The following is a 115,343-nucleotide window of genomic DNA, read 5'->3' as shown; positions in this document are numbered from 1 at the left end:
TTTGCCGCCCGGGTAACAGCCTCCGTAGATTTTGCCTTCGTCATCCGCTGCAAGCCGCCAGGTGTAGAATTCACCGGGAATCATCTCGCCCAGATTCTCTATCCCTTGCTCATGCGTGAATCTGTATAAAATACCGCTGCCCCCGATGTAGACCCCGCTTGCCGCCGCAACAACACCCCAGCAGTGGTCTGAGCCTTCCAGCGCGAACTGCTGCACCGGTTCACTGCCAGCAGGATCAAGCACGAACAGCATACAGGGACTGCCGGAAGATATGGCATAAATCCGGTCCTTCCCCCGCCATTTGCCATAAGCCGATGCCCATACGGCAAGTCCGCTCAGCGGTCCGCCAATCCGCAGCGCCTTCATCCGCCTTGCCCTTCCTTAACTTTGGCTTCAGCATGTTCTGCATCCTGAATACCAGTTATGGGATAGGCGAGAACCGCTCCCAGCAGCTCTGCCGGAGATTCAGCATACTGCCGGAAGGCATCTGCTGAGCGTTCCAGCGGGAACACGCTGCTGATCAGCGGTTTCACCCGGATATCGCCCTCTGAGATCAGCCGGATATATTCCGCCATGTTACGCCCTTCGGTCCAGCGGACGTAGCCATAAGGATAGTCAATTCCCTGTTTCTCATAGACAGGATCATAACGTCCCGGACCACCTGCCCTGGAGATCAGCACCTGCGCTTCCTTCCCGAACATCAGCTCGCGCGAGAAGTCCGGCTTCACATCTCCGACCAGCAGCACCTTCCCTTGATTCCTCACCCATTCCAGGCCCTGATCGACAAGTCCGCCTGATTTGCCCCCGGCACAGATAATTACAGCATCGGCCCCCATTCCTGCTGTCAGATTATCAAGATGCCGGCTGACCCGCTGCGGATTCACCGCAATATGGCGGATGCCGAGACTCTCGGCAGTCCGGCAGCGCCCGGCAAGCAGATCATAGACAATCACCCGGCAGCCGGCGGCCCGCGCTATCTGTGCAATCAATTGGCCGAGAATGCCTGCCCCAATCAGCACCAGCGTTTCACCGAACTGCAGATCCGCCTGCCTAACGGCATGGACCGCGATGGCTCCCAGGCCCACCGTTGACGCCTCCTCCGGGCTGACATGCTCCGGCACCGGCACCATCAGATGCTGCGGCATCAGCAGCCATTCCGCATGTTTGGCGTAAGGTGCCCCATAGCAGGCCACCCGCTGGCCTTCCGGCCAATGCTCCATTCCTTTTCCCCGCGACCGGATCACGCCAGCCGCACTATAGCCGAGAACAACTGGTTTCGGGCGATGAATGCCATTCATCATGATTTCTGTTCCGGGGCTGATGGCTGAATATTCAGTCTCGACGAGCACGAAGCCGTCTTCAAGCACCGGAGCGGGAATATCGGCCACGCTAATTTGGCCATTTTGGGAAACTACCGCCTTCATATTACCTCTCTCCTCCCGGCTGCTCCGCATTTATTACAATGCGAATGTTTTTTCTCTGTTTTTGCTTCTGTCTTTGCTCTCTTTCTCTGCACTCTGAGTTCACTCTCTGGATCTGCTCTCCGTCTGCTTACTCTTTTAGCGCACCGATCATAACGCCTTTGACAAAATACTTTTGCAAAAACGGATAGATCAACAGAATAGGCACCGTTGCGATGATGATGGTCGCGAACTTGATGGATTCGCTGATGCGGAACACCTCATCCTGCGTAACTCCGGCCAGCATATTCTGCGCGGAGGATTGAATCAGAATTTCCCTCAGAATCAGCTGCAGCGGGAATAAATTGCGGTCCTGCAAATAAATCATCGCCGGGAACCAGCTGTTCCAGTGCCCTACCGCATAGAACAGGGTCATAACCGCCAGTACAGGCATGGATAACGGCAGCACAATCCGCAGCAGAATACGGAAGTCATGGGCACCGTCGATTTTGGCGGATTCAATAAGGCTGTCGGGTATGGACTGGAAGAAGGTCCGCATCACGATCAGATTAAAAGCACTCACTGCGCCCGGCAGGAGCAGCGCCCACCTGGTATCGTACAGCCCAAGCTCACGCACATTGAGGTAAGCCGGAATCAGACCGCCGCTGAAGAACATCGTGAACACGATAAAAGCCATTATCAGGCTGCGGCCTTCCAGATTTTTTCTGGACAGCGGATAGGCGCCAAGCGTAGTCAGAACCAGGTTAATAAAAGTGCCTGCGATTACATAAATGAACGTATTCCCGTATGCCGTCCAGATCCGCTGATCCTCAAAAACCAGCTTATAAGCATCCGCATTGAAGCCTTTCGGCCAGAAGCTTACCTCGCCTGCGGCGATGGCATGGACATCACTGAACGAGGACACCAGCACATACCACATCGGATACAGGAACAGGAAGGAACAAAAGATCAGGAACAGCACATTACAGCTGTCGAAGATCATTTCGGGAATGCTGCGTTTGATTACCACTGTTTTCCCTCCCCCCTCACCATAAACTATTTTCGGTCGTCTTCCGGCTGATCCGGTTTGCCAGCACCAGCAGTGTAAAATTGATGACGGAGTTGAACAGGCCTACCGCTGCCGAGAAGCTGTAATCGGCTTCCATGACACCCCGTCTGTAAACAAAGGTGGAGATGACGTCCGCCGTGACGTAAGTCCCCGGATTATACAGCAATATAATTTTGTCCCAGCCCACATTCAGCAGGGTCCCGACATTCAAAATCAAAAGGATTAGCACCGTGGGCAGTATTCCCGGCAGTGTAATATGTGTCAGCTGTTTCCAGCGCCCTGCTCCATCGACCACCGCAGCCTCATAAAGGCTCGGGTTAATGCCGGATAATGCGGCCAGATAAATAATGGAGTTCCATCCCAGGCTCTGCCACATGCCTGAACCTACATAAATTGTGCGGAACCATTCCGGAAGAATCAGAAACTGAATCGGCTCCGAGATGATTCCTATGCCGAGCAGCAGGCTGTTGATAATACCTCCCGGCTTGGTGAAATCAATAATCATCCCGCAGATGACAATCAGCGAAATAAAATGCGGCAGATACGAAACCGTCTGCAGGAAGGATTTCAGCTTTTTGAGCCGCAGTTCATTAAGCAGCAGCGCGAAAGCCAGTGAAGCCGGAAAAATAAACAGCAGCGAATAAAAGCTCATAAGAAAAGTGTTCTTCAGCAACCGGAAGAAATAATAGCTCTCGAAAAACTTCTCGAAGTTTTTGAAGCCCACCCAGGGGCTGCCGGCAACACCTGAGAAAGGATTGAAATCTTTGAAGGCGATAATCGCACCGTACATCGGTTTGTATTCAAAAATGAGAAAATAGAGCACAGTGGGCAGCAGCATTAGATAAAGGTAACGGTTGGACATCATTCGCTTCAGCGAGACGGAACTCCGTTTCGCCTGAAGTTTCCTGCTTTGGGTTTTGGCTGCATTCAAGGGTACTGCCATAGGGGTCTCCTTTCCCGGACACAGGCGATGGTACTAGCTGTCCTGCCCAGGCGGCTGCCGGAATTTCTGCATACCGCCTGGACAGGACAACCCTGCTCCACTTATTTTCCTTTGAACCGCTCAAATGCAGCCTGGTATTGCTTCAGCACCTCGCCAATACCCATTTGCTCCAGCTGCTTCATTACCTTGTCATAATCATCGAAGCTCTGTCGTCCCATAATCCGGGCATTAATTGTTTCCGCCACATAGGTCTGAATGTCGGCCATGAGAGGAACCACAATTTCATTTTCTTCAGCCGTGAATTGAACCGGCGGCAGCTTCGCGTCAAAATCAATATAATCCTTGTAAATCTCCAGCGGATTTTCCGTTTGTCCGTTCGCTTCACGGATCTGCTCCGCATAACGGGTATCGGCAACTGTAGCCCAGCTTCCGCCGCCGATGGTATGGTTCAGCAGCTCCTGGGTATTGGTCAGCCCATTCGTTGGATGCGTAACCTCTTTCTTATAGACAGGCTCTCCGTTCACCAGATCATAGGACTTGCCTTCCACGCCGAAATTGTTCAGCAGAATTCCTTCTTCGGAATACTGGTAGTCCAGCCATTTCATCACCTCTTCGGGATGCGCGGTCTTCGAGGATACAGCAAGCCCATGAGCCGCAGCCTGCCAGCGGAAGGAGACATGGCGCTGATCACCGTTTGGTCCCTTTGGAGGAATCGCCGCCGCAATTTTGAAGGTGTCATGTTTGCCTTCCATCAGCGTTGTGAAGTTCCCCATGTCAGGAGCCCGACCAGCCGAACCAGGCACCAGCCACATCCGTGGTCACCTTCTCCGTCAGCGTCTGGAACGTCGTATCGACCAGATAGTTCGGGTCCAGCAGCTGTTCTTTGTACAGCCGGTTCAGATAGGCAACAACATCTTTGAACCGTGGATCGTAAGGTCCGTATTTCACTTTACCGTTATCCACGAAGAAGCCATATTCGACGCCAAAAGCCGGCGCGAACAGCATCATAATATTCTCCAGATTGACGGTGACGAGCGGAATTTCATCTTTTTTTCCGTTGCCGTTGGGGTCCTGCTCCCTAAAGGCTTTGAGCATGTTATACCAGTCTTCTGTAGTTTTCGGCATCGGGAGACCCAGCTTCTCCACCCAGTCACTGCGGACCTGCGGGAACATCTGAGTCAAATCCTGGGAATCGAGTACGAGGTTTGGGAGATAGTAGATATGCCCTTCGGGCGAGGTGATTTGCCCCCGGATATCCGGGTGGTCGTCGAGGATTTTTTTAAAATTGGGCGCATACTGGTCAATCAGATCTTCCAATGGAAGGAGCGCCCCCTGAGCACCGTATTTGCCGGAGTCCGTGCCCCACAGATCATTGTAGATGATATCCGGGAGTTTGCCGGAGGACATCAGCAGGCTGAATGCTTCTGCACTGGCTTCAGTACTGTGCTGAAAGTTGATATGAATGTTGGTGTTCTTTTCCATCTGCTGAAAGGATAATTTCTCATTAAAATTGGTTCCCCGGAAGTTGCCTCCGCTTGGAGACCATAGGGAAAATTCCATCTTGTCCGCGACAATCGGGACTTGCAGGCCGCCTACTGAGTGACTTCCTTCTACAGGAGGAGCAGATGTGGAACTCTGAGTTCCCGGTGAGCCGGATGGTTCGGCAGTACTGCCGGCATTATTGCTTGTTCCGCCACAGGCTGACACCAGTGTAACCAGCAGCGTCATTACTGGCAATAACATCGCTAGCTTCCTTTTAGCAGCATTCATAATTCAACCCCCTATTAATAAGTAAAAGTAAGATAGTTCCTATGATATATTTACTAACACACTATAAGGGAATCAACAGTACATCAAAGAGTTTCAGAAAAATAACCTATCCACGCATTCAGTCTTGAATTTCTCCACCAGCCTTTCACTTTTTCCGTATTTGTGCCAGATTTCTCATTCCTGACTTCTTTTTGATTCACAGGTCAGATATTCAGAACCGAAATTTCATTTCTCTGATATATATCTGATGTATTTATTATATTTTCGTCATCTCTTGAAGTCAATTAAAATTTGAATATTCTTTTGTTTTTATGTAATTATACATCACATTATCCTTTCACCAATGTAATCTCACTACGAAAATATTGTGAAAAATCTAACATGGTTTGACATGTTGCTATGTGCAGAGCTATTTTTCCGATCCCCGCAGTCCCAAAAAACCGCAAAAAAAACGCGCAACAACGGCCACATTCTGCCTTCGTTACGCTTGATCTCAACCCATCACGGGATGCACTTATATGAGCGCCTTCGTTGCTCCACCGGCTTTCCCTTTATTTTCTTCGGCGATAAGCCGGCCCATTTCCTCGTACAGTGTCGTTTCATCAATCATTCTCGACCAATAAGCATTCAGCAGCTTGCGGAAGCTTTGCAATACGGCAATGGGAAGACCCAAATCTCTGAGGTATGAAAATGTTGGAAACAACTCTCTATACATCAGATATCTTGACGGACGGTTCAAATGATCATCCACGGCCATTTCAGCAATCCGTTTGCGGGCCGGAATACTGACCGAACGCTCCCGGATCATCCGCTGCGCCTCAGGCGAAGCCAGAAAGCTGACAAATTGACGTGCAGCCTCCTTCTGCCGCGAATTCTCCACAACGGCCGCACCGATCGTAACAAGCAGCGTTTTTTGCGGGTCCTTTGCTTTGAGCGTAGGCAGCGGGGCCAAGTCATAATCCAGGGATAGGTCCTTGAAATCATTTAAGTTGTAATAAGTCGTCAATATCATCGACACCTGCTCCTGGACAAACAGCGACACCGTCTCATCATCATGGTTGCCAGCCAGATATTTAGGGAATATCTGATGATTATTCACCAGCCTGCTGTATACATTAAGACTGTTGGCCGTCTCAGGGCTCAGCGTTTGATGATGCTCACCATCCTCCATCGTCCGGATTCCGCTCTGCAGGAGAAAGACGGAATAACGGTTCTCAGATGCAGGCACAAAATACACGGCGTGACGCCCGCGTTTCTCCGACAGCTTCCGGGCCGCCTCAATCAGATCATCCCAGGTCCAGTAACTGTCCGGCTCAGGCAGATCCGCCTCGCGGAAATGGGTTTTGTTGTAGCAGAGCACCACCGGGGAGAAGGAAATCGGATAGGCAAACAGCGCCCCGTTGTGCAAAAAAGCCTCACTTGCGATCGGATACAGTCCCGGGTCAGGCTCCAGCGTCTCCAGAAGCCCGGCTGAACCGTTCTCGGCCAGCTCCTGAAACTGGGTGCTGTTCAGCGACAATACATCCAGCATCCCGTTGTTGATCAGCTCCATGGCAGAGTTCACATGGTCGAAATTATTCAGCGCGAGCGGCAGCACATGAATCCCGGGATGCAGCCGGTGGAATTCTGCAATGAGATCATCCAGCTTGAAGTCCTTCGTCAGGGATGAGCTGCAGCCAAAATGAATGCGGATCCTTTCCTTGACCGATTCCATCACCATGCTGCCCACACGGTCTATTTTCACAATCAGACCTTCTTGTACAAGGACATCCAGCCCTCTGCGGACGGATTTGTTGCTTAGCTCAAACTGCTTGGCCAACGTGCTCTCGGCAGGCAGATACGCTCCAGGCTGCAAAATTCCGCTCAGGATATCAGTCCGAAGCTTGCTTACCATATATTCCAATCGTTCCCGGAAAGACTGCCGGCCTGATTTATTATTCATGCATTATTCTCCCTATATCACTCAAATTTACATCATGACCCTTCTATTTTGCTTCAACTTTGAAAGGTTGTCAAACGCATATCTGCCAAAATGCAGCAAAAAAAGCCTGATTGCTCAGGCCTTAATTTTTTTGTGAATGACCGGATCTTTGCATTAGCCAGTTATACCGGCTCTATATGTACCAATACATTAGACACCTGGTGCCGGTCCTTCAGCTGATCTTTAATCTCTTCCGTGATGTCATGGCTCTGGACCACATTTAGGTTGGAGTCTACACATACAGTAGTATCCACCAGCACATTATTCCCGTGGATCCGGGCTTTGATATCTTTAATGGATTCTACCCCTTGAATCTCGGCAACCGTCTGTTTCATCAGCTCAAGTTCATTGGCGTCGAAGCCGTCAGTAAGATCATGTGTGGCTTTGCGGAAGATCTCCCATGCCGTCTTGCAGATCATTAACCCGACAATGATTCCGGTCAGTGGATCGAGCCAGGGCAGACCAAATTGCGCACCGATAATCCCGGTAAAAGCTCCAATACTAACGAGCGCATCTGACCGGTTATCTTGGGCAACCGCCAGCATAGCATTGCTGTTCAGCTTGCGGGCCAGCCGGACGTTGTACATGTAAACCGCGAACATAACTACCGCGCAGCCGGCTGCCGTCCATGCAGCAATGAGATCCGGGGTTTCGAGTGCGGGCTGAATGAATTTGTTCACACCCTGGTACAGAACTTGAAGTCCTACAGCCATCATAATGAAAGAGGCAACCAGCGCAGCCACGGTTTCCGCTCTAAAATGCCCGTAGCTGTGATTGGAGTCCGGCGGTCTTCTGGAAATCTTGAGTCCGGCCAGAATTGCCAGGGAGGCAATAATATCCGTGCTGTTGTTAAGGCCGTCGGCCAGCAGTGCCTGAGAGCCTGAAGCTGTACCTATCAATAGTTTGACCGCAGACAGCATTATGTAGGCAAACAGACTCAGCCACGCGCCTTTTTCACTTTGTTTGATGTCACTGTAGTTTTCCAAGCCAAAGAACCTCCAAAGAATAGTATCGTTCTATACTACACTCTGAATAGCGGGTGGGTCTAGAGAAACAGTGTTGCCGGGCCGCGCAAGTGTTCCCCCTGCTAAATAGAGTTGGCAGCCCGGAATTGTTTTGCCGCCTGCAACATAGTTTGCCCCTGTTCAACTTTAGCTTCGGCGGTGCCGGACGAGAGGTTTGTTAAATCCTCTTGGCAGACAAAACCCCTCCTGACCTGAGCTTCCGGTCCGGAGGGGCGTAAGTTAAATAAACGGGATGTTTCTTATTCAGCCGGAGCGGTGAAAGTGCGTCCTGCAAATTCAGCATCCAGCATGTAGAAAGCATTGCTGTCGGTTTCAATCCGCTTCAGCTTGGCGATAATATTGCTGAACAACGCCTCTTCCTCCACCTGCTCATCAATGAACCATTTCAAGAAATAGATTGTCGCATGTTCACGTTCATCGAGCGCCAGGTCAGCCAAATGATAGAATCTTGTCGTGTTCTGCTGTTCGTGCGCGAACGCATGTTCAAAGGCGTCCAGCATCGATGAATACTCGTTTTTAGGCTCAGGAAGTGCAGCCAGGGTTGCGCGGAAATCGCGGTCATTCAGAAATTTGTAGATTTTCATTGCGTGGAAGCGTTCTTCTTCCGCCTGGATCAGGAAAAAATTAGCGAAACCGTCGAGACTTTCACCGGAGCAATACGCGGCCATTGCCAGGTATACGTGAGCCGAATAAAACTCAAAGTTCATCTGTTCATTCAGAGCATTCACTAATTCATCTTTCATTAGACAGTCTCCTCATCCTTCAAATTTTAATTATTATGTAGATATCCTTTCTTATCTTATCACCGCAACTGGCAGTCAGCAAGTACAACGGCAGTACTCTTAATAATGGTATTGTACGGTTAAAGATTGGACATGATACAACAAATCTTGGTACCTGAACATGATATTATAAATAAAAAAGGAAGGATGATGAAGCTCCTATGTCAGGGTTAAAACCGCTAAAAAAAATGAAAAGCCTGTATTATAGTATACACATTCTAACGGCCCTTATCCTGCTCTTGCTGCTTGCAACGGGATGTAACAGCAATACTGCCACACCATCCAGGACCGCCGCTCCCGCCCCTTCCCCGGCAACAGGGGCTGCGCCGGAGCAGCCGGTAGGTCCCTCCTCTTCCCCGGAGGCTTCCCGGCCGCCGGCCGCTGAGTCAGGTCCGGTCTCCACCCAGGAGGTTGACGCGCTGACCAGAAAAATTGCCGGAATGACCCTGGAAGAAAAAATCGGGCAAATGCTGCTTGTCGGGATTGACGGCACCACACTGGAGGCAGAAGCAAAAAGGATGATCACGGACGACAAAGTCGGCGGAATTATCCTTTATGCGGACAACATCAAGGATCTGAAAGGTATGGTCAATCTCATTAATGCGCTGAAAAAGAGCAACACAACAAATCCCGCTCCGCTATTCATGAGTGTCGACCAGGAAGGCGGCAAGGTGAGCCGGATGCCTAAGGAATATGCCTCCATCCCCTCAAACAGCAAAGTGGGCAATAGCAATGATTCAGTCGCAGCCGGGACGATGGGCAAGCTGCTGGCCCGGGAAGTGCGGGCAGGCGGGTTCAATATGAATTTTGCGCCTGTCCTCGACATCAACAGCAATCCGGACAACCCTGTCATCGGCGACCGTTCATTCGGCAGCTCTGCCAGCATAGTGAGCAAGCTGGGGATTGCTGAATTGAAGGGCATAGAGAGCGAAGGCGTTGTGCCGGTGGTCAAGCATTTCCCCGGACACGGGGATACTTCGGTCGACTCTCACCTGGAGCTCCCGGTGGTGAACAAGAGCGCTTCCCAGCTCGCCAAGCTGGAATGGCTCCCTTTCCAGGCCGCCTTCAAGGAGAAAGCAGACGCGGTCATGGTGGCGCATATTTTGTTTCCCCAAATTGATCCCGACTACCCGGCATCGTTATCCCGGATTATTATCGGTGATCAGCTTCGCGGTGATATGGGATACCAGGGTGTGGTGATCACGGACGACCTGACCATGGGAGCCATTATGAAGCATTTTGATCTTGGCAGCGCAGCAATAGAGACCGTTAATGCAGGCTGCGACATCCTGCTCATCGCTCATGGATATGAGAATGAGCAGCTGGCCCGGAAGGCATTGCTGCAAAGCGTTCGCGGCGGTACGCTCGACGAGTCAAGGATCAATGAAAGTGTCTACCGTATTTTGGCTCTGAAGCAGAAATACAGGTTGACTGACAAGCCGGTTCCCGTCCCTGATCTTGCTGAACTTAACAATGAAATCAAACTATGGCGCAGTAAACTATCTAAATAACAAGAAAAGAAGTAATCCGTCCACTAATGCGGATAAATTACTTCTTCTCGATATGCATCGGCTGTATGGCTTGTGTCTCCCCGAAATAACGGGTTCTACTGAAGCACTACGGTGTCGCCGGGTTTTAGTCCGGACAGAATCTCTACCTTGTCCGTCGTTTCCAATCCGGTTTTAACTTGTACCTTTTCTGTTTGCCCATTGCCTTTGTCCAGCATGACGTAAGAGAGATCCCCTTCATGAATGATAGCAATGTTGGATACCGCAGTAACGTTATCTTTGCGCAAGGTTTCAATCTCGCCAGTCAAGCTGAGGCCGCCAATTAAAAGCTCATTCGGCTCAAGCGAAATGACCACTTCAAACTGTGGCGCTTGGGTGGTTGTTGTATCCTTGGCCGATACAGTCGTGGCAAATTTGGATACCTTTTTTACTACTCCGGTCAGCTTCACATCCTTGGAAGCTGTCATTTTGACCTTTACCTTCATTCCCGGCTTGATGTTGAAGACATCCTGTTCACCCACCAGAGCGATAAACTGCAATTTGCTGAGGTCCACGATTTTGCCGAGGTACTGGTTGTCGGTTACCATACGTGGAATTTCACTGGCATTGTCGAACAGGAAAATTCCTGAAGAAGGGGCACGATAGCTCGCTGACTGAATCTTCTTTTTCTTGTCCGCAATTTCCCGTGCTTGAATCTCCGCATTTACCTGGTTTAAGTCATCGCCGATTCTTGAAGTCTCTTGGGTGGCCAGCGCTTTTAACCGTTCGGCTTCAGTAGCACCGACAGCCGCAGACTCCTCAGTCTGTTGGCTGACGAAGGCATTCAGCTCGGCTTCCAATTTAGCTTTGCGTATCGTTGCTTCCTGGGTGGCAATTTCATTCTTGAGTGTTTCAGTGTCCAGCGTATACATCACTGCGCCTTTTTTCACTTGTCCGCCGTTTTCTACTTTCCATTCCGTTACTTTGGAAGCAAATGGAGCATAGACCAGGGTTTCATGCTCATACTTTGATGTGCCTTTAATCTGGATAGATTTTGTCATCGATTCTTTGGTTACCGGGAAAGAGATGACCTGCGCCGGCTCTACTGGCTGAAGCTGCTCTTTGGGTTTACTCATTTTGTCATAGATAAAATAACCGGCGACCGCCAGTATCGCCACTATGATAATCCACTTTATAATCCTCTTCATTCCTGTGACTTCCTTTCAGCTTATAAATGGCTAATCCCGTTTGATCGCAGTGAGCGCATTGGTTCTTGCTGCACTGATTGCCGGATATATCCCTGATAACACCCCGGTTAATACTGCAAAAACAATACCAACGGGAATGGAGTTCAGCGGAATTGAAACGACAAGACTCTCGCCAGTACCCATTGTCATTTGTCCAGAGCTGCTGACGAGCTTGTTAATGCCCTCCACAATCAGATATGAAAAACCAATCCCGAGCAATCCTCCCATAAAGCCCAGCAAAGCAGCCTCCATGATGAACATAGTACGGATTTGCCTCATGTTGGAGCCCAGCACCTTCATAATCCCGATCTGCCGCCGCCGCTGGTGCGTAGACATCGTCATAGCTACGATGATGGAGATGGAAGCAATAATCAGGATAAATCCGCCCACTCCTAAGGCTACCATTTTGAACATGGCAAATTGGGACTTGAGCTGTTCCAGTTGATATAGGTTGTTGCTCGTGTTCAGGGTCAGCTTCTTAATCAGTGTCTCTACTTGAGGTAAATTATCCTGGTTATCTACCCGGATAAGCGCTTGATTGTAGGTTTGACCCATTTCGGGTTTATCCGGCTTTATGTTGAATTCATCCTTAAGCCTGTCATAAGTTTCTTGGGATACATAGATCTTCTTATCATACATAGCTTGATCAGCGCTCATCCCATCCGCTTTTTTCAATATGCCGGCCACTTGAAGCTGGGAGCTGAGGTAGCTTTTCACACCACCGGTTGAAGTTTCGTAGTCACTATGTCTGAATTGAACCTGCTGTCTGTACAAATTAGAAGGCATTCTGGACAGTTCATCATATTGCCGCATTACTTCAGGGTCATAGGAATTGCTGCTCAAACTCTCCATCAGCTTCTTTTGGGTTTCTATATCCATAAGCCCAATCGTGGCGCCGTAGTTAAGCACTACGCTGCCAATTTGTTTGCTGGGCATACCTTGCTGAAAAGAAAAATCATATTTGGTCAGCAGGCTGAGGTCAGTCACCACTAAGTTGAAGTTGGATATTTTGTTGTCAGTGGTTAAAAGTTCAAAGTATCCGGCATCTTGAAATGGAGCGGCAGCCGTGACATGCTTGAGTCCCCTGATAATCTCAAGCTTCTGTTCAGTCAGCTTTCCGACATTCGAATTGGCCCCTGTTTTGGTCGCGGTGGGGCCGCCGCCTTGCGATACCCCTTCATTCGGCATCACGGTAATTTCATCCATTTTAAACTGGGCCGTGACTTCACGGCTGACGTAGCTCTGTACAGAGTCGCCAAGACTCAAGGCAACGACAATAGCCGAACAGCCGATAGAGAGCCCCAGCATACACAGACCCGTTACAACCTTTCTCCGTTTAATCTGGCCCCATGCCAAACGGGTCACATCAAGAATTCTCACTGTCAGGGACCCCCTCTGCAGGTTCTGATTCAGCGGTACCGCGTTTTTCTGTAATCATGTGGCCGTCCCGCAGCGTAAAGATACGCTGCATATGCTCCGCCACCTCAGGCTCATGCGTGACCACAATGAACGTGGTTTTCATTTTTTTGTTCAAATCAATCAATATGCTAATAATCTCTTCTTCTGTTGTGGTATCCAGATTACCGGTAGGTTCATCCGCAAAAATAATTGACGGCTCCGTAATCAGCGAACGGGCAATACTGACCCGCTGCTGCTGGCCCCCGGACAGCTGAGAGGGAAACATCTCCGATTTGTCCGGGATCCCCACCGCCTCCAGCAGGGCAAGCGATTTTTTCTTGCGGACCGACGGTGAGACGGATTGAAAGACAAGCGGCAGCTCCACGTTTTCGCGTACCGTCAGGCTGGTGATCAGCTCATAAGCCTGAAAGATGAACCCGATATTTTTGCGCCGGAATACCGCCAGCTTGTTCTCACCCATCTTGACAATATCCTGGTCGGCAATATAAATATGACCTTCTGTCGGCTTCATCAGGCCCGCCATCAAATTCAGCATTGTGGATTTGCCGGAGCCCGAGCTGCCCAGCAGGGCGACCATATCGCCCTGATTCACCTCAAAGCTGATGTTATGAAGCACCGGCGTCACTTCACTGCCGCTTTTAAACGTATGTGATATATTCTCCACTCGCAACATAAGCTGCTCCTTTTTGTACTTTGATATCATTGCTTATCCGTTAATCGCTGGTTGTCGCTCTTTCAATCTTCAAGGTATACGCCTGGTTGGCCAGTTCGATCCGCTCACCCTGGAATTCATCATACAGTCTGATGGAGTATGTTCCGCCAGCCAGCTTTTTGTAGGTCTCGCTGCTGAAGGACATGGAATACCTGTTGTTGTCCCCTTCTATCAGATCCGTTCCGAGCGTGAGGCTCTTCTCTTGCGACTGTCCGTAAGGATCGGTCATTTTGAGCACAAGCTTGTGGTCGAAAGAACCGACATCATAGCTGATATCACGCAGCAGGCTGTAATTCATGGTGATATTGATGGTATCGCTGCCGCGCGCATTGCGGCCTTCTGAATTAAGAACGGATAAGGTATAAGGATACAGCGTAACCTTGGACAAATTGTTAACCGGCGTGATGTACTGCGGACTAAGTTCCAGTGCAGAGACATTGATGAAGCCTGTGGATTCCTGTCCAGCCTCTGTAAACTTGTTCCCGTTGATGCCAGGTCCCAAATAGAGTGTAACATCCGAGGCATCCACTGATTTCGGGAGCTTCGCCCAGAACGTAACCAGCTGCTTGCCGCCAGGTGTCGCCGCCATATCCGGCTGTACTGGAGTGGTCTCATACAGCTGTCCGTCTGCGGTTTTAAAGTAGGCCTGAAGGCGGGCCATTTTGCTTTGTCTTTTCTCTTCACTGCTCAAGAACATTTCAGTATAAACAATATTTGAGTTAATCCCTTGGTAGATGACTGTTTTGTTCTCCTGCACTTTGGCATTTTTCCCTTTTCCGACAATGGTATAGCTGCCGCCTCTGTCAACCTTGTATACGGCATCTGTTACACTGCTCGTGTTCAACGACAGGAATGGCACATTTTCTTCTTTCACTACAGAGTACAGATTGACCCGTGTTGATTTGAAATCCGTAGTATAAGGAATTTTGCTGAATACATATACCTCTGCACTTTTCCCTGGAGCAATGGAAGAAGCTTCCTTCTCCATGAACAGGTCCGTAGATGCTGACAAGTCGTTGTTGTCCAATTTTAGAGCGCCCTTAAGATCAGGCAAGGTAAGGTTCACCGATTGTGTATTGGTGATATTCAGCTTGGCGATTAGAATGTCATCATTTTTCCATGGAAAACGCTGGAGAGACATCAGGCTATAGTCGAAAGTGCCATATTGATTGGTGATCCGGTAATTCATAGCTTTTTGCGTGTCCGCACGGAGTGTGTAAGGAACGGCGAAATAAGCGACAGGAATAGACAGCTTAGCCGTAGCACTTGGAGAGACGGTTGTGCCTGGAGAGTTGGAACCTCCGGTTCCTCCAGCCCCACCAGCCCCGGATCCCTCAGGTGTTGATCCCGAAGTCCCTGGTGTTCCTTGTGCTGGCGTACTAGGCGTATTGCCGCTGCTGTTCCCGCTGACCGATTCAATCATTTGCAGCTTCAGTGTGTTCTGTTCGACCTCAAGCGGAATCTGAGCGGTCAGTTGGACCACTTTTTCCTCCATGGGTTTCAAGCTCGCTCCGCTCACACCATTGGAGCTGATCGGGAAGGTTGTGCCTTTAGCTGTTCTAACCGAAAGGTCATAGGTAGGCAGAACAACTGCTTGTTTGCCGGCATTTTTAAGCCGGAACTGGAAAGTCCATATCCCTGCGGCATCTTCCCCATAGACATTTGCGCCAGTCAACTGCAATTCGATGGTATTGCTGTTGATGCCGATCTTTTTGATGGCGCCTTTGCCAACATTCAGGTCAGGGGTCACCGCCGCAGGAAGCTTGTACGAAAATTTAGGGAGTTCAAACTTAAGCGTCTCATCCCTCTGGACATATTGCACCTTCATGTTGTCGGTCTTCAGATACGGCGGAATCTCAGTCACGTAATAGATGGTTTTTTTCTCTTGCGGCTGAATTTTATATCCGGCCAGCGAATTGTCGAGTGCCAGCTCGAATGCAGTTCCGCTTGCAGACATTAGGTATGCTGTATAGCCAGGGTCCGTGAGAACCTTGTTCCCTTCATTGCTGAAGTTGATGCCAACCTTAGCGAATACCTTGCCGCCATACTTGTAGATCTGCAGGGATTCGGAAGCTGCAGAGACAGGAATGTTATTCATGGTGACGTTCTGTCTTTGGCCACTCACTGCACTCGAAGAATAATTAGCCGGAAGGCTGATGGCCCCTGCGTGTCTCAGGTAACCTTTGCTTTTGGGGTCCCATACATACATTGATACTTTGAGGCCTTTGAGTGAATTGATTTTGCCTATGTTGACGTAGTAGGTCACCCTTTCGGTTTGTTTGGAAACTACCTTGTTCTTAGCTGCGTCGGCGGTCACCGGGTTGCCCGGAATGACGGAGCCTCCTGAAGTAACCACTCGCGAAAAATAATGGCTCAGGCTTGCATTGCTGCGGCCTGAGTTGGAATAGTTCAGTGTGTAGGTCAGAATATTCCCGCCAGACTGAGACCAGAGACTAACATCCTCCAGCGTAGCTTTGACACCCGCCTCCAGCGGAATGGACCCCAGATTCTTGGGCGCGGTGCTGGCGGCAGATGCTGCAGATACCTTTGCTCCGGCGTTGTTTGCTGCTGCCGGAGCGGCAGAGGCGGGATAAACAGACATTTGGCCAATAATAAAAGTACTTAACAACAATGCGATATATGTAGTTCTATGCTTTCTCATTCATTTCCCCCCATGAAGTTTTACTAGGATCATTATAGTGGTTGAAGATGAGGTAATTGTATCCAATTTGTAACCATTGGTTGCAATTTGTAACCTTCTGACGAAAGTTCCCATAATCTGTTATTTCACAATTGTTCCGAAGACACGCCGATATTGGTTGGGGGCATCCCCTCAAACTCCCTGAATACTTTAATGAAATAGCTGGATTGGGAAAAACCGGCCTGGCGTGCAATTTCCGCAACGGAGAACCCGGTGGATACAAGCAGCAGCTTGGCTCTGGCCAGACGGCAATCCGTCAAAAAGCGGTTGGGCGTTTTCCCCATAACCAGCCGGAACAGACGCAGAAAATGATAACTGCTGTAACCCGACAGCCGGGCCATACTCTCCAGAGTCCAGGCCCCGGCGCACTCCCTGTGGATAACATTCGCCGCGTTGCGGATGGAATGCCTGATCTCCAGAGAGACAGCACCGTTCTGCGGCTCGGAATTTTGCAGTAATGTGATCAGGATTTCATACAGAAGCGCCGACAGGCGCGGTTCATAGCGGGTCTCATAGGATACGCCTAGCCGGTACATTTCTTCGAATAAGCTTTCCAGACCGGCTTCCGGATCAAAGGTGAAAAAGTAGCCGCGCGACTGGTCGACCTCTTCCAGCAAAGGCAGCGGCAGACCGGTCCCAAAGTGTACCCACCGTACATCCCAGGGCTGGCTCAGACCGGAACCGTACTGCTGATAAGCTCCTCTCGGGAAAAGAAACCCTTTGCCTCTCCCCATCGGGATCCGTTCCCCTTCATGAAACACATAACCTTCCCCGGCAAAAATCAAATGTAAATTATAGCTGTTCAGCAGTCCCTCCGATCTTCTCTCCGCATGCTGCGGGAAGTTGCTGTAGTGACCCAGAAATTCCGGATAACATACATATTTGGTGTAGGCCGGTGTTGGCAGATAACATTGCTTATTCATTAGACGAACAACTCCCCCCTGTGCTATGCAACAATCTAGCAATATCGTTATATTAAAGCAATATTTTGTTATATAATATTTATTTCACTTGATAATACAATATATATGTCATCAGAATAAAGCATATTTTTAATAATATCTGTGATCCCTTGGAGGTTATGATGAGCAAACCTGTTGCAAATGAACAACGATTTGAGCTTGGCGTATGTTACTATCCTGAACACTGGCCGGAGGAGCTGTGGGCCGACGATTACCGGCGGATGGTTGAAACCGGATTCACAATTGTCCGTCTGGCCGAATTTGCCTGGTCCATCTTCGAACCTGAGGAAGGTGTCTTCCAGTTCGAATTGTTCGACAAGGCTATCGATCTGGCCCACAGCTATGGATTGAAGGTAATTCTGGGCACACCTACTGCCACGCCTCCCGCCTGGCTTACCGAACGTTATCCGGAAGTTCTGAATGTTACGAATGAGGGAGTTACCCTTCAGCATGGTATGCGCCGCCACTATAATTACAGCAGCCCCAAGTACCGGGAGCTCTGTGCCGCTATCACCAGACAGCTTGCGCTGCATTACGGCAATCACCCCGGTGTGGCGGGCTGGCAAATTGACAATGAGTTGAACTGCGAAATCAATGTGTTCTACTCGGAGAGTGATCACCTTGCCTTCCGGGAGTGGGTACAGGCTAAATACAAAACGCTGGACCAGTTGAATGACGCTTGGGGGACCGTCTTCTGGAACCAGACCTATACCAGCTGGTCACAGGTCTTTCTGCCGCGTCCCACCCCTACACCCAAACAGCCTAACCCTCACCAGGCGCTGGATGAGAAACGGTTTATTTCGGACAATACGATTTCTTTTGCCAAAATCCAGGCGGATATCATCCGTGAGCTGGCCCCCTCCCAATGGGTAACCACCAATGGCTTGTTCGGTCATCTGGACAGCCATGAGCTGAATGAGAAGCTCCTTGATTTCTTCAGCTATGACTCCTATCCGCAGTTCGCAAGCATTCATACGGACCCGGAAGAAGCGGAGCCGCTGATGGACCGGAGCTGGAGTCTCTCGCTGTCCGCGGTCCGCTCCATCAGCCCGAACTTCTGCATTATGGAACAGCAATCCGGCCCCGGGGGCTGGGTCAACCGTATGAATATGCCTTCACCCAAACCGGGCCAAATGCGGCTCTGGACCTACCAGTCCATTGCTCATGGAGCGGACAAACTGCTCTACTTCCGCTGGCGCACGGCAACGATGGGCCATGAGATTTACTGGCATGGCCTGAATGATTATCACAACCAGCCGAACCGCAGAGTAAGGGAAGCTGTACAGATTGGACGGGAGCTGGCTGAAGCAGGCAAGCATATTGCAGGCACCCGCAATCAGGCAGGCGTTGCCATTCTGCGTGATTATGACAATGAATGGGACGGTGAATACGATGTCTGGCATGGACCGTTCATGTGGCAGAGCAACAAGGAATGGTTCAAGGCGCTGCAAAAGCGGCATATCCCGAATGATGTCCTCTACCTCCGCAGCAAGACCACGCTCGAAGACCTCATTCCATATCAGGTGCTGATCTACCCGCATCCGGCGATAATGAGCGATGAGACTGCCAGGCTGCTTGATCAATATGTGCAGCAGGGCGGAACACTTATTTTTGGTTGCCGGACCGGATACAAGGATACGCGCGGACAATGCTATATGCGGCCTTTTCCCGGTGCAGCCAGGGATCTGTGCGGAATCACCGTTGAGGAATTCACCATGGTCCAAGGCACCCGTCTGCCGACCTCTATCCGCTGGGGAAATGACACTGAGGCACTTACCGGGGCAGATGCTTTTAACGATATTCTTCATGTGGAAGAGGACACTGTAGAGGTCATGGGCACCTACGCGTCTGATTATTATGCCGGCAAACCTGCGGTTACCCGAAACCGACGGGGTAAGGGTGAAGTTTGGTACTACGGAGCCGTTTTTAATGCAGAAGCAGCCCATAAAATCTTAGACAGCCTGAACCTTAGCTCCCCTGCCGCCGAGTGGCTGGAGCTGCCCCCGGAAGTGGAACTGCAAATCCGCAGCAATGATAAGTCCGGCTATGCCTTCCTGTTGAACTACAGCGAAGAAGCCGTAACGATCACGCTCAAAGATCATAAAACCGATCTCCTGACCGGTGAACCCCTCTCCGGCTCCTGTAAGCTGGAAGGCTTTGGGGTTCGGGTGCTCTATTAAAGCTTCATGAAACCGGCTGAATACGGATTAAAAGCGGATTATTGGCAGAGAAGATTTGTTTCCTCCATATAAGCATATAATATAGAACTATACTGACTCTTCCTGACGGCAGTGATCTGCAAATGGAGGGGTCTTTTCAAATCTACCCTGGCAGGTGAATAACAACACGGGGCTTACGGCCGCAGGAATTCCCCACAACTCCAAAATCAACGGGGTGCACGCTGAAGACGGATCGTTGTACTATAGGCAGGCTTAGCGTCCTTTGACTTGCAAAGCGCTCATAATGGTATACCACATGCACAACGCTCGCCCAGAAGTCAGTTAGGACATGCATTGGGGGCCTTATGACTATGGTGTGGGTCCTTCTGCGGACACGATGCGCTCCCTTCACGATCTATCCGCAGCCGTTGCGGACCGGAAAGCCGTTATTGAAAGAAAATTCGTCCATTCCACAGGACATCGGACTGAGATGCCTTTATTTTTTCCTTTCCCCTTTATTCCAGGCTCCATCGAAGGATATAACGGCTCCTGAGTCCGTATCCGCTGAAAAAACAAAATTTTGGGCAAAATAAGGTCTCCTCGGTCCGCATCAGTCCGCGGATGGAGGGGCCCAATCCTCATGCATCGCTTATATCCTCGTAGGCTTCCAAGATATCCACACTTTTTTTCATTGTATAATTTCCTATACAATCAAAAAAGAGACAGCTCCATGGAACCGTCTCTTAAGAATATTTATATGTAATAATTATTTTACTTCTTCACTAAACTGTTCAGATAAGCATCTGCTTCTTCATAGGTTGGATAATGAACGGCAAACTTCCCGAACAGTCTCTTCATCTGCATCTTCCAAACGGGGGTATCGGCAACATAAACCCATCCTCCTACTCCATGGGCAACAGCTATATCTCCTGTAGGTGCAAGCATGGCAGCAACCTCAGGAGTAAGAATAGTCTTAGACTCAGTGACATCGGTAACTCCTGTGAATCCAGGCTTCAGCTTCTTCATAGCTTGTTCAAAATCTGATATGTATGCAGGAACATCAGCTTCTGTTAGGCCAAAAGCTTTCACAACCACTTGATTTTTTTCAACATTTACATCCATTGTGTAAGGCATAATCATTCCCCCAGTTTAAATTCTACCAATTGATTCTTAATGAAGAAAACAAAATGGTAAGTATATTAAATTATCGGTTTTGTGAATTCATTATTTTAGGTAATAAGGGAATTAATGACGTGAATATTACGTGTTTTAACATGAAATTTGTTTATAGCTTCCACATTTTCCGGACAAAACTCCCCATACTCCCAATTGCCTCCTGTGCTTCGGGGAGCATATCGGACATCATCTGGAACACGCTCCACATGTTCTCCCAGATCTCCAGCGTGACCTCCCCTCCTTCAGCACGAATACGCTCCGCCAGCCTTTCGGCATCACTTAACAGCACTTCCTGATCCCCGGCCTGGATCAACAGCGGCGGCAGCCCATGCAGGCAGAGCTTAAGCGGAGAGAGCAGCGCAGGAGGCTCACCGGCATAGCCGCCGAGGTAATCCCGCAGGATTCTCCGGTTCCCCTCCCGGCTCCCTGTGGGGTCCAGTTCAGCCTTGCTGTCATAGGACTCGCCGTCGAGGTGAACGAGATCGCCATGCGGAGAGAGCAGGAACGCTGCAGCCGGGAGCCTTCCCCTGATTCCCGCAGTGTGATCATCGTCATGAGCGCAAGCGTGGCACCTACAGAATCCCCGCCAAGGATAATGTTCTCCGGCTGCAGGCCCGTCTCCAGAAGCCGGCAATAGGCGGAATAACAATCATCATTGGCGGCGGGATACACATGTTCAGGAGCAAGACGATACTCTACTGTCAGTACCGGCGCACCGCTTGCGGCAGAAATTCTCGCAGCCAGGTCACGGTAAACTTCACAGCTTCCGGAGATAAACCCTCCCCCGTGAAAATAGAGGATAACCTTCCTTCTGTCCTCCGGATTATGATCCTTACAGGCATTTACCCATTCCCCTTGAAGCCCGTTCATATCTGCCTTTTCGGCAGATATATCCGGAAGCTGCTGCAGCCGTTTGGCGGACTCCGCCAGCTCCAGCCGAATTTGCATTGCTGTTTTTCCGGCAGTCTGGCTATTTTGCTTCAAATGATTTTTGATGGCGTTAAGCATTTCTATTGAACTTGGCATCATATACTTCCTCCCCGCATTGGCTTGATACCTGCATTCTAAACCCTGTATCCAGGTACAGAGTCAAGCAGCAATGTGAAGGCGCAAGTTGCAAGAACGTCGGATTCCAAAATACGGTCGCTAATCTTCCAGCTTGAGGATTTGCAGGGTCTCCTGCACACCCGGATGCCGTTCGGCAGATTCGAGGTTTCTTTTCAGATCAACAAGCAGCAGCCTGGTTTTCTCCCGTTTGGCAATTTCAAGGTCAACGGCGGTCATCTTCCGCTCTATAGCCATAATGAAATCAGGTATACTTAATTTTCCATCCTCCGACTTCTTCAGCGCTTTTGTGATTTCACGCAGCGTGAAACCGCAGTTCTTGGCGTTCTGTATAAAAATAATCCGTGCAAGTGTCTCTTCCGTATACACCCGGTAGCCCGAGGCAGTCCGCTGCGGCTGGGGAAGCAGACCATGCTTCTCGTAATACCTCAAGGTTTCAATATTCACTTTCGCTTCCTTTGCCAGTTCTCCGCGTAAATAGGTAACCACGTTGAGCCTCCCTCCTGCTAATGACCTGAAACGATTATAATTTCAGTTTTTCTTTCAGCCGCAGTACCTCTGATTCCGGAAGCTCAGCAGCCCCGTATCTGGCCTGATTGTAGAATTGGAGAAGCTCAGCGGACGCTGCGGCAGCCGCTTCATTCTTTCGCTGGCGCTTTCTCCCTGCATTCCATTCCGCAATATCTGCCATGGTTTCTTGCGGTGTAAGATAATTCCTCTGCAAATATCCTTCAGCACGTTTGGCCTGCAGCCAATGGCGGTACAGCCAGCGGGTCCGCTCGCGACCCCCGTTCATTCCTTCCCAGCGGTCCCGTCTGGAAGCGGACGCCAGCCGGTTCCGCCAATAATCTCTGACGCCCTGTACCGTCTTCTCCCAGGTGAAGATGCTTTTCTCTTCGTCCCGGTAAGCGGTATTGTTCGGAATTGACTCTTTTCGCAGCAAGGACAGCAGGGAATCGATGAACTTCCGCCACAATCCTCCCGTATTGCGGTACAGCCAGCGGAGACCGTAATACAGCACTACCGCCAGCACTGCCGCTCCGAAGGCATAAAAAGCATAATCAAGGAGCACCGACAGCAAGCCCCGCTTTTGCGTTTCGGCCGGCGGCATTTCGGGCATGACCGGAGGCAGAGCTACTTGCAGCGGCTCGCTCTCGCCGGAGCCGGAGAATAGACGGCCTAACCAGCCGAAGAATGCCTGCGCGGCATGCCAGATGAGTGTTCCCAACGCTTTGCCTGCTCCCGCTGCAAGCACTGCGGCAACCGTGATGAACAACAGCACAAACAGCCGGTTATGCCTCCGCAGTCCTGCCGGCAGCGGAGTGCCAGCCCCCGAGAAGGAACTATAACGCAAATGGCTGGTGTTGGTATCCAGCAAGGCCAGGACCAGGCATAAGCTGCCGCTCCAGGTTAAACCTGCAACACTCGGCTTCAGCAGCGGAACCCTGGCAAAAGCAATAGTTGCGGCAAAATATAATGCGATCCCGGCAACATAGAGTCTGAGCCTGCGATCCCGGCCGGCAGCCGTCGTCCCCAGATAAGCGCATATGGCAGCACCTGCATAGAGGGGAATTTCCTTCAATGCATATGCACCTGCCAGAGCTCCCGCCAGCGCACCCAATATAAGCGCCGCCAGCAGCTGCTTCCATTTCCGGTTGCATTTTTCCCGGAGGAGTACGCCTGTCATGGAAACAAGCGGCAAGGTATACATCCAGGGAAGCACAGCTTCCTCCGGCTGCAGATACTTCTGCAGTACGATCCACACCGGAAGGAACAGCAGCCATTCCACGATACAGGACAGCCAGAGCTTTAGTGTCGTTATCCACTGAGCTGATCCCAATGTCTTCATGCGCTGCCCCTCCCTTCACCAGGAATATCCAGCCATTCGACACCATTCCCCGCCAGCCTGAGCTGTTCAGCCGCCTGCTGAAGTCCGGCACCCCGGTGACAGGAAATAATCAGATAATCTGTATCCGTGCTTCCTCTCTCGGCTTCAAGCTCCAGCAGCCTGCTCATGGGCAGTACTCTTTCCAGGCTCAGCCTCGCCAGCAGACTGAGGATGTCCTCCATCCGGCCCATCGGCTCTGCATTGACGGGATCATGTTCACCATCCCCGTCCAGTCTTCCATTGCTGAGGAACCCTGTCTCAATCCCATGTCCTACAGCATAGTCAGCTATTGTAGCTGCGTATCGAATACCCTGCTCAATCCGCTCTATATCCGTTACCGTCCTCCACATGGAATCACTGATTTCCATGTTCAGGCAGATCATAAGCCTGGAATCGGCAGTGAAATCCTTGCGGTGAACCTGCATTTGTCCGGTGCGGGCCGTGGCTTTCCAATTGATGGACCCCAGGGAATCTCCCGGACTGTATTCGCGTGTACCCGCCGTTAAGAACGGGTCGTGTACGATCCAGCGTTTGACGGGAAGCTCTCCCAGCCAGCTGTGAATCGGAAGCGGCAGTTCATACATATCCACCATGGCCGGATATACCATCAGCTCCAGTTGCAGGGGAAAGGTGTGGGTATTGCGGCTAAGGCCAAACAAATCTCCTGTAGTCATGGTTGCCGTATCCAGACGGAACAGGCCGCGTCTTTCACAGCGGACGCGGTGGGTCCGCTTAATATGGCGGTATGGTCGGAGGTAGAACAGGCTCACATGATTTTGGTAGATTTCCCCGCTGCTGATGCCGAGATTCTCCTGGCTTCCAAATTCGAGCCCTCTCGCGATGCCGGACTCCAGACGAAGCCAAGGCAAGGGCAGCAGTTTGCCATTGCTGATCTCTTCTACCATTTCCACAGTTTCCCCCTCAAACGCTGCCTGTGCAGAGAAATAACGGATATAATTCACTTTCTTCAGTGCATTCCGCTGATAGATTGCAGAAATGAACACCAGCAGCAGCAATGTGCTGATGATGAACCAGGGCAGTGTCATCTTCTATTCCACCCTTCCACCTCTTGCAGCTGCCGGCGCCGCTTCCGCCGGAACCTCCACTTCACGCAGCACCTGTTGCACAAGCTCTGCAGCCTGCCCTTCCCGTGAACCCGGTCCACGCTGCAGAAGCAGACGGTGGGCGAGCACCGGCACCGCCACCGCCTTGATATCATCGGGCAGCACATAATCTCTCTGCCGGATGAGCGCGTAACCCCGGGCGGCACGAAGCAGCGCGAACCCGGCGCGGGGGCTTGCCCCCAGTTTGACGGATGGCGCCTGGCGCGTCGCTTCAACAATTGCGATGATGTATCCAAGCAGATCATCGCTGACCGTTACCGCTGCAGCAAGCTGCTGAAGCTCCTGAATATCTCTCCCGGAAGCCACAGCTGACGTTTCCAAGAGGGGATTGTTCTCACGGAATCTCTGAAGGATATGAACCCCCTCTTCAAAAGTCGGATACCCCGTAGTGATCCTCATCAGGAACCGGTCCAGCTGCGCTTCAGGCAGCGGAAAGGTCCCCTGGCTGTCCACCGGATTCTGCGTCGCAATGACCAGAAAAGGCGCATCCAGCTCATGCGTTACACCGTCGATGGTAATCTGCCGTTCTTCCATGCATTCCAGCAGGCTGGACTGGGTGCGTGGAGTCGCACGGTTGATCTCATCGGCCAGCAGAATGCTGGAGAACACCGGGCCGGGGCGGAATTGGAATTCGCCTGTTTTCTGATTATAGAAATTGATTCCGCTAAGATCCGAAGGAAGCAGATCGGGCGTAAACTGTATCCGCTTGAAGGAGCAGTCCAGCGAGCGTGCCAGTGTTTTGGCGAGCATGGTTTTGCCTGTGCCGGGCACATCTTCCAGCAGGACATGTCCATTGGCCAGCAGGGCGGTCAACAGCAGATCTACTCCTTCCGCTTTACCTACAATAACTTTAGCAAGATTCTCTCTTATTGCCTGTATGAGTGCCGCAGCTTCCTGAACCATCATGAAGAATAACACCATCCGTTCCATATATAGGTATGTACTAAAGCTTAATCATACCAGAAAGCGCCTCCAATATATAATAGATAAGTCGCAGCGGTCATTTGACAGTCCTGCCAAGCTTGGAGCGGATGAATGCGGCAATGAAGTAATAGACGGGGATGCATTCTATGAACAACCAGGAGTACATAATCAGGTATGAGGTGAAATCCCTGAGATAATTTGCAATATTCAGTGTATACAGGTAAGCGATGGTTATGGAGCAGAGCGTCAGGATAGGAATTACTGCTTTGGTCTTCTTCCGGTTGGTGAGGTACAGGGTGCATTTGCAGGCGATATAGATTAGAACAGAACCGTGAATGAACATGGAGGCAGACCAGATGCCTATCAGAATAGGGTCCAGATTGCCAAGAAATGCGCAGCACAAAGGAACCGGGTGTTGTACACCCGATTCCCCGACACAGCTTCTACATATCCGACGGGTTTTATTGAATGGCAGCGCCAATATTAGTGCCGCTTGGAGTACCTGAACCTATCAAGTCGCTGCCGGCGGCCAGCCTCAGGAAATTGCCCAGACTGAAGGAACCGTCAGCATTCCGCACAACTGAAGGAGTCAGGCTTACGAAATCGGCGCTGCTGGCTGCGAGACCCTTGCCGTTCACACTGGCATTGCTTTTCCACCAGACATTCGTGCTGGAAACATCCGTTCCGCTTGTTTTGTCACTGGATGTACCCGCAAAGCTCAGATTGTTTGTGAATACATGTGTACCTGAATCAAAAGCAAAGTTGCTCTGCCCGTTGCTCCACGAGGTGTTGTTGGTCATCTGTATGGAACCCGGATTGCTGTTGTAGGTGAAGCCATGCTTTTTATTCTGGAAGGCAACACTGTTGGTGACAATGTGGTTCACGGCAATTTTGTCCCCGCCCAGCTTGAAGCCGTTGCCGTCGCTGTTGGTGGTGGTGTTGCCATCCGAGGTTTGGCCGTTTTTGTATGCCACACTGTTCTTGATCGTTACCGTACCTATTGGACCTGTCTCTGATTTGGTATACAAATCCCACCCGTCATCTGTATTCCAGGCCGATATACATTTGTCGAACACATTGCCGGGGCCGATGGTCAGCTTGGCGGCAAAACCGTCCGCATCCTCCCCGTTGTCCGGGTCGAAATTGTCATGTGAATAAACGCCGATGATCTGGTTGTAACTTGGCCAGTCGCTCATGCTGGAAGCTGAAGAAGCATAACGGCTGATTTGCAGGCCGGAATCCCGGTTATGATGTGTCTCCACATTTTCAATAATGTTGTAGTTACCGCCGATGAAGATCCCGTTGTCTCCGGCTCCTTTGACCTCCAGGCCTTTGATATACCAATAATGCCCGAAGATTTGCAGTCCGCGCTCGGTGGATGCGAAGCTTTCACCAGAGAAATCAAGCACTGGCTTCTCACTTCCATAGGCAACAAGGTTTTTGCGGGAACTGGAAGTTCCGCTGTTGTCCCGGTCTATAGTTACCGGGGAGGACAGGGAGTACGTTCCCCCCGCAGATAGATCGTCCCCCCTGCAGCAATCCTGGTCAGTGCCGACCCCAGGGTAGTTGGGCTTCCAACGGTTCCTGCATTTCCGGCTGCACCGTTAGGCGCTGCATACAGCACACCGGAAACCGGGCTCGCTGTAGGTGTTGCTGCAGGTGTGGCCGTGGGTGCAGCCGTAGCCGTCGGCGCAGGAGTTGCTGTAGCGGTTGGCGCTGCAGTTGGGCTGGTTGTTGGTGCTATGGTTGCTGTAGCGGTTGGGCCAGAAGTTGGAGTAACACTGGTACCGCTTACAATAACATTATCGAATTTGGCGGATGTTTTGTATGCAATCAATCCAATCCCGCCAGAAGCAAAATTGTTATCGTGTGCATTTAACTGCAGCTCATTATTTACGTACATGTTAATTGAATCCCCGCTTAGCTCAAGCTTAACGGTGTAAACAGTTCCAGCGGTGATGGCATAACCGGTTTTAGTTGCGAGCGTAGTGCTTTCTCCACCGGCTTTTTTACGGATCTCCAGTGTGCCCCCGTTCGAGTTGGATATGGAAGCCGCATAGTAGTTGTTCCCGTCGGTATAACGTCCGCACACATATGTACGGTTGTTCCCGTTGAAATTATCGACCTTTACATCCGCCTGAACACTATAATCGCTCCAGGAGCTGCTGCCTGCCGAAGTTCGTCCTTCGGAGCTGCCGGATTGATAATATACATAAGAGCTGCTATCCTGTACTACAGACCATGTGCCTGTCGTGCTGGTCCAATTGCCGGGGCTGCCGGACTCAAAATCATCACTGAAGAGGCTTGCCGCCTGTACTGACGGTATCCCCCATTGCAGGCCGCCAAAAGCGAGTACAGCAGACAGGGCAATCGATGCGGTGACTGCAAATCCCTTTTTTATTTTCACGTTAACATTTACCTCCAAAGTGTTTTATAGTTTTCGGAACCAGTTGAGCTGTTGCATGCTCGCAGTTTGCTTGCTGTTCTCACCCACTGCATTTATCGCGTTCATCGCATTCCCCTTCCTCTTTGATATGCAGTTCACTGTAAAAATCATTTTTTTGCAGTGGCCTGCCTAATCTTCACTATAAGTAAATATTTGTATTTGTACAGATGTTTTTTCGGAATAATATTACAGTACTGTGAATGAATTGTATTTACACAAGAAAAGGCCCGCAAACCAACCGTTTGGGGCCTCATTACTCTATATCCTAAGATACATCACTCTCAGTTTTGGACAAAAGGCTTCAGCTGCTTAAGCAGGTCTTGCAGTTGTTCCGAGCACTGGCCGTACATTTTCTTCGCCTGTTCATTGTTGGTAGAAAGGCTGAACAGCTCCAGGTCCGCTTCACATTTCTTCAGCAGCGCGTACAGTTGGGGTTTTTCCTGCGTTTGAGGGACCTCAACACTGTCAGTGTACAAGTCCACCGTGAGCTCGCCATAGGAATCCACTTGGCCCAGGTACACATTTTCGGGGGACAGATTCAGCTTTTCCAGTTCCCCCATCAGCCAGCCGCGTGTCAGTCCCAATGCATCCAAGGGTTCATCCATGATCTCGCCATCCATAATAACCGCTTGCGTTTCCTGCTCCGGTGCCACCTTAACCCCCAGATGCTTGGGTGTCAGAGGCTGATTCTCACGGGTCAGCAGAACATTAATCGCCCCGTCTGTTTCCATAATGGCGAATTCCACATCGGCCACCTTAAATACATCCTTTTTACGCAGCTCCCCCAATAACTCGTCGGTCGTCAACCGTTCTTTTTTCAAATTATCTTCAAGGATTTTACCATCCTTGATCAACACGGTTGATTTGAAATCAATGAAGTCTCTGGCCTTTTTGCTTTTCATTTGCAGAAACTCGATACCTAGCGAGAAAGCAACCCAGACAATCAGTGCGATGACCCCCAGATGCCACGTTTTGTCCGTGTCCAAAGAGATGTACGCTGCAAGACTGCCCACAGTAATCCCTGTAATGTATTCAAAGAACGAGAGCTGTGAGACCTGTCTTTTACCGAGCAGCTTCGTCAAAAAGAAAAGCACCACCACCGCAAAAACGGTGCGCCAAATCACTTCAAGCCATTCCGGCATTTTTGTAACCTCCCGATTATCCTGTATTCATGTCTGTCGACCTTCATTATTTGCCAGAAGGTGCGGAAATAACCATGAAATTTTTTACTGGTTAAGTCGTGAGGTATACAATTTCTTGTCTCGACAGATACTATATCGCGTTAACGAACCATCATTATAAGGAGGTGTAAGAAATGACCGTAGCTTCACAAGTGAAAACCTGTGTCTCATCTTTGAAGAGCGCTCAAGCCAGCCTTGAGCAATTTGCATTGGAAACGCAGAATCAGGAAGCCAAAACCCTGTTCACCAATGCGGCCCAGCAAACTCAGCAAATTGTAACTCAAGTGGAAAGCCGGGTGACTGAGCTGGAGAAAGAGGAACCTCAATATAAAGGGTTTTAAATCCATTTGAAAAGTTCAGAAAAAAACAGGCTGTCTCTCTGGCACTTCTGCTGAGGGACAGCCTCTTAATGATCCTGCACTTTATCGGCTTCAGGAACCTTAAATTAATTCTTTTGTTTCAGCCACTTCGACAATTTGCCTGTTTCGATGCCCGCCAGCAGCACAATCCCAATTCCATGGGTATCATTCGTCAATGCGTTCAGCTCAACCTTATAATATTCAGGTGTGAAGGAATACCCGGAACCCCGGCATACCCCGTGTACATTTCCGAACCGGTCAATGCCATATTTCGTCAGGGCTTCCCAGCCCCTGTTCACCGCCTTTACCGCTTTGGACTTCATATCCTCCCTAATCCAGCCATGGCGGACTCCTCTGGATAAACCGTAAACAAACATACTGGTGCAGGAGGTTTCCTCGTAGGAATCCGGATGAGTCAACACCTGATGCCACAGCCCGCTGGTTCCCTGCAAAGCCATATACCCTTCGGCAAGCTCATTGTAGAATGTCAGCAGTTCCTCCCGCTCCACGTGCGTTTCCGGCATAACCTCCAGCAACTCCGACAGGGAGAAGAACACCCAGCCGTTGCCCCGGCCCCATGGGACATTGGTAGGCTTGTTGTGCTTAAAGTCGTAGACATGGGACATGATCTTGAATTCAGGAATAAACAGATACTTCTTAAACCGGTTAAATTGTCTTGCTGCGTCATCCAGATATTTGGCTTCCCCCGTCAGCCGGTAATAGCGGATTAAGAACGGGGTGCTCATATACAGGTCGTCAGCCCATAGCGTATTTTCCTGGAAGCTGTTTAGGCAGATGCGGAAGAAGGCTCCATCTTCAAGCCGTTCCTGCTTATATTCCATATGATTCGCGATCTGTTCAACCAGATAAGGAGTATGAGGATCCTGCGAATCACTGTATGCTTCGAGCACAGCGGAACCGAATGAACCGCAGTCATCCAGCATATCCATTTCCACCAGCTGATTGTTTACCGAGGGATAGCCGTACTGCTCCGCATCCCATTTCGCATATTTATAGATCCGGGTGCATTCTGAAATATGGTTCACCGCATAATCGAGGATTCCCTGCTTCTGCAAGAACCTGCCGGTTTGCAGCAGCCCGTAAAGCGTAACTCCCAGGGGATAATTCCACTTGGCAAACAGAGCATTGTCTAAGTAAGGTCTTACCCATGTATCCGGCCGGTCCACCCGCCAGAAGTATTGGCTATCCCCCTGTTCAAACAAACGGTACAGGGAACAAATGCTATCGGCCGGTTCCTTCAGCTGTTTGTCAAAAGGCCCCAGATACAGCCATGGTTCGCAGCTCCCCTTTACACCTCTCGGAATTGATAACGCGACGTTTTCCCCATCGATGATGAAGTCAAAGCCGTACTCCCATCCATTTTCCGAGGAACACAGCTCCACCAGCACCTCATGCTTCCCCGGCTCCAGCTTGAATTCCGCCATATCCGATGGCTTCAGCGCCCCTGAAAACACCTCACTGCCATCAAGCCACACCCTCAGCTTCCCTGTGGAACTCCCCTTCAGGCTGCACATCTTTGAGCCAGTGCTGGAATGGCTAAGCTCCGACCAGAGGTAGGCCACCTTGTGGGGCATATTGCCGAAAATCCGCGTGCACGGATTCAACTTCATTTGTTCTATATCCCAGGAAAGCCCGGGGTGCCAGACCATGCCGGATTGCTCTTCCAGGCCAGTATATTCCGGAATATGCTCTTCGCTGAAACCGTCCGCGTCCATTGCGTCAGAATAGATCCAGCCGGCCTGTCCCTTTCTTTCCTGGAAGGGGGACATAAACTCCATGGGATTCCATTTGGTGTGCAGCGTGCCAAAAATCCCGCCAAAACCTGATCCTGTCTTCACAAACTTAATGCATACAGAATTCCAGCCCTTTTGCAGCTTGGCACGAATGCCTTTATTTACCTTAGGATTTGCTTCTTCATGAATATCGGCTTTATACAGAAATTCCCGGTTCAAATAGACAGCAGTTGGACCATAGCAGCTCAGTCCAAAGTCCGTCCACCCGTCATGGTTGCTCCAGAGCAGACCAAAGACATAAGCATACTGGCCCAGTCTGGCTTCTGGCAGCTTCTCCTCTAAATTCATGTCATATCTTCCATTATTCTTCTTAAGAAAACCTTTCCGCGAAAAACTCCTGAACTCAAAAGGAAGCGCAGGGTTCCTTCCAATGTAGGCATTGGCAACGGTTTCAAGAATCTCATCTGTACGGTCATACAACTTCGAATAAATACTTTCCTGTTCATCAAAATAGGGCTTCATCATCGCAACTCCTTTATGAAGTATTCTACGATTTATGTTAGCATATGTTGAATGTTTAAGGCATGCATGATATGATTCGGTTTGTAATATATACCGATTATTTTGGTGGTGACGGCTTGAAGACTACCGATATTTTAAACTCCATGGTTCCGCATTTTCACCTGGCGATCAAACGGTACTCTACCCCTTCCTGGAGAATTCCTCATGCTGTTTTTCATCATCATAATCTGATGCTGATATTTGATGGTGAAGCCAATCTCCTTTGTAATGATGCTGAGTTTACAGCCGTAAGCGGAGATCTTGTTTATTTTAAACCCGGCGACATGAGAAGGGGCGATACGAATCCAAACTGTCTTGTGAAATGCTATACCGTTGATTTTCAATATGCCTGCCCTGTTATGGAGAACGGCAGTTGGGTTAATCTTGAGGTTGCGCTTCCTTTTCCGGCACACACCCATATTCAGGACCGGTATCTATTCCGCCGTTTGACCGAATTATTTGAAGAGTTCATGCGGCATTGGTCATCGGGGCACGAGAACCGGACGTTCAGATGCCGCGCCGACTTCATGGAAATCCTTCTTCTTATTTCTAAATACATGGAACATAACACCATAAATTACAGCGCCATTCATAAAGTGGAGAAAGTAATCAACTATATTGCAGCAAACTATACCCGAAAGTTAACTCTAAATGAGCTGGCCGACAGTATACAGATCAGCCGCTCCCATCTGGGGCATATTTTCAAGGAAACAACCGGAGAAACTCCCTTTGAGTTTATTATCAAATACCGGATCGCCCGTGCAAAAGAATTTCTGGAAAACGGCTGCTCCGTAACCGATACTGCAAGATTAGTTGGTTTTGGCGACATGTTTTATTTCAGCAGGTACTTTAAGAAAATAGAGGGAATCTCCCCGAATAAATATATTGGATTGTAGTGGAGTCACCGGCAAGTTTAACCTTTGAGCGCTCCAACCATTACTCCCATAACAAAATACTTCTGCAAGAATGGATACGCCGCCAGGATAGGGAGTGTAGCAACAATATCCTCTTTTCCCTATGAGCCAAGCTGTTCAAAGAACAATCAATAAGGTAAGACTGGAGAAAGCGAAAGCGCAAAAAACGCTTTGAGCAGAAGACATTCACTCCTGCCCAAAGCGCCGCTCTACTCTATCGGTTGCTTTTCCGCCTACCCGGCGGCTCCAGCCTATCTACCCAAAATACCCACTTCACCGCTGGTCATAAAACCGGCAAGCTCTACCTTCCTTCCCGTCCGGGCACTCTCCAACGCTCCAAAAACCATAGCCATGCTGTAACGGTTGTCCCGGCAATCGGTTTCTGCGGGGCGGCGTTCAGCCAGAGCCTGGAACATTTCCTCCAGACACCCGTGATGGAAGGTTTCTTTCAGGTCTGCCGCTTCACCTTCAACACGGTCGTGGTCACGGATGAATGTGCCGTTAGGGTTACGATCCGTTACCTTTTCAGCATACGGCATCCCTTCGCCATCCCATATCGCTGTCCCCTTGTCGCCCTGAATCCGCCAGGAGGCTTCCCATGGGGTTGGAGCCCCTTCTGCACACCATGAGCCTTGGTAGCAGAAGACGGAGCCGTCCGACATTTCAAAAATGCAGACTGCCGAGGCATTCCCCGCATACCAGGACCCGGGAGGATTGAACTCCTGGCAATATACCGTAACTGGGTCCGCGCCGCTGATGAACCGGGCCTGATCAAAGGTATGGATGGCCATATCGAGCAGCAGCGGGCTTTCCATCACATCACGGAAGCCGCCAAAATGCGGCGCCAGAAAAAAGCTCGCCCCGATGTAGCCGATTCTTCCAATCTCTCCGGCTTCAATCAGGCGGCGCAAAGAGCGGATACGGGGGTCATACCGCCTGTTCTGCATAACCGCATGGCTCTTTCCGGTGCGTTCCGCTAAAGCAACTATTGCATTACATTGCTCCATGGTCTCCGCCAGCGGCTTCTCGCTGAACACATCGCATTGATGTGTAAGTGCTGTGCTGGCAACCCTATAATGGCTGGCCGGTATGGTCACATCAAAGACAAGATTCGCTCCTGTCTGTTCGATCGCCTCTCCAATATCGGTAAAGACCGGACAGGTTAAGCCATGCTTGCCGGCCATGGCCGCTGCCGCCTCCAGCCGGATATCCACCAGCGCGACAATACAGACATCCGTCCGCCTCACAGCATAGCTGATCCACTCGTTAGCCATGCCTCCGCAGCCGGCGACGGCTACACGATATTGTGCTGTCATCGGAGGTTCACCTCTTTCTTCTATTAGATTGGATTAGGGATAAAGCTGCCTCCCCGGCAATGCTTCAAATAATTCAGCGCATGGACTTGACCGGTCATTTCCAATTCATCCCGGTAAACGGGATCATGCCAGCCTTCAATGTCGATGGTGCCCTTATAACCGGCCTGCCGCAGAATGGTAATCACATCTGTCCAGTTCGTGTCGCCAAAGCCAGGCGTCCGGTGCCATACATAGGGTTGTGGACCATGAATGCCGTATTCCCTGACAATATCCCAGGCAATCGTTGCGTCCTTGCCATGCACGTGAAAGATTTTGTCTGTCCATTTGCGCAGCTGGGGAATCGGATCAATCAGCGCCACCATCTGATGGCATGGCTCCCATTCCAGACCGATGTTGTCCGCCGGAACAGCGTTGAACATTTTCTCCCAGGCTGCCGGATTGTGGGCGATATTCCAATCTCCTGTCTGCCAATCCCCGCCCATTGAACAATTTTCAAAAGCAATCCGTAGTCCCTTGTCGGCCGCCCGCTTGGACAGCTCTCCAAATACTTCGGCAAACTTCGGAATAGACTCGTCGATGGACTGTCCGGTCAGTCTTCCTGTGAACCCGGATACCATATCGGTACCGAATAAATGGGCATGGTCGATGAGCCGTTCCCAGCTTGCAAGCGCATCTGCATTATCGCCGGTGCCGGTCAACGGGTTGCCAAAAATACCAACCGACGAAATGATGAAATCATGTTCAGCCGCCAGCTCCCGCACCCGTGCTGCGGTCTCCGCCAAATCCGTTGCTCCTGTGGTCTGCCAGAACGTGAGGCTGAAGGATTCAAAACCATGCTTCACGATCTGCGGGATTACCCGCACTGCATCCGGTGCTCCGACCAGTGTTCCGATTCTCAGGGAATCATGCATCTTGTCTACCACTCCAATATTGGTTTATAGTTAGTTCAGCAATGCAAGTATATAGCTCATTTGCTGCGAAATCTCTTCTTATCTTGTGTAAAAATAGCTGAATATTGCGGGAGTTGAAGTGGCCGTGACTTATCCGAAGGAGCTGAAGGAGTATCCTCAGCTTGAAGAGAAGACCTATCCGTTCCGCTTGTTTTTCAATCAGTGCCGGGACGCCAAAGCGGAGCAGAACATTCTTTTTTGCATTGGCATGAGCATTTCGAAATTATTGTGATGCAGAAGGGCAGAGCGATTTTTCATGTGGACAGCAGACCCTATGAAGCCGGACCCGGTGACGTAATCATTGTACCTTCCGGCGGGCTTCATGTCGGATACAGCTTGACCAACGGCGATATCGCCTTCGTGTCCATTGTGTTTCATGCTTCCCTGTTCAAGGACCGTTATCAGGATTCCCAGCATGAACAGTTTGTGGCACCTTACTTGAATAATCTCTACCGGTTTCCGGTTAAGCCTGTCGAGCAGAACCCGGTATGCAGCACCTATTACCCTTTGCTTGAATCGCTTATCCAAGAAGTCCGGGACAAAAGCCCTGCTTTTCAATTAGTTGTCAAAAACCAGCTTCATCTGTTCTTCACTCTGCTCTCGCGGACCTTTCCGCCTCAGCGGATGTCTGACAGGCATCACCGCGAACGCTACTCGGTCAACCGCGAACGCTTCAAACCGCTGCTGGAATATCTGGAACAGCATCTGGATGAGAAAATCACCATCGACAGCGCTGCCAGATTCGTGAATCTGAATCCCTATCACTTCTGCAAAACCTTCAAAAAGCTGACCGGACGCACCTTCATTGATTACGTAAACCTCTATCGGGTCAATGAAGCCGAGCGGCTGCTGTTGGAGACGGATTTGACAATCACTGAAATTGCCGGCAAAGTCGGCTGTGACAATCCCAATTACTTCACCAAGCTCTACAAACAATACAAGGGACTAACCCCCTCCGTCGCGAGAAAATTGTAAATGCTGCTCCAGCGAACAGTATACCTATCCGCCAAAGAACGTTCCCCTGGCCCCTGACAGCTTGGGCCGGAACCCGGAACAAAGTATACTTTGGGTTGAAAAAACATGTGAACCTGGAGCTTACAAAGTGCGGATTGTTGTACAATAGGCAAGATATTCGCCCGTTTTGGGGGCTGGGCGTATACATTGTTGTACAACGTGCAAGATATTCGCCCGTTTTGGGGGCTGGGCGTATACATTGTTGTACAACGTGCAAGATATTCGCCCGTTTTGGGGGCTGGGCGTATACATTGTTGTACAACGTGCAAGATATTCGCCCGTTTTGGGGGCTGGGCGTATACATTGTTGTACAACGTGCAAGATATTCGCCCGTTTTGGGGGCTGGGCGTGTACATTGTTGTACAACATGCAAGATATTCGCCCGTTTTGGGGGCTGGGCGTGTACATTGTTGTACAACGTGCAAGATATTCGCCCGTTTTGGGGGCTGGGCGTATACATTGTTGTACAACGTGCAAGATATTCGCCGTTTTGGGGGCTGGGCGTATACATTGTTGTACAACGTGCAAGATATTCGCCCATCTGGGAGACTTGGGGCGCACATTCTATCGCCCGCCTGACGAATAGGTCAAACGGACACAGAATCACTAGCGTTGCATAAACACTGACATTAACCGCAATGACAATTGAATTTAGTGATTATTTTCACAATATATTCAGTCAAGAAGAAAATGAACGACCTTTCTTAAGCGTAGGTCATTGTCATCCATATTATTCCATAACACTCTTTATTTGTTGTTCTTGTTCTGCTCGATACCCGCTTTTTTCTGCTTCCGATCCACGATCCGTTTTTCGTTGACTGCTTTGGTGTAGGCTACTGGATGGTCGAGTGTCGGTGTTCTGCGCTTCGCCCCGGTCTTTCTTCGTCCTTTGGACGTTCGGGTCGGCCTTCGGTTGAGCTCCTGGATGAATTCTTCCCACGTGTGCTCTTTGGCCGCATGAATTCGCAATCGTTTGAGGACTTCCCATTCTGTTTTCTCCGGCGCTTGCGTGTAACGAATGTACAGTGTCAGCGCATGGGCAATCAGAGAGAGGTACAAATGATTCCAGATTCCCTGCGGCTGGGTACTTTGCAAGCGAACCAACCGCAGATGCTGCTTCAGCCACTTAAAAAAGAGTTCGATCAGCCACCGGTGCTTGTATATCTCTGCGATATCTTCGGCGGAGGCCTCCCATTGCGTGGTCACAATTCGGTACAATCGTCCCTTTTCATCCGTAAATTCGACGAGACGAACGCGTTGCTCCATCGCCGTATATCCGCTCCCCATTTGGACGGTGGCGTCCCGCAGGATGCGGCTTCCTTCCGGAACGGGGTGCTCGTGGAGCACATTGGCTTGATGGTGGTCGGCGATGCGCATCACAAAATTCAGCCCACCTTCAATCCAGCGGTCCATCCGCTCGTAGCATACGTACCCGCGATCCAGGACATAGGTGACCTCTTCCTCGTGCAGCAACAGATCCGATCCTTCGTAGTCACTCACATTCCCCGTGGAAGGCACCATGTGCTGAACGAAGGTATGTTCCGGGGAAGTCACCGCGTACGAGACATGAATTTTAACGCCGCAGCGGTCCCGCGTCACCCGGGCCCAGTCAGACAAAAAGGCAGGAAGTTTCAAGCAACTGGCATCCACAAGAAGTAACCGCCCGACTCGCTGAAGCAGCCCGCTCGAGGCAGGACGGGACAGGTTTTTGATAAGATGGGTTAGGGCATAAAACAGATGTTCCAGCAAGGCCGTAGGCAACTGATTCATCCGCCGGCTGACCTGTGAAGCACTAATGCTTGGAAGCCCTAGGAGTTCCTGCAGATCAGGGGAAGCGTCGAGCTGCCACGCATACTCGCGGTAGGATTCCCAGCGCAAAAGATGAGCGGTTACCGAAAGCTGCAATAGTGCGAGGGTACGCAGCTTTTTTACCCCATAGTCCAAAGGGACGCAAGTGGGGGACAAGGTAGGCAATAAAGAAAGGCATTGACGAATGACGGTCATTTTAGGTATGTTATCCATGGTGAGTCTCCTTTTGTAAAGTTGGGGTTGGATAACGACCTACATCTTTACAATAGGGGATTTTTCAGTTTATGCCCATGAAAATAAAATAAAATTTCACAAATATAGTTAATTTATCTAAATCAAATGTTGTGGGAGCTTTTATGCAACGCTAGTGACACAGAATCCGCTATTTCTCCTCTTTCCCCTCATTTTAAGAGCGAATCAGCGATTTAAGGTCTCCTGAGTCCGAAACAAGCAGAAAAAAAGACTTTTTCGAAAAATAACGTCATCTCAGTCCGTTTCATTCTGTTGGGATGAGCCACTTTGCTCTCAGGCCGCCGACGGCATGTCATTTACGGTTCCATTTTAGCCGTTTTTGTATTGATCCTATCCATGGTTCCATGAAATTAGCGCATGCTGCGGACAGGAGATCCATTGAATTCCCATACCATCAAAACAGCACCGTTCACGGTATGTGAGCGGTGCTGCGCTATTACTGCAGAATTCCGGATACTTACAAATCCCTCATACTCAAATTAATTCTCTACAAAAGGTCCGCTCATGTTAGTCGAGTGTATACGGCGCAAGTCCCGGAGGAAGCGGTGATGGACGCCCGCAGCTGCTCTCCATTTCGTAGAAATGCTTCGAGTCGGAGGAATCATGAAAAGCCCACATGGCCTCCAGCACATGGTAGGCCAGCTCTCCGCTGGCCCGGTGCGGACGGCCGGTACGGATGGCGTAAGCCATATCCGCAGGACCGATCCCCCGCGTATTCTGGTCGTAGCCGGGCAGGAGCGGCTGTTCGCGCCATTCACTCTCTCCCGTTCGGCGGTATTTAACAGTACCGCCGAAGGTGTTGGGATCGGGCACTTGAAGTGATCCTTCCGTACCGTAGATCTCAATCGGCGGCAGATCGCTGCCGCCGAACACATCGAAGCTCATGATCAGCGTTGCGATTGCGCCGCTGCTGAATTGCAGCGTCCCGGCAACATGGGTCGGGATGTCCACCGGAATTTTTTTGCCTGCTTTTTTCTCACTTGTAATTGTCCGTTCTGCCAATGCTTTACCGGTTATGCCTGCTACCGTGCGGATGGGGCCAAGGAGCTGAACGAGTGCGGTCAAATAATAAGGCCCCATATCGAACATTGGCCCCCCGCCTGAGGCATAATAGAATTCCGGGTCAGGATGCCAGAACTCATGCCCCCTGCTCATCATGAACGATGTCGCCGCCACCGGCCTGCCGATCACGCCATCCTCAATCATCTTCAGCGCAGTCTGGATTCCGGCTCCCAGAAAGGTTTCCGGGGCGCTGCCAACCAGCAGCCCTTTGGCTCTGGCTGCTTCCAGCACCTTGCGTCCTTCCTCTCTGGTAACTGCCAGCGGTTTCTCAACATAGACATGCTTGCCGGCCTCCAGTGCCCGCAGACTAATCTCGGCATGCGCAGCCGGAATGGTTAAATTGATTACGATTTCAATTTCCGGGTCTGCGAGCAGCTGCTCTACGGTATAGACGTTCAGGGATTCCGTAAGCGGCTGCCTGCTCTGCCGCCCGCGCCGGGTCCATATCCGCGCACGCGGAAAGGTCCAGAATCGCAAACTTTTGACAATTCTCCATATAGATGCTGCTGATCTTGCCGCAGCCGATGACGCCAACCTTGACTTTTTTCATCTCCTGATCGCTCCCGCCTTAGAATTGGCTGTCCGCCATGCCGCTGTAGGCCCCCGCCATTTGCTTAGGGTTCGCCGCAGCCACCTGCTTGCCCTCTGCCGCCCAGAGCAGCCCCCGCCGCATCAGTTCCTTCACAGGCGGCAGCTCAACGATGTCGGCGTGATGACCCAGCGAGTTATAATAGACCCGCCCTTGACCCCAGCGTTTGGTCCAGACCACAGGCATGTCAACTGCCTTGTTTGTGGCGTGCGGCCCTGGGATCACCGGGAACCGGGTGGTGGCAAGCACCTCCACAGCCGGGTCGATATGCAGATAATATTGCTCTGAGGTGACATCAAAATCTTCAATGCCTTTGGTCAACGGGCTGGAGCTTTGGCAGATTTCTACCTTATACTGCACACCGTCATTGCCGGGATGGGCAACCCATTGCCCGCCAGTCATGAACTGCCAGTCCACATTCGTGCGGAACGAATCACACATCCCGCCATGGCAGCCCGCGAGTCCGGTTCCATTCTGGACTGCTGCCGACACATTGTTGACCAGCTCCTGCGAGATTTCCCCCATCGTCCAGACCGGCACAATCAGATCCAGGCCCAGCAGCTTTTCGCCGTCAGCGAAGGCTTCCAGCGTATTGGCAACCTCGACATCGAACTGTGCTTCACGCAAAAGTCCGGCGAACACCCCGGCAACCTGCTCCGGTTCATGTCCATCCCAGCCGCCCCATACGATTAATGCTTTTTTCATTATTATCACTCCTTCTCCCGAATAATTGCATATAGTCCATTACATTTCAGACAGTTCAACCCAGCGCCGCTCCTGCACCGACCGTTCCACGGCTTCCAGCACCGCCTGGCATTTCACGCCATCGTGAAAATTCGGCACCGGCTGGCGGCCTTCTGCGGCAGCCGATGCCAGCTCCAGAAATTCATGAATGAAGGTATGCTCAAAACCGATCGTATGTCCCGGCGGCCACCAGGCTTCGGCATAATCATGGGCCGGATCTGTGGCGAGTACCCGCCGGAAGCCCTGCACATCCTCCTTGTCAGAGGTCAGATAGACCTCAAGCTCGTTCATCCGTTCGAAATCAAATTTCACACTCCCAAGACTGCCATTGATCTCAAAGGAATTGGTCGAGCGGTGGCCGGCAGCAAAACGCGTAGCCTCAAAACTGCCAATGGCACCGTTTGCAAAACGCGCCAGGAACAGTGTGGCATCATCTACAGTCACCGGGCCTCTTGGAGCACCGGCACTGGCCTTGGCACTGAGACCCGTCATCTCGGCAGCCAAAGGCCGTTCCTTGATGAACGTCTCACTCATGCCGATCACCTCTTGGATGTCACCAACCAGAAAATGGGCCAGATCAATCAGATGCGCTCCGAGGTCGCCATGCGAACCGGAACCGGCAATCTCCTTCTGCAGTCTCCATACCAGCGGAAACTCGGGGTCCAGAATCCAATCCTGCAGAAACCAGGCCCGGAAATGATAGATTTGTCCCAGCCGTCCGCTTTCGACCAGCCGCTTGGCCAGGCGGACGGCCGGAGAGAAACGGTAGTTGAAGCCAACCATATGCATCACTCCGGCTTCCTCTGCGGCCTCCAGCATTTCACGGGAATCCGCCAGCGTCAGGGCCAGGGGTTTCTCGCAAAAAATATGCTTTCCGGCCTTCGCCGCGGCCAGTGCAATCTCCTTATGCGCATCACTGGGCGCGTTGATATCAATTAGATCAATATCATCGCGGCCAACCAGTTCTCTCCAATCGGTTACGGTATCCGACCAGCCCAGCCGGGCTGCGGCCTCCTGCAGATCAGCGGCATTCCGTCCGCACAGCACCGCCATCTCCGGCTTCAACGCCTTCGGGAAAAACATCGGCAGACTCCGGTAAGCATTGCTGTGCGCCTTGCCCATGAACTTGTATCCAATCATTCCGATGCGCAGCTGTTTCATTGAATCCCTCCTAATCTTAATGATGAAGCACGCACAATAAGCTTGGCGGGAAGCTTCACATGGATAGTCTCCTGCACCGTATCCCCGCTTCCGCTCTCCGGCAGTTCCAGCACTTTGGCTGCAGCAATTTCCCCAGCTGATAAAAGGGTACCCGCACGCTGCTAAGGGCGGGTGTTGTAAGCTCTGCGGCATCCGAATCGTCATAGCCGACGATCGCCGGCATCCGCTCGGCGGGGATGCCCAGCTCCCGGAGGCCTTGCTGCAGGCCAATGGCCATCCGGTCATTGGCTGCCGCCACAGCCTCAATGCGCTCCAGCTGTGAGGCAATAACCTGTGCAGCCGCCATTCCGCTTCTGCGGCTGAAATTCCCTTCGAACAAAAGCGAAGGGTCTGCCGGAATGCCCGCCTCCTGAAATGCCCGCATATATCCTTCCAGCCGGTCCCGGCTGTTCGAATAGGCCAGCGGACCATTCAGGAAGGCAATTCTGGTGAAGCCCTGCTGCAGCAGATGCTTCACCGCAAGCTGGCAGCCTTCCACATGATCGGCATCCACCTCATGGAATCCTTCACCCGCAAAATGCTGGTTGACGAGGCAGTAGGGATGCCCTTCCTGCTTCAGCTGCCGCAGCGCGGCAAGCTCTCCTGCTTCTTCCTTGGCGCCCAGCACAATGCAGGCATCCACCTTGCGCATACGGAAGAGTCCGCAGTAATCCAGCGGCTCATCGGCATCGCGGAAGATCATCAGCAGATCATACCCCTCTTCCCTGGCCCGGCTGCCGATTCCGCTCAGAATCTCGGAGAAATAATATGCGGAGAACAACCGGGCTTTGGGCAGATAGGGCATGATGACGCCCAGGTTGCCGCTGCGCCTGCGGGCAAAGCTCCGGGCAAGGGAGCTGGGCGTATATCCCAGCTCCCTTGCGGCTGCAAGAACCTTCTCCTTCGTCTTTTCCTTGAGCGGACCGACATTGTTCAGCACACGGGAGACTGTCGCTTCGGAAACTCCGGCAAGCTCGGCAACTTCTTTGCGGCTTGCGATAGCAATCATCCTTTCCAAATCGTTCTGGGAACCTGAGCTCTTATCAAATACAGTATAATGTACACGCGTACATTCTCTCACGAAGACCGGTTGGCGTCAATCCCTATTTGAACCAGGACTGGACATGCCCCAGGAACCGTTTGGCCGCCGGAGAAGCATGTCTCATGGAATGCACGGCGATGCCCAGTGAACGGAAGCTGCGTTCTTCAAGCTCCAGCATGGCGACGTTATGGTTCTGGCGCTGGATGACCAGCTCCGGCAGAATACTGATGCCAAGCCCGTTTTCCACCATGGCAATAATGGCATAATCATCCCCTGCGGAGAATTTGATATTCGGCTTGATCGCTGCCTTTTCCAGCACCCTTCTGACATCGTAATCCGAACCTGCCTTGGGGATAATGAAATCCTCATGGGCGATTTGCGCAAGCGGCATATAGGGAGCCTTGCTCAGGGGATGCTCCTTGGAGAGGATCGCCAGCATCCGGTCCTGCTTCAGCGGAAACACCTCGAAGTTCTCCCTTGTGGGCAATGAGATAAATCCGCAATCCACCACTCCGGCCTCGATCCACTGCTCGATTTCCAAATAACCGCCTTCCATCAGCTTGAACCCGATATAAGGATATTCCTGGCGGAACTGCTTAATCATCCCCGGAAGCCAGTGAACCGAAACGCTGGTGAAGGTGCCGATGGTAATCGTCCCTGTCTCCAGGCCATGGATATCTGCGACCTGCTGCTTCAGCTGCTCATTCCATTTCATGATCTCCCGGATGGGCTGAACTACCTGCTCGCCGTTGACTGTCAGCCTGACTCCGGAGCGGTTTCTCAGCAGCAGAGTGAAGCCAATTTCCGATTCCAGACTGCTGATCGTGTGGCTGATTCCCGATTGGGTGAAGCCCAGCACCTCTGCGGCCCGGGTCAGGCTTCCCAGCTCCACTACCTTTAGGAACACCTCGTATTTGCTGATGCTCAAACTGCTGTGCACCTCCTGAAATTACATGAGTTTTACTCATGTATTCTATGATAAACATTCAGTTAACTTATGTATTCGAGCATATTATACTATAGTGGCTTGCAACTTGGAATGATGAAGGATGATGAAGGAATGAAGCCGCTTAAGGCTGAGCTGATGCTTTTTGTAGTAACTATGTTCTGGGGCTCCTCTTACCTGTTCATGAAGATGGGTCTGGGGTCGCTCGGGGAGTTCAACCTCATTGCGCTGCGCTTTGGGCTTGCTTTTATCCTGGCAGCGGTTTTGTTTCACAAGCGCCTTAGAACAGTAGATGCCCGGACATTGAAATATGGGGCATTGCTGGGTTTCCTCCTGCTCGGAGTCTTCACCTGCATCACCTTCGGGCTGAAGACGACCACGACCTCGAATGCCGGCTTCCTCGTAGCGCTAACCGTGGTGTTCGTCCCCATGCTGGAGGTTCTGGTCTTCAAAAAAGAGTCGCGCCCCCGCAGCTCTTCGGCGCTATGCTCGCCATCAGCGGCATCGGGTTGCTTACGCTGAACGGCTCGCTGCAGGTCCGTCCCGGCGACCTTCTCTGTATCTTGTCTGCCGTGTTCTATGCGGTGCAGATCCTGGTCACAGCCCGGGCGGTCAAGACCAGCGACTCGCTGAACATCGGCATTCTGCAGCTCGGCTTCGCCGGAGGCTATGCCCTGATTCTGTCGGCCGTCTTCGAGACACCTTCACTGCCGTCCACCCTGCCCGGCTGGATTGCTATTCTCGCCCTCGGCATCTTCTGCAGCGCCTGCGGCTTCATCCTCCAGCCCGTGGCCCAGAAGTACACCTCACCGACCCGCACCGGCCTGATCTTCGCCCTGGAGCCTGTCTTCGCTGCCTTCTTCGGCTACTGGTTCGTGCATGAGAAGCTCTCCCTCCAAGGCTACACAGGCGCAGCGCTGGTTCTGCTGGGCATCGTTGCCTCGGAGCTGCTGGGCAAGCTGCATTTTGTTCCTCCGGCAAGGATGCTGAAGAAACGGCGGGCGAATCTGTAGCTTAGTACCGCACCAGCCTCCTTATATATAGCACAAAAAGAACGTCCCTCCTGCCAACCGGCAGCAAGGGACGTTCTTCATTCTTACAACATTCGCTTAAGATTAATGCCCCATCATCATCGCGGGATCAGCGGTCTGAGCGTCCGGGGAAGCCGGAGCAGCAGACACTTTAGGCTTGCGCAGAATCAGGCTGATGACCACACCTGCTACAGCGATGCAGGCCGAGAAGAAGAACACATCATTGAATCCAAGAACCATGGCAGAGAGCGGATTCGCGCCTGCGGTCATTTTTCCCATATGAACTGCTATTTGACTGGTTAGATAACCGGTCATTCCGGCTACTGCAAAGGACACCACAACCTGCTGGGCAGCAGCGGTGAGCGGTGTAACCCGGTTCACCCATTCACGCGGCGCCGAGTTCAGCACATGGGTGTTGACCGGCATCATCGAAAGACCCATGCCAAGACCCATCATCGCCAAAGTAGACATAATGAACGGCAGGCTGGTATCTGCAGTCACACCCGAAAGCATAAACAGCGCGGTTGAGATGATACTTAGACCGACAAATACCAATGGACGCGCACCAATTTTGTCAAACAGGCGGCCGCCCAGCGGCATGCCGATCCCGGAAGCCAGCGCCTGCGGCAGCAGGATCAGACCGGTTTCCAGCGGAGTATAATTGCGGATCTGCTGCAAATACAGCGGCACAAACAGCATGGAGCCGAACAATGCAGCCTGGGTAACCCAGCTTAGAATAATCCCCCGGGTGAAATCGGATGAACGGAATACGCGAAGCTCCAGCAGAGGATGCTTGTGAAGCAGCTCCACAATGATAAACAACACCAGCGCCACACCGCCCACAGACAATCCTACAATGGCACCCGTTGAGGACCAGCTTTCACCGCCGCCCTGATTCACACCGTAAGCAAGCATGGAGAAGGCTACCGGAGCCAGAATAATACCCAGGATATCGAGATGGGCTCTTCCTTTCGTTTCTGTCTTCGGCAGATATTTGATGCCCAGAGTGATTCCTACGATTCCGATTGGCACGTTGATCAGGAAAATCCAGTGCCAGCTCACGTACTCCACCAGCCAGCCGGACAAAACCGGTCCGAGTGCAGGAGCAAGCAGCATTGGAATACCCAACATACCCATGATCGACCCTCTGCGCTCCGGCGGAGCCAGTCTGAAGACCATCGCCATCCCGATGGGGGCAACCATCCCGCCGCCCAGACCCTGAATGACACGGAAGAGTACCAGCTGGCTTGAAGTTTGCGCGATCGAGCACAGCATGGAGCCCAGTACGAACATAGCGACCGTTGAAACAAATACCTGCTTCGAACCGAACCGGTCCGTCATGTACCCGGCAAGGGGAATTACGGCAGCCAGGGCAAGCGTATATCCGGTAATGGCCCATTGTACGGTTTTGAGGTCAGTATTGAAATATTCTACCAGCTTGGGCACGGCTACATTGACCACTGTTCCGTCGAGGATAACCATAATCATCCCTACGATAATGGCCAGCAATGGCGGCAGTATAGCCTTCAGTGAGAAGGGCTGCTCTGCCGGAGCGCCTTTTGCATTCGTTGTAGTTGACATTCTTTTTCTCCACTCATTTCTTTATTTGGGTAGTATTAATGAAAATAACGGTCGAACAACCCGTCAATCTGCTCCTCAATGGCAGGAGGATTAAACACCGGAATGAGATCCGATTTGTCCTCAGGCAGGCTGGAGAGCATAATCACAGGAACAACCACTGCACCATATATCTGAAGCTGCATCATCATCAGCTTATTTTTGTCCTGCTCGCCGGTAATCTCCTGAATCGCCTGCAAAATCTTTTCAAGCCGCATCGTTTTGCAGTAGCGCGTGTATTCATCCAGTGAGCTCATAATATGATGTCTCTGGTCAAGCATTTGTCTTGCCATTCCGGGATACCGCTTGAGCTCTTGAATATAACGGACGAAAAATTGCTTGAGCCGCTCCCTTGGCGGCATTGTGTCGTCCTCCAACACTTTAAAGGCATTATCAAAGGTAGAGAGCAGCATCTTTACCGCATCTGCCAGCAGTTTCTCCTTGGAGCCGTAATGATAGTTGACAAGGGCCAGATTCGTCTCTGCTTTGGCAGCTATGTTGCGCATTGTAGTACAGCTGAACCCTTCCTCGCGGATCAGATCCACGGTCGCTTTCAGGATGGCCTGTTTCGTATCCTTATCTGAATGGTCTGCAATGCTGTGCTCTCTGGTCATAGATCCGGCAATATCCCCCTTTCCTGATATCTTGTCTAATCATCGTTTTAAACACCGTTTAATAAGAACTAAATTTACGCCCAAAAAGCCTTCCTGTCAATAGCTTCACGGAAAAAAGAAGGCTTTCGTCCTTACCGCAAGGGACGATCACCTTCCTGCCTGCTGTGCTTATTGGACCGGACCGGCTGCCGCCTCGCTTGCAGCAAGGGGGGCCAGGGTCAGCCCGGTAATTTTTCCCGTTGTGTCCACGGTCAATGTCAGTGTTGCCTCGGACTTCGCAAAAATGAGCACACTTTGGATAGTCATTTCATCCTGTGCCCAGTGGCTGTCCGTGGTTTTCATTCCAAAGTAATTTCCAGCGGGAACCGCAACAGATTCCCAGGTTTTCTGGATGACCTGCAAGAAGGCCTGCTGGGAAGCGGTATTGCTCAAGTAGCGATCCTGAAGCTCCTGGTATTTGCCTGCCGCAAGCAGCCCGGTTACTGCGCCTGCCGTCACCTCGGGTGCATAGATCTCGGCTTGTCCGGTGTCCGGACTATATGAGGCAATAAGCCCGATTGCATTAAAAAAGGACAGCGGAACATAAATGCGCTTCTGTCTGACTTCTATTTTATCATTTAATACCACTTTGTCTTTGCCGTTAAGCAAGACTTCATCCCCGCTAAGCTTGAAGTCAATGGTATCTTTAAACCGTGTAAGCTGAATTTGTCCGGTGCTCCCCTGATACGTTGTTGTAAATTTGAGGGCTTCGGCTGTTTCCCGCAGCGGAATCATAAGGTTCGATCCGCTTTTGTAGGGCGCCGACTCATCCAACTGCAGCAACTGTCCATTCAGAATTACCTTGATATGATCCGCGGCTTGCGCGCGCTGCGGCGGCAATAGCCCTAACCCGGCTGCCAATAACAGAATACTGAGGATTACGGTTGCGATTTTGATCTTCACATCGATTCCACCTCTCCTGTATTTGATTGACTAGGCATTCAAGCTGCTGCAATTAGACCTCACCTTAAACATTACCCATTTGCTTTGATTTTATAACACTCCTGCTTCAGAGGAAAGTATAATTTCTTAAGCTTCTGTCTATTCCAAAAGGGACGTTTCCCCAGCCGTTTAAGCGGCGGGGGAAACGTCCCTCCCGGTTGAGAATATTTGTGTTAATAACTGAACACGTTAGAATTAGTGCATCGGAGCTTGTGCTTTGTGCTGTACAATCACACGTTTGATGAAGAAGGCCAGAACCAGGCCGATGATAGCTACGCCCATTCCGAAGATGAATGCGTTCTGCACCCCTTCGGTGAACGCAGGTAAGATATTGGCAGGATCTGTTGGATCGGCCACAGTTTTCATGTAGTTTTTGGTGCCTGCTGTCATGATGCTGACGGCAAGCGCTGTGCCGATGGCACCCGCAACCTGCTGCAGCGTGTTCATGATCGCTGTTCCATCCGGATACAGCTCCATCGGCAACTGGTTGATTCCGTTAGTCTGTGCCGGCATGAAGATCATCGATACACCGATCATCAGTGTGCTGTGCAGCACAATAACAAAAGCAATCGTGGATGCAGCGGTAATCCCTGAGAAGAACCACAGCGTCACAGCTACGAGGATCAGGCCCGGAATAACCAGCCATTTCGGTCCGTACTTATCGAACAGACGGCCCATAATCGGCGACATCAGTCCGTTAATAAGACCACCAGGCAGCAGCAGCAGTCCTGCTTTGAATGCGGTATAGCCTTGTCCTTGCTGCAGATACATCGGAAGGATGAGCATCGAGGACAGAATGACCATCATACAGATGAAGACCATTGCAACCCCAACGGCGAACATCGGGAATTTAAAAGCGCGCAAGTTGATCATCGGCTGCTTCATCTTCACTTGGCGGACACCGAATAACAGAAGCGCAACCACACCGATGGCGATTGCAATAATGACTTTCGGGCTTCCCCATCCATCGGCTTCACCCGCGCTGCTGAACCCGAATACGATCCCGCCAAAACCTAAGGAAGACAGCAGAATCGACAGCAGGTCAATCTTGGGCTTGGTCACTTCGCTTACATTCTGCATGAACAGGATGCCGAAGATCAGGGCAATCACCAGGAACGGCAGTGACAGCCAGAAGATCCAGTGCCAGCTCAGATTCTCGATCAAGAGACCGGCAATTGTCGGTCCAACCGCTGGAGCAACCATGATGACGAGGCCGATAAGCCCCATCGCCGCCCCTCTTTTTTCAGCAGGAATAATGACCAGAATCGTATTGAACATCAGCGGCAGGAGCAGTGCGGTTCCGAGCGCCTGAACAACACGGGCCGTAAGCAGAAACTCGAAATTCGGGGATATCGCGGCCAGGAAGGTCCCCAGAATAGAAAAGCTTAATGCGGCAACGAACAGCTGTCTTGTAGAAAACCATTGCAGAAGCAATCCGGATATCGGTACGAGAATACCGAGGGTGAGCAGGTAAGCTGTTGTCAGCCACTGTGCTGTCGTCGGTGTAATCTCCAGAACCTTCATCAGATCACTTAAGGCCACATTGAGCGCTGTCTCACTGAACATGCCGATAAATCCGGCGAGCAGCAGGGAGACAAGAATCGGTATGGTTTTGAACTTTCTTTCTTCGGTTTGTTTCTTTCCAGTCATGGTGGCTCCCACTCTAAAAATCCTCCTGATCAACATATTTTCTCTATCTTTCTTTTTTTGCCTAACCCAGCAATCCGGGAATCATCTTCGCCGCGGCAAGCAGCGGACCGGTGCTCCGGCAGGTCAAGGTCTGAAGCAGCGCGCCTTCAAACAACGAAACGACAACTGATGCTTTATCAGCCGCGAGCTCAGCGTCAGTTCCCTCTTCCAGCAGCCGCTGCAGAATGACATCCTGCCAATCCTTGAATACAGCCTGGCATGCCTTTCTCAGCTCCTCGCTGATACACGAAGTCTCTACGGCTACCCAGAAGCTGAACGGTACCATTCCCGTATAGTCAGACTCCTCCGCATCCCTGACCATCTGCAGAATGAAATCCTGAACCGCCTGCTCCACAGCTACATCCTTCTCCACGTACTGCTTCAGCTGTCTTACTACGATCTCGCTAGTCTTATTGATGCAAGTTAATGCCAGTTCCTCTTTGCCATGGGGGAAATAATAATACAGAGATCCCTTGGGTGAGTCGCTGTCCTTGATAATCTGACTTAGACCTGTAGCATGATAGCCTTGTGTGAAAAATAGTCTTGAAGCGGTATCGATAATCGCTTCACGCGCATTAGGCTTGTTTGACAAGCGCGACACTTCCTTTGCTTTTATAACAATCGGTCTACATAATAAAACCATATATCATAGTGAACTGTCAATCATTTATTATTTCAAATTTGAACTTTGCTAATTTCAATTGCTGCGCTCTGATGGTTCAGTTATAATTTTATTATTCCAATCTGAAAAGTGTGATTTTGATGCGTAAAGATGCTGAATCGCAGGGTATTCCACGGCCGCTGGTCAAAACCAACCAAGCCTTTATTGTGCTATCAGTATTGCTAAGCTGGGTAACTGCCCAGTACTGGATTCTGGCGCTGCCGCTTGCCGCTGGCTTGTCCGGGCTGATATTGAAATATAATCCCGTTATTAAGCTCGCGGCCCGCTTCCTCCGGAAGGAACGTTCCGCCTATGCGCTTGAAGACCCGGAGCAGCAGCAGTTCAACCAGGGCATTGCTGTTTTTTGTCTCGCTGCTGGACTGCTCAGCTTTCTGGCAAGCAGGGAAATGCACAGTAATATATCTGCAATATCGTCCGGCTGCCTACTCGCTCTTCTCTTCCCCGGCGATGTCCCAGCGGTGCCGGAACTTCTCCAGACGCGGGTGCACAGAGGCAGGCGCCTCTGACAGAATCAACCGCAGCTTGACAATCCACTCCTCAAAAGAAGCATACGAAGCAAACTGGTTGGCTGTTTCAGGTGTCAGATAGAGAAAATACGGCGAAGGATATACTTCGCTGATATGACGGAGCGCGGAGTCCAGCGGTGTATACTTCTTCCGCTTCCCTTCAAGGCTCTCCACGGTAATGAACGGGCGGCCCTGCGCTCTTTTCCAATCATGCAGACGGTCCTCCCGCTTGTAAAAACCCGACACCGGCTCCTTGCTCATCCGTCTTACCGTCTCTTCATGCAGCGGATACAGCACCAGCTTGGTGAACTTGCGTTCCGCCGCCGTGCGGGCAGCCCGCTCCAGCTCCTCATCGGTGATATGCTCAAACGAATCATAAAATACAAGGGTTCCCTTGCGCTCGGCAGCCGGGGGCTCGTAGCCGTAAGGCACGTGCTGAATGTCTCGTTTCATCTTTTGGCCTCCTGCTTAATGGTGATATAAGCTCTAGCATAGCATGCTACGGCAGCAGTTACATCATTCAGAGGGTTCACAATGCACTTTTTCACCCTTCAGCCTCCCCAGCGCATAAGCCGCTGCACCCAGCGTACCCGCGCGGTTTCCCAGCTCCGCCTGAAGAATCCTGCACTTGCTGGCGGACAGCTTCAGCGCATGTTCATCAACCGTCTCACGGACGCTGCGCAGCAGCCGTTCTCCTGCCGCAGACATCCCGCCGCCAACGATGACGGCCTCCGGATTCAGCAGATTGATCACATTCGCCAGCCCATAACCCAGCAAAACTCCCGTCTCATGCATAACCTCTACTGCCAGCGGGTCTTCAAGATCATAGGCTTCCGAGATCATTTGAGCCGTTATCTGTCCATTGTTACCGTTTGACCAGGCTTGAATGATGCTTGTCCTGCCTTTCGCGAGCTTTTGTGTGAAGGTGTTCACCATCCCGACAGCCGAGACGTATCTTCCAAGACAGCCCGAGCTGCCGCAGCGGCAGGGACGGCCCTGTCTGAACATGTTCATATGGCCGATTTCTCCGGCGCTGAAAGCAGTTCCATAAACTACCTTGCCGTCAATCACAATTCCCGACCCCAGTCCCGTTCCCAGCGTCAGCAAAACTGCGTTCTTGTATCCTTTTGCCGCCCCATGCTGCCATTCGCCATACAGATTCACCCTGACATCATTATCAATAAAAACAGGAAAATCGTAATAAGGCTTCATTTCATTCACGATATGTATATGTTCCCAGCCCGGAAAGTTGGGTGAAAACAGGGACATTCCTTCCTCAGGATCAAGCAGGCCCGGAATTCCCAGACCCATGCAGGTTATGCTCTAAAGGGGGATCCCTTTGTCTGCAGTCAGCTGTTGTACAGAAAGCCGGATACGCGACAGCACATGTGCCGGTCCCAGGGAGGCTTCTGTGGGCACGGACAACTCTCCGATTGCGTTGAAGCCCCGGTCAAACAGTGCTGCCTTGATATTGGTTCCGCCCAAATCCACACCGATAATATACGTTTTCAAATTCCCACTCCTCAGTGACAGGTATCTCTGCGACCATTATGAGGAACTTCCGCGTATCTGAAAAGAGAAGCCTGCCTTATGAGCCGGCTCCCTTATATCTTTTGACACCGTAATTCCAGGACAGCAGTCCAATCCCCAGGAATATGGCCCCAACCACCGGAGTCAGCAGCGCCATGCCCTGCATCTCCTCCCGGTGCAGAAACATTGCCGCCGGATATATCCCGACAAAAGCAAACGGAATAATCCAGGTAAGCAATACCTGTATCGCCCGGTTATAGATCGTGACCGGATAACGTCCGTAGGTCTGAATGTTATACATCAGCGGCAGAATGCCGGTTGGTGCATCCGAATAAAACGACAATGAAGTCAGAGTCGTATAAATTCCCGTGTAAATCGCAACCGCGCTGAGCGTCAAAATAATCACCATCGGAATGGTCCACCATTCAAAGGGCAGTCCCAGATTGCTCCCGCTGATCCCCATGATAATCAGTCCGATCACGGAGCCGACCAGCGCCGGAGGGTCCACATTTTCGAGGAAAATCTGGAACAGGTTATGCGCCGGACGGGTCAGGATGCGGTCCATTTCACCTTTGACGATATACCGCTCGCTGAAGCCCCACATGTTCACGAAGCAGCTGAAGACGCCAAAAGGCACCATGAAGAAGCCGTATACGAACACAACTTCGTTCTGGCTCCACCCGCCAAGGCTCTCAGTATGCATGAAGATGACCAGTATAAAAATGAAGTTGGTCGCTTGAAACAGCAAATCCGACACCACCTCCACCCAAAAATCGGCGCGGTACGTCAGACGGGTCTTCATATAATTCTTCAAATACTCAAACAATAATCCCAAGTAATACAACTTCACTCACCCTCCCTGCACGAAAAGCCGCTGACGCGCCGCATGATATAGCCAGACAATCGGAATCAGGAGCACTACGAACCAGATGACCTGGATACCCAGCACATTCCAAATGCCCACTCCCTGCACCCGTCCCGTAAATACAGAGCCTGGCAGGTAGGTGATGGCCTGAAAAGGCAGAACTTCGAGGACGGAGGACAGCCAGCCCGGGAACAGGCTGATCGGCACGATCAGGCCGGAGAACAGGTCAACCACGACACGCTTCATACGCATCATGCCCTCATTATTCTCGACGAAAAACGCCGATAATCCCGTAATGATATTTATCTGTGAACTGATCAGGAAGCTGAAGAAAAGCATGGCAAGAAACCCTGCCCATGCAGACAATTCTGTCGGCAGCTGCACCGGAAACAGCAGAATGGCAATCACCATGCCCGGGATCATCAGCATCATGAAGCGGAACAGACCTTCGCCAAGTCCCTGCATCATTTTGACCAGTACGTAGTTGTAAGGTCTGATGAACTGGATGGCGATGCTTCCATCTCTGATATCTGTAGAAATCTCCCGGTCCAGGTTGTTGAAATAAAAGGCGCGTGCCATCCAGGATACCGCAACATAGGTCGTCATCTGTGCACCTGTAAAGCCGCCCAGAGACTCACCATCGCCGTAAATGGCTCTCCAGGTGAAATAATTCACGCCGATATTCAGCGTATAGATCAGAATGCCGGAATAATAATTGACGCGGTAAGCCAGCATAGTTAAAAACCGGATGCGGATAAAATCGAAATAAGCGCCGAGCAGCAGCCTCCAACCGTTCACCGGCGGACTGCCGGCGGGAGAACCTCCGGCGGAGGAAGCGGCTGCCGCGGCCTTTAGCTGTTCAGACATGGATGACCTCTTTCTCATCCTGCAGCGCAAGAATCTTATCTTCCGGTTTCTCGGCTGAGCCTGATTGATAAATACTGCGGACAATATCATCCGTATTGGTTTCGATAATTTTGATATCGGTAATGTCTGCTTGTCCCACAACCCGTCCAAGCACATCGGAAACATTCAGCTCCAGCGGAATCCAGACCTTGGCACCCAGATCATTCTCTGAGGACCAGGTCACGGGCATTCCTTCTGTCCACTGGATAAGCTGCTGCAGCTTCGTGGCTGTCCCGAATTGGAACTCCACCTCACGGCCGGTTCCCCAGCGCTGCTTCAGATCCTCCAGGCCGCCATCATAAATGATGCGTCCATCGTCAAGCATAATCACCCGTGAACAGAGCGCTTCAATATCCTGAAGATCATGAGTGGTCAGCAAAATAGTTGTTCCGTGCTCACGGTTCATATCCTTAAGGAACTGGCGGATTTCCGATTTAACCACAATGTCGAGTCCAATGGTAGGCTCATCCAGAAACAGGATGGACGGATTATGCAAAAGCGCGGCTACCAGCTCACACCGCATCCGCTGTCCAAGGCTGAGCTTGCGGACCGGGCGGTTCAGCAGATCCTGCAGCTCCAGCCGCTCTACCAGCTCGTCCAGCCGTTTTTTGAATTCCTGCTCCGGCACCCGGTACACCTTGCGCAGCAGCTGAAAGGATTCAATAACGCCGATATCCCACCATAGCTGGCTGCGCTGCCCGAACACGACGCCGATATTCCGCACAAATTTCTCGCGTTCCTCATAAGGTACATAACCACCGACTGAGAGGGTACCCGAAGTAGGAACAAGAATGCCTGTGAGCATCTTGATCGTTGTCGATTTACCCGCACCGTTCTCCCCGATATAGCCGCAAATCTCACCCTGGGGAATGCTGAAGGAAATATCCTTTACAGCCGTGACCTCGGAATATTGCCGTTTAAACAAATCAGCGAAGGCCCCTTTGAGGCCCTCGCGGTTTTTTTGGACTTTGAAGGTTTTGCGCAAGTCCTGCACTTGTATCGCATTCATATTGTACCTCGCTAAGGTAAGAATTAGGTTCAGTACCCCATTATATCATTTCTGAATTATTTAGCTACTCGTCCCTCAAAAAAATCAGCGTCCGGTACCGCCTCCAGATGGCCGGAACGGGTCACCTTCGTCCGTAAGTACTTCTCATTGAAGACCGAAACGTCGCCCCACAGAGGTATTCTCTTGCCGGTATTCATTCCGGCTGCCTTCAGGGCTTCCATCTTCTTCGGATTATTCGTAATCAGAGTCACCGGCTTGCTGCGCAGATGCTGCAGGACGCTGATCGCATCTCTGTAATCTCTGGAATCATCGGCAAAGCCCAGCTCCAGATTGGCTTCCACAGTATCATACCCTTCTTCCTGAAGAATGTATGCCATAGCCTTACTGAACAGGCCAATGCCTCTTCCTTCATGGTTGGCCAGATAGAACAGCGCACCCGATCCGTGCTGTGCAATCATCTTCATGGACTGGCGGAGCTGGAAGCCGCAATCGCAGCGTTTGCTGCCGAAGATATCCCCGGTATGGCAGATGCTGTGCATCCGGATCAGCGCTTCATCCGAATCTGCAAAATCTCCATAGACCAGGACGCTCGATTGCTGCCCTTCGGCCAGATTCATCGAGGATAGCCGGGAAATCAGCAATTCCGTTGCTTCTTTGCTGTCCCCGCCCTGCAATTCCTTATCAGTGGCTTTCAGCCAGCTGTACCACTTGAAGGTAACCGTCTCCCCGTCCAGGTTCACCGGCAGTGTAATGGGGCCTACGAGTATATTGGTGGAATCGTCCATGGTAATCCGTTTGATTTTATTCTGTAATATAGATAAGATATCTGGTTTGATCATGTTTGCACCGTCCTAAACAGTATTCTTAAATTTTAAGTATTCACTTTTTTCACGTAAAGTAACTATTTGTAAGTAAGTTTATCATTGTAATATAACTTCGTCAAGTTATAATATATATTTAAATATTTATAATTACTTATTGTAAGTTTATGATATAATGAATGCGAGGTGATCTTTATGGATGATTTCGAAATGTGCCCACGCTTTGAAAAAGCGGTTGATATGCTCAGTAAACGTTGGGTTGCGCTAATCGTATTTGTTCTGATGAAGGGTCCCCGCCGTTTTGGTGAAATCGAAAGCTGCCTTTCCAATCTGAGCGGCAAAGTGCTGTCGGACCGCTTGAAGGAAATGGAGAACGAAGGCATCATCGAGCGCACGGTGTATCCTGAAATGCCTGTCCGGATTGAGTACTCGCTGACCAGCAAAGGAAATGCCCTGGCTCCTATCCTTGGAGAGATTGGCAACTGGTCTACCGATTGGATCGAGATCGGCGCAGGCAAATGACATCCGGCCTGCAAGCAAAATAGCGCCCTCCTGGTTCCATCCACGGAATCCGTCAGGGCGCTATTTGTGGTATCTATATTAATTATGGCGACACACTTTATAAATCCTTGCGCTGAAACCGCAGCATTCCCATTGCAAACACTACGGCCGCATACAGTGCGGCATAGATTATAAATGAATTCGAAGGAACAGAGTTGATGTCCAAGAGTGGGAAAGAATTGAAATTCATATCAACCATACCCTGCATTTCCTCCAGACTGAACAGCTCCGCTGACATTTTGCGCTGCAGGCCATCCGCCGGCATGAGCAGGGACATGATCCCGGTGAGATTATTCAGCGTTTTCAGCGCTTCTTCTTTCAAACCTAGCGAGCCGCTCAGCTTGTCGATCATTCCCCCGAGCCAGCCCGCTCCGTAAAGCATGGTCATGAAGACACCATTACCCACTGCCGAGAACAAGCCGGAACCCAGCATGGATAAGCTGATCAGCAGCGGGACTACAGAGGCAAAGAGCAGATATGCTTTTATAAGCGCGCCTCCGTCCCGCGGAATGGACGCATGGGCATCCGCGATCAGCAGAATCGCAGTAAATAGAAGCAGCGCATACAGCAGCCCCAAGGTGACATACCCGAGCCAGCGGCCGAGATACCATTTCCAGCGCGGCAGCGGCCGGGGCAGCAAAGCTTGCATGACCCCCTGTTCCGCTTCCCCCGCAATGGATGAGAAAGAACTGAAAATCACCAGAAAGGCGATGACAAAAGCCCCAAAGAAAAACCCCATGGATACAATGAAAGCTCCGGTCGAAAAACTATTGATCAAATCGCCCCCATTCGCGATGCTGGATACCCTTTCAGACCCGCTGCTTCCCAAAGTGTCCGCTACAAACCAGAACGCGAGCAGGAATACAGCAGTCATAATTAAAGTCATAAGCATTACCTTTTTCCTCAGCAGTTCCTTCCAGGTCATTCCTAGTATGATTCTCATTCCCGCTCCCCCCTCTGGTTGAGCCCGGACACGGCATCCAGGAACCATTCTTCCAGCCGTTCTTTTTTACGGGCAACCTCATACAAGGTCATGCCTTGCTCGATGATTAGGGTATTCAGCCAGCCTACTTGCTCCTCACTCTCGACTTCCGCCTCCAGCCATACCGTGCTGCCTTCAACAGACGAAGGCACAGCTCCGCCGCCCTCTTGCTGATCTCCGTCCCCCACCGCCTGTATGATCTGGAGCCCCGTAAGCTCTATAAGCCAGGACAGCAAAAAAGGCGAATAGCCGCCCACTTTAAAATGCCAGCTAGTTCGCTTGTTTAAGATATCTGTAACTTTGCCGTGCCGCAGGATCTCGCCGTTATTCAGCAGCGCCATCCGGTCGCACAGCACCTCAACATCCTCAAGCAGGTGAGAGTTGAGAAAGATGGTGATGCCCCGCTGCTTCAGCCTTTCCAGTATAGTCCGCACTTCCATACGTCCGATAGGGTCAAGTGCCGATGAAGGTTCATCCAGAAAAACGAGCTCCGGTTCGTTCACAAGTGCACAGGCTAGACCCAGCCGCTGTTGCATCCCCTTGGAGTAATGCTTCACGCGGTCACGTCCCCGCAGTCCTATCCCTACCTCCTTCAGCAGCTCCGGTATCCTTCGGTCTGCCACAGACTTATCGATACCGCATAAGCGGGCATGGAGCCTGACTACCTCTTCTCCAGTCAGCCATTCCTGATACCGGTACAGCTCCGGCAGATAACCAATCTTTGCCTTTGCTGCAAGTGTTCCGACCGGATGCCCGAACAGAGCCGCGCTCCCGCTGGTAGGACGGATCAAACCCGCCAGCATTTTGACAAAGGTGCTTTTACCGGCGCCGTTGGGACCGAGGAAGCCAAAGGCTTCCCCTTTCTCAACAGTAATAGATACATCACGGCAGCCGCGCCCGCTTTTATATTCTTTGGTCAGTAATTGTGCTTCGATTGCGGGTACATTCATTGCGTGATCAACTCCTGAAGCTGTTTCATGAATTTCTCTTTATCCTGATACAGCGATCCGCCGGAAAAATCGAACAGCTGCCCTTTATTCACCCAGGTGGCTTCATAGACTGGCCCATTGCTATACTCTATAGTTTCCATGATTACGTGTGTCCCATTTACTGTAATCTGCTCGGAATGATTACCTTTGATCACAGGCATGGGCAGGTCGCCGGCCAGAATACTGCTCTGCTGGAGACTGGATTTCAGTTCATCCGGGAGAAGGGGGAAGTCAATGATAGCCTGCACAGCTTCTTCCACGTTAATAGAAGGATCTACATTCACCACAGGTGTATTCATCTGCATCAGATTCGCCCAATGATCATCCGTAGTAAAATCATAGCTTACGGACTCGGGAATTGACAGCGTGACTGGCTTGCCGTCAACGGATTCTGGCAGCAGCCGGGTCGCCCCAGACGCTTCAGCGCCTTATTCACCTCATCCACCTTGAGCGTCAGTGTAATTTGCTGTGAGGGGTTTACTAACACCGATTTGATGTGGTTAAAAGCTTCACCGGTCGGCGCAGCGTAGCCCAATTTATCCTGCAATGCATTCACTGGCACCATTCCATTTAACGTACCGTATGAATAGCTGAATGAACCAAATTTGTTGACAGCATCATTGACATTGTCTTCCCCGCTGGCCTGATAGAACAAACTCCGCAGATCCTCTTCATTAACGACTGTAACTTCCTGTACACGGAATTGACTCAGTATGGCCGCCATGGCTGTATTGCCTACAGGTGTGGCGAGTATAGCCGCAAATATAGCTGCACCTGCCGCAGCAGTTGCCCATTTCCGGCGGCGCGTCATTCCCTTCCGGCGGGTCGTCCGGCCTTTGGTTTTTTCCTGTGCAGCGCGGACTGCCACAGGACCCGCTGAAGGCTGTTCCGCATCTCCTATATGATGTGTGTCCGGTATGGCTGCCGCATTGCCTTCTGCTCTGTTCACATTCTTGGCATCCTGCCCCCATGCTGCCCATACCGGATTCACCGGCTCAGCGGCAAGCTTGGCTTGCAGGTTCGCCCAGGCTTCATCCGTAAGTTGTTTATCGGGATCATATTTCAAAGGATTGGTCATTTGAGGGTCCTCCTAAAAGTTTTGTTAGCACCAATATTCACTTCATTGATTCATTTCGGTACGCGATTAATCGGTCTGAGGGTATGAATTTACCGCCTGCTGCTTCAGCTTAAGGGTAGCCCGGTTCAGCAGTGTTCCGACAACCGGCGGGTTCACCCCGATTTGGCCGGCAATTTCAGTGTAGCTGTAGCCCGAGTAGCGCAGCAGCAGCGCTTGCCTGTCTCTCTCGGGCAGGCCGTCCAGCCAAGTCCGCACATCCTCCTGGTCCAGCTTGCTGAGCACGGCCTCTTCGCCGGAAGGGGGCCTGCCTCTGCGCTGACCAGCAGCTCCTGCTTATTCTGGAGACGCCGCTCCCTCGCTTTTTGGGTTAAATAATCATATCCGATCCGGGTCAGCACCCTATGAAGCCAAGCGCCCAGCGCGTTCGGGTCATCCGGCGGATTGCGGTATAGTCTGAGAAACACATCCTGGGCTAAATCGTCTGCTGCCGCTTCGTCGCGGACCAGAGCCGCGAGCTTGCGCCGCACCACCGGATAGTGTTCATAAAATACAGTTCGAAACTTATCAGATTCCGGAATTTCCATTGTGTAAATCCTCCTTATTAGCTGCAGCTATAAGTAAGACGGATGCCAAAGCGATTTTGTATCAGAATACAGCATAATTATCATAACATTTCTAGGTTTCACGTATTCAACACAAAAAAGGCAGCTCCTGTATAAGAAAGGAACCGCTTTTGGGGACAAATAGCTCACATAGTATTGCTTACCACAGGTAAAACATCAATGATTAGATCTATCTGATCTTGATATATCTCTCCTGAATTTGCTTCGCCAGTATTATAGATAATGCAATAGTCTCCTGATAAAAAAACACGGGAGGATATAGAATTATCCGCCCGTGTGGCTTAAACATGCATTTTTCTATTTTATAGAAGCTTTTTGATATCTTCCTTGATCTGTTCTGATTGCGGCCCGAATACGATCTGTACCGCACCCTGGCCCAATCTCATGACGCCCGAAGCTCCCAACTGCTTCAGCGCAGCGTCCTTGACCGCTTTCTCGTCATTCACAATCAGCCGCAGACGAGTAATGCAAGCATCGATATTGCGGATATTTGACGGGCCGCCCACATTCTCCAGAATTTTAACCGCTCTGGAGGATGCCGGAATTTTTGCACCGCTCACATCGGCTTCCAGCGCTTCGTCCTCCGTGTCATCCTCACGTCCAGGTGTTTTCAGGTTGAACTTGGTGATGATAAACCGGAACAGCACATAGTAGAGAACAAAGAATCCAAGACCCACCGGGATCAGAACCCATGCATTTGTAGACAGCTTCATATTCAGCAGATAATCGATGAGTCCAGCAGAGAATCCGAAGCCCAGCTTTACATCGAGCACATACATCAGGAACCCGGCGAAGCCGGTAAGCAGAGCATGAACCAGATATAGTACAGGTGCAATGAACATGAAGGAGAATTCGAGCGGTTCTGTAATCCCGGTTAAGAAGGACGCAATCGCGGAACCAATGAAGATAGATGCGACCATTTTGCGTTTTTCCGGTTTAGCCGTATGAATAAATGCAAGCGCTGCTCCCGGCAATGCAAACATCATAATCGGGAAGAAGCCTGTCATGAACATTCCGGCCGATTTATCTCCAGCGAAGAAGCGCCACAAGTCCCCATGCACCACTTCTCCGGCAGCGTTGGTGAAATCACCGATTTGGAACCAGGCAATGGCGTTGATAACATGATGGAGGCCAAAAGGAATGAGCAGACGGTTCGCTGTCCCGAAAATAAATGCGCCGACACCGCCAAGTCCAACCACCCAAGTACCAAAATCACTAATCACATCTTGAATCGGACTCCAGATCATTCCAACGAGAACAGACAATACTATCGTAGTTACCGCTGTAATGATCGGAACAAACCGTTTGCCGGCGAAAAAGCCCAGCCAATCCGGCATTTTTATATTATGGTATTTCTTATAGAGGAAGGCAGCCCACGCTCCCACAAAGATCCCTCCAAGAACACCCATGTTCAGCTTGACATCATCGCCGATGAAAGGCATTTGTGCAGGAATGACCTTGAGGATACTGTCGAGAATCTGGTAGGCAATCAGAGCGGACAGCGCCGCAACCGCATCGCCGGCAAATCCGATCGCAACCCCGATGGCAAAAATCAATGCCAGATTGCCAAAGATTGCTCCGGCACCTGCATTCAGGAAAGGTGCAATGTAGCTGTTAATGAACCGGCCTATTGCCCCCAAGTGGAAATCCTTTTCATAATTAATTAGCGCGAACCCTTGCAGAATTGCCGCCGCCGGCAGTGTAGCTACCGGAAGCATCAGTGACTTGCCCAATTTTTGCAGAAAAGCCAACATTCCGTTCATCCCCTATTCTCGTATTTGGCTATGCCGTTGATGATGCTGTATGATTTATTGCCTGGATGCCACAGTTAGAATAATGTCTTTGCCGGCGGTTACCGAACCATAGCGGCAAACCACTTCGGGGTCAGCTTCACCGTTGCGTGTCACAATGACCGGCGTAATCGTCTGATAACCGGCTGCCTGTATCGATGCGATATCGAACTCTATCAGCGTCTGTCCCGCTTTCACTTCATCCCCGCTGGCGATATGGCTGATAAAACCGCTGCCTTTCAGGCTTACGGTATCCATTCCGATATGCAGCAGCAGCTGCAGTCCGGAAGAATGCTCAATAATTACGGCATGACTGGATTTGACCACATGGGCGATCTTTCCGTCAAAAGGGGCGATTAATTTCCCCTCACTAGGTTCTATGGCGATTCCCTGCCCCATATGCCCGCCTGAGAACGTTTCATCCGGTACTCCGGTTAAGGAAACGGCCTGCCCGCTGACCGGTGCCAAAATCTCCAGGACCGTTATCTTTGACGGCTGTGCTTCTTTTTTGGACTTCCATTTGGAAAACATCATTTTCTCTCCTTACTGTTTCTGTTTATGCTGCTGATCCAGAGTCTGAAACAAACGGCGCAAATGCATAGCGAGGAAGCAGATTTCTTCTTCCGGGACCTCTGTGCCTAGCGAATTCTGCATGACCTTGCCCAGTTTTTGGGCCAGCTTGTATTCCTCTTTGTATTCTTTCTGAATATGTTTCACGAACGGATTGTCAATGAGTGAACCCTGCAGAATCCGCTCAATGGAAAATCTCAGATGGATCATCAGCCGGATATGGTTCATACTCCCGTAAGCAAAGGTTACCTTTCGTTCCTCGCGGATCATGTCGAGCAGTTCGCTGACAATATTCGAGGCTTTGACCAGCTGGCCTACCGGCACATTGCTGACAGCAGAATACACGTGATAGGTCAGAAAGCCCACTTCATCTTCAGGAATCTGAACATTGAACTCTGCACTGATTTTCTCCGCTGCCCTGTAAGCGATCTCAAATTCCTTCGGAAATGACATTTTAGTCTCCTGAAGGAACGGGTTGACAATATCCATACCGCCCCGCAGACGGTAGATGGTGAACTGAATATGGCTGGGGAGCGCCAAATAGATTTTGTCGTTCAACTTGCCGGAAAATTCATGAGCAATATCCGCAATAATATCATCTGTAATCTTCATTACCTTGGGATCAATATCTTCGAGCAAAATCTGATATTGACTCCATTCATCCCGGTCCTCCAACCGGAACAATTTCTCAATCCGCTGGTCATTTGCATCGATGAATCCCGTATCTTTGACCGCAAATCCGATACCCTTGCCGATGATTACATATTCCTTGCCTTTTCTTCCCCCTTGAACCATCACCACGTTGTTTCCGATTACCCGCAGTACCTCGAACTGCTCGTTTTCCCTCGCCAAGTTCTCCCTCCTTTCCGCCCAATATCCAATTTTTCGCATAAAAAAGAGCCAAGAAAGACTCACATGAATGAAGTCAATTCTTGGCTCATGCCCTTAAAGGTAACACGCCGATTGCATATAAATGATCATTTATAAGAATATCATAAATCATACCTATATTTCCGTCAATGGGTTTTTGAAAATGTCAAGTTTGGCTTATCCCCCCATCAGACGGCACATCCGGGTCACTACATCCTGAATGATTACAGGCTTGCTGATAAAATCCGAAGCGCCCGCAGCCAGACATTTCTCCCGGTCTTCCTTCATCGTTTTGGCTGAGATGGCGATAATGGGAAGCTCCGGCAGCATCAGCTCCTCACGAATAATCGACAGCGTGTCATACCCGTCCAAATTCGGCATCATAATATCCAGCAGAACGATATCGACATCAGGCTGCTCTCGGACCATCTGCAGGCATTCGAAGCCTGATTGGGCAGTCAGAATATTCATATCATAAGGCTCCAGCCCTTTTTCAAGTGCATAGATGTTGCGCACATCGTCATCCACGATCAGCACCGTTTTACCATGCAGATTCGAATACTCCTTATCAAACAAGACAGTATCCGCTCCCGCGGCACCATCCGGCTGCTTATTCTCCCGCTCAGCGGCAGCAGCAGCCTGTAGCGTCCATACCCCGGGAAAGACGGAATCGAATCCTTCTTCTTCTTCACGGCAGGGAATAAACAGCGTAAACGTGCTGCCTTCCCCTCTTTACTATCCAAAGAAATGGTGCCCCCAAGCAGCCGGGCCAGTTGGAGCGAAATGGACAACCCCAGCCCCGTGCCGCCGAATTTACGCGCCGTTGAGCCGTCAGCCTGGCGGAAAGCCTCGAAGATCACTTCACGGTTCATTTCCCCGATTCCGATTCCGCTATCCTTCACGGCAAAGGCGAGTACGGAACCAGGCTCAGAAAGCTGTGGTGCGGACGGCGGTTCAAGACGGCTGATGACGACCTCGACGAAACCTTGTTCCGTAAATTTAAAAGCATTGGACAGCAGGTTCCGCAGAATTTGGTGCAACCGCATCTCGTCTGTAAAAAATATATCCGGGACGTTGTTCTCAAGGGTCACCTTGAAATCAATATTTTTCTGCTCCGCCATCTTGTTGAAATAACCATACAGCATATAGGGAAGCTCGGTAAGATTGACAGGGTCCCGCTCTACGGTCATTTTCCCGGCTTCCACTTTGGACAGGTCCAGAATATCATTGATCATCCCCAGCAATTCACTGCCCGACGAATGAATGACTTCGGCATATCCTTGTTCTTCTTCCGTCAGGCTGTCATTCCGGTTCTCGGTAAGCAGCTGTGAAAGAATAAGCATACTGTTAAGCGGTGTACGCAGCTCATGAGACATATTGGCCAAAAATTCGGATTTGTAACGTGAGCTTAATTCCAGCTGCTCATTATATTTCTCCAACTGAGCCGCTGCATTCTCTGCCACGGACTTCTGGTGCTCCAGCTCCCGGTTGAGCGTGAGCAATTCCTGTGTATGATTCTGCAGTTCTTCAGTCTGGACCTGCAGCTCCTCTGACTGCACCTGAAGTTCTTCGGATTGCACCTGCAATTCTTCATTCATCGTCTGGGATTCGCTATACAGCTGCTGGATTTCCATTCGTGTCAATACAGAATTCAAGGTGACTCCCATCATTTTCAGCAGTTCATTAAAGAGCTCAAGATGATACGGAGCCCATTGGGTAAGTGAAGCCGCTTCCAGAACGGCCAGTGTTCTGTTCTCAAACAGGATTGGAGCAATCACGGCAAACTTGGGTGCAGATCTTCCAAGTCCTGAGTTGATGCTTATGTAATCCTCGGGTAAGTTGTCAATTCGAATCATCCTCATATCGGCCGCACATTGGCCAACGAGCCCTTCTCCCGGGCGAATCGTACTCTTTCCAAAATCAATCTCTTGTTGCTCAGAGCCTGCATAGGAGTACATTCGTTTATACTCTTTATTCCCGTTCAGTACATATACGGCACCATACTGCAGCTCCAGGATCACAGACAGCCTGTTCATAAATGTACGGCACAGCAGCGGCAAATCCGTAGTCTCCTGAAGAGCAATAGACATTAACGCCAGCTGTTCACTGCACCACTGCTGCCGCTGCACCGTATCCAGCAGGTCATTCGTGGCATTCCCCAGATCATTGATTTCATCAAGGGACTTCACGGAGATCCGTTCGGACATATTGCCTCCGCCGGCGATGGCGTGGATCGCCTGAATTACAGTCCGAAGCGGCTTAACAATGCTTGCTGAGATCAAATATGTAATAAGCGCAGCCAGCAGTGCAACCAGTCCCCAGAGGATATACATGGTCATCAGAAGCTTGTCATTGCTTGCTTTCAGATTGGCTATCCGCTCACTGGTAAGCTTCCGTTCGTTGTCACGGAAATAGTCGAACTGTGAGCGGATGGAATCAATAATAACCTTGCCGCTGTCATTATGGAAAAAAGCATTGACTGCCTGACTCTGGCCATTCCGTTTCAGATCCACAATATATTGCCCCGCTGATTCGATCCAATGTTCAATACTGCTCTGGATATTGCTTAGAATCTTCAACTGGTCGGGATTATCGTTGATCAGGCCGCTTAATCCGGTATAATGAATCTTCCATTCTGTAATCCCGGTGTCATACGGGGTCAAATAGCTGGATTCACCGGTAAGCGCATATCCGCGCTGGCCAGTCTCCATATCCAGCACATCTTTTTCAATCTGATAGGTAAGCTCATGCACCTTCATGTCATGATCGCTGAGAAAAACCGTTTCTTTCTCCAGATCCGTTATTCTGCCCGCCACTACAAGCAGAAACAGACCCAGCATAAGCAGGATCATGACATATCCAAGCGCAATTTTACTGCGGATTCTCAGGCTCCAGGCTTGCTTGTTAAGCAATGGTTCAACCTCCATCCGGCATTCCGGTATCTGCTGCCTTTTAATTGTAAATGCTGGCAATACAGATAACAAGTGGATTGTTCGTTAACAAGGATGATTACAGGTAGCTCTCACTGCTCCGGGGCAGTCTGTCTTTTAGCTGCCGTACATTGGCTTCCAGCTTCAAGATCACATCCTCCAGATCCATGGGATCAATTCCCCTGATAATAGGCGCTGGTGCAGGAATGGCCTCCGCCTGTTTGCTTTTCTCCTTCAATTCACGGAGCTCTATCTGCTGTTCCTGCCATTTATCCATCAAATCAGCTATGGTCGCGTAAAAACGCTCATAATCCTTAATTACGCTATCCAGAAATGTATCGACCTCTTCGGCATCGTAGCCGCGGAGCTTCATGCTGAATTCCTTCTCGTGTATGGTTAGTGCATCCAGTGTAATGCCTAGCTGGCTGAACAGCTTTCTCTGCTTGTCCAGTCTGCGTTTCATGTGTTCATCCATTGAATTGACCTCCAAGTATATATCGTTCATCCGGTAGTAACCATTATAACAGGGTGCAAGCCACCTGAAAATATCACTAAAGTTGCACTTCCTGTGCTCCCCTCCTTCTGATTGCTCCTGACGACAATAGGGTAAGGAAAGAATACGGCAGAAGCATAAATATATCCCAGAAAGGATGAGTATACAATGAACCATCTATCCAATGAACAGCTTACCAGCCTGAAAAAAGCCCTGCTGGAGCGCAAAAAGGAGCTGGAGCAGCATTTCTCTCAGAACGGAGAAGAAAACAGCCTGCTCGGTGACTCGCTCCGGAATTCAACCGGTGAACTTTCCTCCGCAGACAACCATCCTGCCGACACAGGCACGGAAACCTTCGAGCGCAGCCGGGATCTGGCGATCAACCGGTCACTCTCCGAGGAGCTGTCTGACATTGAAGCCGCCCTGCAGCGGATGAAAGACGGTACCTACGGTATATGTGTGGTAAGCAGCCAGGAGATTCCATATGAGCGACTGGAGGCAGTTCCCTATACTCCTTACGCTGTAGAGCATGCGCCGCCCCGCGAATCCTTCAGCGACCGGCCTGTGGAAGAAGAAGTAATGACGGCTCCCCCGGCAGGAGCAGGGCGTAACCGCCAGGAGCACAGCGGCAGATTCGATGATGCCGGCGCCTGGGATGCTGTGGAGGATTACGGAAGCGCAAGCTCACCGGTGACTCCCCCGGGCCAGGATGCAGACAAAGAAGAGATTTGATGCTAGAAATTATCCGCTACGGCTTTGTTAAGGATTCCAAGACAGCGGTCAAGATCCGTTTTGACCTGTTTTTTATATAGTCTGGCTTTTTCCTCCCCGTCGGCTGTGAAATGATACAGGACGATTTCCTGAAAATCCACTTTAGGATCATTTCCTTTGAGCTGCTTGGTGCGGTATAGAATCCCCTGCTGAACCAGCTCATGCAGCGCCCTGTAAATTTCGCTCTGGGGAGGAGAATAGCCGTGGGCTTTGAAATCTCTCCGCAAATCCTCCAGCATTTGATAGCCATAACCTTTATGCTGCTCAACCATTGTAATCAGGTATACCTTAATAAAAGCCCGCTGGGCAATCATAAACGCCATGGGACACCTCCTGATGGTATGTTTCATACTCCGGCTAAGTTTCCTTATCTTTCCTGCACAACTCTAGTATATACTCTATTTTCCAGCTTTCACAATAAGCATTTTTAAGATAGAACCCTCCCTTGAAACCTTTAATTAGGGTATAAGTACCCGTAATAGAGTGAATGTAATCGTTGGTGCTGGGGAGCAGGTTTGTTTGGGGGTTTTATTGTGAATTTTTCATATATTGAAATTTGGGTATAAATTATCCAAATTGAGCGCCTGTCCGTTGGGAGTCCGGGCCTTGCTATTCCCGCTCATTTGTTCAGGGACACTGAAGGAACCTGTCATACTCCGGCCTGTTCAAAGCTCCTTGGACCAGATTGGAGTATATGGCAGAAGCCCAAGTGGAAAAAGTAAACTTAAATCTGTCCTCCCCGCCCTCCTGTATGCATTAGTTGGAAAAAGGAAACCTAATTCAGACCATTTGTCCCTCCACAGCGTATTTCACTTAATTTAAGTCTACTAATTCCCACTAATGCCTCTATAAAACGTCTTTTGAGCATATTTAAGTGAACTATTTCCACTTCAATCTTTTGCAGCTCAGGTGCGATTTTGCCTGGTTCCCTTTGCGGACGCGTTGAGCTCCCTACACGATCAATCCTCAGCTGAGCCAGACTGGAAATCCGTTAATGGGAGAGATTTGTCCATTCTGCAGGTCAAGCGGACTGAGATTTCGCTATTTGTCCGATCTCCCCTTATTCTAGGCTCCACCGGTCGATATAACGACTTCTGAGTCCGAAACAATCAGGAATGCAGACTTTTCCGCAAAATAAGGGCTTCTCTGTCCGCTTCATTCCGCGGATGGAGCCCAAGCCTCCTGCCCCGCCTAAATCATCTGAATGTTCGGTGAAAATAAAGTATTAGACTAGAGTCGCTGATTTAACGCGGTTTTTGAATTGAAAATCGTCAGTTTTTGAAAAGTAAGTTGTAGACTGATCAATTAAAAGAAACAGCGGCGGACCAAGACCTGATAAATAAAGTCTTAGACTGCCGCTGTTGTCGTTGAACTAACGTTCCCCGTTAGCGCAATCAATCACTCGATCTCACCCATACATTAAGCGAACCTACAGTTGTCCATCCCGATTGAAGTGCTGCTGTAAGACCATCACCTCGTTCGTATCCCACCATGGGTAACCCCGGGAATTCAAATGCGACTATTTTATGAATGTCAGACCACACATTATCGCTGTTAACACTTGAAAATACGTTGGATATCCCCACAGCATTTGCACCTAAGCTAGCTATAAATCCCGCCACTTCACCCTTTTTCTTATTTAAATAAATGTTTACATCAGGGCGCTCTAAAAGTTCGGGTCTAATCACATTTTCGGACCCATGGACGGATGTCCAATCTGCTAGATCTTTTTCTGTAGTGACATGACACCATCCCGGTTGAACGGGCTCCAAGTCAGCTACCGGTGCATGATAGATCCATTCGGCTGTAAATAACCTTCCAAAGTCAAAAGGTGACATATCGAGATTAGCAAAACTATCTTTGATGGAAGATATATCTTTATTACCAATGATGTCAATTACCTCATCAATAGTTACACACCTGTTTGATGTAATCATGTCCGGGTAAAACGTCGGCGCTTTCGATGTTGTCCTCCAAATATGTTTACTTGAAGTTGCAGTAATACCATGCGTCTCGCATACTATTCCGCACCAAACTATATTATTTAATATGGCTGTAACAACTTTTTCACTCATGATCGATTCCCCCCATCTTTCTGAAACTCTGACATTCTTATTTCGAATATAATTCATTCCTGTACGTCCGTCATTGGGTGATTGATTTACGTTAATCTGCCCTTTAGCGCAATAAATTAACTTTTTTATTTGATTTCTTTTTTCAAATAATTTTATTTGATTTCTTTTTTCAAATAATAATGAGTGTGTCTGCCAGCGTTATGTATCGTTCCAAACACTTCAAATCCTTGTTTTAAGTAGAAATCTAACGCTTGAAAGCTCAAGGTATCTAATTTTATGAAATCACATTTTTTCTCTTTAGCAATTTTTTCGGCTTCCGACAGTAGGTTCTTTCCGTATCCAAATTTTCGGTAGGCATCATCTACAAAAAGATATTGTACCTCTAACCAATTCCAGCATATTTCACCAACCAATCCGCCGTAAATATTTCCATCAACATCTTTTAAATACATATTAAATTCGATCATTTTGTTTACAACATAAGACTTGTCGGTTTTATTCGTCTCGTTATATATTTGCAATTCCATTCGAAACACTCCTTCAAGCAAGATGTATAATAGCTTTAGTTTACCATTAAGCCCCAGGATTTAGATGTAAAGAACATTTATAATTAAGCTATCCTGCCCGTTAGTTTAATAAAGGCAGCCGATCGCGTTTACTGACTAGTTGCCCTATCGTGTTTGAACTGAAGTTTCCCGTTAGCGTTTCTTCTTGATATTGAGCTAACGTTTTCCGTTAGAGCTTAATGAGATTGCTTGGAAACATAGTTAGATACCTATCTAATCGGTAATCGACTCATGTTCTTGTCCATGACGGCAGTCGGTACAAGTTCTTGTCCTCGACTCGGGACAAGAACTTGTACCGATAAAACAAAAAAGCCGCTAAATTAGCGACTATCTTTGGGACCATGTTCCTGTCTCTCGACATTAGTAAAAACGTTAGTTAAAAATCCTCCTAAAAGACTTTTTCAGTGGCCTCACAGAAGCCGACCGGGCTTTTTGGTGAGGAGCGGGGAAATCCTACAATTCTTCAGAATAAAATGCTTTAGATACGGATTCCGTGGCTTTATCAATAAAAGCTGCAACTTTACTGGGGCTTTCCTTCAGGCCACTATTCACCCACTTTTTAATAATAGCTATACTGCCATGTGCGGTAAACGTATACCAGGACTCAAATAATGGTTGATCAAAATATTTAACTTGCTGCCTCCATTTCTCAATAGTTATATCATGGCTGATATAAAGGATTCGTTCTAATAATTCTTTATCGCCATGCTCCGAGAACAAAACCTCACATATCGTTTTATTCGCTTTTATATACTTACATAATTCATAAGATAGATTCTGAGGGTTTGAGGAACTAATCACAACTTGCTTAATTTCTTCATAAAGATCATTTTCAATCATTGAAAGAAGCTCAAACTGATTAGCATAGTGTGTATAAAAGGTGTTGCGATTAATCCCTGCTTCTCTGCAAATGTCGGTCACTGTAACTTTATTGATAGACCGTTCTGTCAAAAGCTTCAATAAGCTTTCTTTTATAACCATTTTTGTATATCTCACTCTGTGATCTGTTTTTTTGTCTGACATCGAATCCTCCCAATTTAAAATAATAAATGAACAAATCTAATGTGGTTTGTATGATAACGAACATAAGTCAAACGAACAGCCTGTTGTTTTAGTAACACGGTGAAATTATAATTTATTTGAACGTTCAATTCAATTTAAACTTAAATGGAGGTAAAATATGGGTGATACAACCGTAGTGCCTGTATGGATAATTCAAGATATTATAGTCTTAATTGCTGCTGTTCTAATGGTTTTCTATATACTTGATAAGGAAGAGCATCCTAAAACGGTTCTGCTGCAATTTATAGGTTTTGTGTTTTTTTATGCAGCCGTTTTTGAAATTACTGCGTCATCTCTTGGCGAAGGTTTCTACGCATATGGGCGGAGTATTTTAATGTTATTTAATATACCTATTACTGTTCCTATTATTGAGTTTCTGATCATTTATTCAACTTTGCGTGTTCTAAAGTCTGTAAATATACCGTTCTGGACTAAACCCTTTATTACGGGATTGAGCGCTATGGTTTTTGACTATTCATTGGACCCAGTGGCCGTTAAACAGATATTTCAGACTACGGAAGGACTCATTGCAAGATGGACTTATTATCCTCTAGCCGGTGAACCTCAAATATATGGGGAACCCGTGATGAATTTTACAGGATGGATTTATATAGCGGGATATTGGACAGTCTTTGTTCTAATTGGTGAATGGTGGCATAAAAAGAAAGGCTACAGTAAATTAATTGGTTATATCTATCCGTTTCTGGCGGCAATTCTGTCGTTAGCTTGTATGTTCTCACCTTTATCCAACTTCTTTAATTATATGGGGCCGTTCTTCGCCAGAACATCTAATATGCAATGGGTGATGTTGATTGCACTTTCTGTAATTACAACCGGAGTTTTAGCATTAGCTTTTCTAAAGTTCTGGGACCGGAAGGTTATTCATTCATTCACTCCCAAAAAAGATTTTCCTATCATGTTTACTTTCTTGGGGTTCCCCCTGGTTAATACTATATTTTGCATTATAGGAGGTTACACGGAAGTATTGTGGCTGGTCGTTCTAGCTCAGATCTTATTAATGTCAGCCTGGATTGGAATTTATATTATGGGTAAAAAAGCAAGTCCAATCGCGAAAAGCCCAAGCATGGAGGCAAAGGCGCACTTTCATTAATATTCCAGTCCGGCATTTTTATTTTGGCGCTTCTTGCTTACATGAAAAAAATAGACCGCCCTCCCTAAGGTAACGGTCTATTCCGACTTTGGACATCTGATGCTTCCAAAAAATCCATATTTTTCGGAATTGCATCATTTCTTATACACCAAGTAGAAGGATAATTTATAGCGTGTAGGATAGAAATTCTTATATTTCAAAAAAAGACTGCATCTCAGGTTCTTGCCTGAAATGCAGCCTTTTTTGAACTTTACGGGATCCGGTTAGCCTCGCGGCTTCATTGAAGCCGCGTATTCCTTACATCCGGTTGCCGTTGTAACGATCCGGGTCGGTACCTGCGTTCATGGAACCTCTGTTGCCCAGCGCATTACCAACCGTAGTGTCATCTCTGACTACACCGGGATTGGTTGCGCCCCGGTCAGCGATAGGATCATTTGATGTGTTGTCGCTATACAAGCTGTCGTATCTGCTGGCATTCAGAGAGCGGTTGCCCTGGAATACATTGTGGATATCACGCCCACGTCCGTTGTCGTCCACCAGGACGAGGATTTTGCCGCTGTCCACATAGCCTTCATATTCTTTCGCTTCATCCTCAGGGATACCCAGACCAATCAGTCCGCCAACGAGTCCCCCTGCACCGGCTCCGATTGCTGCCCCGCTCAGGGTAGCGACAATAGGACCGGCCGCCAGAATAGGGCCTATTCCCGGAATCGCCAATGCACCGATCCCGGCAAGCAGCCCGGCGATCCCGCCGACGACACCTCCGGTTGCTGCACCGGTTGCTACTCCTTCCGGAGCCATGGTTCCTGTATCATCCGATATATTTTTCAGTTCGTCCCGGTCACGAGTAATTACTGAGATTTCATCATTGCTTACACCTTGCCGCTGCAGTCCCTCAATTGCTCTGGTCGCTTCTTGTTCTGTGTCGAAAACGCCTACGATTTTATCAGTCACTTGAAGCCCTCCTTCGTAATTGTCGTTCGCTACATTATTACCCGATCAGAGGCCTGCCAAACAGGCGGCAAGCATTTTCAGCAGAATCGCAGCGGTTCACAGCCACAAGCCTTATTTCGCAGGGCGGGTCCGGTTCGTCGGGGCCGCCTGCAGCGGATCATCCGGCCAATAATGTTTGGGATAGCGGCCTTTCAGATCCTTTTTGACTTCGAAATACGTACTGCGCCAAAAGCTGGCCAGGTCCGCCGTCACCTGCACCGGTCTTCTGGCCGGTGAGAGCAGATGCAGCAGAACAGCAACCTTGCCTCCCCCAATCCGGGGTGTATCCGCTTGGCCGAACATCTCCTGGAGCCTGACTGCGAGCACCGGGACTGGCGGGCTGCTGTAATCGACAGGAATCCGGGAACCGCTGGGGACCGTAATATGCGCCGGCGCTTCCCTGTCCAGAAGCTGCCGGCTGTTCCAGTCCAGCAATCCTTCCAGCGCTCTGGACACCGGGACCCGCTGGAGGTCGCGCAGATTGCGCATCCCCTGGATAAACGGAAGAAGCCATTCCTGGAGGGAAGACAGCAGGGCCTCTTCCGACACATCCGGAAAATCCGGCCGCAGGCCGTGCAGGAACTCCATCCGCTGCCGGAACTGAACCGTCGCTTTGTCCCAAGGCAGCAGCTTCAGCCCTTCCTCGGCAATTACACGAAGCAGCACCTCTTCTGTCTCTTCCGCAGTGGGCCGTTCGTGAGAAGTTTCCTTCAGGATCAATGCACCCAGCAGGGTCCGCCGGCGTGCCTGCACACTCCCGCTCTCTTTGTCCCAGTAGACTTCGCGTTCCTCCTGCAGGCTGTCCTTGTGATGCTTCAGCAGATCTGCCTCGGGCAGCTCTGCGGCAAGCATGATCCGGCTCTGGCCGGCGCGGTCATCAATGCCGGCCGCCACGATATAGGGCGAACGCGTCAGCGGCTGCCCTTCCCTCATGGCCGCCCCCGGCCGCCGGAGAGCAGAAACGCGCCATCGCCGCGTTTCTGCCCGATCCGGTCGGGGTAGGCAAAGGACAACAGCAGCCCGGTGAGGCCGATGTTGTCCGGCAGCACACCCGGCGCGGCTGTAAGCTGCGCCAGGAAGCTCCGGCTCTCGCGCTGCACCGCGCGCAGAGCTGCCGGGTCTGCTCCGCCGCTGTCAGCAGCGGAGCGCTCGAACCTCAGCAGCGCCTCCACGCGCAGCGTGAGGTCGCTGTCCAGGGCGGCGGGACCCCGCAAGAGGTCCCGCTCCTGGAGCAGCGCCGCCATCCGGCAGGCGAGCGGCGCCGCTCCAAGCTCTGCCGCGCGCAGCAGCATATGCGCAACGCGCGGGTGCGCGCCCAGCGCGGCCATGCTGCGGCCGTGCGGCGTAATGGCGCCGCCGGCGTCCAGCGCGCCGAGCTGGCGCAGCAGCGCCGTGCCCTGCGCGTAAGGCGCAGCGGGCGGCGCGTCCAGCCAGAGCAGCGCCTCCGGGGCAGGCGCGCCCCACAGCGCCAGCTCCAGGGCGAGCTGCGCCAGGTCAGTCTCCATGATTTCCGGGACGCTGTCATCCGGCAGACGGGCATGCTCCTCCCGGCTCCACAGCCGGTAGCATACTCCCGGCGCAGTGCGTCCCGCGCGGCCCCGCCGCTGGTCGGCCGATGCCTTGGACACCGGAACTGTGGTCAGCCGGGGCATGCCTGTGCGCGGCGAAAATACCTGGGTCCGCCGCAGCCCCGTATCAATTACAGTCCGCACCCCTTCAATCGTCAAGCTGGTCTCGGCAATGGAAGTAGCCAGCACGACCTTGCGTTCGCCTGGTACAGAGGCAGCCACCGCCGCATCCTGCTGGACCTGGGGCAGCTGCCCATAGAGCGGACGAAGGACTGTGCCCGGAGGGAGCGCACCGCTCTCCAATTCACGCCCGGTCCGCCGGATTTCACGCTCACCGGGCAGAAAAACGAGCACATCCCCCGGCTGCTCGGCAAGCGCGCGGCGGACCGCTGCGGCAGCAGCTTGCTCCAGCTGCCTGTCTCCTGAGCCTGGCAGATAGATCGTTTCCACCAGAAAAGTCCGGCCCGGGCAATTCACTACCGGGGCTCCACCGAGCATAGCCGAGACCCGCCCGCTGTCGAGGGTCGCTGACATAATAAGAATCCGCAGATCCTCCCGCAGCACAGCCTGCGCTTCCAGGGTTAACGCCAGCCCGAGATCCGCATGAAGGCTGCGTTCATGGAACTCGTCAAAAATCACAAGTCCCACCTCGCCAAGCGACGGATCACTTTGCAGCATCCGGGTCAACACGCCTTCTGTGACCACAACAATTCTTGTATCCGGGCCGACTTTGGTGTCATTGCGCATACGGTAGCCTACCGTTTGTCCGGCACTTTCGCCCATGGAGGACGCCATGTAGCTGGCGGCCGAGCGGGCGGCCAGCCTTCTCGGCTCCAGCATTAATATGGTTTTACCGGCCATCCAGGGCTCATCCAAAAATGCGGGAGGCGTCCCCGTCGTTTTCCCGGCCCCCGGCTCAGCGGTCAGAACGGCGGCGGTAGAGGTCTTCAATATAGTTTTCAGCTCAGGGAGCACCTGTGTAATAGGAAGCTGCTTCATCTAATCTCTCCATAACTTGTTATAATGCGGTATCTCTCATATGATGGGTGAAACTTTTTAAAATATCAAGCTTTTTGCATACAAATAGAGAGCCGCCCTGCCCTTCCGGGGCCGGCGGCTCTCTTCCTATCTTATTCTTCACGGGTGAGCTGCGCCTGAATCTTGTCTTCATAGCCGGAGAATGCGCTGCTGTTCTCGAATCCGCGCTGGCGCATCAGCTCCTGAAGGCGGAGCCTTTTCAGAGTGAGCCTGGATTCCAGCTCTCTCCTGCCGCCGTCTGCGGCAGTGCCGCTGCTGTGACAAGCCGCGAGCATTTTTTCCAGCGTTACGCATTCCTTGCGCAGCGTAATTTCTTCAGGCAGCAGGCCGGCGTTCTTCATTATTTTGAAGGACATCCTCAGCTCATCCGGCACTCCGGACAGATCCTCCAGCTCCAGCGGTTTGCCATGTCCCGGCAGCTTATCAAATTCGCCGCTGCGCATAGCCTCCTGAATCCTCTGTTCCGCAAGCCAGGATAAAATCGACATAACAGCACTTCCCTCCTCTGCCGGAAGGCTCTCTCAATCCGGCAAGTCAACCCGGCATATTGCAGTTTTGCCTATAGTTTAGCATAAGGAATAAGGTAAATCACCTGCTGGTGAATACCAGCATTTCACTTCTTCTTCAGATATCCGCGTTCTCCGTAAGGCGACAGCTGCTCCAGCCATTTATTCTCCAGATCAGGCAGAAGCTTGCGGTATTTGGCCAGCTCGGATACTTCGGCCACAAAATCCTCTTCGGGCTTAATCCGCTCCAGAATTTCAAAAACAAACGCCTGTTCTCCAAATTCCTTCCAGTCAGCCTGAAGCGCTTTGTTCTCATGGTTTCCGATGTCCAGCATGAATTTATGCTTGTTCCAGACGCCGTCCAGATTAATGCTGCTGCCCACAAAAACCTTATCATTTCTGGTATTGACAATCCGGTAGACCCCCATCGGGCGATGGGAATGCGCATAGTTATAGGCCAGCTCTTTACGTTTAGACTTCTCCATGATTCATGGTCTCCTCTTCATTTATAATTTGACCCAGTAGGTGCTTCCGTCAGGCTCACGGTCCAGCAGCCCGTAATCGATCAGATACCGCCGGAGCGTTACATAATCAGATGAAGCTTCCTTCAAGATGGCGTTAACTTCCTTCTCCGTGTACTGGCGTCCGGTTTCAAAACGCTTGATCAGCTGGCGGAGAATAGCCGCTTTACGCTTCTGTTTCTTTGGGAACTCCGAGAGCGGACCTTCCGGCCCCTGCTTGAAATAAGCACTCAGGATCCCGGCATTCTCTTCCTCGGTAATCGCAAACCGCTCGTCAACCATAGCCGCAGAACGGGGAATGCTGACAAAAGGCGAGGACGCCCCCGGCTTTTCTTCGGCAAGCTCCATCACCGCGAGGAACAGTTTCGCCTGCTTCACCTTTTCCCGCAGCGTAAACCGGTGATTGCGCACCGTGGAAGTGCTGCCGATACCGAGCTCCTTGGCAGCTTCTCCATCGCTCAGGCTGTGCCGGAAAGCATTCAGCAGCCCCTTCTGCAGCTCCGTCAGTCCGGTAAGCTTCTTATCCAGCCCCAGCAGCCACTTAAACATGCCGCCATGCACCTGTTCTACATGAAGAGCTGCATACTTTCCGGCTTCATAATAACGGCTGTCTTCCTTATAGATCAGCCCCTTCTCAAATTCCTCTCCGCAGACAAGACATGTATAAAAACCCGAATGCTCCCGCACTTCAAACCGGTATCCCTGCTTCAGCTCATTAATGGAGGCATTCCAGAACTTTTCGGAAATGCTAATCGATTCATTGCCTTCTGCCAACGTCATCACCCAATTTCATCATCAATTATATAGACATATTATCATTTTGTTTGTTATTTTACAACTATCTAATTACATTGTTTACAAAACACACAGAAACGGCTTCGCTGCCCTTTAAATCTTTAAACACAAAACGGCCGCGCCGTCCTTCGCCGGACAACGTAGCCGTTTTGATTTCAGTGTAGTGTTGCCTTCGGCCATACCAAGTGGAAAAAGGATAACTAATTTGCTTGAACCCCCTATTTTTTCGCAGCTGAAGTGGAAAAAGGGCAGCTAATTCGGCTCAGTTCGCTCGTGATGAAGGAATATGGCCCGATTAAGCTTCCTTTTTCCACTTCAATCTCACAATTGCTGATTTTTTGGGGAAATAAGTTCCCTTTTTCCAACTAGCGCTGCTCTGTTCCGGCCGCTGTCCTTCGCTGTCTGTGCCGCTGCCATGTGGGGCGGCCGCGGCGAGTGAGCCAGCAAAGATCAGGAAGATCGTTATGCCGGACGATGACGATTATGAATGTTAGGGAAGTTACCCGGTCCCCCTCATAAATGCAGCCTTATCCTTAGTCACCTCTGACCCATGGATAAGGCTGTTTCTTGGCTTTAAGACAAAAGCGATTCGGCGCCATCAATTATGATCTGCGCTCCGGTAATATGAATCGCGTCATCCGAAGCGAGAAAAGAGACCAGGTCGGCTACATTTTCCGGTTTGCCGGGGCCGTCAGCAAGGGGCTGGGCCCCCTCCGGGAACTCAATCGGGATGACGATCGTTTCCACTTCCTCATTAAATTCTGTACTTTCATCGATGTTAGTGGAGATCGCTCCCGGACAAATAACGTTTACCCGGATTTTGAACTTCGCCAGCTCCAGCGCCGCCATCTTTGCAAAAGCAACCTGTCCGGCTTTGGTGGTGCTGTACGGTGACCAGCCGAAGCTGGCGAACCGGCTGTTGCCGTTGATCGAGCTGGTGATGATGATGCTTCCTTTACCCTTCTCCTTGAGATGCGGGATGCTGTATTTCAATGTCAGGAAAGTCCCCGTCAGATTCACGGACATTGTACGCTCCCAGTCACTCAGACTCAGCTCCTCAATCGGCCCTACCGCACCATTGATGCCGGCATTGGCAAAAACAATGTCCAGTCCGCCGAAATGCTCAACAGTCCTGCGCACCGCCTCTTCCATACGCTTCTCGTCCGAAGTGTCCACATCAATGGCCAGGGCACAGTCCTTGCGCAGCTTGTTCAGCTTCTGTTCCAGAACGGAGGTACGTTCATTGACCAGATCAAATAATGCTACATTTGCGCCTTCACGGGCCATCTGAATCGCTGTCGCTCTGCCGATTCCGGAGCCCGCTCCTGTAATGATGGCTGTTTTACCGAGGAAACGCTTCTTTTTCATTATATTTGGGCTCATATGTACACTCCCTTTCCATGTCGTCCACCATAGTGGCTCTGTTTCAAGATTACCCAAACAGGCCCTGATTATAATCATTTTATGCAAAATTTGCACAAACCCGGTGTACCATGCACAAATCCCTCACAAAGCGGGGCCATTCATGGAAGCTGATTGAGGTCCTATGCGGTGGACCCAATATATAGTTTGTTAAACGCCAAGTAGAAACGGCTACGCTGTCCTTATTAGGAGTCTATGCTTCCGAAGCAGCGATACAGAGTATCGCTTTCAGGTACCCGTTTCAGCGGGAAATAGAAGGATAATTTATAGCGTGAAGCATAGAAATTCTTATATTTCAAAAAAGCCCCGCTCCCGCGAGGCCACTCCTTCACCCGTTCACTTCTCCAGCTGCCGCACATCCACCTTGACCGTCAGCGTACCTCCAACCCCGCGGTACACTCCTTTTACCGGAACGATATCCTTGTAGTCCCTGCCATGCCCCAGCTTAATGTACCGCCAGTTTACTTCCATGTTATTCGTAGGATCAAAACCCAGCCAGCCGGTGCCGGGAATATGCGTCTCGACCCAGGCATGCGAAGCCTGCTCGAAATCGGCATTGCCGCCCTGAAGATCTCCGACAAAATGATACCCGCTGACATATCGTGAAGGCAGTCCGACGCTGCGGCAGACCGCAATCATCAGATGAGCGTAATCCTGGCATACCCCCCGTTTGAGCTTCAGCGCTTTTTTAACGGTAGTGTTGACACTTGTGGCTTCGGGGTCATACGTAAACTGCTCGTAGATCGTTGAAGACAGCTTTTGGGTCCATTTATACATATCCTCTGCCGCATCAAACGGATGCTGTGAAGCAAATTCAACTAACTCAGGTGTCACTTCCGTGTAACGGGTAGGCAGAATGAACTCCACATACCGGTTCTGGAACTTCTCATCATTCAGCAGCTTCACTTGCTCCTCCAGCGGAATATGCGGCAAATCCGAGCCTTGTGCCTTATCCAGCGTTACCACAGTGGCTTTGGTGCGGATTACCATTTCGGTATGCGGCTTATTTACAGAATAAGCATGAACCCGGTTGCCAAAAAAATCCTCATACGTCAGCAGATTCGCCGGCGGAAATACTTCTACCTCATGATGGTAGCAGGATTGCCGGTAATTGGTGCGCGGCGTCAGACGGATTTCATTGACACTGTCCGTAACCGGCTCCGGGTAGCTGTACGTCGTTGTATGATCGATCTGAATTTTCATGCGGACACTCCTTCACGGCGAAAAAAGGCGCCTTCCATCGTTCTCCCCAGCTTCTGGCAGGAACCCATCAACGACTGCAGCACGTCCTCCACGAGATCGCCGGACATCTCTTCCTTTTCCATATAATCAAGCTCAGCCTTAATCTTGCCGGCCTGGCGGATTACCCGTTCATGCCCGGAGCCTTTCTCGGAAGAATCCAGCCTTAGCTTCGCTAAATGCTCTTCCAGCTTGTGGAACGAGAAGCGGATCGAACGGGGAAAATAGGCATTCACGATCAGGAACTCCAGTATGCTCTCCGGTGACATCGCATCTGCATAATACCGCCGGAAGGCTTGATATCCGCTTACTGATTTGAGCACCGCCTGAAGCTGGGTGTAGATCGCGTTAATATCCTTGGACTTGCAGGATACCGTTACCGCCTGCAGAATCCGGGTTGTATTCTCTGCCCTTTCCAGAAACCGCCCGCTCCCGATAAACCGCCATTCATTGCCCCGCAGCATCACGGACTGCTCTGCACCGAGGAACATGGCCGCACGCTCTTTTACCTGCTGGTAGAACTGATGGGGACCGCTCAGAATATCCGCCACCGACTGCTCCCCAAGCCACAGGTTGAAGCTGTTGATGATATCCCACAGCTCGCTCGGGAGATGCTGCCTCAGGGTGCGAAGATTATTTCTGGCCTGATGGACACAAGAGAACAAAGAATTAGAATTGCCAAGATCAAGTGTAATGAAAGATAAAACATCCTGCTCGGAGAAGCCGTCAAACTGCTGTTGGTATTCATTCCGGACACCCAGCGCATCTATCAGTCTGGACCACTTGTGTCCCTCCGCCCGGAAATCCTCTTCCTGTTGAATATGATAATGAACATCGATCAGCCGTGCGTGATTCTCCGCCCGCTCAATGTATCGGCCAATCCAGAACAAAGCCTCCGCGTTGCGATTCAGCATCGTACCACTCCCTCGTTAACGTATAGATGCCGCACTTTGTTAAGATATATGATTGTAAAGGTTCCATGCTGACGTTATCCTGCCAATTCCTGCCCCTAAGCCATTACCCAGGTATCCTTCACACCGCCCCCCTGTGATGAGTTGACCACCAGCGATCCTTCCTTCATGGCGACACGGGTCAGCCCCCCTGGAATGACATGCGGCTTGCGGTCCGCACCCATCAGCACAAATGCCCGCAGGTCAATATGGCGCGGAGTCATGCGGCCTCCGGAAAGCACCGGTGCTCTCGACAGCGACATTATGGGCTGGGCGATATAGCGGGCCGGATCGGCAAGGATTTTGAGCCGGAACTCCGCCAGCTCGTCTTTGGAGGCCTCGCTGCCGATCAGCATGCCATACCCGCCGGATAACGAGGTTTCTTTAACTACCATTTCTTTCAGATGATCCAGCACATACTGGCGTTCCATCGTCCTGGACAACAGATAGGTGGGGACATTCCCCAGGATAGGTTCTTCGTTCAGATAATACCGGATCATATCCGGGACGTATACGTACATCGCTTTATCATCGGCAACACCGGTTCCCGGTGCATTGGCTATGGCAATATTTCCTGCCCGGTAGGCATTCATCAACCCGGCCACTCCCAGGAGTGAATTCGGCTGAAACGCCAGCGGATCTAAGAAATCATCATCCAATCTGCGGTACAATACATCCACGCGCCGCATCCCGTTCATTTCCTTTAGATACACCTTGTGGTCCTGGGCAACCAAGTCCCGGCCTTCTACCAGATGGATTCCCATTTGCTGGGCCAGAAACGCATGTTCATAGTAAGCAGAGTTATATTCACCCGGAGTCAGCAGGGCAATCACCGGGTCCTTCGTCCGGGACGGGGATAGGCTGCGCAATACAGAGAGGAACCGGTTCAGGCTGTGATCCACATCCCGGATAGAGCTGGCCAAAGACAATTCGGGAAACAGCTGGTTCATCAGGGATCTGCCTTTAAATAGGTAGGAAAACCCTGAAGGAGTCCGCAAATTGTCCTCTAGCACATAATATTCCCCGTCGTGATGACGGATCAGGTCAATCCCCGAGGTCGTGACGTAAGCGCCGCCGGGCACCCGCAAGCCGGACATCTCCGGACGGAAATAGCAATTGGAGATGATCATGCGGCGCGGCACAATGCCGTCTTTGACGATGTATTGCTCATGATAGATATCGTGAATGAACAGATTCAAGGCTGTAATCCGCTGAACAATCCCGGCTTCCAGCCGCTCCCATTCCCCTTTGGGGATAATCCGCGGAATCATATCAAAGGGAATCGTACGCTCCATAGGATGATCCTGTGCAGGATTGTACAGTGTAAAGGTAATTCCCTCTTCCATCATCCGACGCTGCATCATTTTCTGTTTGAGCTGCAGCTCTTCGGGGCTCATCCCGGAAAACATGCGGTTCACATGTTTGTAATGCGGCCGGATACTCCGTTCCTCAGCATACATTTCATCGTAAAAATGTTGCAGCGGATACGGAGACAGTCCGGGCAGAGGATCAAGTTTGGACATGAGCCCGACTCCTTTCGGATCAATATGGTATGTGATGTTTGTTGACAGAGTATTGCATAATTTAGAAATTAACATACGAAAATATTAAAATATACATTCATAATACGTAAATGACATCATACATGTCAATATATATAACAGAGGAATGGAGTTAATTATCCATCTTATAGTCTTGAAATCGCTTCCTTTCTCGGAAAGTGTTGATCAAGGATATGTATATGAGGAATACATAGAATTGTATGCGGGAGAGATGACAAGCAGTACTGTTATGAATTTTTCATATATTGAATTTTTATAGTGTTTTTCACGAAAAAGAGCGGCCGATGCTTCTATCTAAAGAGGCACGGCCGCTCTTGGCGTCTAAGATTCCTATGGTTTGGTTAAAAAGCCCTGGCTCTATTCCTGCTTTTCGTTATCCTCTTCCGCGGAAATCATACCGGCGAAAAGAGCATGGACGAACTGGGTGGAGTCAAACGGCTGCAAATCCTCCATCTTCTCGCCTAAGCCGACGAGCTTCACCGGAAGATTCATTTCCTGACGGATGGCAACGACAATCCCGCCTTTGGCCGTGCCGTCCAGCTTGGTCAGCACCAGGCCGGTGACACCGCTTTTTTCACCAAAAAGCTTGGCCTGGGTCAATGCATTCTGACCCGTGGTGGCATCCAGCACCATCAGCACCTCATGCGGTGCGCTGGGAATCTCGCGCTGAATGACGCGGAAGATTTTGTTAAGCTCTTCCATGAGATTGCTTTTGTTCTGCAGTCTGCCTGCGGTGTCGCAGATGAGCACATCGACATTCCGCTGCTTGGCAGCCTGCACGGCATCGAACATCACAGCAGCCGGGTCAGAACCAGCCTGCTGCTTGATGACATCCACACCCGCACGCTGACCCCAGACTTCCAATTGCTCTATGGCCCCCGCCCGGAAGGTATCGCCTGCGGCGAGCAGAACCTTTTTGCCCTCTTGTTTGTAGCGGTGCGCCAGCTTGCCGATGGTAGTCGTCTTGCCGACACCGTTTACCCCGACGAAAAGGATGACAGTAATGCCGTCCGGGTTCTCCCTAAGGCTATTGTCATCGTCACCGCGCAGCAGCTCCATCAGCTTCCGGGACAGAATGGGCTGCAGCTCGGATGCATCCTCGATACGCTTCTGCCTCACTTCTGCTCTCAGTTCCTCAACGAGAGTCATCACAGTATTTACACCGACATCCGCGCCGATCAGAATCTCTTCCAATTCCTCATAGAACTCTTCATCTATCTTCTTGCGGCGGGAGATCAGGTCGGATACCTTCTCCACAAACCCCTTGCGTGTCTTTTCCAGACCGTCGCGGAATTGTTTCGTTACGCTCTCCGTTTTGCCGGAGATGCTTTCTTTTAATTTTCGGAAAAAGCTCATAGTGTTCCTCCTAAAAGTTTTGTGGGCATAACCAGCTTCGAAGCCATTGGACTAAGCAATCTCCGCTTCCTCATCCTCCAGTTTAACCGACACCAGCTTGGATACGCCGCCTTCTTCCATCGTAACACCATAGAGCACATCCGCTTCTTCCATGGTTCCCTTGCGGTGGGTGACAACAATAAACTGTGTCTGCTCCGAGAATTCGCGCAGATACTGGGCAAAGCGCACCACATTGGCTTCATCGAGGGCAGCTTCGACCTCATCCAGTACGCAGAACGGCACCGGCTTGACCTGCAGGATGGCGAACAGCAGCGCCATGGCTGTAAGTGCCCGCTCTCCACCGGATAGAAGCTGCAGATTTTGCAGTTTTTTGCCGGGAGGCTGGGCGACAATATCAATCCCTGTGTCCAGCATATGCTCAGGGTCCAGCAGCATCAGATCGGCCCGTCCGCCGCCGAACAGCTTGGTGAATACGGTGCCGAATTCACGGCGGATGGCGTCAAAGGTTATCTTAAACCGTTTGGACATTTCCTCTTCCATCTCACGGATAACGTGGTACAGCGTGGTTTTAGCTTCCACCAGGTCATCCTTCTGGCCGCTCAGGAAAGTAAACCGCTCATGCACGCGCTGATACTCCTCAATCGCTCCCAGATTCACCTCACCCAGTGAAGAAATGCTGCGTTTGAGACGCTGCACCTCCATCTGGGCGGCAGGCACATCCTCAGGCACCGCATAACGCTGCTTCGCCAGCTCATAGCTGAGCTCATAGTCGTCGCTCAGCTTGCGCAGAATATTGTCCAGCTCCACATCGAGCCGCCCTACGGCTACTTCTGTGGAGCGCAGCTTGTCGTCAACGGATTTGAGCGCCTGGCGCTGATCCTTGGTTTCGCCTTCGGCCAGTTCCAGCTTGCGTGTCAACGCCGCACGGTCGGCACGGGCCAGGTCCAGCTTTGCCGCTGTCTCTTCTTTTTTCAGACGATAGCTGTTCAGGTCTTCTTTCTGCTTCACAGCTTCCTTCGTGTTTTCTTCCAGATCCTTCTCTATCGTGATCAGCAGACTGCGGCTCTGGCGCAGCTCTTTATCCTGCGAACCCGCATCCTGTCTCATGCGCCGCACCTGCTCTTCCAGAGAGAAAATCTCCTGGTCCAGCTTGCCCTCTGTGACCTTCATCCCGGTCAGCTTGCTCTGCAGCTCTTCCTTAGCCGACTCATTCGCCTTGCGCGCAGATTCAGCACTCCGGATCGCCTCATGGGCTTCTTTCTCTTCCTTCTCCAGCCGTTCAAGCTCAGCAGCCGCCTGCTTGCGGCTCTCCTCCAGCGCCCGGACCTCGCTCTCGAACCCGCTGCGCTCGGCACCGGCTCCGTCGACCTGCTCCTGCACATGGCGAAGCTCTTGCTCCAGCTGCTTCAGATCACCGGAGACACGCTGCTCCTCCAGACGCTTCTCATCACCGTTATGGCGCAGTTCCTCCAGCTTCCGTGAAGCATTCTCCTGCTCCTCCCGCAGCCGGCTGATGCCCTGCTTCAGCTTCGCGATCTGCCGCTCGCTCTCCTCAATCTCGCTGAACAACTGGTCCAGCTGACGTTTGCGGCTTAACAGGCTGTTGTTCTTCTTATGCTGGCTTCCCCCGGTCATGGAACCGCCCGCATTGACAACGTCACCCTCCAATGTCACCACTCTATACCGGTACTGGCACTTGGCAGCAATGCGGTTCGCCTGTTCCAGGCTCTCTGCGATAACCACATTTCCCAGGAGACTGCCGACTATACTTGCATATTTGTCTTCGAAACCCACCAGCTCAGATCCGATTCCGACAAATCCGTCCGCACCTTCCACCATACTGCGGTCGCTTCCGCCGATCTGCCGGGCACGGATGACATCGAGCGGCAGAAAGGTTGCACGTCCCAGCTGACGCTGTTTCAGAAAGCTAATCGCTTGCCGGGACACCGCCTCGTTATCCATTACCACATGCTGGAGCGAAGCGCCAAGTGCAGTCTCGACAGCCATTTCCAGCTTCTCCGGAACGGAGATCAGCTCAGCGACAGCACCGTGTACGCCACTTAGCTGACCTTTGCGCGCACCCTTCAGCACCTCTTTGACTCCGAGCATAAATCCGTCAAAATCATCCTGCATTTCCTTCATCGTCTCATGCCGGGAAACCTGGGCTTCACGCTTCTGCTCCCATTTGCGGAGTCCGCTCTGTGTCTCCTCCAGCAGCTTCTGCCGTTTGCTGGTTTGCTCGCTCTCCGTGATGTATGCATTGCGGAGCGAACTGATTTCTTTGCCCAGGCTGGAAATTTTATCCTTCAGACCGTTTTGGGCAGAGGTCAATTCCTTCAGCCTCGCGGTCCATTTCCCGCTCTCTTCCTGGCTGCGGCTCATTCTGCGCTCCAGACTTTCTTTCTGCTGGTCCGCATAACGGATTTCATTCCGGGCCTGGGCCATCAGATTCATCAGCTCAAGCAGCGAACTCTTCAGCTGCTCTTCCTTGCTCTGGTTAATGCCTCCGGCTACGCCTTCCAGCCTGGACTCCTCATCCGCAATCTGTGTTCGCAGCTCTTCAAGAGCCAGCCGGGTTTGCTGCAGCTTATGCTCCAGTTCGGCAAGCTCACGCTGTCTGCCCTCGGAACGTTCTCCCACCGATCCAAGCGTAGCCAGCAGCTGCTCCCGGTTGCTCTCCAGATTGCGTCTGCGTTCCTTCAGCAGCTCACCGTAGCCTTCGCTTTTCTCATTAGCTTCACTATAACGCAGCAGCTGCTCCTGCAGCTTCTCTACTTCTTCTTCCAATGCGCGCAGCTCGGCGCGTCCGCTTTCAAGCTTGGCATCATGGGCCGAAACGATTGTGGACAGCTCAAGCTGCTCGTCGCGCAGCACTTCCAGACGGTCATTGCCTTCCTTCCACGCGGTATGTATGCCTTCGATCTGGTGGACATACACAGAGATCTCCAGCTGCTTGAGCTGCTCGCGCAGTTCCTTGTAACGGATCGCCTTCTCGGACTGCTCCTTCAGCGGTCCCACCTGATCCTCCAGCTCACTGATCAGGTCATGAATGCGCAGCAGATTCTGCTCGGTTTCATCGAGCTTGCGTGCCGCATCTCTTTTGCGTGATTTATATTTAACAATCCCTGAGGCTTCTTCAAATATGCCGCGCCGGTCCTCGGAACGGGTACTGAGTATTTCTTCAATCCGGCCTTGTCCAATAATCGAATAAGCCTCGCGCCCGATGCCGGTATCCATGAACAGCTCAGTGATATCCTTCAGACGGCAAGCCTGCTTATTGATTAAGTATTCGCTCTCTCCGCTGCGATGCACACGGCGGGTTACCGTCACCTCGCTGAAATCCAGAGGCAGCGCATGATCCTCGTTATCCAGCGTAAGCGACACTTCCCCGTAGTTCACAGCCTTGCGCGCATCGCTCCCGGCAAAAATAATATCCTCCATCTTGCCGCCGCGCAGCGATTTGGCGCTTTGTTCGCCCAGAACCCAGCGGATACCGTCGGAAATATTGCTTTTGCCGCTGCCGTTCGGACCCACTACGGCTGTAATTCCGCGCACGAATTCCATTTCCGTTTTGTCGGCAAATGATTTAAAGCCAGCTAATTCAATCCGTTTCAAAAACATACCCTCTTATTCACCTCTGCCCCATTATACCATAGCGGTTCACCGCCTAAAATAGCCCTAAACCACCGGACCCCTGGCGGACTTCAGCTCCTGTTTGCCACAAGCGGAAACGGCTTCGCCGTCCTTTTTAAGGATGGTATCGTTACAAAAATCCAGTCTGTATTCCGAAAAAGAGCAGCAAAAGTCTGAGCTCCGCTTGTACGCCGGCTTTCAGACCATTGCTGCTCTCCTCCGCGAGACTAAAAATAAACCCTAAACCTGCAGCCGGCACTTAAGCGCCATCTTCCTTCAGCCGCAAAAGTGCTGCCGCTGCCGCCTGCTGCTCCGCTTCTTTCTTGGAACGTCCACTGCCGCTGCCAAGTGACCGGCCCGCCATATAAACCTCAGAGACGAATTCCCGTTCATGTGCCGGTCCGCGTTCTTCAATAATCCGATATTCCAGCGTACCCATTCCGTGATGCTGAATCAGCTCCTGAAGCTCCGTCTTGAAATCGCTCATCTGCATTTGCAGCTTGCCGTCCGTCTCCACCAGCGGGAATACATGATTATCCAGAAACCGCCGGGCCGTTTCCAGCCCCTGGTCCAGGTAAAGCGCTCCCACAAAGGATTCGAACACATCGGCCAGCAAGGCCGGGCGGGTTCTGCCGCCCGTAAGTTCTTCCCCTTTACCCAGCAGTACGTAACGCCCAAAGCCCAGACTCTCGGCAAATCTGACTAAGGATGGCTCGCATACGATTGCCGCGCGCAGCTTGGTCAGTTCACCTTCAGGTCTGTCCGGAAGCAAATTGTACAAATATTCAGATACCGTCAGCTCCAGAACCGCATCGCCCAGAAATTCCAGGCGCTCGTTGTCCTGATGCTGATTGAACCGGTGTTCATTCACATATGAGGCATGGGTAAAGGCCTGCTTCAGAAGTACAGCATCGTGAAATTGGATTTGAAGTTGGCTTTGTAACTGCTTCAGGTCTCCTTTCACCGCACTGTCTCCCTTACTGATTATATTTTTTGAGAATTACCGTAGCGTTATGTCCTCCGAAGCCAAAAGAATTCGACATAACGATGTTAAGATCTGCTTTGCGCGGAACATTCGGAACATAGTCCAAGTCGCATTCCGGGTCAGGATTGTCCAAATTAATGGTTGGCGCGATCATGCCCTTTTGCAGAGACAATCCGCATATGATGGCTTCCACACCTCCGGCAGCACCAAGCAAGTGGCCTGTCATGGATTTGGTGGAACTGATCGCTACCTTGTAGGCATGATCTCCCAGAGCCTTCTTAACAGCAGAAGTTTCTGACTTGTCGCCTACAGGGGTGGAAGTTCCATGTGCGTTAATGTAATCAATCTCTTCAGGTGCAATTCCGGCATCGCGGATCGCCATCTTAATGCAGCGTGCTGCACCATCCGGGTCCGGCTCTGTCATATGATGGGCATCTGCGCTGAGACCGTAGCCAATCACTTCCGCATAAATCTTGGCACCGCGTTTCTCGGCATGCTCCAGTGATTCAAGAATCAGAATCCCTGCACCTTCGCCCATTACGAATCCGTCACGGTCTATGTCAAACGGACGGCTGGCTTTCTCAGGCTCTTCGTTGTGTGTAGACATCGCTCTCATGGCACAAAAGCCGGCCATTCCGGTAGGACGGATGGTAGCCTCCGAACCGCCACAGATCATCGCATCCGCATCGCCGCGCTGGATCAGGCGGAAGGACTCCCCAATCGAATGGCTTCCTGTTGCACAGGCCGTCACTGTTGTTGTGTTCGGACCTTTGGCACCTAAACTGATCGACAGCTGCCCTGAGCCCATGTTGGCAATCATCATGGGAATGAAGAACGGGCTGACACGTTTGGGGCCTTTCTCCAAAAGGAGATTATGGTTGTCTTCCCATGTGCCCAGTCCTCCAATACCGGAACCGACGGATACTCCGATCCGTTCCGCATCGATACCTTCACCGATCACAAGTCCGCTGTCCTTCAGCGCATCTTCTCCGGCGGCCACGGCAAACTGGACAAAACGGTCCATCTTCCGCGCTTCCTTGCGGCCAAACCGCTCCTCAGGATCAAAGTCTTTGACTGATGCTGCAATTTTGGTAGTGTACTCACTGACATCAAAGGTATCTACCGTTGAGACTCCGGACTTGCCGCTCATCAGATTATCCCAGAACGTATCCAAATCCGTACCCAGCGATGTTATCACGCCCATACCTGTAACAACTACTCTATGACTCAAACGCAATCACCCCATCTGTAGGCTGTATCTTCTTGTAAGAAAACTATATAAACTTAGGTCGCCGCAAGGTCAAACCTTGCGCGATTCAGTTATTTTCCCCGTAAAGGTGCATGTGGCATCCTTTGTTGCTGCTATTGCTCTGTAAAATGAGGAGAAGTCCCGCCCTCTGTAGGAACGGGACTCTCAATCATATGACTCTAGGTATGAGATTGTATGTACTTCACAACTTCACCCACGGTCGTAATCTTCTCTGCATCTTCATCAGAGATTTCCATATCGAATTCATCTTCCAATTCCATAACCAATTCTACTACATCAAGAGAATCAGCACCCAAATCATCTTTGAAAGACGCTTCTAATGTTACCTCAGCTTCATCGGCACCTAAGCGGTCGATGACAATGCGTTTTACACGCTCCAATACATCGGACATCCGGTTCACCTCCTCTTTTGGTATTATACGAGATATGAAGTCAAAATACCATAGAGCTCAAAAAACGCTTTCCGGCCGCCCCAACTCTCTTCCACTGTAAGACTTTACAGCTTTTTCGGCCTTACATGTACATTCCGCCATCCACGTGAAGCGTCTGGCCTGTCATGTAGGCTGCCCCTTCCGAGGCCAGAAATACAACTGTCATGGCAATATCCTCCGGCCGCCCGAGTCTGGCAAGGGGAATCCCCTTCACATACTCACTGCGGACTTCATCGGACAGCTGATGCGTCATTTCGGTATCGATAAATCCTGGCGCAATGCAGTTTACCGTGATTCCCCGTGAAGACAGCTCACGCGCCGCCGACTTGGTCATCCCAATGATGCCTGCTTTGGCAGCAGAATAGTTCAACTGCCCTGCATTCCCGATCACGCCAATAACCGAAGAAATGTTGATAATCCGGCCATAACGCTGCTTCATCATCGGGCGGGTAGCTGATTTCAGACAGTTGAACACACCTTTGAGGTTCGTTTCAATAACCTGGTCGAACTCTTCTTCCTTCATGCGCATGATCAGATTATCACGGGTGATGCCGGCATTATTGACCAGAATGTCAATCTTCCCCCAGGTATCAATAACCTCTTTAACCATACTTTCCGCCTGCTGGCTGTTGCCGACATCGCCCCGGATGGCAATGCCCTCGGAGCCAAGCTCAATGATGCGGGCTACGGTCTCCTGAGCAGCTGCCTCGTTACCGGAATAATTCACAGCTACTTTCACACCATGCTCCGCAAGCTGAAGCGCAATACTGCGGCCGATGCCGCGGGACCCGCCTGTGACGAGAGCGGTCTGGCCTTTTAATGCTGAGAACATCGCTTATCCCCTTTCATCCATTCCACATCGCTTGATTACACCGGGCTTACCAGCCAGCCGCAGCACTTTCAAGACTGTTGATATTGACAACCTTGACGGTCTTGTCAATCTTACGGATCAATCCTGCCAGCACACTGCCGGGTCCAATCTCCACAAAGGTGTCCACTCCGGCGGCAATCAGCCACTCTACACTATCCTGCCACAATACAGGAGAAAATACCTGCTGCATCAAAAGTTCCCGGATTTCACCGGGGTCAGTGACTGCTGTTGCGTTCACATTAACAACTACCGGCACCGAAGGCGTGTTGATGGTTACTTTCCCCAATTCGGCAGCCAGGCGTTCAGCAGCTTCCTTCATTAAGGAAGAATGAAAGGGGCCGCTTACTTCAAGCGGAATGGCCCGTTTGCCGCCAATTTCCTTGATGCGCTGAGCAGCTTCTTCAACACCTGCTTTGGAACCGGAAATTACAATTTGCCCGGGGCAGTTGACGTTGGCAAGTTCTACAGCGTTGCCGGCTTCCGATATGGAACGGCACAGCTCAGCCAGGGCTTCACGCTCTGCGCCAAGCACTGCCGCCATCGCCCCTTGTCCGCCGGGAACCGCTTCTTCCATAAAGCGTCCGCGCAGGCGCACCAGGTTCACTGCATCTTCATAAGCCAAAGCTCCGGCTGCTACCAGCGCGCTGTATTCCCCGAGGCTGTGTCCCGCAACATAATCAGGATTCACGCCGTGTTGACGAATGGCCTCAAGGTAAGCCGCACTGGTTGTTACAAGCGCGGGCTGTGTATTCAATGTCTGCTTCAGTTCACTGTCCGGCCCCTCGAAAATAAGGCGGCTAAGCGGAAAACCAAGCACTTCATCACCCTTTTCGAATACCGCACGGCTGTGCGGAAGAGCATCATACACATCCTTACCCATACCCACTGCCTGTGCACCCTGGCCGGGAAAAACAAATGCAATTTTACCCATATGTCTGAACTCCTTCTCGTTGAACGGCTGGGACGTCAGCCTGATTCGGCTGTCCTGAAGCCACTTCCTTCTATAATATATAGGTTCTGCTGACTACCAGATCAGGACAGAAGCCCCCCAAGTAAGTCCGCCGCCAAAACCGACCATCAGCAAGGTGTCGCCTTCCTTGATCCGGCCTTCTTCCGCAGCTTCAACCAGCGCAAGCGGAATCGACGCCGCAGATGTGTTTGCGTATTTGTCAACATTGATTACGCATTTCTCAGGCGGCAAATCCAGACGCTGCATCGCGGATTGAATGATGCGGACGTTCGCCTGATGCGGAACGAACAGATCAATGTTCTCTTTGCCGAGTCCCGCTTTGGTAAGAACGCGCTCTGTAGCCGTGCCCATAACCCGGACCGCGAATTTGAAAACCTCACGGCCGTTCATATAGAGGAAATGCTTCTTATCTTCAATGGTCTGATGGGAGGCCGGCAGACGTGAGCCGCCTGCTTCTATATTCAGCAGACTGCCGCCAGAGCCTTCCGCGCCGAGATCGAAGGACTGAAAGCCTCTTCCTTCAGGAACCTCGCCGATAATAACGGCACCGGCGCCATCACCGAACAATACGCAGGTGTTGCGGTCAGTATAATCCGTAATGCGCGACAAGGTGTCCGCTCCGATAACCAGAGCATTGTTGTACATACCGTTCTGGATAAAGCCGGTTGCCGTCGCCAGACTGTATACGAACCCGGAGCAGGCTGCCGACAAGTCAAATGCCGCTGCGCCTTTTGCTCCCAGCTTGTCCTGCAGAATGCACGCTGTTGATGGGACAGTGCTATCCGGTGTAACAGTCGCTACAATAATAAGCTCCAAATCTTCAGCCTTCATGCCTGCTGAATCCAGCGCCTTGAGCGCGGCTTCATAAGCCAGATCAGAGGTGGCTTCATGCGGGGCGGCAATATGCCGTTCCCGGATGCCTGTCCGGCTGACAATCCATTCATCATTGGTTTCGACCATTTTCTCCAGATCGCTGTTGGTTAATATTTGTTCAGGCACATATTTTCCTGTTCCGATAATTCCTACCGGCCGCAATTGTTGTTTCATGTCTTCACTCACTTCCCGCTGATTTCCTTCGATATGCTGGCTACCAAATCCGCTTGCAAGGCAATCCGGGCCTGTCTGACCGCATTCTTCACCGCATTGCCGTCAGAAGAGCCATGCCCTTTCACTACCAGCCCGCTCAGGCCTAGCAACGGAGCACCGCCATGCTCCTTGTAATCCATTTTACCCTTGAGGCCTCTAAGCTCCGGCATGAGGATAGCCGCACCCAGCTTCGTCTTGAGCGACTTGCTGAATTGTTCCTTGAGCAAAGAGAACATCGCACCCGCTGTACCTTCCAGCGTCTTCAATAGTATATTCCCGGCAAAACCGTCGCAGACAAGCACATCGCACCCGCCCGTGAGGACATCGCGCGCTTCCACATTGCCGACAAAATGAATGCCCTGCAGCGCTTCAAGCAGCGGGTAAGTTTCCTTGGTCAGCTCATTGCCTTTGCCCGGCTCAGTGCCCACATTCAGCAGACCCACGCGCGGCTTCGCAATGCCATGAACCTGGCTGCGGTAGATGCTGCCCATCAGCGCATATTGCACCAGGTGCTGCGGCTTGGCGTCCATGTTCGCGCCCAGATCCAGCGCCAGGACACCCACCTCATCCAGCGTTGGGATCATGGGGGCAAGGGCAGGGCGTTCGATCCCCTGCATTCTCCCCACGACCAGCAGCCCCGTAGTCATTAGGGCTCCGGTGTTCCCGGACGAAATCATGGCATCCGCTTCACCTTCGCGTACCATGCGCCCGGCAACCACCATCGACGAATCCTTTTTGCGGCGGACCGCATTTACCGGCTCTTCATCCGAACCGATGACATCCCCCGCGTGACGAACGGTCACGTTGGCCGGTTTATTTATCAGCAGCGGCTCCAGTCTGGCTTCATCCCCTACGAGCACTATCTGCGTATCACTCCACTCTGCAGCTGCGGACAAAGCACCCTCTACATTGCATTCAGGAGCGTTGTCCCCGCCCATTGCATCAATGGCGATCAGCACTGCGGTTTCCCCCTTCGCTGTATTCTTCAATTGCGGACCGGTACACTATGAAATGGCCCTGAAAAACCAATTCTTCACCGACATAGGTAAACACGTCCACCTCGGCTTTGCCGTTCCGGCCCGCCAGCGAACGCACCTGCGCTTTGGCAATACATTTCTCGCCTAACCGCACCATGCGGACAAACCGGATATCGGCGGAAGCCGTCAGGGCAATCTCGTCATTGATAATGGCAACCGCCAGTGAATTGGCTTGGGCGAACACATAATGTCCACGTGCGATCCCGTTTCTGGAGAATACATGCTCCTCACGAATTTCGAATATGGAAATCCCGCTGCGGTCCAGCTGCAGGTCAACAATATCACCGACTACTTCATCTGCGGGCAAGGAACGCACCTGATCATAGGAGTGCTCCGCCATCTGCTTCATCCGCTCACGCAGTTCGGGAATCCCCAGCTCCATCCGGTCCAGCCGGATTGTCTGTATGCTTACTTTGAGCTGCCGGGTCAGTTCCCGGTCAGTCACAAAGGGATTGCCATCTATTATCTGCAGCAGCTGCTGCTGACGCTCTTTCTTGGACATCCGCTCTATGGCGGCTCACCTCCTGGCACATGCCAAGCTGAAACGGCTTCAACGCCCTTGAAAAGGACGGTATCCGTTTCTGCGATAAATATAAGGGGAATTATAGAGTAAACCCTGTGCATCCTTATATTTCGGAAAAAAGCATTCGGCCCTGGAAATGGCCGCTGTCGTCATAGCTGTAAGATTCTAAAATATTAGAACCAGGTACTAATATGTAGTATAAAGCATGCCGCGCCAAAAATAAAGCGTTGACTTCCAAGCAGGCCTGTGGAGCTATCCTTTTTGGGCAAGCAGCCCGCGCTGCGCTTGACTTCATCGGCTGATGTCCGGTACCGGGACGGGTATTTTTCACTAAGCAAAAACGGTGGCACCTGCACCTTGAGATGGCGGCATCAATCTCAGCGGTAAACTTATATTTTCAAAAAAAATAGCACCTCACCAGCAGATGAAGTGCTACTTTTGTTATCAAACTATTGTTTGATGATTTCTCTAGCTTTGTAAGTTCCGCAAACTTTGCATACGTGGTGAGCCAGTTTCAGCTCTCCGCATTGTTCGCATTTCACCATGCCCGGCACCACCAGTTTGAAGTGGGTGCGGCGTTTGTCACGGCGTGTTTTGGACGTTCTCCGTTGAGGTACTGCCATTTGTGTTACACCTCCTGATTCTGTTGTAACCCGTTATCACTCGGGATTTGTTCTTAGTCATCTTGCTTGGTAAAGAATCCTTTCAACGCAGCAAGTCGAGGATCGATCACTGTGTTGTCGCAACTGCAGGTGCCTTCGTTCAAATTTTGTCCGCATGTCTGACAAAGACCAAGACAGTCTGCCTTGCACAATACCGAATCCGGCAAGTGCAGTACGAAGTTTTCTTCCACAAACGGGACAAGATCCACAATCTCATCCTCGATGTAGATGAGTTCCTCATCTTCATCTTCGGGAAGAAGCGGCTGCTTAAGCCATTTGAAAGTCTCAGCAAAAGGAATATTCAATTTACTGTTAACCTCACTCAGGCAACGTGCACATAACATATCCACATTCCCGTTCAATTTTCCCACCACGTTCACACAATCGGCGTCCGCGGGCAGCGCTTTAAGGTCCACTGAGAGCGGTGCAACAGCAAGTATATCCTTTCGCCCTTTGACAAGCTCGCTGACATCCAGCGTTTCGTGAATGTGCAGAGGCTCGTCGGCATTAGCTAATTTGCGAAAGTGAATCTTCATCATCATCACTCCAAACAAACAAAATTTATTATACCTATTATTACCGAACTTTGTCAACCATTTTCCCTTTATATTGTTTCAGTGTTCCGGACAATTTATGATATAGCTAAAAGGATTTCTTAAAGTCCAGAATCGGAGTGAAGCTACATTGACTACGGTCGGCATTATTGCAGAGTACAACCCTTTACATAACGGGCATGTGCACCACTTCACAGAGGCCAGGAGGCTGTCCGGCGCGGACCGCTCGATTGTCATCATGAGCGGTCCGTTCACCCAGCGCGGCGAACCGACGGCGGTGAGCAAGCAGGCCCGCACGGAGATGGCGCTGCATATGGGCGCCGATGTCGTGATCGAGCTGCCGGTCGCGTATGCCGTCCAGCCGGCGGAGTGGTTTGCCTTCGGAGCAGTAGCACTGCTGGAAGCGACCGGGGTCGTGGACAGCCTGTGCTTCGGCTCCGAAGCAGGGACTTTGATCGCGCTGCAGCCGATGGCCGAATTCCTGGCCGATGAGAGCAGCGCGCTGCAGGGCGAGATCCGCCGCCGCATGGCGCTGGGGGCGAGCTTCCCGCCGCGTACAGCGCAGCTGCGGCGTCAGCCTGGGAAGCGTCTCTTCCGGAAGCGGAGAGACGCCCGGATGCCGCCGGGCTGTTGCGCCAGCCGAACAACAGCCTCGGCCTGCACTACCTGATCGCGCTGCGGCGGCTCGGCAGCAAGATCAGGCCGCTTACCGCGCCACGCACCGGCGCAGGCTTTCACGACCCGCTGCAGAGCGGGTCGCCGATTGCCAGCGCTACGGCCATCCGCCGGCTGCTGTCCGAGGGCGGATCACCAGCGGCGTACATGCCGGAGTATAGCATGTCCATCCTGGAAAGGGAGCATGCGGCAGGCCGAGGTCCGCTGAATCTGGAAAGCTTCCGGATTCCACTGCGCCACCTGCTCGCCACCCGGACAGCCGCCGAGCTTCACAGCCTGCAGGATATGAACGAAGGCCTGGAAAACCGTCTGCTCCGGGTTTTGCCAACTCTCCCGCACTTTACGGTGTCCGGGTTGCTGGAAGCACTGAAAAGCAAGCGCTATACCCACACCAGGCTGCAGCGTCTGCTGATCCATGCTTTGCTGAATCACAGCAAACAGGAAATGGCGCCAGCCGTGCTTGCTCAGGGTCCGGGCTACATCAGGGTTCTAGGCTTCCGGGAAAGCGGACGGGAGCTGCTGAAGCAGATGAAGCACAGCGCCGCGTGGCCTGTCTTGACCAGTCCGGCACAGTTCTCTCATCCTATGCTGGAAAGAGATCTGCAAGCAGCGGCAGCCTATGCGGGAGCATTCCGCAATCCCTCGCGTGCTGATCTGTACCGGGACTATTTGGAGCCGCCCGTCAGGATTTGACCGGCAGCTCCTGCATATATTTGAGCGCTTCGGCAAGGGTTGAGACCGGGATAAGCTTCATGTCCGTGCCTATTTGATCAGCCTTAGCCTTGGCTTCCTCATAATTTTTGACAGGGACGAAAAAAATCTCCGCCCCTTTCTTGTCCGCTGCAACAATTTTATGCTTGACGCCGCCAATTGCGCCTACGTTGCCATCGGCCTCAATAGTGCCTGTACCTGCAACGCGGTGGCCTTTGGTCAGATCACCTGGGGTTAATTGATTGATTATCTCCATGGTGAACATCAGCCCGGCAGAAGGACCGCCGACATCCGTATCCACAAAGCTTACCGTTTTCCCTTCCACTTCGGGCTTAACCTTCTGCACGGCTCCAATCACAACCCCGAGGCCCGGCTTCACCGCCCCCGTCTCCTGATTTTTGACCTCTACCAGCTTAACCTCTTCCTTCACTTCCTTGCCTTCCCGCTGCAGCAGGACAGCTACCGGGTCACCTATCTTCCTGCGGGACAAAAGCGCGGATAACGCATCCGGATCAGGGATCGTCTGTCCCTCTACACTGATAATTTTGTCGCCCGGGCTGAACTGCTCACGGTTGCCGGTTGCAGGTACCGAGAATACATACAAATAGTCCACAACATCTTTATAAGGAATATTAGCAGCATGATAAGCTGCCTGTACGGCAAAGGACTGCGAGCTGTTCATATAGTATACTTGCTCGGCTGCATACTCCTGTTCTGTCTTATTCCCCAGACGCGTTTCCTTGCGGACCACCTCCGAATTCGAATTGAATACAGAGGCTACGAGAAGCGCAACATTCGCATAGCTGGCAGAAACCGTAGTCATCATAAAGGTGCCTTTTTCATCCTTATCTGCGTTCTGAACGTGAATCATCGGCGCAACCTCGGAGGCGCTCCCCGGCTGATAAACGATATAAGGTGTATTCATAAATACCGCAACATAAAGAATCACCACAAATGTGAACAAGTAGGCGGTAGCGCGGAATCCTACCCGGCGTTTTTGTTGCCTCACTGCTTTTCCCTTCTTTCCCACAGCACTTGGCTATCCATTGGAATCCCTTGGGCCAAGGCATGACGGTTGTCTTCTCTGCATAAATTGATAACAGTCCTTAGCCCATGTCCTAAGCTATGAAGAGGTGAAGCTCAAAATGAATAACATTAAAATACACCGGTTAACCTCAGGTGCCGCTCCATTTGTCGGCGGAGCTGCAGCCATCCTGCTGGCCGCCGCAATCGTGTCCGCACCGGAGTCCTCCTTCGCAGCCTCATTGCAGGGCCTCAAGCTCTGGTGGAACCTTGTTTTCCCGGCCCTGCTGCCCTTTCTGATTCTCTCGGAAATGTTAGCGGCCTCGGGGGTAGTCCACAGCCTTGGTGTCCTGCTGGAGCCGCTGATGAAACGGATCTTCCGTCTGCCGGGCGCCGGCGGCTGGACGCTAGTCCTTGGAATGACTGCCGGTTTTCCCGCCGGTGCAGGCGCTGTTCAGCAGCTGCACAAGCAGGGCAGCATTACGGATAAGGAAGCCGGCAGGCTGGCTTCACTCGCACATTATGCCAGCCCGGTCACCTTGCTGATCGTCGTGGGTGCAGCTTTTCTGCACAGTCCGGCGTCAGGCTATGCGCTCTTGGCCATACACTGGCTTGCCGGGCTGTCCGCAGGTTATACCTCTGCTCGGATTGGAGGCCGCTCCAGGATAGAGGCACCGCCTCAACTTGCTGAAGGGGACGGCAAAAAGGCCTCCCTGCCAAGACGTCTCTACCGGGCAGCTGTGGAGGCCCGTGAACAGGATGGGCGCAGCTTCGGCAGACTGCTTGGCGAGTCCGTAAGTTCCGCTGTCCAGAACCTGATGATTGTCGGTGGTTATATGATCATTTTTGCAGTTGTCATCAATATAACGGCTTCCATGTTCCCACAGCTTCCACAGGCACTGGCAGCCAGCGTGCTGGAGATTCACCTTGGGGCTCATGCGCTTAGCGCCGGAACATCGGGGCTATCTTCCTTCAGTTCCGGAGACCTCCTTAGAGCGGCCTTGCTGTCGGCTGCCCTCGGGTGGAGCGGTATATGCGGGCAGCTCCAAGCGCTGACTCTGCTTAAGCAGGCCGGCGTGCGTTTTTTGCCCTACGCTGCCAACCGGCTGCTGCAGGGAATCTATGCTTTCTTGTTCACTCTCTTGTTATGGAAGCCGCTTTTGAATCTTCAATCAGCTGTATTGCCTGCTGCCGCAGTACCGAAAGATCAACTGCTGCCAGGTATTGCAGCCCCCGAAACGGTCTGGGGCTTTTGGCCTCAGGCACTGGGCTTGCAAATCCTGATCCTGCTCTTATTATTAGCCCTATCCGCAGTTGTTTATGTTATGGCTTCACTCCGCCGTCCATCCGCTTGAACTTGTGCTTCATTGCCAGTTCGACTTCGGGTGTCACAAAATCGGAGACGTTCCCGCCAAAATGTGCAATCTCCTTCACTACACTGGAACTAAGATAGGAGTACTTCGGATTGGTCATCATAAATATGGTTTCCGCATCGGGGTCCAGATTATGGTTAATCGAGGCATTCTGCAGTTCATATTCAAAATCGGTCACTGTCCGGATCCCGCGGACGATGACCTGGGCATCCTTTTGCCGGACATAGTTGACCAGCAGATCGCGGAAGCTGTCCACTTCCACATTAGGAATGTCCTGAGTGGCTTGCCGAAGCAAATCCGTCCGTTCTTCAACGGAGAATAACGGATTTTTACTTAAGTTGTTAAGAACGGCAACAATCAGTCTGTCGAACTGTTTTGCTGCGCGCTGAATAATATCCATATGTCCCATCGTCACCGGATCAAAAGTACCCGGATAGATAGCGACACGTTCTTTTCTAATCTGCAGACTCATCATTACCCTCCTTGGCATTCCCTGCTTCTTCTTGGGAAGATGCCTCATACTTATAAATAGACACTGCCGTCTCGCCGTATACGGCTTGCCGTGTTCTCCGGAATCCCGGAATAACCTCCGGATACGCATAGCTGGATTCATGCTCCAGCACAACCACAGCATCCTCACGGAGCAGTCCCTTTTGAACCATGGCCAGCATCAGCTCGTTCCCGTGCTTAAGCCTGTATGGAGGATCAAGGAAAACCAGATCAAAGGAACGCCCCCTTTTCTCCAGCGCACTAAGCGCTCTTCCGGCATCATTGCGGTACACCTCTGCCTGCGCTTCGACCTTGGCTGCCTTCAGATTCGCACGCACCGTATCAATGCTCTTTTGCTCCATATCCACAAAAACAGCCTGATCCATCCCCCTGCTCAAGGCTTCAATACCAAGCCCTCCTGTCCCGGCGAACAAATCCAGTGCGGCTCCTCCGTCAAAATACGGGCCGATCATACTGAACATCGCTTCCTTGACCTTATCAGTAGTGGGTCTTGTCCCGGTGCCCGGAACACTCTTCAGAGGCCTCCCCTTTGCACTTCCCGATACAACTCTCACCGCTCATTCACCTGCTCTTATGTCTCTGTTTATTATGCCGTTCAAGGCACAAGTCCAAGCCTATCGTACCACAATTGTCTATCGAAATAAAAAGATGTCTGTCTGTGTCAAAATAAAGAATAACAGATTTTTTCCAGCTTCGCGTGTATAAGATTGGGCATTCAGGGACATCATGTAACTATCGACATCACAAAAATGTCGTAGACAACCGCGGAGCAGGCTTACGTTTCCCCATAAGCTCTTCGTCCGGTTTCTCCTCTCCCATGAAAGAGGCTCCCGAAAGGGAGCCTCGATTTTTATATGCAAACCCTTATTATACGGGTTTGTCTTATGTGACATAAGAAATGGCACCCTCCCCAATCCGGAAAGACAGCTTAAATGGCGGGAACCACTTAATAAAGAAAAGCCCGGCAACTGACTGTGCCGGACTGAGCAATCTATTTTATCCGTTTAATCTGAGCTTCCTGCTCGATAGACCGTGCCGACAGCAGTTCAATGATCCGGTGCTGATTCTCCAAAATGGATTCAATTTTGATTACACGTTCGTTCGTTTCCAGCACAGCACGTTTGATCAATTCCTGCTCTTCTATCATTATTTTCTGGTCCTGCTTCATAATCTGCTGCTCTGCTTCAATCCGGTCTAAGCGTACATTGACAGTTTCTAATTCTTCCTTAATAGTGGATACCTCCACTTTAATGGAAGTTACATCTTCTCTTACAGAGGATACCTCCGCTTTAACGGAAGATACTTCTTCCTTAACAGAGGATACTTCTTCCTTAATAGGGATTAGTTCTTCCCGTATAACAGTCCGCAACACTTGCACCAGATCATTATCCATGTGCTCCGCTCCTTCAAACTTAATACATAGATTGTACCAGAATAAAAATTCATATTCTACACGAAAAAATGGAAGGATACATCATCATTCTTCCATATCAAAAAGCTGTGTCGACAAGTAACGTTCCCCTGTATCCGGCAGGATGACTACAATATTTTTCCCCTGATTACCGGGACGTTTGGCAATTTGGGAAGCGGCGTAGACGGCGGCACCGGAGGAGATCCCCACCAGCAGACCTTCGGTTGCGGCCAGGCTGCGTGCAGTTTCAAATGCATGCCTGTTCTCTACCTGAAAAATCTCGTCCACAACCCCGAAATTAAAATTGGCCGGCACAAAATTGGCTCCAATTCCCTGAATCTGGTGTCCGCCCGGTTTGCCTCCCGATAAAACCGGAGAGTCCGCCGGTTCAACTGCAACGACCTGCACTTCAGGATTTCTGGCCTTCAGCACTTCGCCTACTCCGGTGATGGTGCCTCCCGTTCCTACACCCGCCACAAAAATATCCACTGCCCCTCCGGTATCCCTCCAGATTTCCTCTGCTGTAGTGTCACGGTGGATTTGCGGATTGGCCGGGTTGCTGAATTGCTGCAGGATGAACGAATGGGGGATGGCTGCAGCCAATTCTTCAGCTTTTTGAACCGCACCCAGCATTCCTTCCGCTCCCGGAGTCAGCACCAGTTCAGCTCCAAGCGCTCCGAGCAGCTTGCGGCGTTCCACGCTGAACGTCTCGGGCAGCACGATGATCAGTCTGTACCCGAGTGCTGCAGCGGCAAAAGCAAGACCAATTCCGGTATTTCCGCTGGTCGGTTCGATCAGCACCGAATCCTTGTGAATCAGCCCTTTGGCTTCGGCGTCTTGTATCATGGCATAGCCGATACGATCCTTAACGCTTCCTGCGGGATTGAAATATTCCAGCTTCCCGATTAATCTGGCCTCCACCTGATGACTCTTCGCATAATTCGCCAGCTCCAGCAGCGGCGTGTTTCCAATCAATTCGGTCAGATTCTTAGAAATATTAGGCATAGCTACCCCTCCAGGCAAGATTAGTCATAAGTAACTTTGTGCAAAATTCGTGTATATCATTAATTCCGGGGTTTTATTGCTGCCCCATGATCCATTGTCCCATATCGCTAAGCACCTGCTCGTCAACCATTCCAGGAGTATTATATTCCGCTGCAGTTCCCGCATCCTTGCCTTCGTAATTCACGAAGAAATGATTGAGGCCGGGGTAAAGCTTAAATGAAGCGGCGGCATCCCCCTTTAATACTTCTTTCCATAAGGAAAAGTCCGTTGTGGGGTAGACCTGAAAATCATCTCCCCCTTGCAGCACAAGTACCGGTTTGGTCAATTTGCGGGCCAGTTCAGCTGTATTATGCATATCCATCTCTTTGAAATAATAAGCCGGGATTTTAAAAACACTGGATGCCGTCTTAGCTTGTTCAAGCGTCATCGCAGCCAGTGCCTTCGCCTTGGTGAGTTCGGCGTTAACGGCTGCAGCGGCCTGCGCTTTGACCGGGTCGCCATCCGGGAGAGAATTGATGACCGCCATGTTCTGATCGTACATAATCTCCCACAGATTCCGCGGTGAGCCTGCCAGCAGGATCAATCCGGCGAATTTCCCGCCTTCAGAGTCGATTCTCGGAGCCAGCATTCCACCAAGGCTGTGACCTGCCAGATAGACCCGGGCGGAATCCATCCGCTGGTCTGCTTTGAGCAAATTAGCAGCAGCAACCGCATCATCCACCACTTCATCCTTAACATTTATCGTAGCTGCTGCTGCCCCCGTAAACTGCTCCGGATACGAGTAACTCCGCTTATCATACCGGAGTACTGCGATGCCCTGTTTGGCCAGACTATAGGCGATATCCCTAAACGGTTTGTAGCCAAGCACCGTTTCGTCACGGTCTGAAGCTCCCGAACCTTGGACGAGCACAACCGATGGTACAGGATGAGGCGAATTTGCGGGGAGGGTAAGCAGCCCCTTCAGCGGATGCGATGTTCCTGCACCAACGGTAACTTCCTCCTCTGTCACTCCCTCCGGGAGCTTAAGCTCCGGTGCAGCGGCAGACGGGGCAAGAGGGGAGAACCAGAGACCTGTAATTTTGCCATTGCTGTTGACGGTTATGGTGATGGCCAGGTCCCCTTTGGCAAAAGAGGCTGTGCTTTTAATTGTAATCTGCTCACCATCTTGATGGCTGGATAAGGAAGTCAGCTTGTTGTACGTTCCGTAGGGTTCCACTAGTCCTTCCCATGCCTGCTGGAGCTTCATCACCGGCATAGCTGTTTTTGCAGTCTTATCGAAATACCGCTGCCACAACTGTTCATATTTACCGGATGTCAGCAGGCCTGTGACAGTACCGGCATAATTTTGCGGCGAAATAACAGCTGCTTGACCAGCAGCGGAATCATAGGAACTGATCAAACCCATAGCATTGAACAACGAAAAGGGTACAAATACAAGATTCCCGCGAAGTATAACTTTCCCGTTAATCGCAAGCTTGTCCTTCCCGTTTATTACCGCTTCATTTGTCCCCACCTTAATGTCAAGCTGCTGTCCATTGCGGCTTAATTCCAGTTTTTTCTCTTTTTGTATGTAGACAACTTCCAAACCCAGAGCTTTACCTACCTTGCGGATAGGCACCATTAACACATTGCCGGTTATCAATGGAGCCTCATTGGCAGGAAATTGAAGCACTTCATTGTTCACACTGAAAATCACCTTAGGTTCTGCTCCGTGTACAGCAGGTGCCGGCCAAACCGACAAACCCAGCAGCAGGGAGGCCAGGAGCAGCGTTAATTTTTTACTCATGTTATTATCCCCTTTCAGATATCACATCCTTTTGGTATACGGATCACATGGGATATAGTTACAATTATTTCTTCGAATTATATAGAGTGAACTTAAGATCTTTACATTAGGGACTTCGTCGGGACTACGGAGAATGTTTGGGCTTCCGGCCGCTGCCCATCTGCAGATTTCTTGATTATTACCGCACTTCGTGGTGGAAATCCGCAGACTGCCTATGCTTTCGATGCGAGCTTTCCTACGGAAAGCTTTTAGGCGGACGCATTCGCTCCGTAAGTATCCAAACTTCCCCTCCATCCCTTTTCCCTTTTGTTAGTTTTTCAAGTTCACTCTATATAGCTTTTTCTTTCCTGCAGCCTAGCTTCCCATCCCCTGCAACGGCTTGTCCATGACAACCGGCTAAAAAACGCGATCTCTGGCATTTCTGCCCAAAGACCGCGCTACGTGCTGTAACTAGATGAAACAAGCGCTCAAAATAATTACCAGCAAAATGTAAAGCACCAGAATTGCACTTGTTGAAGTGAACGGGCTTACAACAGGACCCTTATTAGCGCCGCCTACATTACCGCCATACCCGCAATCTGCACCCATGAGACTACCTCCTTTAAAGAAGATCACTACACACCAATATATGTACCCTCGCCTCTTATAGATTGGGCTTAAAGGTTTATATTTAGGCCATCACTTCTGAATATCGAAGCCAAAAAGCATCCTGTCTCCCTATGCGAAGGCTTGACAGGATGCTGTGCATTAATCGGAAACCAGAATTCCGTCAAAGCTCTCTACAGGATCGGTAGATAAAGTTCCTCTCACTATTCTAATCGTAATACCTGCCAGAGCCAGGGGAAGCTGTATAGAGATGGTTCCCTTAAGCAGCACACGCGGATTTGTCGTAATCCCTTCAGTGATCAGGCCAATCTGGCCGAACAGTTGAGGGGTGTTGATGACCAGAATCGGAATCGCAATGGAATTGGCGGTACTGGCATTCTGCGATGTTCTCGCATCCAAATATGTTCCCATATAGCACCCCCTTTCCTTCTCTATGGTATGAAAAAAACCTATGCATTGCTTGGTCTTCTGGCCTGCGGACACTGCCTAAACCAGATTGCCGGCCCCCTGCCGGTAACCGGATATACCATGCCTGTCAGTCCTTGGTTGAGCCTTCCCTTTTATTGAACGCCAGTTCGAACAGCCCGGTAGCCGACAATCCTGCAAGTCCCCCGGCCCACAGACGCAAAATCAGATTCATATCTGTAAAAGGGTACGCAACAGCACCTACAAACAGGCCGATAACGAGTCCAACCGCCGGAACCAGATTGCGCGGAAGGCTCACGGTGGTCTTGACCAGTTGAACCAAGGCTAAGACAAAAACCGCCAGTACGGAAGCAAAAGCCAGCACATTATTCAGCGCCTCATTCACCATGCTCATCACACCTCCTTTTTAGATGCAAAGAGGCATCCGCCCCCCCCTGCTCCGATGACCCTGCTATACAGCCTGCGGTTCCATGGGACGCCTTCCCGGATCAATTCAGAGTGATTAGCTCTCTATATAGAATTCGCATTCTCCTATTCTGCTTGTGCTGTCCCCTATGGACTTGGTTTTCTTAATAGAATATTGCTGGCTCAAACGTTTTGGGAATATTAAGCAAAGAAAACTTGTGGTTTTCATATTTTTACCGTATCCTAGTTATAAATAACTACTTAGGAGGGTCTAATATCCTATGCCATCATATTATTTCAAAGAGTTGTGGACACCTCTAAGCTGGATAGGGATCAAATTTTTTCGTGACGACGAAGGTTATCTGTGGATAAAACGCTGGTCCAAACCACGTAAAAGATGGCGCTGACCCTTAAATTATGCCAACAGCTACAGCTTACAGCAGAAAAAATAAAACCTTTCTTCATATCTGGATGAATAGCACTCCAGTCCTATGAGAAAGGTTTATTTTGTATTCCACAATCTGCGGTCACCCGCAAGGTTATACAGAATGCATCATTGTGATTTTAGCAATGGCTTTCTTCATTATAAATGTTCTGCAACCGTTAAACCATTTAAATCTTTTCTTTTTAAAAATAGCACTTTAGTAGATTGCCCTGATCAGTGCAGTTCGATTATAATAGCAAAAAAACAGGAGGTTGAAATGGACGACTCCAGTAGAAAAGAACCATTCCGATATGTGATGAACCAGCCCATAGAATGCTGGCTTGAGCTTCCTGCGGGCAATTCCGGTCCGGGTGCCGGAAAATTAACAGAAGGCGTGCTGCTTGACCTCAGCCGTTCAGGCTGTAAGGTGCGCACCTCGCTGAACCTCCGCTTTACCGCCGGGGATACGAAGCTGATTATTCATTTCCAGCTGGCGGAAGACAAGCTGCAGTTCGAAGGCAGCGTGCGCTGGGGCTGGATGTTTGGGCTGGGCCAGTTCCAGTATGGAATCCGCCTGGATTTACAGGAAGCCGAAGAAGAACAACTGCTTAGGGAGCTTGAGATCTGGACGAACACGCGCAGAGCACAAGGATTGTAATTCGTCCGTCATTATAGATGCCCTCCCAGGAGGACGTCTTTTTGTGATGCGCCCGTTCAGTGGTTCAGCAGCAGGGTTAGTTTTCGATTCTCTTTTGAATCAGCAGTGAAATTACATAAACCAGTACGGCTCCAATAACGGCTTCGAAGAGGAACGGCCAGAAAAATACAGTTGGTGTACCGTATAGTCTCAACCCGCTGCTTACGGTCGAGGGATCAAAAACCTCAAAGCGGAATACGTTATCCAGAGCAGATATATAGGTTCCCCAGAACTGCTTCTCTAACAAGGACAATCCGTTCTCAACCACCATAAAAACTGCGATGGCAATCCAAATTGTGCCTTTTACCCGAAGGCTTGCAGCCAGTGTGAGGGCAAACATCAGGAGAATAAGTTCAAAGCCGGCAGTCCACAGGAGATTGAGCACACTCCATGATGCCACCGTCCAGAAATTCACCGGGAGAATATCTGTGGAATACACGAGAATATAAAGGCCAAAATGAATCGCAGCAATGGCCACAACAGCCAGCAGTAGAAACCAGAAGAGCAGCAGCGGCGAGAGCACACTCTGGACCGCAGGGACCGGCAGCAGCCGTCTGGCATAAGACCTTAAGTAACGGAAATAGCTGAAAAAAGCAAAGAGCAGCAGGGCGAAACTGAATCCGGCATACGTAAGAATATGGAGCGTGATTAGCTCAGCCCCCATTGAACTGTTAGTAAACCATATGCCGGCCTGGACCAGAAGCATAATTACAAAAATCGCAAGAATCCGCTCCCGTTTGCTTTTCAAATCATATTTTATCAGTTTCAGCATTCCGCATACACCTCTCTGAACAGTTCATCGACACTTTTGCCGCGTTGAAGCCGGAGATCCTCCACTTCACTATGCAGCACAAGCTCACCTTCCTTGATAAATATCACTTCGTCAAAAATCCGTTCGATGTCGGTTACGAGATGCGTGGAGAGCAGGATGGTGCTGTCTTCCTCATAGAACTCCATCAGTGCGTTAAGAATCTTGGTCCGGGCAACGGGGTCAACACCACCGATAGGCTCATCCATAATATATAATTTGGCCCGGCGCGAAAGTGCCATCGTCAGCTGCAGGCGTTCCCCCATCCCCTTGGATAATGTACGGACTTTATCCCGTTCACTAAGCTTCATGAATTCGAGCATCCGTTTCGCTTTGCCGGGATCGAAGTCAGGGTAGAAATCCTGCTGGAATCTGAGGGCATCCCCCACATTCATCCATGATTCGGTTAACGGGCGGTCCGGCATAAATGACACCAGTGATTTGCTCGGTTCGCCCACCGGGACGCCCATTACAGAAATCCTTCCCGAGGTTGGCCGGGCCAGCCCGGCTATGAGCTTCATCAGCGTAGTTTTGCCGCTGCCGTTGCTGCCGAGAAGTCCGACGATTTTACCGGCGCTGAGTCCGAAGGAGACCCCGCGCAGCGCATGCTTGGAGCCGTATTTTTTGGTCACATCCTGTACTTGAAGTATCCTGTCCACCGTGATAATCCCCCTATGGTTTCGTTCTTATTTCAATATTCTCAGCTACAGCCGCCAGGATCTCCTCACTCTGAAAACCCAGCTCCTGCATGCCGCGGATAAAACGGTCCAGCACATCCTGCGCCATCTCTTTTTTAATTGTCAGAATCGTCTGCTCATTTCCGGTTACATATCTGCCCATGCCGCGCCGGGTTTCCACGATTGTCTCACGCTCCAGTTCCTGAAAGGTTCTTTGCACCGTATTCGGATTAATCTGCAGTTCAGCGGCCAATTCACGTACGGAGGGGATTTTGTCGCCCGGCTTCAGCTTGCCCGTCACGATCTCCCCTTTCATATAATTCATGATCTGGAGGTAAATCGGCTGATTATTGTCAAATTCTATGGTCATCAGGCAACGTCCCTTCGTCTGAACACCATAAATCCCGTCAACAGAAACAGTAAGAAATATACAGCCAGCATGAGGATAGAGAATGGCAGAGTCATCCCCGGAAGCGGTGCCCCGCCACCTTCATAGGCGGCCAGATTCAAGTTGGGAAACAAAACATATTTATAGAAATCCCGGAAGATGACCAGATTGCTGATCGTCAAGGCAAACATCGAAATCCCTATGGTTACCCCGGTAGAAGTCGTCAATATCCCCAACATAAAAGCCAGTGTTGCGAACATAACCATATAGACGCTGTTATAAAGCACAGATGTGAGTACACCGCCAATTTCCAGGCCGCCTCCGCCATTTCCAAACCACAGCATACCGGAAGCATATACCGCTACTGCTGTTACAACAGTAAGGCTAAATGCATACAGGAGGACGGTCACAAATTTGGAGGCAAGAATGGCCGTTCGGCTGCGGGCACGGATCAGCAGGAACTTAATGGTTCCCTGGCTGTATTCCTTGGCGACAATTCCCGCTGTCCCGATAATGACCAGAATATTAAGGATCTGGCCGATGCCTGACGGCAGCAGCATTTCTGCCGCAAATTGCGGCCCGGAAGCAAACATATCTCCTGCAACCGAATGCACCACGTATCCTATTACAAACGGTATTCCAATCAATAGCCCGTAAGCGATGAAGAAGCTGCGTTTCTTCGATAATTTAAGCCACTCATTCAGCACCAGATCGATAAACTTACGCAATGCGGTTCCCTCCTGTCCATTTCAGGAATTCTTCTTCCAGACTTTGTTTGTTATCCATAATGCGGTAGACTCTGACTCCCGCCCCGCTGAATGCAGCTATGAGCTCAGGCACTTGATCGTCCGGCATGCTTACAAGAACTTCGGAGTTAGCTTCATCCGTGCGGATGATCTGCACTTCAGGCTGTTTATGGATCACAGCCAGGGCAGCTTCAAGCTTCCCTACCCTGATCGCCAGAGGGATCGCTCCTCCGGCTTGCACTTCTTCTCCGAGTGGTGTGACGGCGATCAGCCTGCCATTCTGAATGACTACTGCACGGTGGCATATCTGTTCAATCTCGGCAAGCATATGGCTGGAAATCAGGATGGAGATGCCTTCCACCTCTGCGATTCTCCGCATATAATCACGCATTTCCCGGATTCCCGCAGGGTCCAGCCCGTTCGTAGGCTCATCCAGAATCAACAGCTTGGGCGCATGCAGCAGTGCCTGGGCAATTCCAAGCCGCTGGCGCATCCCCAGGGAATAGGCTTTAACCTTTTTGCTCATAGCCTCCTGCAGGCCAACCAGCCGCACAACTTCATCAATCCTGGCATCCGTAATTCCGTCACTCATCCGCTGGTATTGCTTCAGGTTGTCATAACCTGTCATATGTGAATAGAACTCCGGATTCTCGATGATGGCACCAATATGAGCGATAGCCTTGTTGAAGTCGTTACGGATACTGTGCCCCTCAATAAGCACATCCCCTTCCGTCATCCGGATTAAGCCGGTCATCATGCGGATGGTCGTTGTTTTCCCGGCTCCATTGGGTCCCAGCAGCCCGACAATTTCCCCCTTGCAAATATCAAAGGACAGTTCGTTCACAATGGCCTTCCCTTTGATGATCTTGCTTACGCCTTGCATTTGCAGCACGATCGGCGTCTTCCCGTTACCTGCAGCTTCTGGTTGATCTTTGGTCTGATTCATAGCATCCTCCTGGATTGAAATCAAGAATGTCTTACAAAATATGCGGCGAGTGTCATATCGTGTTGGTGTGTTAGTTAAATAGTACACTGAGTCATGGAAATTGTAAAGTCCATTTACGCATACCTGCTGACCAGGTGCAGAACTGTCTTCCAGAAAGGTACTATTCACCAGGTGAACTGCCTTTTCTATTAATTAAAGACGGTAATCCAGTACACTCTATTAAATTTGCATATACTATCTTATCTAAAAGAGAAGGAGGTGCCATTATGGCCATCTATACAATCGGTGCAGTTTCCAATCTCGACCCGGATCTCGCATTGATCTCTACGTTCGTTCAGCTGCGCATTACAAACACAACCGCAGCAAGATTGGAACCCATCGTAGTTAATGCTTACAGCATTACTGATGCTGGTCCGGAAGGATTGGTTGAAACGTTGTATTTCACAACAACGTTTGGGATTGCAGCTCCGAGGGGTGTAGTTACTCTTGTTATTCCTACTACTGTAGCGAATTACACGATTACCGTTTCATCCCCCGGCGCAGCCGGGTTTGTAAGTGATATCTCCCTTTACGCTGCAGGCAGGGACGTTAACGGTTTTATTGTGCCTGAACAAACCTTCCCGTTTGGCGACTGGAAAGCTATCACTACCGTTTAAACAGCTCTTACCGGGGGCTGACCCGAAGCCATAAGATGGCTGCTTGGGTCAGCCCTTGCTGTTTTTGGACAGGATTGGCGGCAGGGCTTAAGCAAGAATCCGCGTCAGCAATGTTGCTCTTGCTCCCCGCTCAGGATCTCCAGTATTGCTGATGTTTGAGCAGTCAGCTGACTTACATCTTCAGACAACAGCCTCACTTGCTCTTGCAGCACATGTGCTTCATCCGTACCCTCCAGATAACGAGTGACAAAATGGAGGAACACATCAACTTTTCTAAGCAGCATCAGCACCGGGACCGCGTTGATTTCGGCTTCGGAGAGCCGGACCCGGCGGCTGAAGCCCCGGCAGAAATCCCGGACCGCCGTCTTTTCTTCCGCCTGGCCCAGCAGCCCGGACAGAATAACCGCAGGCTCCATGGCCCGCACATCGTAGGTGCAGAATTCAAAATCAAGCAGCGCGGCTACTTGCCGGTGATCTGAGGTCTTAAGCAGCAAATTCGATGCGTTCAAATCACCGTGCACCAGTTGATGCGGAAGCTCCTTGAGTCCGGCCAGAGAATCAGCGATTTGGTCATAGGCTGCGTACAGCAGCTTCAGCTCTTGGCCAAGGCCGGAAAAAGGGCGAGGCGGATTCTGACACAGCTCCCGTATTGCTGCATCACTACATAGCGGATATGCCTGCCGGAGCTCGTAATAGGGACGGTACACCGGAATCAGACCGGGCCTCAGATCAGCCAGAACAGCAGATAAGAATCCTGCCGACTCCCCAAAGGATTCAAAATACCCTGCCTCTTCCTCTGCAGGTGAATCCCCTTCTATGTAATGGAACATGCAGGCGAATTTATCGTCGGCATCCTTGAGTTTAACCAAAGTTTCTCCAGCCGGGGTTGAGACCGGCACAGGAACTTTAAAGGGTAATGACAGGTTTCCCAGCTTTTGCAGCACAGCGTGCTCGAATTCGATCTTGTCTCTGTCCCTGTGCGTATCATAGATACGCAGCACGGCGCGATGAGCACTATTTTCCACAAAATAAGTTGTATTATTCCAGCCGCCGCTCCGCTTCCGCAGCGTTCCATTCCACTCCGGCCAAACCTGGCTTACAATTGTATCCGTAGGCTTATGCCCCTCTCTTATTTGTTTTTGTAACGAATCTCCCGCAACCGGGTCTTATATATGTAAGGTGGTGAACATGTGGCCGATGTAGAGCAAATCTACGAGCAATATTTTCAGGATGTATACCTATTTGCGTTGTCTTTAAGCAGAGATCAACAGATTGCCGAGGAGATTACGCAAGAAACCTTTGCAAAAGCAGTGAAAAATATCGACCAGTTCAAAGGCAATTGTAAAATCAGCGTCTGGCTGTGTCAAATCGCCAAAAACACCTACTTCAAGTAGGAGCTTCTCTTGAGGGCTTTCCGATTTTTCCGCTATAATAAATTTCATATATTGATATAAGCAAAGGAAGGGATACTTATGGACGCTACCGTAACCAAACGCTGGCTGCTGGCCAGGCTCTATGAGCCGGAGCAGACGATTGTGGATTGCCGGTTTACACTGGGTAAACCCGAAGCAGGAAGAGAGAGCTATGAACAGGAGCATATCCCTGGTGCCGTTTATCTAGATCTGGAGCATGATTTGTCAAGCCCGGTGGAAGAACACGGCGGACGTCACCCGCTCCCTGACCCTCAGGTGCTTGCTGCCCGCCTGGCAAAGCTCGGAATCGGGAACGATTCCCGGATTGTCGCTTATGACGACGAGAGCGGAATGAATGCAGCACGGCTCTGGTGGCTGCTGCGCTACCTTGGGCATGAGAATGTATTCATTCTGGAAGGCGGCTTCAGCGCCTGGAAGGCTGAGAAGTTCCCGGTCACAGATCATCAGCCGGTACGGGTGCCGAGCACCTTTGCAACAAATATTCAGCTGCAAATGCTCGCAGATGTCGGTGAAGTTCGTCTCATATCGGAGCAGACAGCGGCTGCCGCCTCTTCCCCTCTTCCCCTGCCCTGCCGGTCCTGATCGACTCCCGCGCGGGTGAGCGCTATCAGGGCAAGGAAGAGACGCTGGACAAGAAAGCCGGACATATCCCCGGTGCGGTCAACTATTTCTGGAAAAACACACAGAATGAAGATGGAAGCTGCAAAAGCTCTGAGCAGCTGGAAGAGCATTTTGCCGGGCTGGACAAGGATGCCGAGATCATCGTCTATTGCGGCTCCGGCGTAACCGCCTGTCCGAATATACTGGCACTGGAGAAGGCCGGGTTCAAGAACGTTCGGCTGTATGCGGGGAGCTGGAGTGACTGGATTAGTTATGAGGAGAATCCTATAGCTACCGGGGAAGAGTAAAGGCAAAAAGCCCGCGTCGGACGCGGGCTTTTTGTGTTGGACTTTTATTAATGAAAGGTTCGTACAGAGTGCTGCAATCATCAGTGTCCACCAAAAGTTATAGTAATTAATAGTTTGTCTTATGACATATTCTATGGTATCTATTGTAAGACGAAGTACATAATGCAAATAAGGAGAGAGGTTATTTTATGTGGGATCGTAAGGAAATAAAGCGAAGGGCTAAGGATGTACTCCGCACATCGTATTGGAAGGCATTTGTGGTGAGTTTAATTCTGGTCATTCTCGGAGAAGGCTCAGGTCTCCCAAGCTTAAATAATTTGAGATCATCAGCCCGTTCAGAACTGCCCGGCTCCGGCCTGGATTTCGATTGGGGCGTGTTATGGCCTTTTGTTGTACTCGTATTATTCATAATTAGCATCATCGCAGTAATTGGAATTGCATTTCATATCCTGATCGGTACTCCGCTTACAGTAGGTTCATTGCGTTATTTCAAGCAATCTGCCGAAGGCGAAGTCCGAATGGGCAATATCGGCTATGCGTTTAACAAGGACCGGTATTGGGCTATCGTTCTTACCATGCTCTGGAGAGGTTTTTTGAATTTTTTATGGTTCCTGCTGCTGATCATTCCAGGAATAGTAAAATCCTATGCGTACAGTCAGGTCCCATACATCCTTGCGGACAATCCGAACATCGGGTATAACCGTGCAGTAGAATTAAGCAAGCAAATGACACACGGACATAAGTTCCGCATGTTTGTGCTTGATTTGAGTTTTCTTGGCTGGATTCTGCTTGGCCTGCTGGCACTCGGCATTGGCGTCTTATTTGTCCAGCCCTATATCAATGCCACGAAGGCTGAGCTTTACTTAGAATTACGCCATAATGCGCTTGTGTATAATTTGACAACAGAACACGAGCTCCGGCTGGCACAGATACCCTATTTTTAGAATCACATCTGCTATACATTAATACCAGGATAGTAACATTCGCCAATCCCTGTAGAGGTGTAACTTGGTAAATGTACCGCTTGGAGTCGAAGGGCTTCGGGCGGTTTTTTGCCATGCC

General features: G+C 50.8%; 107 protein-coding genes and 10 pseudogenes (1 of these 117 only partly in view). 21 read left to right on the top strand and 96 right to left on the bottom strand.

The window, feature by feature from the left end; genetic code table 11:
- From JI735_RS23915 to JI735_RS23880, 9 genes are all read right to left on the bottom strand, one after another.
- Positions 1 to 366 carry the 5' end (the start) of a WD40 repeat domain-containing protein gene (locus JI735_RS23915; protein WP_039837915.1) on the bottom strand. The gene continues 1,527 nt to the left of window position 1, outside the view, so the window shows 366 of its 1,893 coding nt (coding positions 1-366); the start codon lies at positions 364 to 366; the stop codon falls past the left edge of the window.
- Positions 363 to 1,424, bottom strand: a complete 1,062-nt coding sequence (locus tag JI735_RS23910; protein ID WP_051052123.1) for a zinc-dependent alcohol dehydrogenase — start codon at positions 1,422 to 1,424, stop codon at positions 363 to 365. The genes JI735_RS23915 and JI735_RS23910 overlap by 4 nt, the downstream gene beginning before the upstream one ends.
- A 127-nt stretch (positions 1,425 to 1,551) precedes the next feature.
- Entirely contained in the window at positions 1,552 to 2,430 is an 879-nt protein-coding gene (locus tag JI735_RS23905; RefSeq protein WP_202676502.1) for a carbohydrate ABC transporter permease, read from the bottom strand.
- 16 nt (positions 2,431 to 2,446) lie between these two features.
- Complete coding sequence (locus JI735_RS23900) at positions 2,447 to 3,412, bottom strand: ABC transporter permease (RefSeq protein WP_039837912.1); 966 nt, start codon at positions 3,410 to 3,412, stop codon at positions 2,447 to 2,449.
- 101 nt (positions 3,413 to 3,513) lie between these two features.
- Positions 3,514 to 4,185, bottom strand: coding sequence for a type 2 periplasmic-binding domain-containing protein (locus JI735_RS36260; RefSeq protein WP_233476034.1), 672 nt, complete (start codon positions 4,183 to 4,185; stop codon positions 3,514 to 3,516).
- Position 4,186: 1 nt separating this feature from the next.
- Entirely contained in the window at positions 4,187 to 5,182 is a 996-nt protein-coding gene (locus JI735_RS36255) for a type 2 periplasmic-binding domain-containing protein (protein WP_233476033.1), read from the bottom strand.
- Positions 5,183 to 5,696: 514 nt separating this feature from the next.
- Positions 5,697 to 7,124: an extracellular solute-binding protein gene (locus tag JI735_RS23890; protein ID WP_039837910.1), complete on the bottom strand. Its 1,428-nt coding sequence runs from the start codon at positions 7,122 to 7,124 to the stop codon at positions 5,697 to 5,699.
- 161 nt (positions 7,125 to 7,285) lie between these two features.
- On the bottom strand, positions 7,286 to 8,149 hold the full coding sequence (locus JI735_RS23885; protein WP_039837909.1) for a cation diffusion facilitator family transporter: 864 nt from the start codon (positions 8,147 to 8,149) through the stop codon (positions 7,286 to 7,288).
- Positions 8,150 to 8,427: 278 nt separating this feature from the next.
- The gene (locus JI735_RS23880; protein ID WP_020434164.1) at positions 8,428 to 8,931 is read right to left on the bottom strand and encodes a ferritin; all 504 of its coding nucleotides are present in this window, start codon (positions 8,929 to 8,931) and stop codon (positions 8,428 to 8,430) included.
- A 227-nt stretch (positions 8,932 to 9,158) separates the two neighbouring features.
- On the opposite strand from JI735_RS23880, the gene nagZ reads away from it, so the two are divergent.
- Positions 9,159 to 10,481 carry a beta-N-acetylhexosaminidase gene (gene nagZ, locus JI735_RS23875; RefSeq protein ID WP_202677685.1) on the top strand — a complete coding sequence of 441 codons (1,323 nt, stop codon included), beginning with the start codon at positions 9,159 to 9,161 and terminating at the stop codon, positions 10,479 to 10,481.
- Between the two features lie 95 nt (positions 10,482 to 10,576).
- On the opposite strand, the gene JI735_RS23870 is transcribed toward nagZ, so the two are convergent.
- The 5 genes from JI735_RS23870 to JI735_RS23850 form a co-directional block, all read right to left on the bottom strand.
- Complete coding sequence (locus tag JI735_RS23870; protein ID WP_039837900.1) at positions 10,577 to 11,665, bottom strand: efflux RND transporter periplasmic adaptor subunit; 1,089 nt, start codon at positions 11,663 to 11,665, stop codon at positions 10,577 to 10,579.
- Positions 11,666 to 11,695: 30 nt separating this feature from the next.
- Positions 11,696 to 13,084: an ABC transporter permease gene (locus JI735_RS23865; protein ID WP_039837899.1), complete on the bottom strand. Its 1,389-nt coding sequence runs from the start codon at positions 13,082 to 13,084 to the stop codon at positions 11,696 to 11,698.
- Positions 13,071 to 13,796 (bottom strand): ABC transporter ATP-binding protein, encoded by a 726-nt coding sequence (locus tag JI735_RS23860; protein WP_039837898.1) that lies wholly within the window; start codon positions 13,794 to 13,796, stop codon positions 13,071 to 13,073. The genes JI735_RS23865 and JI735_RS23860 overlap by 14 nt, the downstream gene beginning before the upstream one ends.
- A gap of 40 nt (positions 13,797 to 13,836) precedes the next feature.
- On the bottom strand, positions 13,837 to 16,497 hold the full coding sequence (locus JI735_RS23855) for a hypothetical protein (protein ID WP_051052120.1): 2,661 nt from the start codon (positions 16,495 to 16,497) through the stop codon (positions 13,837 to 13,839).
- A gap of 125 nt (positions 16,498 to 16,622) precedes the next feature.
- Positions 16,623 to 17,459 carry a helix-turn-helix transcriptional regulator gene (locus tag JI735_RS23850; RefSeq protein ID WP_202676501.1) on the bottom strand — a complete coding sequence of 279 codons (837 nt, stop codon included), beginning with the start codon at positions 17,457 to 17,459 and terminating at the stop codon, positions 16,623 to 16,625.
- Positions 17,460 to 17,620: 161 nt separating this feature from the next.
- Here JI735_RS23850 and JI735_RS23845 point away from each other — a divergent pair, with 161 nt between their 5' ends.
- Both JI735_RS23845 and JI735_RS36250 read left to right on the top strand, forming a co-directional pair.
- Entirely contained in the window at positions 17,621 to 19,678 is a 2,058-nt protein-coding gene (locus JI735_RS23845) for a beta-galactosidase (protein WP_039837897.1), read from the top strand.
- Positions 19,679 to 20,006: 328 nt separating this feature from the next.
- Positions 20,007 to 20,210 (top strand): hypothetical protein, encoded by a 204-nt coding sequence (locus tag JI735_RS36250; protein WP_039837896.1) that lies wholly within the window; start codon positions 20,007 to 20,009, stop codon positions 20,208 to 20,210.
- A 218-nt stretch (positions 20,211 to 20,428) separates the two neighbouring features.
- On the opposite strand, the gene JI735_RS23840 is transcribed toward JI735_RS36250, so the two are convergent.
- The 9 genes and pseudogenes from JI735_RS23840 to JI735_RS23795 all read right to left on the bottom strand — a co-directional run bounded on the left by JI735_RS23840 (position 20,429) and on the right by JI735_RS23795 (position 29,422).
- A complete protein-coding gene (locus JI735_RS23840) occupies positions 20,429 to 20,791 on the bottom strand; it encodes a hypothetical protein (RefSeq protein ID WP_051052117.1) in 363 nt (120 codons plus the stop codon).
- A 151-nt stretch (positions 20,792 to 20,942) separates the two neighbouring features.
- Positions 20,943 to 21,781 (bottom strand): annotated as a pseudogene (locus tag JI735_RS36245) (alpha/beta hydrolase).
- Between the two features lie 198 nt (positions 21,782 to 21,979).
- Positions 21,980 to 22,387, bottom strand: a complete 408-nt coding sequence (locus JI735_RS23825; RefSeq protein ID WP_039837895.1) for a MerR family transcriptional regulator — start codon at positions 22,385 to 22,387, stop codon at positions 21,980 to 21,982.
- 34 nt (positions 22,388 to 22,421) lie between these two features.
- Positions 22,422 to 23,747 carry a hypothetical protein gene (locus JI735_RS23820; RefSeq protein ID WP_202676498.1) on the bottom strand — a complete coding sequence of 442 codons (1,326 nt, stop codon included), beginning with the start codon at positions 23,745 to 23,747 and terminating at the stop codon, positions 22,422 to 22,424.
- The gene (locus JI735_RS23815) at positions 23,744 to 24,832 is read right to left on the bottom strand and encodes a DUF58 domain-containing protein (RefSeq protein WP_039837889.1); all 1,089 of its coding nucleotides are present in this window, start codon (positions 24,830 to 24,832) and stop codon (positions 23,744 to 23,746) included. Before JI735_RS23815 ends, JI735_RS23820 begins: the two co-directional genes overlap by 4 nt.
- A gap of 3 nt (positions 24,833 to 24,835) precedes the next feature.
- Positions 24,836 to 25,816 (bottom strand): AAA family ATPase, encoded by a 981-nt coding sequence (locus JI735_RS23810; protein ID WP_039837887.1) that lies wholly within the window; start codon positions 25,814 to 25,816, stop codon positions 24,836 to 24,838.
- A gap of 94 nt (positions 25,817 to 25,910) precedes the next feature.
- Positions 25,911 to 26,177, bottom strand: a complete 267-nt coding sequence (locus JI735_RS23805) for a hypothetical protein (protein WP_157771451.1) — start codon at positions 26,175 to 26,177, stop codon at positions 25,911 to 25,913.
- A gap of 118 nt (positions 26,178 to 26,295) precedes the next feature.
- Positions 26,296 to 27,578: pseudogene (locus JI735_RS23800) on the bottom strand (right-handed parallel beta-helix repeat-containing protein).
- Positions 27,579 to 28,561: 983 nt separating this feature from the next.
- Positions 28,562 to 29,422, bottom strand: coding sequence for a DUF421 domain-containing protein (locus JI735_RS23795; protein ID WP_039837883.1), 861 nt, complete (start codon positions 29,420 to 29,422; stop codon positions 28,562 to 28,564).
- A 173-nt stretch (positions 29,423 to 29,595) separates the two neighbouring features.
- Here JI735_RS23795 and JI735_RS23790 point away from each other — a divergent pair, with 173 nt between their 5' ends.
- The gene (locus JI735_RS23790) at positions 29,596 to 29,802 is read left to right on the top strand and encodes a DUF1657 domain-containing protein (protein WP_039837882.1); all 207 of its coding nucleotides are present in this window, start codon (positions 29,596 to 29,598) and stop codon (positions 29,800 to 29,802) included.
- Positions 29,803 to 29,906: 104 nt separating this feature from the next.
- Here the strand turns inward: JI735_RS23790 and JI735_RS23785 are convergent, their stop codons facing one another.
- The gene (locus JI735_RS23785) at positions 29,907 to 32,096 is read right to left on the bottom strand and encodes a glycoside hydrolase family 88/105 protein (protein ID WP_039837881.1); all 2,190 of its coding nucleotides are present in this window, start codon (positions 32,094 to 32,096) and stop codon (positions 29,907 to 29,909) included.
- A gap of 71 nt (positions 32,097 to 32,167) precedes the next feature.
- Here JI735_RS23785 and JI735_RS23780 point away from each other — a divergent pair, with 71 nt between their 5' ends.
- A complete protein-coding gene (locus tag JI735_RS23780) occupies positions 32,168 to 33,031 on the top strand; it encodes a helix-turn-helix transcriptional regulator (protein ID WP_157771450.1) in 864 nt (287 codons plus the stop codon).
- 17 nt (positions 33,032 to 33,048) lie between these two features.
- Here the strand turns inward: JI735_RS23780 and JI735_RS36240 are convergent.
- The 3 genes and pseudogenes from JI735_RS36240 to JI735_RS23770 all read right to left on the bottom strand — a co-directional run.
- A pseudogene (locus JI735_RS36240) lies at positions 33,049 to 33,138 on the bottom strand (carbohydrate ABC transporter permease); the annotation flags it as partial.
- Positions 33,139 to 33,300: 162 nt separating this feature from the next.
- Positions 33,301 to 34,365 (bottom strand): Gfo/Idh/MocA family protein, encoded by a 1,065-nt coding sequence (locus tag JI735_RS23775; RefSeq protein ID WP_039837880.1) that lies wholly within the window; start codon positions 34,363 to 34,365, stop codon positions 33,301 to 33,303.
- A 23-nt stretch (positions 34,366 to 34,388) separates the two neighbouring features.
- The gene (locus tag JI735_RS23770) at positions 34,389 to 35,276 is read right to left on the bottom strand and encodes a sugar phosphate isomerase/epimerase family protein (RefSeq protein ID WP_039837879.1); all 888 of its coding nucleotides are present in this window, start codon (positions 35,274 to 35,276) and stop codon (positions 34,389 to 34,391) included.
- Between the two features lie 124 nt (positions 35,277 to 35,400).
- Here JI735_RS23770 and JI735_RS36235 point away from each other — a divergent pair, with 124 nt between their 5' ends.
- Complete coding sequence (locus JI735_RS36235) at positions 35,401 to 35,547, top strand: hypothetical protein (RefSeq protein ID WP_233476032.1); 147 nt, start codon at positions 35,401 to 35,403, stop codon at positions 35,545 to 35,547.
- Positions 35,514 to 36,290: an AraC family transcriptional regulator gene (locus tag JI735_RS23765; protein WP_233476031.1), complete on the top strand. Its 777-nt coding sequence runs from the start codon at positions 35,514 to 35,516 to the stop codon at positions 36,288 to 36,290. Before JI735_RS36235 ends, JI735_RS23765 begins: the two co-directional genes overlap by 34 nt.
- A gap of 786 nt (positions 36,291 to 37,076) precedes the next feature.
- On the opposite strand, the gene JI735_RS23760 is transcribed toward JI735_RS23765, so the two are convergent.
- From JI735_RS23760 to JI735_RS23735, 6 genes and pseudogenes are all read right to left on the bottom strand, one after another.
- Entirely contained in the window at positions 37,077 to 38,351 is a 1,275-nt protein-coding gene (locus JI735_RS23760; protein WP_202676497.1) for an IS4 family transposase, read from the bottom strand.
- 546 nt (positions 38,352 to 38,897) lie between these two features.
- Positions 38,898 to 40,002 (bottom strand): annotated as a pseudogene (locus tag JI735_RS23755) (Gfo/Idh/MocA family protein).
- A gap of 18 nt (positions 40,003 to 40,020) precedes the next feature.
- The gene (locus JI735_RS23750) at positions 40,021 to 40,746 is read right to left on the bottom strand and encodes a ThuA domain-containing protein (protein WP_202676496.1); all 726 of its coding nucleotides are present in this window, start codon (positions 40,744 to 40,746) and stop codon (positions 40,021 to 40,023) included.
- 39 nt (positions 40,747 to 40,785) lie between these two features.
- On the bottom strand, positions 40,786 to 41,946 hold the full coding sequence (locus JI735_RS23745) for a Gfo/Idh/MocA family protein (protein ID WP_202676495.1): 1,161 nt from the start codon (positions 41,944 to 41,946) through the stop codon (positions 40,786 to 40,788).
- A pseudogene (locus JI735_RS23740) lies at positions 41,943 to 42,994 on the bottom strand (LacI family DNA-binding transcriptional regulator). The gene JI735_RS23745 and the pseudogene JI735_RS23740 overlap by 4 nt, the downstream one beginning before the upstream one ends.
- A gap of 94 nt (positions 42,995 to 43,088) precedes the next feature.
- Positions 43,089 to 43,955, bottom strand: coding sequence for a LysR family transcriptional regulator (locus JI735_RS23735; RefSeq protein ID WP_039838170.1), 867 nt, complete (start codon positions 43,953 to 43,955; stop codon positions 43,089 to 43,091).
- A gap of 132 nt (positions 43,956 to 44,087) precedes the next feature.
- Here JI735_RS23735 and JI735_RS36230 point away from each other — a divergent pair, with 132 nt between their 5' ends.
- A complete protein-coding gene (locus tag JI735_RS36230) occupies positions 44,088 to 44,495 on the top strand; it encodes a DMT family transporter (RefSeq protein ID WP_233476030.1) in 408 nt (135 codons plus the stop codon).
- Complete coding sequence (locus tag JI735_RS36225; protein WP_233476029.1) at positions 44,459 to 44,986, top strand: DMT family transporter; 528 nt, start codon at positions 44,459 to 44,461, stop codon at positions 44,984 to 44,986. The genes JI735_RS36230 and JI735_RS36225 overlap by 37 nt, the downstream gene beginning before the upstream one ends.
- Before the next feature lie 102 nt (positions 44,987 to 45,088).
- Here the strand turns inward: JI735_RS36225 and JI735_RS23725 are convergent, their stop codons facing one another.
- The 5 genes from JI735_RS23725 to JI735_RS23705 all read right to left on the bottom strand — a co-directional run bounded on the left by JI735_RS23725 (position 45,089) and on the right by JI735_RS23705 (position 50,506).
- On the bottom strand, positions 45,089 to 46,585 hold the full coding sequence (locus JI735_RS23725; protein WP_039838167.1) for a DHA2 family efflux MFS transporter permease subunit: 1,497 nt from the start codon (positions 46,583 to 46,585) through the stop codon (positions 45,089 to 45,091).
- A 35-nt stretch (positions 46,586 to 46,620) separates the two neighbouring features.
- Complete coding sequence (locus tag JI735_RS23720) at positions 46,621 to 47,235, bottom strand: TetR/AcrR family transcriptional regulator (RefSeq protein WP_039838165.1); 615 nt, start codon at positions 47,233 to 47,235, stop codon at positions 46,621 to 46,623.
- A 168-nt stretch (positions 47,236 to 47,403) separates the two neighbouring features.
- Complete coding sequence (locus JI735_RS23715; protein WP_202676494.1) at positions 47,404 to 48,177, bottom strand: stalk domain-containing protein; 774 nt, start codon at positions 48,175 to 48,177, stop codon at positions 47,404 to 47,406.
- Between the two features lie 234 nt (positions 48,178 to 48,411).
- Positions 48,412 to 49,866, bottom strand: coding sequence for a DHA2 family efflux MFS transporter permease subunit (locus JI735_RS23710; protein WP_202677684.1), 1,455 nt, complete (start codon positions 49,864 to 49,866; stop codon positions 48,412 to 48,414).
- Positions 49,867 to 49,927: 61 nt separating this feature from the next.
- A complete protein-coding gene (locus JI735_RS23705) occupies positions 49,928 to 50,506 on the bottom strand; it encodes a TetR/AcrR family transcriptional regulator (protein WP_233476028.1) in 579 nt (192 codons plus the stop codon).
- Positions 50,507 to 50,667: 161 nt separating this feature from the next.
- Here JI735_RS23705 and JI735_RS23700 point away from each other — a divergent pair, with 161 nt between their 5' ends.
- A complete protein-coding gene (locus tag JI735_RS23700; RefSeq protein ID WP_202676493.1) occupies positions 50,668 to 51,093 on the top strand; it encodes a DUF4395 domain-containing protein in 426 nt (141 codons plus the stop codon).
- Here the strand turns inward: JI735_RS23700 and JI735_RS23695 are convergent.
- The 7 genes from JI735_RS23695 to JI735_RS23670 all read right to left on the bottom strand — a co-directional run bounded on the left by JI735_RS23695 (position 51,010) and on the right by JI735_RS23670 (position 56,242).
- The gene (locus JI735_RS23695) at positions 51,010 to 51,546 is read right to left on the bottom strand and encodes a hypothetical protein (protein ID WP_202676492.1); all 537 of its coding nucleotides are present in this window, start codon (positions 51,544 to 51,546) and stop codon (positions 51,010 to 51,012) included. The two genes, JI735_RS23700 and JI735_RS23695, sit on opposite strands and share 84 nt — an antisense overlap.
- A 63-nt stretch (positions 51,547 to 51,609) precedes the next feature.
- A complete protein-coding gene (locus JI735_RS23690; protein ID WP_233476027.1) occupies positions 51,610 to 52,404 on the bottom strand; it encodes an ROK family protein in 795 nt (264 codons plus the stop codon).
- A gap of 12 nt (positions 52,405 to 52,416) precedes the next feature.
- On the bottom strand, positions 52,417 to 52,605 hold the full coding sequence (locus JI735_RS36220; RefSeq protein ID WP_051052168.1) for an acetate and sugar kinases/Hsc70/actin family protein: 189 nt from the start codon (positions 52,603 to 52,605) through the stop codon (positions 52,417 to 52,419).
- Between the two features lie 76 nt (positions 52,606 to 52,681).
- Positions 52,682 to 53,425, bottom strand: coding sequence for an ABC transporter permease (locus tag JI735_RS23685; protein ID WP_202677683.1), 744 nt, complete (start codon positions 53,423 to 53,425; stop codon positions 52,682 to 52,684).
- Between the two features lie 48 nt (positions 53,426 to 53,473).
- Positions 53,474 to 54,268, bottom strand: coding sequence for an ABC transporter permease (locus JI735_RS23680; protein ID WP_039838157.1), 795 nt, complete (start codon positions 54,266 to 54,268; stop codon positions 53,474 to 53,476).
- A 79-nt stretch (positions 54,269 to 54,347) separates the two neighbouring features.
- On the bottom strand, positions 54,348 to 55,403 hold the full coding sequence (locus JI735_RS23675) for an ABC transporter ATP-binding protein (RefSeq protein WP_039838155.1): 1,056 nt from the start codon (positions 55,401 to 55,403) through the stop codon (positions 54,348 to 54,350).
- Positions 55,404 to 55,459: 56 nt separating this feature from the next.
- Complete coding sequence (locus JI735_RS23670) at positions 55,460 to 56,242, bottom strand: GTP cyclohydrolase II (RefSeq protein WP_039838154.1); 783 nt, start codon at positions 56,240 to 56,242, stop codon at positions 55,460 to 55,462.
- Positions 56,243 to 56,419: 177 nt separating this feature from the next.
- Here JI735_RS23670 and JI735_RS23665 point away from each other — a divergent pair, with 177 nt between their 5' ends.
- A complete protein-coding gene (locus JI735_RS23665) occupies positions 56,420 to 56,746 on the top strand; it encodes a catDE operon transcriptional regulator CatR (protein WP_020432081.1) in 327 nt (108 codons plus the stop codon).
- A 97-nt stretch (positions 56,747 to 56,843) separates the two neighbouring features.
- Here JI735_RS23665 and JI735_RS23660 read toward each other — a convergent pair whose 3' ends face one another.
- The 12 genes and pseudogenes from JI735_RS23660 to JI735_RS23610 form a co-directional block, all read right to left on the bottom strand.
- Entirely contained in the window at positions 56,844 to 57,728 is an 885-nt protein-coding gene (locus JI735_RS23660; RefSeq protein ID WP_039838153.1) for an ABC transporter permease, read from the bottom strand.
- Positions 57,725 to 58,717 carry an ABC transporter ATP-binding protein gene (locus JI735_RS23655; RefSeq protein WP_039838152.1) on the bottom strand — a complete coding sequence of 331 codons (993 nt, stop codon included), beginning with the start codon at positions 58,715 to 58,717 and terminating at the stop codon, positions 57,725 to 57,727. The genes JI735_RS23660 and JI735_RS23655 overlap by 4 nt, the downstream gene beginning before the upstream one ends.
- Entirely contained in the window at positions 58,714 to 59,055 is a 342-nt protein-coding gene (locus tag JI735_RS23650; protein WP_202676491.1) for a hypothetical protein, read from the bottom strand. The genes JI735_RS23655 and JI735_RS23650 overlap by 4 nt, the downstream gene beginning before the upstream one ends.
- A gap of 44 nt (positions 59,056 to 59,099) precedes the next feature.
- Positions 59,100 to 59,834, bottom strand: coding sequence for a hypothetical protein (locus tag JI735_RS23645; protein ID WP_202676490.1), 735 nt, complete (start codon positions 59,832 to 59,834; stop codon positions 59,100 to 59,102).
- Positions 59,835 to 59,990: 156 nt separating this feature from the next.
- Positions 59,991 to 60,089 (bottom strand): annotated as a pseudogene (locus tag JI735_RS36215) (sigma factor-like helix-turn-helix DNA-binding protein); the annotation flags it as partial.
- Between the two features lie 158 nt (positions 60,090 to 60,247).
- A pseudogene (locus JI735_RS36210) lies at positions 60,248 to 60,418 on the bottom strand (sigma factor); the annotation flags it as partial.
- Positions 60,419 to 60,759: 341 nt separating this feature from the next.
- Positions 60,760 to 62,211 carry a PTS transporter subunit EIIC gene (locus tag JI735_RS23635; RefSeq protein WP_039838145.1) on the bottom strand — a complete coding sequence of 484 codons (1,452 nt, stop codon included), beginning with the start codon at positions 62,209 to 62,211 and terminating at the stop codon, positions 60,760 to 60,762.
- 54 nt (positions 62,212 to 62,265) lie between these two features.
- Positions 62,266 to 62,778, bottom strand: a complete 513-nt coding sequence (locus JI735_RS23630) for a PTS sugar transporter subunit IIA (protein ID WP_051052164.1) — start codon at positions 62,776 to 62,778, stop codon at positions 62,266 to 62,268.
- A 12-nt stretch (positions 62,779 to 62,790) separates the two neighbouring features.
- On the bottom strand, positions 62,791 to 63,669 hold the full coding sequence (locus JI735_RS23625) for a PRD domain-containing protein (RefSeq protein WP_039838144.1): 879 nt from the start codon (positions 63,667 to 63,669) through the stop codon (positions 62,791 to 62,793).
- A gap of 195 nt (positions 63,670 to 63,864) precedes the next feature.
- Positions 63,865 to 64,263, bottom strand: a complete 399-nt coding sequence (locus tag JI735_RS23620) for a response regulator (protein WP_157771465.1) — start codon at positions 64,261 to 64,263, stop codon at positions 63,865 to 63,867.
- The gene (locus JI735_RS23615; RefSeq protein ID WP_233476026.1) at positions 64,218 to 66,599 is read right to left on the bottom strand and encodes a CHASE3 domain-containing protein; all 2,382 of its coding nucleotides are present in this window, start codon (positions 66,597 to 66,599) and stop codon (positions 64,218 to 64,220) included. The genes JI735_RS23620 and JI735_RS23615 overlap by 46 nt, the downstream gene beginning before the upstream one ends.
- A gap of 97 nt (positions 66,600 to 66,696) precedes the next feature.
- Positions 66,697 to 67,092: a DivIVA domain-containing protein gene (locus tag JI735_RS23610; protein ID WP_020432051.1), complete on the bottom strand. Its 396-nt coding sequence runs from the start codon at positions 67,090 to 67,092 to the stop codon at positions 66,697 to 66,699.
- A 186-nt stretch (positions 67,093 to 67,278) separates the two neighbouring features.
- On the opposite strand from JI735_RS23610, the gene JI735_RS23605 reads away from it, so the two are divergent.
- Positions 67,279 to 67,842 (top strand): TraR/DksA C4-type zinc finger protein, encoded by a 564-nt coding sequence (locus JI735_RS23605; RefSeq protein WP_039838138.1) that lies wholly within the window; start codon positions 67,279 to 67,281, stop codon positions 67,840 to 67,842.
- Between the two features lie 2 nt (positions 67,843 to 67,844).
- Here the strand turns inward: JI735_RS23605 and JI735_RS23600 are convergent, their stop codons facing one another.
- The 4 genes from JI735_RS23600 to JI735_RS23585 all read right to left on the bottom strand — a co-directional run bounded on the left by JI735_RS23600 (position 67,845) and on the right by JI735_RS23585 (position 71,545).
- Entirely contained in the window at positions 67,845 to 68,204 is a 360-nt protein-coding gene (locus JI735_RS23600) for a replication termination protein (protein ID WP_020432045.1), read from the bottom strand.
- 1,071 nt (positions 68,205 to 69,275) lie between these two features.
- A complete protein-coding gene (locus JI735_RS23595; protein ID WP_039838137.1) occupies positions 69,276 to 69,956 on the bottom strand; it encodes a hypothetical protein in 681 nt (226 codons plus the stop codon).
- 152 nt (positions 69,957 to 70,108) lie between these two features.
- Positions 70,109 to 70,483, bottom strand: coding sequence for a GNAT family N-acetyltransferase (locus JI735_RS23590; RefSeq protein ID WP_039838136.1), 375 nt, complete (start codon positions 70,481 to 70,483; stop codon positions 70,109 to 70,111).
- A gap of 492 nt (positions 70,484 to 70,975) precedes the next feature.
- On the bottom strand, positions 70,976 to 71,545 hold the full coding sequence (locus tag JI735_RS23585) for a TetR/AcrR family transcriptional regulator (protein WP_202676488.1): 570 nt from the start codon (positions 71,543 to 71,545) through the stop codon (positions 70,976 to 70,978).
- Positions 71,546 to 71,702: 157 nt separating this feature from the next.
- Between JI735_RS23585 and JI735_RS23580 the strand changes: the two genes are divergently transcribed.
- Both JI735_RS23580 and JI735_RS37965 read left to right on the top strand, forming a co-directional pair.
- Entirely contained in the window at positions 71,703 to 72,695 is a 993-nt protein-coding gene (locus JI735_RS23580) for a carotenoid biosynthesis protein (protein WP_051052163.1), read from the top strand.
- Positions 72,695 to 72,763, top strand: coding sequence for a hypothetical protein (locus JI735_RS37965; protein WP_411830136.1), 69 nt, complete (start codon positions 72,695 to 72,697; stop codon positions 72,761 to 72,763). Before JI735_RS23580 ends, JI735_RS37965 begins: the two co-directional genes overlap by 1 nt.
- 229 nt (positions 72,764 to 72,992) lie before the next feature.
- Here the strand turns inward: JI735_RS37965 and JI735_RS23575 are convergent, their stop codons facing one another.
- The 21 genes and pseudogenes from JI735_RS23575 to JI735_RS23475 form a co-directional block, all read right to left on the bottom strand.
- Complete coding sequence (locus tag JI735_RS23575) at positions 72,993 to 73,649, bottom strand: general stress protein (protein ID WP_202676487.1); 657 nt, start codon at positions 73,647 to 73,649, stop codon at positions 72,993 to 72,995.
- Between the two features lie 111 nt (positions 73,650 to 73,760).
- Positions 73,761 to 76,255: pseudogene (gene hrpB / locus JI735_RS23570) on the bottom strand (ATP-dependent helicase HrpB).
- Between the two features lie 131 nt (positions 76,256 to 76,386).
- Positions 76,387 to 76,782: a DnaJ family domain-containing protein gene (locus JI735_RS23565; RefSeq protein ID WP_202676486.1), complete on the bottom strand. Its 396-nt coding sequence runs from the start codon at positions 76,780 to 76,782 to the stop codon at positions 76,387 to 76,389.
- A 125-nt stretch (positions 76,783 to 76,907) separates the two neighbouring features.
- Positions 76,908 to 77,285, bottom strand: coding sequence for a GIY-YIG nuclease family protein (locus tag JI735_RS23560; RefSeq protein ID WP_020433375.1), 378 nt, complete (start codon positions 77,283 to 77,285; stop codon positions 76,908 to 76,910).
- 21 nt (positions 77,286 to 77,306) lie between these two features.
- Positions 77,307 to 78,101, bottom strand: a complete 795-nt coding sequence (locus tag JI735_RS23555; protein WP_039839024.1) for a DUF2087 domain-containing protein — start codon at positions 78,099 to 78,101, stop codon at positions 77,307 to 77,309.
- 588 nt (positions 78,102 to 78,689) lie between these two features.
- Positions 78,690 to 79,499, bottom strand: a complete 810-nt coding sequence (locus tag JI735_RS23550) for an SDR family oxidoreductase (RefSeq protein ID WP_039790931.1) — start codon at positions 79,497 to 79,499, stop codon at positions 78,690 to 78,692.
- Positions 79,500 to 79,874: 375 nt separating this feature from the next.
- Entirely contained in the window at positions 79,875 to 80,741 is an 867-nt protein-coding gene (locus JI735_RS23545; RefSeq protein WP_039839027.1) for a transglutaminase family protein, read from the bottom strand.
- Positions 80,738 to 81,691, bottom strand: coding sequence for an alpha-E domain-containing protein (locus JI735_RS23540; protein ID WP_039839028.1), 954 nt, complete (start codon positions 81,689 to 81,691; stop codon positions 80,738 to 80,740). The genes JI735_RS23545 and JI735_RS23540 overlap by 4 nt, the downstream gene beginning before the upstream one ends.
- 95 nt (positions 81,692 to 81,786) lie before the next feature.
- Positions 81,787 to 83,250, bottom strand: a complete 1,464-nt coding sequence (locus tag JI735_RS23535) for a circularly permuted type 2 ATP-grasp protein (protein ID WP_039839029.1) — start codon at positions 83,248 to 83,250, stop codon at positions 81,787 to 81,789.
- 396 nt (positions 83,251 to 83,646) lie between these two features.
- Positions 83,647 to 84,645 (bottom strand): signal recognition particle-docking protein FtsY, encoded by a 999-nt coding sequence (gene ftsY, locus JI735_RS23530; protein ID WP_020433353.1) that lies wholly within the window; start codon positions 84,643 to 84,645, stop codon positions 83,647 to 83,649.
- 51 nt (positions 84,646 to 84,696) lie between these two features.
- On the bottom strand, positions 84,697 to 88,266 hold the full coding sequence (smc, locus tag JI735_RS23525) for a chromosome segregation protein SMC (protein WP_039839030.1): 3,570 nt from the start codon (positions 88,264 to 88,266) through the stop codon (positions 84,697 to 84,699).
- Between the two features lie 271 nt (positions 88,267 to 88,537).
- Positions 88,538 to 89,242 (bottom strand): ribonuclease III, encoded by a 705-nt coding sequence (gene rnc, locus JI735_RS23520; protein WP_039839031.1) that lies wholly within the window; start codon positions 89,240 to 89,242, stop codon positions 88,538 to 88,540.
- Between the two features lie 13 nt (positions 89,243 to 89,255).
- Positions 89,256 to 90,494: a beta-ketoacyl-ACP synthase II gene (fabF, locus tag JI735_RS23515; protein WP_083886946.1), complete on the bottom strand. Its 1,239-nt coding sequence runs from the start codon at positions 90,492 to 90,494 to the stop codon at positions 89,256 to 89,258.
- Positions 90,495 to 90,691: 197 nt separating this feature from the next.
- Entirely contained in the window at positions 90,692 to 90,925 is a 234-nt protein-coding gene (locus JI735_RS23510; RefSeq protein WP_019911228.1) for an acyl carrier protein, read from the bottom strand.
- A 121-nt stretch (positions 90,926 to 91,046) separates the two neighbouring features.
- Entirely contained in the window at positions 91,047 to 91,796 is a 750-nt protein-coding gene (gene fabG, locus JI735_RS23505) for a 3-oxoacyl-[acyl-carrier-protein] reductase (RefSeq protein WP_039839033.1), read from the bottom strand.
- A 46-nt stretch (positions 91,797 to 91,842) separates the two neighbouring features.
- Positions 91,843 to 92,766, bottom strand: a complete 924-nt coding sequence (gene fabD, locus JI735_RS23500) for an ACP S-malonyltransferase (protein WP_039839034.1) — start codon at positions 92,764 to 92,766, stop codon at positions 91,843 to 91,845.
- 93 nt (positions 92,767 to 92,859) lie between these two features.
- Positions 92,860 to 93,852, bottom strand: a complete 993-nt coding sequence (locus JI735_RS23495) for a beta-ketoacyl-ACP synthase III (RefSeq protein ID WP_167330851.1) — start codon at positions 93,850 to 93,852, stop codon at positions 92,860 to 92,862.
- A gap of 8 nt (positions 93,853 to 93,860) precedes the next feature.
- Positions 93,861 to 94,850 (bottom strand): phosphate acyltransferase PlsX, encoded by a 990-nt coding sequence (gene plsX / locus JI735_RS23490; protein WP_039839038.1) that lies wholly within the window; start codon positions 94,848 to 94,850, stop codon positions 93,861 to 93,863.
- Positions 94,834 to 95,430, bottom strand: a complete 597-nt coding sequence (gene fapR / locus JI735_RS23485) for a transcription factor FapR (protein WP_060863198.1) — start codon at positions 95,428 to 95,430, stop codon at positions 94,834 to 94,836. Before fapR ends, plsX begins: the two co-directional genes overlap by 17 nt.
- Positions 95,431 to 95,900: 470 nt before the next feature.
- Entirely contained in the window at positions 95,901 to 96,074 is a 174-nt protein-coding gene (gene rpmF, locus JI735_RS23480) for a 50S ribosomal protein L32 (RefSeq protein ID WP_019911234.1), read from the bottom strand.
- Positions 96,075 to 96,127: 53 nt separating this feature from the next.
- Positions 96,128 to 96,655, bottom strand: coding sequence for a YceD family protein (locus JI735_RS23475; RefSeq protein WP_325175539.1), 528 nt, complete (start codon positions 96,653 to 96,655; stop codon positions 96,128 to 96,130).
- 142 nt (positions 96,656 to 96,797) lie between these two features.
- On the opposite strand from JI735_RS23475, the pseudogene JI735_RS37960 reads away from it, so the two are divergent.
- Positions 96,798 to 98,035 (top strand): annotated as a pseudogene (locus JI735_RS37960) (tRNA(Met) cytidine acetate ligase).
- On the opposite strand, the gene JI735_RS23465 reads toward JI735_RS37960, so the two are convergent.
- Positions 98,025 to 99,062, bottom strand: a complete 1,038-nt coding sequence (locus tag JI735_RS23465) for a SepM family pheromone-processing serine protease (RefSeq protein WP_039839046.1) — start codon at positions 99,060 to 99,062, stop codon at positions 98,025 to 98,027. The pseudogene JI735_RS37960 and the gene JI735_RS23465 overlap by 11 nt on opposite strands.
- Positions 99,063 to 99,198: 136 nt before the next feature.
- Between JI735_RS23465 and JI735_RS23460 the strand changes: the two genes are divergently transcribed.
- Positions 99,199 to 100,431 (top strand): nucleoside recognition domain-containing protein, encoded by a 1,233-nt coding sequence (locus JI735_RS23460; RefSeq protein ID WP_202676485.1) that lies wholly within the window; start codon positions 99,199 to 99,201, stop codon positions 100,429 to 100,431.
- Here the strand turns inward: JI735_RS23460 and coaD are convergent.
- From coaD to JI735_RS23425, 7 genes are all read right to left on the bottom strand, one after another.
- The gene (coaD, locus tag JI735_RS23455; RefSeq protein WP_020433328.1) at positions 100,400 to 100,921 is read right to left on the bottom strand and encodes a pantetheine-phosphate adenylyltransferase; all 522 of its coding nucleotides are present in this window, start codon (positions 100,919 to 100,921) and stop codon (positions 100,400 to 100,402) included. The genes JI735_RS23460 and coaD overlap by 32 nt on opposite strands.
- Entirely contained in the window at positions 100,905 to 101,513 is a 609-nt protein-coding gene (rsmD, locus tag JI735_RS23450) for a 16S rRNA (guanine(966)-N(2))-methyltransferase RsmD (protein ID WP_039839052.1), read from the bottom strand. The genes coaD and rsmD overlap by 17 nt, the downstream gene beginning before the upstream one ends.
- 437 nt (positions 101,514 to 101,950) lie before the next feature.
- Positions 101,951 to 102,352: a DUF1664 domain-containing protein gene (locus tag JI735_RS36205; RefSeq protein ID WP_233476025.1), complete on the bottom strand. Its 402-nt coding sequence runs from the start codon at positions 102,350 to 102,352 to the stop codon at positions 101,951 to 101,953.
- Positions 102,353 to 102,436: 84 nt separating this feature from the next.
- Positions 102,437 to 103,375, bottom strand: a complete 939-nt coding sequence (gene cysK / locus JI735_RS23440; RefSeq protein WP_039839053.1) for a cysteine synthase A — start codon at positions 103,373 to 103,375, stop codon at positions 102,437 to 102,439.
- Positions 103,376 to 103,448: 73 nt separating this feature from the next.
- Complete coding sequence (locus tag JI735_RS23435) at positions 103,449 to 105,161, bottom strand: alpha/beta fold hydrolase (protein WP_051052277.1); 1,713 nt, start codon at positions 105,159 to 105,161, stop codon at positions 103,449 to 103,451.
- A 747-nt stretch (positions 105,162 to 105,908) separates the two neighbouring features.
- Positions 105,909 to 106,178 (bottom strand): hypothetical protein, encoded by a 270-nt coding sequence (locus tag JI735_RS23430; protein ID WP_233476024.1) that lies wholly within the window; start codon positions 106,176 to 106,178, stop codon positions 105,909 to 105,911.
- A gap of 124 nt (positions 106,179 to 106,302) precedes the next feature.
- The gene (locus JI735_RS23425; RefSeq protein WP_039839054.1) at positions 106,303 to 106,581 is read right to left on the bottom strand and encodes a holin; all 279 of its coding nucleotides are present in this window, start codon (positions 106,579 to 106,581) and stop codon (positions 106,303 to 106,305) included.
- 718 nt (positions 106,582 to 107,299) lie between these two features.
- On the opposite strand from JI735_RS23425, the gene JI735_RS23420 reads away from it, so the two are divergent.
- Positions 107,300 to 107,680, top strand: a complete 381-nt coding sequence (locus tag JI735_RS23420) for a PilZ domain-containing protein (protein WP_020433309.1) — start codon at positions 107,300 to 107,302, stop codon at positions 107,678 to 107,680.
- Positions 107,681 to 107,756: 76 nt separating this feature from the next.
- Here the strand turns inward: JI735_RS23420 and JI735_RS23415 are convergent, their stop codons facing one another.
- From JI735_RS23415 to JI735_RS23395, 5 genes are read right to left on the bottom strand one after another with little or no spacing between them, the layout of a single operon-like run.
- Positions 107,757 to 108,491 (bottom strand): hypothetical protein, encoded by a 735-nt coding sequence (locus tag JI735_RS23415; RefSeq protein WP_039839055.1) that lies wholly within the window; start codon positions 108,489 to 108,491, stop codon positions 107,757 to 107,759.
- Complete coding sequence (locus JI735_RS23410) at positions 108,485 to 109,186, bottom strand: ABC transporter ATP-binding protein (protein WP_039839057.1); 702 nt, start codon at positions 109,184 to 109,186, stop codon at positions 108,485 to 108,487. Before JI735_RS23410 ends, JI735_RS23415 begins: the two co-directional genes overlap by 7 nt.
- Before the next feature lie 13 nt (positions 109,187 to 109,199).
- Positions 109,200 to 109,574 (bottom strand): GntR family transcriptional regulator, encoded by a 375-nt coding sequence (locus JI735_RS23405; protein WP_025706860.1) that lies wholly within the window; start codon positions 109,572 to 109,574, stop codon positions 109,200 to 109,202.
- Positions 109,574 to 110,320: a DUF2705 family protein gene (locus tag JI735_RS23400; RefSeq protein ID WP_039839059.1), complete on the bottom strand. Its 747-nt coding sequence runs from the start codon at positions 110,318 to 110,320 to the stop codon at positions 109,574 to 109,576. Before JI735_RS23400 ends, JI735_RS23405 begins: the two co-directional genes overlap by 1 nt.
- Complete coding sequence (locus JI735_RS23395) at positions 110,313 to 111,284, bottom strand: ABC transporter ATP-binding protein (protein WP_039839061.1); 972 nt, start codon at positions 111,282 to 111,284, stop codon at positions 110,313 to 110,315. The genes JI735_RS23400 and JI735_RS23395 overlap by 8 nt, the downstream gene beginning before the upstream one ends.
- Before the next feature lie 266 nt (positions 111,285 to 111,550).
- Between JI735_RS23395 and JI735_RS23390 the strand changes: the two genes are divergently transcribed.
- Positions 111,551 to 111,940: a hypothetical protein gene (locus JI735_RS23390; protein ID WP_039839063.1), complete on the top strand. Its 390-nt coding sequence runs from the start codon at positions 111,551 to 111,553 to the stop codon at positions 111,938 to 111,940.
- 104 nt (positions 111,941 to 112,044) lie between these two features.
- Here JI735_RS23390 and JI735_RS23385 read toward each other — a convergent pair whose 3' ends face one another.
- Positions 112,045 to 113,073, bottom strand: a complete 1,029-nt coding sequence (locus tag JI735_RS23385) for a phosphotransferase (RefSeq protein WP_051052278.1) — start codon at positions 113,071 to 113,073, stop codon at positions 112,045 to 112,047.
- A 57-nt stretch (positions 113,074 to 113,130) separates the two neighbouring features.
- Here JI735_RS23385 and JI735_RS23380 point away from each other — a divergent pair, with 57 nt between their 5' ends.
- From JI735_RS23380 to JI735_RS23370, 3 genes and pseudogenes are all read left to right on the top strand, one after another.
- The gene (locus JI735_RS23380) at positions 113,131 to 113,334 is read left to right on the top strand and encodes an RNA polymerase sigma factor (protein WP_051052279.1); all 204 of its coding nucleotides are present in this window, start codon (positions 113,131 to 113,133) and stop codon (positions 113,332 to 113,334) included.
- A 78-nt stretch (positions 113,335 to 113,412) separates the two neighbouring features.
- A pseudogene (locus tag JI735_RS23375) lies at positions 113,413 to 114,281 on the top strand (sulfurtransferase).
- Between the two features lie 260 nt (positions 114,282 to 114,541).
- Positions 114,542 to 115,225 carry a DUF975 family protein gene (locus tag JI735_RS23370; RefSeq protein WP_202676484.1) on the top strand — a complete coding sequence of 228 codons (684 nt, stop codon included), beginning with the start codon at positions 114,542 to 114,544 and terminating at the stop codon, positions 115,223 to 115,225.
- The last annotated feature ends 118 nt before the right edge of the window (positions 115,226 to 115,343 follow it).

It is taken from the genome of Paenibacillus sonchi (assembly GCF_016772475.1).
GTDB lineage: Bacteria > Bacillota > Bacilli > Paenibacillales > Paenibacillaceae > Paenibacillus_AQ > Paenibacillus_AQ sonchi.
Note: the sequence above shows the minus strand (reverse complement) of the source record. Positions and strands in the feature narration are given on the sequence as shown.

Coding starts and splice junctions, on each gene's coding strand:
- JI735_RS23560 (WP_020433375.1), bottom strand. CDS start 77,285: ATGGAGAAGTCTAAACGTAAAGAGCTGGCCTATAACTATGCGCATTCC.
- JI735_RS23635 (WP_039838145.1), bottom strand. CDS start 62,211: ATGTTGGCTTTTCTGCAAAAATTGGGCAAGTCACTGATGCTTCCGGTA.
- smc (WP_039839030.1), bottom strand. CDS start 88,266: ATGTTTTTGAAACGGATTGAATTAGCTGGCTTTAAATCATTTGCCGAC.
- JI735_RS23785 (WP_039837881.1), bottom strand. CDS start 32,096: ATGAAGCCCTATTTTGATGAACAGGAAAGTATTTATTCGAAGTTGTAT.
- JI735_RS23535 (WP_039839029.1), bottom strand. CDS start 83,250: ATGTCCAAACTTGATCCTCTGCCCGGACTGTCTCCGTATCCGCTGCAA.
- JI735_RS23420 (WP_020433309.1), top strand. CDS start 107,300: ATGGACGACTCCAGTAGAAAAGAACCATTCCGATATGTGATGAACCAG.
- JI735_RS36225 (WP_233476029.1), top strand. CDS start 44,459: ATGCTCGCCATCAGCGGCATCGGGTTGCTTACGCTGAACGGCTCGCTG.
- JI735_RS23430 (WP_233476024.1), bottom strand. CDS start 106,178: ATGGGAACATATTTGGATGCGAGAACATCGCAGAATGCCAGTACCGCC.
- JI735_RS23805 (WP_157771451.1), bottom strand. CDS start 26,177: ATGTTCATTCACGGTTCTGTTCTAATCTATATCGCCTGCAAATGCACC.
- JI735_RS23890 (WP_039837910.1), bottom strand. CDS start 7,124: ATGAATAATAAATCAGGCCGGCAGTCTTTCCGGGAACGATTGGAATAT.
- JI735_RS23610 (WP_020432051.1), bottom strand. CDS start 67,092: ATGGATGAACACATGAAACGCAGACTGGACAAGCAGAGAAAGCTGTTC.
- cysK (WP_039839053.1), bottom strand. CDS start 103,375: ATGCCTAATATTTCTAAGAATCTGACCGAATTGATTGGAAACACGCCG.
- JI735_RS23710 (WP_202677684.1), bottom strand. CDS start 49,866: ATGACTGGAAAGAAACAAACCGAAGAAAGAAAGTTCAAAACCATACCG.
- JI735_RS23555 (WP_039839024.1), bottom strand. CDS start 78,101: ATGACGTTGGCAGAAGGCAATGAATCGATTAGCATTTCCGAAAAGTTC.
- JI735_RS23415 (WP_039839055.1), bottom strand. CDS start 108,491: ATGCTGAAACTGATAAAATATGATTTGAAAAGCAAACGGGAGCGGATT.
- JI735_RS23900 (WP_039837912.1), bottom strand. CDS start 3,412: ATGGCAGTACCCTTGAATGCAGCCAAAACCCAAAGCAGGAAACTTCAG.
- JI735_RS23720 (WP_039838165.1), bottom strand. CDS start 47,235: ATGACCAGAGAGCACAGCATTGCAGACCATTCAGATAAGGATACGAAA.
- JI735_RS23425 (WP_039839054.1), bottom strand. CDS start 106,581: ATGGTGAATGAGGCGCTGAATAATGTGCTGGCTTTTGCTTCCGTACTG.
- JI735_RS23790 (WP_039837882.1), top strand. CDS start 29,596: ATGACCGTAGCTTCACAAGTGAAAACCTGTGTCTCATCTTTGAAGAGC.
- JI735_RS23760 (WP_202676497.1), bottom strand. CDS start 38,351: ATGGATAACATACCTAAAATGACCGTCATTCGTCAATGCCTTTCTTTA.
- JI735_RS23550 (WP_039790931.1), bottom strand. CDS start 79,499: ATGAGCCCAAATATAATGAAAAAGAAGCGTTTCCTCGGTAAAACAGCC.
- fapR (WP_060863198.1), bottom strand. CDS start 95,430: ATGTCCAAGAAAGAGCGTCAGCAGCAGCTGCTGCAGATAATAGATGGC.
- JI735_RS23695 (WP_202676492.1), bottom strand. CDS start 51,546: ATGAAACGAGACATTCAGCACGTGCCTTACGGCTACGAGCCCCCGGCT.
- JI735_RS23390 (WP_039839063.1), top strand. CDS start 111,551: ATGGCCATCTATACAATCGGTGCAGTTTCCAATCTCGACCCGGATCTC.
- JI735_RS23860 (WP_039837898.1), bottom strand. CDS start 13,796: ATGTTGCGAGTGGAGAATATATCACATACGTTTAAAAGCGGCAGTGAA.
- JI735_RS23475 (WP_325175539.1), bottom strand. CDS start 96,655: ATGATGATGAAGATTCACTTTCGCAAATTAGCTAATGCCGACGAGCCT.
- JI735_RS23600 (WP_020432045.1), bottom strand. CDS start 68,204: ATGGCGTTTATGATTGCCCAGCGGGCTTTTATTAAGGTATACCTGATT.
- JI735_RS36250 (WP_039837896.1), top strand. CDS start 20,007: ATGCATTGGGGGCCTTATGACTATGGTGTGGGTCCTTCTGCGGACACG.
- rpmF (WP_019911234.1), bottom strand. CDS start 96,074: ATGGCAGTACCTCAACGGAGAACGTCCAAAACACGCCGTGACAAACGC.
- JI735_RS23725 (WP_039838167.1), bottom strand. CDS start 46,585: ATGTCAACTACAACGAATGCAAAAGGCGCTCCGGCAGAGCAGCCCTTC.
- JI735_RS23675 (WP_039838155.1), bottom strand. CDS start 55,403: ATGAATGCGATACAAGTGCAGGACTTGCGCAAAACCTTCAAAGTCCAA.
- JI735_RS23775 (WP_039837880.1), bottom strand. CDS start 34,365: ATGACAGCACAATATCGTGTAGCCGTCGCCGGCTGCGGAGGCATGGCT.
- JI735_RS23510 (WP_019911228.1), bottom strand. CDS start 90,925: ATGTCCGATGTATTGGAGCGTGTAAAACGCATTGTCATCGACCGCTTA.
- JI735_RS36205 (WP_233476025.1), bottom strand. CDS start 102,352: ATGGATAATGATCTGGTGCAAGTGTTGCGGACTGTTATACGGGAAGAA.
- JI735_RS23630 (WP_051052164.1), bottom strand. CDS start 62,778: ATGTTTTCCAAATGGAAGTCCAAAAAAGAAGCACAGCCGTCAAAGATA.
- JI735_RS23845 (WP_039837897.1), top strand. CDS start 17,621: ATGAGCAAACCTGTTGCAAATGAACAACGATTTGAGCTTGGCGTATGT.
- JI735_RS23595 (WP_039838137.1), bottom strand. CDS start 69,956: ATGAGTGAAAAAGTTGTTACAGCCATATTAAATAATATAGTTTGGTGC.
- nagZ (WP_202677685.1), top strand. CDS start 9,159: ATGAAAAGCCTGTATTATAGTATACACATTCTAACGGCCCTTATCCTG.
- JI735_RS23460 (WP_202676485.1), top strand. CDS start 99,199: ATGAATAACATTAAAATACACCGGTTAACCTCAGGTGCCGCTCCATTT.
- JI735_RS23565 (WP_202676486.1), bottom strand. CDS start 76,782: ATGTCGATTTTATCCTGGCTTGCGGAACAGAGGATTCAGGAGGCTATG.
- ftsY (WP_020433353.1), bottom strand. CDS start 84,645: ATGAGCTTTTTCCGAAAATTAAAAGAAAGCATCTCCGGCAAAACGGAG.
- JI735_RS23700 (WP_202676493.1), top strand. CDS start 50,668: ATGCGTAAAGATGCTGAATCGCAGGGTATTCCACGGCCGCTGGTCAAA.
- JI735_RS23770 (WP_039837879.1), bottom strand. CDS start 35,276: ATGCATGATTCCCTGAGAATCGGAACACTGGTCGGAGCACCGGATGCA.
- JI735_RS36230 (WP_233476030.1), top strand. CDS start 44,088: ATGAAGCCGCTTAAGGCTGAGCTGATGCTTTTTGTAGTAACTATGTTC.
- JI735_RS23395 (WP_039839061.1), bottom strand. CDS start 111,284: ATGAATCAGACCAAAGATCAACCAGAAGCTGCAGGTAACGGGAAGACG.
- JI735_RS23870 (WP_039837900.1), bottom strand. CDS start 11,665: ATGAAGAGGATTATAAAGTGGATTATCATAGTGGCGATACTGGCGGTC.
- JI735_RS23815 (WP_039837889.1), bottom strand. CDS start 24,832: ATGACACTGCCCTGGTTCATCATCAGCACATTGCTGCTGCTGGTGTTC.
- JI735_RS23745 (WP_202676495.1), bottom strand. CDS start 41,946: ATGAAACAGCTGCGCATCGGAATGATTGGATACAAGTTCATGGGCAAG.
- coaD (WP_020433328.1), bottom strand. CDS start 100,921: ATGAGTCTGCAGATTAGAAAAGAACGTGTCGCTATCTATCCGGGTACT.
- JI735_RS23670 (WP_039838154.1), bottom strand. CDS start 56,242: ATGATCAAACCAGATATCTTATCTATATTACAGAATAAAATCAAACGG.
- JI735_RS23495 (WP_167330851.1), bottom strand. CDS start 93,852: ATGAAACAACAATTGCGGCCGGTAGGAATTATCGGAACAGGAAAATAT.
- JI735_RS23405 (WP_025706860.1), bottom strand. CDS start 109,574: ATGACCATAGAATTTGACAATAATCAGCCGATTTACCTCCAGATCATG.
- JI735_RS23850 (WP_202676501.1), bottom strand. CDS start 17,459: ATGAATAAGCAATGTTATCTGCCAACACCGGCCTACACCAAATATGTA.
- JI735_RS23645 (WP_202676490.1), bottom strand. CDS start 59,834: ATGACCAATCCTTTGAAATATGATCCCGATAAACAACTTACGGATGAA.
- fabG (WP_039839033.1), bottom strand. CDS start 91,796: ATGTTCTCAGCATTAAAAGGCCAGACCGCTCTCGTCACAGGCGGGTCC.
- JI735_RS23665 (WP_020432081.1), top strand. CDS start 56,420: ATGGATGATTTCGAAATGTGCCCACGCTTTGAAAAAGCGGTTGATATG.
- JI735_RS23780 (WP_157771450.1), top strand. CDS start 32,168: ATGATTCGGTTTGTAATATATACCGATTATTTTGGTGGTGACGGCTTG.
- JI735_RS36260 (WP_233476034.1), bottom strand. CDS start 4,185: ATGGGGAACTTCACAACGCTGATGGAAGGCAAACATGACACCTTCAAA.
- JI735_RS23750 (WP_202676496.1), bottom strand. CDS start 40,746: ATGAAAAAAGCATTAATCGTATGGGGCGGCTGGGATGGACATGAACCG.
- JI735_RS23690 (WP_233476027.1), bottom strand. CDS start 52,404: ATGGGTCTGGGAATTCCGGGCCTGCTTGATCCTGAGGAAGGAATGTCC.
- JI735_RS23605 (WP_039838138.1), top strand. CDS start 67,279: ATGAACCATCTATCCAATGAACAGCTTACCAGCCTGAAAAAAGCCCTG.
- fabD (WP_039839034.1), bottom strand. CDS start 92,766: ATGGGTAAAATTGCATTTGTTTTTCCCGGCCAGGGTGCACAGGCAGTG.
- JI735_RS23685 (WP_202677683.1), bottom strand. CDS start 53,425: ATGAAGACCCGTCTGACGTACCGCGCCGATTTTTGGGTGGAGGTGGTG.
- JI735_RS23650 (WP_202676491.1), bottom strand. CDS start 59,055: ATGAATACACCTGTGGTGAATGTAGATCCTTCTATTAACGTGGAAGAA.
- JI735_RS23660 (WP_039838153.1), bottom strand. CDS start 57,728: ATGAGAATCATACTAGGAATGACCTGGAAGGAACTGCTGAGGAAAAAG.
- JI735_RS23545 (WP_039839027.1), bottom strand. CDS start 80,741: ATGAAAATTCAGATCGATCATACAACGACGTACAGCTACCCGGAGCCG.
- JI735_RS36255 (WP_233476033.1), bottom strand. CDS start 5,182: ATGAATGCTGCTAAAAGGAAGCTAGCGATGTTATTGCCAGTAATGACG.
- JI735_RS23585 (WP_202676488.1), bottom strand. CDS start 71,545: ATGTCAGACAAAAAAACAGATCACAGAGTGAGATATACAAAAATGGTT.
- JI735_RS23820 (WP_202676498.1), bottom strand. CDS start 23,747: ATGAAGACATTGGGATCAGCTCAGTGGATAACGACACTAAAGCTCTGG.
- JI735_RS23655 (WP_039838152.1), bottom strand. CDS start 58,717: ATGAATGTACCCGCAATCGAAGCACAATTACTGACCAAAGAATATAAA.
- JI735_RS23580 (WP_051052163.1), top strand. CDS start 71,703: ATGGGTGATACAACCGTAGTGCCTGTATGGATAATTCAAGATATTATA.
- JI735_RS23435 (WP_051052277.1), bottom strand. CDS start 105,161: ATGAGTAAAAAATTAACGCTGCTCCTGGCCTCCCTGCTGCTGGGTTTG.
- JI735_RS23910 (WP_051052123.1), bottom strand. CDS start 1,424: ATGAAGGCGGTAGTTTCCCAAAATGGCCAAATTAGCGTGGCCGATATT.
- JI735_RS23840 (WP_051052117.1), bottom strand. CDS start 20,791: ATGCCTTACACAATGGATGTAAATGTTGAAAAAAATCAAGTGGTTGTG.
- JI735_RS23795 (WP_039837883.1), bottom strand. CDS start 29,422: ATGCCGGAATGGCTTGAAGTGATTTGGCGCACCGTTTTTGCGGTGGTG.
- JI735_RS23590 (WP_039838136.1), bottom strand. CDS start 70,483: ATGGAATTGCAAATATATAACGAGACGAATAAAACCGACAAGTCTTAT.
- JI735_RS23880 (WP_020434164.1), bottom strand. CDS start 8,931: ATGAAAGATGAATTAGTGAATGCTCTGAATGAACAGATGAACTTTGAG.
- JI735_RS23810 (WP_039837887.1), bottom strand. CDS start 25,816: ATGATGGTTCAGGAAGCTGCGGCACTCATACAGGCAATAAGAGAGAAT.
- JI735_RS23540 (WP_039839028.1), bottom strand. CDS start 81,691: ATGCTGAATCGCAACGCGGAGGCTTTGTTCTGGATTGGCCGATACATT.
- JI735_RS23855 (WP_051052120.1), bottom strand. CDS start 16,497: ATGAGAAAGCATAGAACTACATATATCGCATTGTTGTTAAGTACTTTT.